The organism is Achromobacter anxifer, from assembly GCF_903652925.1.
Classification (GTDB): Bacteria; Pseudomonadota; Gammaproteobacteria; order Burkholderiales; family Burkholderiaceae_B; genus Achromobacter; species Achromobacter anxifer.
The window spans coordinates 110,736-224,681 of the sequence record NZ_CAHLAR010000011.1 but is presented as its reverse complement, the minus strand read 5'-3'; the positions used below and the strand labels follow the sequence as shown (position 1 = coordinate 224,681).

Below are 113,946 nucleotides of genomic sequence, written 5' to 3'. Positions count from 1 at the left end.
CGGCACGGCCGTTGAACGGCGCCTCGGCCAGCACGTCCAGCACCCCTTCCATGCGTTCGACCTCGGTCTGCGGAAAGCGGTAGCCCAGGCCCTGCTGCAGCGGCGTGGGCACGTCATGCGCGGGCCGCATGGTCATCAGCGCATAGACCTCGTCGATCAGCGCGCGCACCGGCGCCGAGTCCACATTGCGCGGCCGCGGCAGGCCCACCATGATCTGGCTGCGTATGCGTCCCGGGTCGCTGGAGAACACGATGATGCGGTCGGCCATCATCACCGCCTCCTCGATGTTGTGCGACACGATCAGGATGCCCTTGGTGGAGATGCGGCTTTCGTCCCACAGTTCCAGCATGTCGTCGCGCAGCGTCTCGCCCGTCAGCACGTCCAGCGCCGAAAAAGCTTCATCCATCAGCAACACGTCGGGATTCATGACCAGGGCGCGGGCGATGCCGACGCGCTGCCGCATGCCGCCGGAAAGCTCGCGCGGCAAGGCGCCGCCGAAACCGCCCAGGCCCATCAGGTCCAGCACCGCGTCCGCGCGCTTGGCGCGCTCGGCCGGCGCCACGCCCTGCGCTTCCAGGCCCAGCTCGACGTTCTGCTGGGCGGTCAGCCAGGGAAACAGCGCGAACGACTGGAACACCATGGCGATGCCCGAGGCCGGGCCGTACACCGGCTGGCCGCGGTAGGTGACCGTGCCCTGGTCGGCGTTGACCAGTCCGGCCATGATGCGCAGCAGGGTGGATTTGCCCGAGCCGGACTTGCCCAGCAAGGCGACGATTTCGCCTTCCTTCAGCGTGAAGTCCACGTGTTCCAGCACATGCCGCTGGGTGCCGTCGGCGGCGCGGAACGATTTGCCGACGTCGTGCAGTTCGATCAGGGAATTGGGACCCATGACTTGAGACTCCTAGCGGCCGCGGTCTTCGGCCAGCAAATACAGTTTGCGCCAGAAAAAACGGTTCAGCAGCATCACGAAAATGCTCATGACGCCGATGCCCAGCGCGATGCGGTGGAAGTCGCCCTCTTCCGTCATCTGCTTGATATAGCTGCCCAGGCCGTCCGCGACCAGCGAGGTATTGCCCCAGGTCACGTACTCGGCCACGATGCTGGCGTTCCAGGAGCCGCCGCTGGCGGTGATGGCCCCGGTGATGAAGCTGGGAAAGACCGCCGGCAGGTAGACCCGGCGCCACAGCAGCCAACCCTTGAGCCCCAGGTTGCCCGCCGCCAGGCGCAACTCGTTGGGGATGGTCGAGGCCCCGGCCACCACGTTGAACAGGATGTACCACTGGGTGCCGAAGATGATCAGCGGGCTCAGCCAGATATTGGGATTGAGCTTGAGCGCCACCATCACGAACACCACCGCCGGGAACAGCAGGTTCACCGGAAAGGCGGCCAGGAACTGCGCCACCGCCTGGACCCGTTGCGAATACTTGGGCCGCAGTCCGATCCAGACCGCGATCGGCACCCAGACCACCGAAGCCAGCGTGATCAGCAGCATGACGCGCACCAGGGTGATGCCCCCCAGGCCGAGCACGTGCAGCACCTCGGCCCAGCCCACGTCCTCGTGCACGAACAGCACCAGCTTGTAGGTGGCCAGCAGCGCCCCGGCCGCCAGCAGCGCATCCCAGGTCCGCGTCCAGCGCGGGTCCGGCGTCTTGGCGCGGGCGCGGATCGAGGTGCCATCGTAGGGCACGCTGAACCAGCCCAGCGCGCGCCGCATGCGGGCCCAGAAGGCATCCGACAGCGCCTTCATCCAGCGGCTGCGGCGGGTCCAGTCCAGCAGCCAGGACTGCTGGGCGGCGTCGCCCTGCGATTCCTCGAAGCGGAACTTGTCGGCCCAGGCCAGCAGCGGCCGGAAGAACAGCTGGTCGTACAGCAGGATGCCCGCCATCATGGCGCCGATGGCCCAGGCGATGGCGCGGCCGTTTTCCGCTTCGATCGCCACCGCGATGTAGGAGCCGATGCCGGGCAGCTTGATATCCTGCCCGGCGACCGAAATGGCTTCGGCCGCGACCAGGAAGAACCAGCCGCCGGACATGGACATCATCATGTTCCACAGCAGGCCCGGCGTGGCGTACGGCAGCTCCAGCCGCCAGAACCGCTGCCAACCCGACAGCCGGAAGATGCGCGCGGCCTCGTGCAGTTCCGAGGGCACCGTGCGCATGGACTGGTACAGGCTGAACGCCATGTTCCAGGCCTGGGAAGTGAAGATGGCGAAGATCGCCGCGCATTCGACGCCCAGCAGGTTGCCGGGGAACAGCGCGATGAAAGGCGCGATGGCGATGGCCTGGAAGCCCAGGATGGGGACCGACTGCAGGATGTCCAGCATCGGGATCATCGCTTTTTCCGCCGTCCGGTACTTGGCGGCGATGGCGGCGAAGATGAAGCTGAACAGCAGCGAAAAGGCCAGCGCCGTGAACATCCGCAGGATGGTGCGCAGCAGGTAGTACGGCAGGTAGACCGGGTCCAGCGAGATAGGCAGCTCTTCGCCGATGGCGAATGGCCGGCTCATCTGGGAGGCGCCGTAGGCCATCAGCGCCAGCACGGCCAGCACCAGGGGCAGCAATGCCCAGTCCCAGCGGTTCGGGGTCGAACGGGACGACGCGCCCGGGCGGGTACGCGTGCTGAAAAGCTCGAACATGGCGGCTATGCTCCTGGGAGCTGCGAGGAAAGGCCCGCGCATTGAAGCATAACCAGATGACGCGTCTCTGAACGGAAAACGACCTGAAATCTGGCGGTAATACGGGACGGCTCGCGCCGTCCCGCCGCGTTCAGCGCTTCAGGGATTCCCAGCTTTTCATCAGGCGTTTCACCGAGACCGGCATGGGCGTGCGCAGCTCCTGGGCGAACAGCGCCACCCGCAGCTCTTCCAGCAGCCAGCGGAACTCGTCCAGCCGGGGATCGGGCGCCCCCTTCAGCGCCGACCTGGCCCGCTGGTACTGCGTCAGCAGCGGCGCCATTTCGGCCACCAGCTTGGCGTCGCGCGCCGGATCGGCGCGCAGCTTGTCGATGCGCGCCAGCACCGCCTTGAGGTAGCGCGGGAAATGCGCCAGCTGCGCGTACGGCGTGTCGCGGATGAACCACTTGGGCATCAGCGCGCCCAGCTGGGCCTGCAGGTCGGCGTAGGCCGCGGCGTGCGGCTTGGCCTGGGGCAGCTTGCGCTGCACCGCCGCCCACTCCGTCAGCACCGCGCCCGCCAGCCGCGCCACTTCCTGCGCCAAAAGGCCCAGCCTGCCCTTGCCTTCGGCCCGCCGGGCCTCGAACTGCTGCTCGTTCACCGGCCAGGGATCGGCCAGGCAGGCCTGCCCCAGCGCGCAATCGATGATCTGGTCGCGCAGCTCTTCCTGCGTGCCCAGGGTCATGTAGAGCATGCTGATCTTGGTCAGGTCAGACAGGTTCTTTTCCAGGAACTTGACCTGTTCGCGCAAGCCCAGGCGGAACAGCCTGAGCAAGCCGGCGCGGTGGTGCTTGCGCGCTTCGTCCGGGTCATCGAACACGTCCAGGTCGCAATGCGCGCCGCGGTCCACCAGCGCCGGATAGCCGATCACCGACTGGCCACGCCGCTTGATCTCCATGATTTCCGGCAAGGGGCCGAAGGACCAGGAGGTCAGGTTCTCGTGCGCCAGCGCCTGGGCGACCTGGGTGTCGCTGGCCGCTAGCTGCTGGAAGGTGGCCTGGGCCTGCTTGCCGAATTCGGCCCGCAGCTGCGCCAGGTTGCGCCCGGCCGCCAGCATGCGGCCATGCTCGTCCACCACCCGGAAATTCATGAACAGGTGGGCCGGCAGGGTCTCCAGCTTGAAGTCGGCCGCGGCCGGGCGGATCTGCACCTGATCCCACATGTCGGCGATGATGGCGTCCACCAACCCCTGCTGGGGATCGCCCAGGCGCTCGAACCAGCGGTCGTAAAAGCCCGCGGCGTAGTCCGGCAGCGGCACGCAATGGCGGCGCAATTTCTGCGGCAGCGACTTCAGCAGCAGATGCACCTTTTCCTTGAGCATGCCCGGCACCAGCCATTCGCAGCGCGCCGGGTCGATCTGGTTGAGCGCGAACAGCGGCACCGCCAGGGTCACGCCGTCGCGCGGCGAACCGGGCTCGAAGTGGTAGTCCAGCGCCATGGACACGCCCTGCCATTCCACCTTCTTGGGGAAGACATCGGTCGTGACGCCGGCGGCCTCGTGGCGCATCAGCTCGTCGCGGGTCAGCTGCAGCTTGGCGGCGGCCGCCTTGTCCAGCCCGGACACCCATTTTTCCAGCGTCGCCGTCTGCGAAATGTCCGCCGGCAGCTGGCGGTCGTAGAAGGCGTAGATCAGCTCGTCGTCGACCAGGATGTCGGGACGGCGGGTCTGGTGCTCCAGCTTTTCGATTCCGGCAATCAGTTTGCGGTTGTGCGCCACGAACGGCAGCCGCGTGTCGATCTCGCCCGGCACCAGGGCCTGGCGGATGAACAGCTCGCGGGCCTGGGTGGGATTGACCCGGCCGTACTGGATGCGCCGGCCCGTGTAGATGGTCAGCCCGTAGAGCGTGGCCCGTTCGTTGGCCACGACCTGCCCCGCCTTCTTTTCCCAGCGGGGGTCGGACCAGTTCTTGCGGATCAGGTGCGCGCCGACCTTTTCCAGCCACACCGGGTCGATGCGCGCCACGCAGCGGGCGTACAGGCGGGTGGTCTCGACCAGTTCGGCCGCCACGATCCAGCGTCCCGCCTTCTTCACCAGCCGCGAACCCGGATGGATGTGGAAGCGGATTTCGCGCGCGCCCTGGTAATGGCCGCCTTCGTCGCTCTTGAAGCCGATATTGCCCAGGAGGCCAGACAGCAGCGCCATGTGCAGCTGCTCGTAGGTGGCCTCGGTCTGGTTCAGGCGCCAGCCCTGCTCGCCCACCAGGGCGGCCAGCTGGGTGTGCACGTCATGCCATTCGCGCAGCCGGATCGGCGACAGGAAGTTCTGGCGCAGCAAGGCCACCAGCTTGCGCTGCGAGGCCTTGTGCTGCACCTGTTCGCCGTACCAGCGCCACAGCTTCAGGAAGGAAATGAACTCGGATTTGTCGTCGGCGAACTTGGCGTGCGCGGCCTCGGCGGCCTCGCGCTCCTGCATCGGGCGGTCGCGCGCGTCCTGCACCGACAGGGCCGAGGCGATGATCAGCATTTCCGCCAGGCACTGGTGTTCGCGCGCCGCCAGGATCATGCGGCCGATGCGCGGGTCCACCGGCAGCTTGGCCAGTTCGTGGCCCGTGCGGGTCAGCACGAAGGACGCGCCGGTGCGGGAAGCGTCGGCGTCGTCGTCCGAGGCGGACGCCAGCTCGATCGCGCCCAGCTCCTGCAGCAGATGGTAGCCGTCGGCCACCGCGCGGCCCGGCGGGGCCTCGACGAAGGGGAACTGCTCGATATCGTCCAGCTTCAGCGACTTCATCCGCAGGATGACCGAGGCCAGCGACGAGCGCAGCACCTCGGGATCCGTGAACGGCGCGCGATTGTTGAAATCCAGCTCGTCGTAGAGCCGGATGCAGACGCCCGGCCCGACCCGGCCGCAACGGCCGGCGCGCTGGTTGGCCGAGGCGCGGCTGATCGGCTCGATGCGCAGCTGCTCGACCTTGTTGCGCCATGAATAGCGCTTGATGCGCGCCAGGCCGCTGTCGACCACGAAACGGATGCCGGGCACCGTCAGCGAGGTTTCCGCCACGTTGGTGGCCAGCACGATGCGCCGCGCATTGGTGCGCGGATGGAAGATCTGTTCCTGTTCCGCCTGCGACAGGCGGGCGTACAGCGGCAGCACCTCGGTGCCGGCCGGATGGCGCTTGCGCAGCGCCTCGGCGGATTCGCGGATTTCGCGTTCGCCGGGCTGGAACACCAGCACGTCGCCCGGGCCGTGCCGCGCGCATTCGTCCACGGCATCGACGATGGCGTCGATCAGGTCGCGCTCTTCGTCGCCGGACATGCGCTCGCGGTCGCGGCCGGGCTTGGCCGGAGCGGCCTCGTCCTCCGCCAGTTCCTCGCGCACGGGGCGGTAGCGGACCTCGACGGGATACAGTCGGCCCGACACTTCGATCACGGGCGCCAGCCGGTCCTCGGACGCGGCAAAGTGCCGGGCGAAGCGCTCGGCGTCGATGGTGGCCGAGGTGATGATGAGCTTCAGGTCCGGGCGGCGCGGCAGCAGCTGCTTCAGGTAGCCCAGCAGGAAATCGATGTTGAGGCTGCGTTCGTGCGCCTCGTCGATGATGATGGTGTCGTAGCGGCGCAGGAGCGGATCGCGCTGCGACTCGGCCAGCAGGATGCCGTCCGTCATCAGCTTGATGGACGCGTTGGGGCCGGTGCGGTCGTTGAAGCGCACCTGGTAGCCCACCACCTCGCCCATGGGCGTGTTCAGCTCCTCGGCGATGCGCTTGGCCACCGAGGTCGCGGCCAGGCGGCGCGGCTGGGTGTGGCCGATCATCTTCTGGCGGCCGCGGCCCAGCTCCAGGCAGATCTTGGGCAGCTGGGTGGTCTTGCCCGACCCGGTTTCCCCGCTGACGATCACGACCTGATGGTTGGCGATGGCGCGCGCGATCTCCTGGCGCCGCGCGCTGACGGGCAGGTCTTCGGGATAGCTCACCACGGGTATGGGCCGCTCGGGGCGCGGTGCGCGGCGCGCGTTCTGCGCGTCCGCCGCTGCCGCCGGAGCCGCCGCGTCCGCGGCCTTGGGCGCACGCGGGCTGGAGGATTCAGGCATGTACGATTAGTCCGGTTAGCCCGGCATTATAAATTTCCGCGCGCCTCCTGCCGGCGCCACGGGAGGAAACCGGAGAATCCGGCACCAAATTGGCACTCTTTTCCTCCTGCCCCGGCGCGCGACGGTCATATAATTTCGCCACGCCGTCGCCCGACGGCGCCATGGCGCGGCACTGCGCCGCGTTTTGACCGACTCTCAGGAATCCTTCCACCCATCATGCCCGACCTGGAACCAGACACCGTCTCCGCCCTCGAAGCCCCAGAATTCGCACCCGCCCAGTTCGTCCGATGGTTCCGAGAGGTGGCGCCCTATGTGCATGCGTTCCGAGGCAAGACATTCGTGGTGGCGTTCGGCGGCGAACTGGTTCAGGCCGGCGCGCTGAACACGCTGGTGCAGGACCTGTCGCTGCTGTCCTCGCTGGGCATCCGCCTGGTGCTGGTGCACGGTTCCCGTCCGCAGGTCAATGAGCAGCTGCGCCTGAAAGGCTACACCCAGCAGTTCGACCGCGGCCTGGCTCCCACCGACGCCGCCGCCCTGGAATGCGCCAAGGAAGCCGCCGGCGAGATCCGCCTGGACATCGAGGCCGCCTTCAGCCAGGGGCTGCCGAACACGCCCATGTCGCACGCCCATATCCGCGTGATCTCCGGCAACTTCGTCACCGCGCGCCCCACCGGCGTGCTGGACGGCGTGGACTACAAGCACACCGGCCAGGTGCGCAAGATCGACATCGACGCGCTGAAATTCGCCATCGAAAAGGGTTCGTCCGTGGTGCTGCTGTCGCCCTTGGGCTTCTCGCCCACCGGCGACGCCTTCAACCTGGCCATGGAAGACCTGGCCACCAGCGTCGCCGTGGCGCTGCGCGCCGAAAAGCTGATCTTCCTGTCCAGCTCGCAGGGCGTGCTGAACGACGATGGCACGCTGGACACCGAACTGGCCCGCGTCGACGCCGACGCGCTGCTGGCCGGCGGCGAACTCGACGAGGAAACCCACGCCTTCCTGCAATACGCCTCGCTGGCGGTCAAGCGCGGCGTGGCCCGCGCCCACCTGCTGCCGTTCGCGCTGGACGGCAGCGTGCTGCTGGAAATCTTCACCCATGACGGCGTGGGCACCATGGTGGTGGAAGACACGCTGGACGACCTGCGCGCCGCCACCATTGACGACGTAGGCGCCATCCTCAGCCTGATCGAACCCCTGGAAGCGGACGGCACCCTGGTGCCGCGCCCGCGCAGCGTGGTCGAGCGCGACGTCGAAAACTTCACCGTGCTGGAGCACGACGGCGTCATTTACGGTTGCGCGGCCCTGCACAACTTCCCCGAGGAGCAGATGGCCGAGATGGCCTGCCTGATCGTGCATCCTGAATGGCAAGGTTCAGGCGAAGGCGAAATCCTGCTGCGCCACATGGAATCGCGCGCTCGCGCCGTCGGCGCCAAACGCCTGTTCGTGCTGACCACGCGGACCTCGCACTGGTTCATGAAGCGCGGTTTCGTGCAGGGCGGCATCGCCGACATGCCGCGCGAAAAGCAGCACAACTACAACCGCTCGCGCAACAGCCTGGTCTTCATCAAGAAGCTGTAACGCCCGGGCCGACCTCGGGCCTTGCAGGGGCTTGGCGCCGCAACGGCGCCAAGCCCGTTAAAATGCGGGATTACTCATTTCTTCCGGCAGCGAACCATGGCCCGTATCGTCAACTGTGTGAAATTGAAGCGTGAAGCCGAAGGGCTGGATTTTCCGCCCTACCCCGGCGAACTCGGCACCAAGATCTGGCAAAGCATTTCCAAGGAAGCTTGGGAAGAATGGAAGGGCATCCAGACCCGCCTGGTCAATGAAAACCGCCTGAACCTGGCGGACGCCCGCGCGCGCAAGTACCTGAAGGAACAAATGGAGCGTTTCCTGTTCGAGGACGGCACCGTCGAAGCCCAGGGTTACGTTCCGCCCTCGGCCTGATCCCGCCGCGCTCCTCAGGCCGCCCCCCAGCGGCGGCCACAGCGATCCAGCCCCTCCCCTGCGAGGGGCTGTTGTTTTTCAGAGCCCCCTGCTCTCGCCGCCCCCGCTTTAAGATGCGGACGCCGCCAGCCGTATCATTGTCGTCATGAAAGCAGAACCCAGCCCGCCCCCCTCCGCCTCCGCTCCCTCGCCGATCGAACGCGCGCTCGCCATCGGGCCCGACCGCCGCACGGGCACGCTGCAGGACGTGCAGCACGTCGTGATCCTGATGCAGGAAAACCGGTCCTTCGACCACTACTACGGCACCTTGCCCGGCGTGCGCGGCTACGCGGATCCGCATCCCGCGCCCACCCTGGCGGGCGACGTGCTGACCCAGGCCGACGGCGCGGCGCAGGTCCGCCCCTACGCCTTGCAGGCGGAGTACGCCAGCGACGTGCCGGTGGGCTACATCACGCCGCACACCTGGGACGATGCCCAGCGCGCCTGGAACGACGGCCGCATGGACCAATGGCTGTCCGCCAAGAGCCGGTTGGGCATGGGCGCCTACCGCGGCGCGGAGGTGCCGTTCCAGACCGCGCTGGCGAACGCCTTCACGCTGTGCGACGCCTACCATTGCTCGATCCACGCCGGCACCAATCCGAACCGGCTGTTCCTCTGGACCGGCACCAACGATCCCCAGGGCCTGGCCGGCGGCCCGGCCCTGGTCAACACCTTTGACCGCCTGGGTCCCGCCGGCGAAGGCTACGCCTGGACGACCTATCCCGAACGCCTGCAGGAAGCCGGCGTGGACTGGCGCATCTACCAGGACATGGCGGACAACTACCACGACAACCCGCTGGCGGGTTTCCGGCAGTACCGCCGGCAGCACGCCGGCGCAGCAGGCGAGACGCCCTTGCTCGAACGCGGCCTGTCCACCTGCACGCTCGACGACCTGGCCCGCGACGTCGACCGGGGTACCTTGCCGCAGGTGTCGTGGATCATCGCGCCCACGGCCGACTCCGAACATCCGGAAGTCTCGTCGCCGGCCCGGGGCGGCGCCTACACGGAGCGCGTGCTGGACATCCTGACCCGCAATCCGGAAGTCTGGAGCCGCTGCGTGTTCTTCGTCACCTACGACGAAAACGACTGCTTCTTCGACCACATGCCGCCGCCCGCGCCGCCCGCGCGCGACGCCGGTGGCCTCTCGGGCGGCCTGTCCACGGTGGAGCTCGACGGCGAATACCACGATGCGCGCCACGGCCCCAGCGCCGCCACCCGCGACGACCCGGCTGGCCTGCATGGCCGCGGCTTCGGCCTGGGGCCTCGCGTGCCGATGCTGGCGGTCTCGCCCTGGAGCCGCGGCGGCTGGGTCAATTCGCAAGTGTTCGACCACACCTCCGTGATCCGTTTCCTGGAGGCGCGCTTCGGCGTGGCCGAACCCAACATCAGCGCCTGGCGGCGCGAAGTGACCGGCGACCTGACCACGGCCTTCGATTTCTCCGGGGAATGCGACGCAGACGCCGGCGGCCCACGCCGGGCCCGCGCCCTGCCCTATGCGCTGGACGCGCAAGGCAGGATGGCGGCCGATGGCGGACACTACCGGCTGACCCTGCGCAACCCGGGCGCGGCCGGTGCGGTACTGCACGTCTACGACCGCCGGGCGCTTGAGCTTGCGCCCCGCCGCTACACCGTGGGCGCAGGCGCGCGCCTGGACGACGGCTGGCGCCTGCACGACGGCGGCGCCTACGACTTATGGCTGCTGGGTCCCGACGGCTATCACCGCCAGTTCCGCGGCGACGCGCGCGATGCCGGCGCGCTGGAGGCGCAAGTCGTGCCCACCGAATCGGGCCTGCGCCTGCGGCTGATCAATCGCGGCGATGCGCCGCAACCGGTGAAAGTGGAATCGCGCATGGGCGATGGCTGGAGCGCCATGGCCCACGTGCAGGCCGACGGCACGCTGGAGCTGGCCTACGCCGGCTGCCAAGGCTGGTACGACCTGGAGATAAGTTCGCCCGCCATGCCGGCCTTCGGCCGCAGGCTGGCGGGCCGCATCGACGCCGGCAAGCCCGGCGTGCCGGACCCGCGCCTGGGCGCGGGAGCCACGCTGCCCCTGGGCTGACGCCGCAGGAGTGGCATCCGCGGCGGCGCCGGACGATTGGCAAGCAGGCCAACCGTCCGGCGCCGCGGCTTACTCTTCCGTGCCGTCGTCTTCTTCGCCGCGCGCCTGGCGCTCGGTGTTCTTCACGCCGGTGTGGCGCACGTCGGCGCCCTTGACCATGTAGATGACACGCTCGGACATGTTCTTGGCATGGTCGCCGATGCGTTCCAGCGCGCGCGCGATGAAGATCATGTCGATGGCGCGCGAGATGGTGCGCGGGTCTTCGATCATGTAGGTAATGAGATGGCGCAGCGCGCCCTTCCATTCCTTGTCGACTTCCTTGTCGCTGCGCACCACGGCCGCGGCCTGAATCGGATCGAGACGGGCGAAGGCGTCCAGCGCCTGATGCAGCATGGTGCGGACATTGGCCGCCATGTGACGCAGCTCGATCACCGGGATGTGGCGCAATTCGGCTTCGTGGATGCGGCGCGCGACGGTGGCGATCTTCTCGGCCTCGTCGCCGGAACGCTCCATGTCGGTCAGCATCTTGGACACGGCCATCAGCATGCGCAGGTCGATGGCGGTGGGCTGGTGGCGCGCCAGGATGCGGCTGATGCTTTCGTCGATCTCGACTTCGTGGCGGTTGACTTCCTTTTCACGCTCACGCACCTTCTCAACCAGCGACACGTCGCCGCTAGCGAGCGCGTCGATGGCTTCCTGGATCATGGCTTCCACCAAGCCGCCCATTTGCAGGAACTGCGAACGGACGCTTTCCAGGTCCGCATCGAACTGCTTGTTTGTATGCTCCGACATGCGGGCTCCCTGCGTGGTTGGTCTCATTGCACTGCCCCGAAAAAATATTATTACGAGTTGGGCTTGCACAACCCGCAAGGTTATGACCCAAGTGTGACAGGATTATGAATGGGGGTCCCGGCGCCCGCAAGGCGAGGCGGCCGGGGTTGCAGCGAGAGCCGCGGGGCCGCTATCAGGCGCGGCGATCCAGGCGGCGGATGCCGTTCTGCGTGGCCAGCAGCGCCACGTCGGCGCCCGCGATGGCGAACAGGCCGCAGGTCACCACGCCCGCCAGATTGTTGACCCGGGCTTCGAGGCCCGGCGCGTCGGTGATGGACAGGCCCGACACGTCCAGGATGACGTTGCCGTTATCGGTGACGAATCCGTCGCGCAGCTTGGGCTGCCCGCCCAGCGCGGCCAGGGCGCGCGCCACCGACTCGCGGGCCATGGGGATGACCTCGACCGGCAGCGGGAACTTGCCCATGGTCTGCACCAGCTTGGATTCGTCGGCGATGCAGATGAAGCGCTCGGCCACCGAGGCCACGATCTTCTCGCGCGTCAGCGCGCCGCCACCGCCCTTGATCATGTGCAGGTTGGCGTCGATCTCGTCCGCGCCGTCCACGTAGATCGGCATCGTCGTGATGTCGTTCAGGTCCAGCACCTTCAGCCCATGTCCTGCGAGCCGGGCGGCGCTGCGCTCGGAGCTGGCCACGGTGCCGCCGATCCGGCCCTTGAAACGGGCCAGGCCGTCGATGAAGAGATCGGCCGTGGATCCCGTGCCCACGCCGATGATGGCGTCCGGGCCGGCGACCTGTTCAACGAATTCCAGGGCTGCGTCGGCGGCTTGCTGCTTGAGTTCTTGCTGGGAAAGCATGGCGAAAATGCGGGTAGGTTTGTCGAGCCAGGAAATTTAGCATGCGGCGGCGGGCCATGCCCGCGCCAGGATTGCCTGCGTGTCCGCGCCGGCGGCCAGTTCGCCGAACACGCCGCCGCCTTCGCGCAGGCGGCTGGAAGCAAACGCCTGCGCGATGGCTGGCGGCGCATGCCGCAGCAACAAGGCGGCCTGCCACAGCTGCGCCAGGCCGGCGGCGATGCGGCGCGCCTGGAACTCGGCGTGGGCGCCATCGGCCAGCAGTGCCTGCCAGCGGACCAGCGCATCGTCGTAGTCCTGGCTCAGTCCCCGCGCCTGCGCGAATTCGCGCTCCAGCGCGGGCAGCGCGCCTTCCTCGCGCTGCAAGGCGCGCAGCACGTCCAGCGCCATCACATTGCCAGAGCCTTCCCAGATGGAGTTGACCGGCGTTTCACGGTACAGCCTGGGCATGGGCCCCTCTTCCACATAGCCGTTGCCGCCCCAGACTTCCATGCATTCGGCCACGGCCGCGATGGCGCGCTTGCAGACCCACAGCTTGGCGGCTGGCGTGCCCACTCGGACCAGGGCCCGCGCCTCGGCGTCCGCGCGCTGGTCCACGGCGCGCGCCAGCCGCAAGCCCAGGACCATGGCCGCTTCGCTTTCCAGCGCCAGGTCGGCCAGCACGTTGCGCATCAGGGGCTGCTCGATCAAGGGCTTGCCGAAGGCCTGCCGGTGGCGCGCGTGATGCGCCGATTGCACCAGGGCCTGGCGCAACAACGCCGCGCTGCCCAGCACGCAGTCCAGCCGGGTGGTGGCCGCCATTTCCAGCAGCATCGTCAGGCCGCGGCCCGGCTCGCCCACCATGACGCCCCAGGCGTCCTCGAACTCGACCTCGCCGCTAGCGTTGCTGCAATTGCCGAGCTTGTCCTTCAAGCGCCGCACGCGCACGGCATTGCGCGGTCCGTCCGGGATCCAACGCGGCACGAAAAAGCAGCTCAACCCTTCGTCGGTCTGCGCCAGCACCAGGTGCGCGTCCGACTGCGGCACCGAGAAAAACCATTTATGCCCGACCAGGTGATAGGCCCGCCCCCTGCCCGGGACGCCCAGCGGCGTCGCCCTGGTGGTGACGGCGCGCAGATCGGAGCCGCCCTGCTTTTCGGTCAGGCCCATGCCTATCAGGGCCCCGCGCTTGGCGGTCAGCGGCGCGTCGGCGCCGTCGAATTCGCGCGAATACAGCGCCGTCAGCCACTGGCCGCCAAAATCGATGACGCCCGCGGGCTCGCGTTGCAGCAGGGGAACCGCAGCGAAGGTCATGGTGGTGGGACACAGGGTGCCGGCCTCGACCTGCCCCTGCATCAGGTACGCCGCCGCGCGTGCCACCTGCGCGCCGGGCTCGGGCTGGGCCCAGGCGCGGCTATGCAGGCCGCGCGCCACGATGCCGCCCATCAACAGATTCCATGAAGGATGGAATTCGATGCGGTCGATGCGATGACCGTAACGGTCGTAGCTGAGCAGGCGCGGCGGGCAGCGGTTGGCCTGCGCGCCGGCTTCCAGCGTCTGCGCGCGGCCCAGCCAGGCGCCGTGCGCGGCCAGGTCCGCGGCCCAGGCCTGCGCGCCCTCGCGCTTCACGGCCTCGCGCAAGGCCGGATCGGTTTCGTACAGGGAATAGTCCTCCAGGGGCGGCACCTGGTTGGATACGGCATGCGTCGCGAACGGTGACATGGCTGCTCCCTGGATCCTGTATCCCTAGACGCGCCGCCGGTCCGCGCGGCGCGGTTCGCCCCTTCGCGCTATCGGGCCATCGGCGCCACCAGGGCCCAGGGCCGCAGCGCCTCGACCTGCGCGGCCAGCTCCAGCAGCAGCGCCTCGCTGCCCAGCGGCCCCATCAGCTGGATGCCGATGGGCAGGCCGTCGGACGACATGCCGAAGGGGATGGAGATGGCGGGCATGCCGGTCAGGTTGGCCAGGGGCGCGAAAGGCGAATAGCCGATGACGCCCTTCTTGCCCAGACGGTAGGCCAGATAGTCGGCGTTGTCCATGGCGTAGCGCCCGATGGCGGCCGGCGGTTGCGCCAGCACCGGGCTCAGGAACAGGTCGTATCCCTGCGTGCCCTCGCGCTCCAGGAAGCGGCCGACGCGGCGCGTGATCTCGTGGCAGGTGTCGACGCAGGCCACGTATTGCGCGCCGGAAATCGCGCGGGCATATTCGCGCGCGCCCAGCGTGGTGGGCTGCAGTTCGTCTGCGGCCAGGCGGCGGCCGCGCGCGGCCACGAAGCCGTCGATGGCGTTGGCCGCGGCGCTTGCGATCAAGGGCAGCATGGGCGACAGCACTTCCTCGGAGCCCACCGGCGGCGCGACCGGCACCAGCTCGTGGCCCAGCGACGCGAACAGTTTCGCGGCCTCGTCCACGGCAGCCGCCACCTCGGGGTGGATGGCCTCGCCCTCGTAAGTGGTGTTGACGAAGGCGATGCGGCGGTGCGCGGCGGACCGAGGATCGGCGGCTACGCGCGCGGCCACCGCGCGGTAGGACTCCGCCGGCTGGGCGGGCGCGGCATAGGGCGCGCCAACGTCAGCGCCCGCGCTGATGTCCAGCGAGGCAGCGCAGTCCCGCACCGACAAGGTCATCATGTGCTCGGTGGCCAGGCCGCCCCAACCCTCGCCCTTGAGCGGCCCCAGCGGCATCAGGCCGCGCGAGGGCTTCAGGCCGAGCACGCCGCAGCAGGACGAAGGAATGCGGATCGAACCGCCGCCATCGCTGCCGTGCGCGATGCGCACCATGCCGCTGGCCAGCGCCGCGCCCGCGCCGCCGCTGGATCCGCCCGCGCTATGGCCGGCCTTCCAGGGATTCTGCGTGGCGGGCCCGTAGACCGGCGATTCGGTGGTCGGACTCAGGCCCAGTTCCGCGCTGGTCGTGCGGCCGAAGGGAATCAGGCCGGCGCGGCGGTAACGCTTGACAATCTCGGCGTCGACATTCCACTGCACCTGGCCATACAGCACCGAACCCATGGAGCTGGGCAGGCCCAGCGCCGCAGTGCCCAGGTCCTTGAGCAAGGTCGGCACACCCAGGAACGGGCGCTGCTGCAACTGCGCCAGCCGCTGTTCCTGCGACAGGCCTGCAAGCTCCTCGTCCAGAGACTGGGCCAGGCGCAGGCCGATTTCCGCCTGCACGCCGCAAGCCGCGTTGATCGAGGGATTGCGGGCCGCCACCCGGTCCACCGCCTGCTGCATCGCAGCAAGCGCAGTGGTGGCCCCTTGCGCGATATCGGCGCCCAACGCCGTCGCGTCGAGGGTAGAGGAATCATGGCGTTCAGCGGTGCTCATGCTTGCAATGCTCCAGGTGTCGGCGGCGGATTGCCGCTAACGCCAGGATATCGGCTGTCGCGGCGGGCAACAAGCGCGCGCCCCTGCGATGCCGTCGCGGCCAGATCAGTTCGGGCCTGCGGTCAGCGCGCCCTGGTCCTCTTCATCGTCTCCCGCATCGCCCTCGTCCGCGCCCAGCAGAAGCCTGGCGTCTGCCTCGGGCAGCGCCTCGACGGCCTTCAAATTCTTCAGCATGGCGCGCGTGCGCACCTCGGTCTGGCCGATCTTGTTGCTGGCGGTGTCCAGGGTCTTCTTGACGCTGGCCAGCGACTCGCCGAACTTGCCGAACTCCGTCTTGACCGCCCGCAGCACCTGCCAGACCTCGGACGAGCGCTGTTCGATCGCCAGCGTGCGGAACCCCATCTGCAGGCTGTTCAACAACGCCGCCAGGTTGCTGGGCCCCGCCACGTTGACGCGCAGGTCATGCAGCTTGTCCAGCAAGCCGGGCCGGCGCAGCACCTCGGCGTACAGGCTTTCGGTGGGCAGGAACATGATGGCGAAATCGGTGGTGTGCGGCGGCGCGACGTACTTGCCGGCGATCAGGCGCGCCTGCAGCTCCACGGCCCGGCCCAGCGCGGCCCCGGCGTTCTTCACGCCTTCCGCGTCGGCCGCGTCCTGCGCGTCCATGAGGCGCTCGTATTCTTCCTTGGGGAACTTGGCGTCGATGGGCAGCCATACCGGCTCGCCGCCGTCGCCGCGCCCCGGCAGGCGGATGGCGAACTCCACCACCGCGTCGCTACCCGGCACGGGCTTGATGTTGCTGGCGTACTGATCAGGCGTCATGTTGTCCTCGATCAGCCTGGCCAGTTGCACTTCGCCCCAGGTGCCGCGCGATTTCACGTTGGTCAGCACGCGCTTCAGGTCGCCCACGCCGGCGGCCAGCGCCTGCATTTCGCCCAGACCCTTGTGCACGGCCTCCAGGCGGTCGGAGACCAGCTTGAAGGATTCGCCCAGGCGTTGCTCCAGCGTGGCGTGAAGCTTTTCATCCACCGTGCGGCGCATCTCGTCGAGCTTGGCGCTGTTGTCGGTCTGCAGCGATTGCAGGCGCTGGTCCACGGTCGCCCGCACTTCCATCAGCCGCCGCTCGTTGATCTGGATCAGGCCTTGCAGCTGCTCCGAGAATCCCGCGGCAAAGCGCGCCAGCGACTCGGCGGACTCGGCGCGCGCGGCCTGGGCATCGCGCGACAATCCGGCGCGCAGCTCGCCGTGCGACTGCGACAACTCCACCCGCAAGGCGCGGGTCGATTCCGCAAACTCGCTGCGCAGGCCGCGCTGGCCTTCCGCAATATCGGAGCGCAGCGCGCGCTCGGTGCGCTCCAGGTTCTCGAGCAGCGCGTCCAGGCGAGGATCCGCCGCGGGCGGACGCAGCCAGGCCAGCAATGCCGCCAGAAAGGCCAGAACGGCGCCGCCTGCGGCGGTCCAAAGCAGAATGTCGTTCAAAACATGCATCTCCAAAGCCTGGATTGTAGGACCCGAACTATGCCCGCCACGGTAAATCAGGCTTAGATTCAAGCCTGTGGAATCGAAGATTTAGGGCAAGGGATTAAACTGTGCGGTATCAAAACAGGTTGCTCCACCCCCTTGAACTCCGCAGAACCCCCCTCTTGTAAGGCCTCGGCTTCCTTCCAATCCGTATTCGGCCCCCTGGACCTGAACGCCGAGACCCCGCTCGCCACCGGCAACGACAGGCAGATTTTCCAGCACCCCCACATGCCATCCTTGCTGGTCAAAGTCATGGATATGCGCGCCCGCGCAATCTACCTCGAAGCGCGTCCCTTCAAGCGCTGGTACAAGCAATACCAGCGTGAAAGCGCGTACCGCGTCTACCTCACTGAAATCTCGGAATACGTGACCACCACCACCCGCCCGTCCGGCGTCTGGCAGGTGCCCATGGCGCGCGTCCTGGGAGTCGCCCAGACTACCTTGGGCCTCGGACTGGTGGTCGAGAAAATCCGCGACGCCGACGGCAACATCGCCCCCTCCGTGGAAGACCTGGCCCGGCAGGGCAAGCTCGACGACGCGCTCTGCGCGCAACTCGACGAATTTTTCGACGACCTGGCCGATGCCCATGTGGTCCTGCACGACATTTCCCCCAGCAACATCTCCTGTGGCTTGAACGCGGACGGCAAGCAAGGCCTGTACCTGATCGACGGTTTCGGCGGACTGCCGCTGATTCCGCTATACGCCTGGAGCAAGCGCCTGAACAGCTGGCGCATCCGCCGTAAATACGCGCGCATGCGTGCCGCCCTGGCCGAACGCTACGGCCTGCCCGCTCGCTGAAGTCCACCGGAACGCCGCCCGGGCCGCCTGCGGAATTGCGCTAGGGTGATTCGGCTTCGGGCGCCTGCGGCATTACCACGCCCTGGCGGTCCACCCATACGTAGTCATGGCCGGCGCGCTGTCCGCGCCGCAAGGGATTGCGCGTGCAGAACGCGGCGTAGGCCGGATCCACATAGCGGTAATGCAGATGCTCGTCGCGCCCAGGCGGAATGCCCAGGCGCGTGGTGCAGATCAGGGTGGGGGGCGATTCGCCCACGTCCTCCACGTACAGCGCCTGCGGGTCGAAACGGCGCGCGTCCCAATCGGGCACCTTCAGCCCCAGGGCCCGGCACAGCAGGGTCTGGCCGGCGCACAGGCCGGAGAGCGGCCGCGGCCGCCCTTGCGCATCGGGATTCAATTGCAGCATGCGGGCCAGCGCCTGCGGGCCGGACAAGGCGTCCGTCCAGGGGTAGGCCGATTTGATCAGCACCGCGTTGCCCGGGCCGCCCGCGCTGAAATTCAGCGAATCCCCGCCGCGGGCGTAATACATGTAGACCGTGCCGCCATCCATGAACAGGGCCCGCCGCTTGTGGGTGTACCCCAGCGACGCATGGCTGCCCTTCTCTTCCAGGTAATAGGCCTCGGTCTCGATGATGCGGGCGGACAGCCACAGGTCGCCCACCCGATGCCGGATGATCTTGCCCGGCAATTCGCGCGCCAACTGGGCGGCGTCGCGGTCGAAGAAAGCATCGGGCAGGGCCCGGCCGGCGCCCTTCGGCGCCCGGCCGGACCGGGCCGGCGCGTCAGGCGAAGCGTTCGCCGTAGCGTTTTTCGCTGAAACCAACGCTCACCTCGCCATCGGGCGTCACCGTGACCGGGCGGCGCACCAGCGCCGGATACTCGGCGATCAGCTGGCTCCACTGGGCGTCGGTGTGCGCGGTCTTGCGCTCTTCGGGCAGATTGCGCCAGGTCATGGACGTGCGGTTGACCAGCTTTTCCCAGCCGCCCACCTGGTCCGCCCAGGACTTTAGCGTGGCCGCGGGCACCGGATTGTCGCGGTAGTCCACGAAAGCGTGGGCGACGCCATGCGCCGTCAGCCAGTCGCGCGCCTTGACGCAGGTGCTGCACTTGGTCAGGCCGTACAGGGTGGTTTGCTTCATTTGGGTTCGGACTCCTTGCGCCATTGCAGGCGGTTGGCGAGGATCACGCAAGTGCCGACCGCCAGGATGAACAGGGTGGCCAGCGCGTTGATCTCGGGTTTCAGCCCCAGGCGCACCCGCGAGAAAACTTCCATCGGCAGCGTGCTGGAACTGGGACCGGACAGGAACGACGCCAGCACGACGTCGTCCAGCGACAAGGTGAAGGACAGCAGCCAGGCCGAGGCCAGCGCCGGCGCGATCAGCGGCAGCGTGATCTTGAAGAACACGGTCATGGGCGTGGCGCCCAGGTCCAGCGCGGCCTCTTCCAGCGAACGGTCCAGGTCGCGGATGCGCGTCTGGATGACGACCGCCACGAAGGCCATGCACAAGGTCACGTGGCCGACCCAGATCGTGAAGATGCCGTTTTCGGCGGGCCAGCCCAGGCTGCCGCGCAGTTCCACGAACATCAGCAGGAGCGAGATGCCCAGCACCACCTCGGGAATGACCAGCGGCGCGCTCAGCATGCCCACATACAGCGCGAAGCCGCGAAAGCGCCCCATGCGGCTCAGCACATAACCGGCCCAGGTGCCGATGATGACCGCGGCAGTGGCGGTCATGGCGGCGATGCGGAACGACAGCCAGGCCGCGCGCAGCAGCGCGTCGTCGTTGAACAGCGAGTGGTACCAGCGGAACGAGAAGCCGGCCCAGGACGTGACGGTGGGCGATTCGTTGAACGAGAACACCATCAGGCTGATGATGGGCACGTACAGGAAGAAGTACCCCAGCCCCAGCACCACGGCCCGCAAGGTCTTGTTGGGCCCGTTCATTTGCGGCCTCCGCTCGCCTGCTCCTGCTGCTTGACCTGGTTGTACTGGAAGACCACCAGCGGCACCAGCAGCAACAGCACCATCACGCAGGTCACCGCCGAAGCCATCGGCCAGTCGGCGTTGTTGAAGAATTCATTCCACATCACGCGGCCCATCATGAGCGTGTTGGCGCCGCCCAGCATTTCCGGGATCACGTATTCGCCCACCGCCGGGATGAACACCAGCATGGCGCCGGCGATCACGCCCTGGCGCGATAGCGGCACGGTGATCTGCCAGAAAGCCTGCCAGGGCTTGGCGCCGAGGTCGTAGGCGGCCTCCAGCAGGCGCAAGTCCATCTTCACCAGCGTGGCATACAGCGGCAGGATGAAGAACGGCAGGTAGGCGTAGACCATGCCGATGTAGACGGCGACGTCGGTGCGATAGATTTCCAGCGGGCTGGAAATGATGCCCAGCCCTTGCAGCAGATTGTTCAGCAGGCCATCGTTGCGCAGGATGCCGACCCAGGCATACACGCGCAGCAGCAACGAGGTCCAGAACGGCAGGATCACGCCGAGCAGCAGCAGGTTGCGCACCGACGGCGACGAACGGGCGATGTAGTAGGCGATGGGATAGCCGATCAGCACGCAGCACAGCGTGGTGATGGCGGCGATCTTCACCGAATTCAGGTAGGTGGCGAAATACAGGCTGTCGGTGAACAGCAGGATGTAGCCGCGCAGGTGCAGGCTGAACTGCACCGCCTCGTCCTTGAATTCCGCCAGCGACGTATAAGGCGGAATGCCGAACTTCAGCTCGGCGAAGCTGATCTTCAGAACCAGCAGGAACGGCACCAGCAGGAACAGCACCAGCCAGGCGAACGGCGGCACCACCGCCAGCGCCCGGCCCGACGGCAACCAGTCGCGGGGCGAAAAGCGGATCATGACGCCAGCACCGTGGCGCTGTCTGCGTCCCAGCTGACGAAGATTTCCTCGTCGATGCCGGGCGCGTCCATCGCGGCCAGCAGCTGGCTGGGCACGCTGGCCTCGACCGTCTTGCCGGAATCCAGGCGGATCTGGTAGAGCGCGTAGCTGCCCATCCAGGCCATGTGGCTGACCATGCCGTGGGCCCAGTTGTATTCGGCGTCCGGCTGCTCGCGCGACACCACCAGCCGTTCGGGGCGGATCGAGACGTGCACTTCCATGCCCAGCGGTTCGCTCACGCCATGGTTGACGAACAGCGGCCGCGTCAGCTCGCCGCATTCGATGGCGACGTGGTCGGGTTCATCGACCACGATGGTGCCGGTGAACATATTGGTCGAGCCGATGAAGCTGGCGACGAAACGGGAGTTCGGGAAGGCGTAGACGTCCTGCGGCGTGCCGCATTGGACGATCTGGCCTTCGGTCATGACGGCCAGGCGGTGCGCCATGGTCATGGCCTCTTCCTGGTCGTGGGTGACCATGATGCAGGTCACGCCGACCTGCTCCAGGATCTTCACGAGCTCGATCTGGGTCTTCTGGCGGATCTGCTTGTCCAGCGCCGACATGGGCTCGTCCAGCAACAGCAACTTGGGCCTCTTGACCAGGCTGCGCGCCAGCGCCACGCGCTGCTGCTGCCCGCCCGACAACTGGTTGGGCTTGCGGCGCGAGTAGCCGGCCATCTGGACCAGGTCCAGGGCCTCGAACACGCGGTCATGGATCTCGGCCCGGTCCACGCCTTCCTGCTTCAGGCCGAAGGCCACGTTGGCCTCGACCGTCATGTGCGGGAACAGCGCATAGGACTGGAACATCATGTTCACGGGCCGGCGGTACGGCGGCACGTGGGTGATGTCCTCGCCGTCCAGGAAAATCTGGCCCGAGGTGGCTTCCTCGAAGCCCGCCAGCATGCGCAGCAAGGTGGACTTGCCGCTGCCCGAGCTGCCCAGCAGGGCGAAGATCTCGTTGCGCTTGACCGCGAGATTGACGGAACGGACGGCGACCACATCGCCGAAGATCTTTACGACATCGGAGATCCGGACGAACTCGTCCGGATCGGCCGAATGCTGCGCCGAGTAACGGCTATCGCTCATGATGACTTATCTTCCAGACTTCAGCTCGGACCACATCCGGTTTTGCAGGCGTTGGATGTTCAGGGGCAGCGCCTTGATCACATACAGGGTCTTGGAGACGTCCGCCGGCGGGTAGATCATGGGATTGTCGGCCACGTCCTTCACCACGTACTGCCGCGCCTCTTTGTTGGCGTTGGGGTAGAACATGGTGTTGGTGATGGCCGCGTGCACCTTCGGCGTTTCGATGTAGTTGATGAAGGCCAGCGCCTCTTCGGGATGCGGGGCATCCTTGGGGATGACCATCAGGTCGAACCACGCGGGCGCGCCGCCCTTGGGGATGAAGTAGTTCACTTCGTAGGACTTCTTGGCGTCCTGCGCGCGCTTGCGGGCGATCATCACGTCGCCGGAAAAGCCGTAGACCATGCACAGGTCGCCCACGGCCAGCTCGTCGATGTAGCCCGACGAGCTGAACTGGCGGATGTACGGGCGGATCTTCATCAGCACGTCCAGCGCGGCCTTGTAGTCGTCGGCGTTGGTGCTGTTGGGGTCCTTGCCCAGGTACTTGAGCACGGCGGGGAACACCTGGGCGGCTTCGTCCAGCATCGAGATGCCGCACTCCTTCAGCTTGGCGGCGTTCTCGGGCTTGAAGATCATGTCCCAGTTGGCCAGGTCCACGCCGTCGCCCATGATCTGCTTGACCTTGGTGACGTTGTAGCCCAGGCCGTTGGTGCCGTAGCCCCAGGGGATGGCGTACTCGTTGCCAGGATCGACCGTGGCGACCAGCGCCATGATTTCGGGATCCAGGTACTTCCAGTTCGGGAGCTTGGACTTGTCCAGCTTCTGGAACAGGCCGGCTTCGATCTGGCGCGAGGCGTAATGCGTGGACGGGACAACGACGTCGTAACCCGACTTGCCGGCCAGCAGCTTGGCCTGCAGCGTGTCGTTGTTGTCGTAGACGTCATAGCGGACCTTGATGCCGGTTTCCTTTTCAAAACCGGGAATCGTGTCCGGAGCCGTGTACTCGGCCCAGTTGTAGACGTTGACGACCTTGTTCTGCGCCACCGCCGCCGACGAGGCCGCCATGACCAGCATCGTTCCAAGCGCCAAGCGCATACCCGCCCGTAGTTTCATCACCAGCCCCCTTTGCGTTATGCCGTATGTGACAGGAGTACCAAAAGGCGAAATGATAAAGCTTTTTACCGATGACCTGCCCAACTTTGCCGGGTAATTGGCGCGAATTGGGCCCGCTGGCGGCAAACCGCCGCCAGCGCCCCGATCAGGGTTGGACGCCGACGCCCCAGGCCGTCCAGTAACTATCGCGCAGGCGCAGCCAGAAGCGCTCGCCCTCTTCCCCCGCCACCTTGCGCAGCGACCGGCGCAGGCGTTCCAGGTTGGCCTGGCGCTGCCGCTCCGACAGGGAGCCCTGGGTGCCGCGGTCGAAATCGATCAGCCAGACCCGGCCGTCATTGCCCACCAGGATATTGAAGGCATTGAGGTCGGCATGCCAGACGCCGGCCCGGTGCATGCGCACGATGGCCTCGGCGGCCGCCTGCCAGACAGGTTCGGCCAGCGCCTGGGCCAGGGGCCGCACGCCCGGAATGCGCTCGACCACGATGGCGGCGCGGTAGACCAGGCCTTGCCGCCAGTAGGCGGCGGCCAGCGGCGCCGGCACCGCCAGCCCCTGGGCGCGCATGGCGGCCAGCAGGCGGTATTCGCGGAAGCTGCGGGTGCGGGCCTCGCCATTCCAGAGATAGGCGTCGCGGCTGACGCGGGCGATCATGCCGCCGCGGCGGTAGCGGCGCAGCACCCCCTGCCAGCCCTGCCCCTGCACGAACCAGGCCGCCTGGCGACCGCCCGCGTCCACCGGCCGCGCCTGGTCGCCATAGTGCGCGGGATTGAACAGTTCCGGTCCGGCATCGGCAAGCCGGGCAGGATCGCTGAGCATGGCGCCCGCCAGGGCGCCGGTCCAGGACTGGCGCCGCTCGCCGGACCGGTTGTCGCCTTCAGCCTTCACGGTTGCGCATCCAGTCGGCCACGCCATAGAAGGATTGCAACAGCCGTTCGACCAGGGCAGGTTCCACGCCCTGGTCTTCCATGGCGCGCCCGATGCAGGTGACCCATTGGTCGCGCTCGATCTCGCCGATCGAGAACGGCAGGTGCCTGGCGCGCAGCCGCGGATGGCCGAAGCGTTCTATATAGTGGTCCGGGCCGCCGAAGTAGCCGCAAAGAAACCAGAACAGCTTGTCGCGCGCCTGGTCCAGGCTGGGGCCATGCGCGGCCCGCAGTTCTTTCAGGTCCGGCTCCATGTCCATCAGGTCATAGAAGCGGTCCACCAGGGCGCGCACGCCCGGCTCGCCGCCGAGTAGGTCAAAAATGCTGCTGGAGTTTTCCACGGGTTCGGTAATCGTATGGACGCGCGTCGGCATCAGGTTTCTCGTAGGGTGACCAGGGGCGGCGTGCGCAACACGCCGCGCAGGGCCAGGGCGCCGCCGGCCCAGGCGCCCAGCATGCCCGCGCCGATGCCCGCCAGCCACGGCCAGAGGCTAAGAGTAATAGTGAAATCAAATACCTGGGTTGACAAAGCCCAAGCGATCGCCGTGGCGCCGGCCGCCGCCAGCAGGCCGGCCAGGCCGCCCACGGCCCACAGTTCGATGCGCTGCGAACGCGCCAGCTGGCTGCGGGTCGCGCCCAGCGCCCGCAGCACGGCGGCTTCGCGCATGCGCTCGTCGCGCGTCGCGGTCAGGGCCGCCGACAGCACCAGCACGCCGGCCGCCAGCGTGAACAGGAACAGCAGCTGCACCGCCTTGCCCACTTCATTCAGCACCGATTGCAGTTGCTGCAGGATGGCGCCCACGTCGAATACCGTCAGGTTCGGGAACTGGCGCACCAGCGCGGGCAGCGCCGAGGCCTTTTCAGGCGGCAGGTAGAACGAGGTGATCCAGCTTTGGGGCATGTCGGCCAGCGAGGCGGGGGTCAGGATGGCGAAAAAATTGACGCGCATCGTATCCCAATCCACCCGGCGGGTGCTGGACACCGTCACCTCGACCTGTTGGCCGGCCACGTCGAAGGTCATCTTGTCGCCCAGCGCGATGCCCAGCGTCTTGGCCAGGCCGGACTCCAGCGACACCTCGGCCGAGCCGGGTTCCAGCCAGCGGCCCTGCTCGATCCGGTTGGACGAGGGCAGCTCGTCGCCATAGGACAAGTTGAACTCGCGGTCCACCAGCCGCTTGGCGCGCGGCTCCTCGTAGTCGTCCGGGCCCACGGGCTTGCCGTTGATGGCGATGAGCCGGCCGCGCACCATCGGCGCCAATGTGATGCGGCCCAGGCCTTCGCGTGTGAGCGCGTCGGTCACGGCCTGACGCTGGTCCGGCTGCACATTGATGAGGAAACGGTTCGGCGCGTCTGGCGGCAGGGTCCGCTGCCAGCCCTGGATCAGGTCGGTGCGAGTCATGGTCAGCAACAGCAGCGCCATCAGCCCCACCGCCAGCGCGCAGACCTGGGTAATGGTGGCGGCGCGCCGCCGCACCACGCCGGCCAGCGCGAAACGCAGCGCCGGCAGGCCGGCAGCCAGCCCGCGCACCCGCGCCAGGCCCAGGATGCACAGCCATGCCACCAGCGCGAACACCGCGAAGGCGCCCAGGAAGCCGCCGGCCACCACCCCGCCCAGCTTGGCGTCGCCGGCGAACCACCAGATCAGCAGGGCGAAGCCCGCGGCGCCCAGCACATAGCCCAGGGCGCTGCGCGCGCTCAGCGCGTCGGCGTCGCGCCGCAGCACCCGGGCGGGCGGCACGTGGCGCAACTGGGCCAGGGCGGGCAAGGCAAAGCCCAGCAACAGCAGCAGGCCGGTCAGCAGCCCCTGCAAGGCGGGTATGGCCGAAGGCGCGGGCAGGCTGGTGTCGATCAGCGACCCCAGCAGCATGACCAGCACCTGGTGCACCGCAAAGCCCAGCAGGCAGCCCGCGGCCGACGAAAACAAGCCGACAAGCGTGAATTCCAGCGTCAGCATGCGCGACACCTGCGACTGCACCGCGCCCAGGCAGCGCATGACCGCGATGCCGTCGCGGTGGCGCGTCATGTAGCGGCCGGCCGCCAGGGCCACCGCCACCGCCGATATCAGCACCGCCAGCAGCGCAACCAGCGACAGGAAGCGCTGCGCCCGGTCCAGCGTGCGGCGCACTTCCGGCCGGCCGGATTCCAGGGTGGCGACCTTCTGGCCGCGCTTGAGGTTCTGCGCAAGCCAGGCCGAGTAGCCGGCCACGGCGTCGGGCTGGCCCGCCACCAGCATGGCATAGCCGATCCGGCTGCCCGGCGCGATCAGGCCGGTGGCCGGCAGGTCGCTGGCGCGCAGCAGCACCCGCGGCGCAACGTTGACGAACTGCATGCCGCGGTCCGGCTCATAGGTGATGACGCGGTCCACGCGCAGATGCGCGTCGCCCACGTTCAGCATGTCGCCGACCTTCAGGTTCAGCAGGGACAGCAATTGAGCGTCCACCCAGACCGCGCCCTCGGGCGGGATCTCGCGGGTCGGGGCATCCGGTTCGAACGGCGCTCCCGCCACGCGCAAGGCGCCGCGCAGCGGGTAGCCCGGCTCCACGGCTTTCAGGGCGGCCAGCTGGGCGCCGTCGCCCGCGCCCACCATGGACGGAAACTGCCAGGTGCTGGACACGGTCAGGCCGCGTTCCCGGGCCTGGTCCATGAAGGCCGGGGGCACCGGCTCGTCAGCGTCCAGCACCAGGTCGGCGCCCAGCATCTGCCCGGCGTCGCGCTCCAGCGCCCGGCCGACCCGGTCCGCCAGGAAGCCGACGCTGGTCACCGCGGCCACGGCCACGACCAGCGCCAGCACCAGCAGCCGCAGCTCTCCAGCGCGGGCGTCGCGCATCATCATCCTGGCGCCCTGGCGCAGGGTGGACCAAAAACCGGGGCGTCTGGCTCGTGACATATCAGGGAAATCCATCATTCCACAATGTTAACCAAGGGCCTGAATCGGGTCTGAATCCCGATATCATCCCGGGGCGGGAGGCAGAGCCACCCATAAAGATACCCAAAACCTGGAGAAGACGATGCGTAAATCCTGGCTTGCCGCCACGATTCTGGCCGCCTGCACGGCCGCAACCTCCCTGCCCGCCGTGGCGCAGAACACCTTGAAGATGGCCTATGCCCTGTCGACCTCGTCGCACTACGGCGCGGGCGCCGACGCGCTGGCCAAGTCCATCGAAGCCTCCACCGGCGGCAAGTACAAGGTACAGCAATTCGCCAACAGCGCCCTGGGCGGCGAACGCGAAGTGATCGAAGGCCTGCAGATCGGCACCATCGACCTGGCCATCGTGTCCACCGGCGCCACCCTGAACTTCGTGCCCGAAACCGGGGTGTTCGACATTCCCTTCCTGCTGCGCGACCTGCCGCACGCCCGCAACGTGCTCGACAGCAAGATCGGACAAGATATGCTGGCAAAGTTCCCCAGCCGCGGCATCATCGCCCTGGCCTGGGGCGAACAGGGCTTCCGCCACCTGACCAACAACGTCCGCCCGGTCAAGACCCCCGCCGACGCCAAGGGCCTGAAGATCCGCACGACGGAAAACCCGATCCACATCACGGCCTTCCGCCAGATCGGCATCCTGCCCACCCCCATGGCCTGGCCTGAAGTGGCCACCGCCCTGCAGCAGGGCACCATCGACGGCCAGGAGAACCCGCTGTCGGTGATCACCTCGGCCAAGCTGTCGCAGATGCAGAAGTACCTGTCGCTGACCGGCCACGTGTACGGCCCGGCCCTGGTGCTGATGTCGGCCAACGTGTACGACGGTCTCTCGGCCGCCGACAAGGCCAACTTCGACAAGGCCGGCAAGGAATCCGCCCAGGCCATGCGCGCCTATGTCGACAACATCGAGAAGACGGGCGTGGAGCAGCTGAAGAAGGAAGGCATGCAGGTGACCGAGGTCGACCGCGCCGCCTTCGCCGCCGCCGTCGAGCCCGCCTACCCCGAGTACTACAAGAAGTTCGACAAGAAGCTGATCGACGCGATCCGCGACACCAAGTAAGCAGGGCCCCACGCCCCGGCACGGGGCGCAGTGCCCCTGGCGGCGGGATCCCGGTCCCGCCGCTTTCGTTCCCATCCTTTGCATCGCCAACGGGATTCATTATGCGTTTGCTCCGCGCCTTCGACCGCGGCCTGTTCAAAGTGGTCTCGGTCTTCGCCCAATTGCTGCTGGTGGCCGCCGCGGCCGCCGCCTTCTACCAAGTCATCGCGCGTTTCGTGCTGCACTCCCCCGCCGACTGGAGCGAGGTGCTGACCCGCGCCCTCCTGATCTGGACCGTGCTGCTGGGCGTGGCCCTGGCCTTCCGCCACGGCGCCATGATCAGCGTGGAACTGCTGCGCAACCTGCTGGGCGGCACCCGCCGACGCGTGCTCGAAGCCGTCATCGGCTTGATCTGCGCCGGCTTCCTGGGCTTCCTGGCCTGGATCGGCGGCAACATGACCTATCGCGTGCGCTTCCAGACCGTGCCCAGCCTGGACATTTCGATTTCCTGGATCTACCTGGCCATCCCCGTGGGCGCCACCCTGGCCGCCATCGCCGTGCTGGCCCGCTGGTGCGCCGGCGAGGAAGACGAGGTCCCCGTGCGCAACGACGCGCAAGGCTGAGCCCCCCATCGAACATAAGCAGCAGATATCGCCATGTCCCAATTAATGATTGTCTCAATGCTGATCTTCTTCGGGCTGTCCGTGCCGGTCGCCGTGTCGATCGGCCTGGCCAGCCTGGCGGGAGTCGGCGCCGCCGGCCTGCCCTGGGTGGTAGTGGCCCAGCAGCTGTTCGCCGCGCTGGACAAGTACCCGCTGGTCGCCATCCCCTTCTTCATCCTGGCCGGCAACCTGATGGAAGCCGGCGGCATTTCCGAACGCATGGTGGAATTCGCCAAGAGCGTGGTCGGCGGCATCCAGGGCGGCCTGGCCTGCACCTGCGTGCTGACCTGCATGATCTTCGCCGCCGTGGCCGGCTCCAGCGTGGCCACCACCTTCGCGGTGGGCGCGATCCTGATTCCCGCCATGATCCGCCACGGCTATCCGGCGCCCTTCGCCGCCTCGCTGCAGGCCAGCGCGGCCGAGCTGGGCGTGATCATTCCGCCTTCGATCCCGATGATCCTGTTCGCGGTGTCCACCGACACCTCGACCGGCGAGCTGTTCATCGCCGGCGTCATGCCCGGCATCCTGATCGGCGTGGCGCTGATGTTCTACGTCTGGCTCTACGCCAAGCGCAACAACCTGGGCAAGCGCGACGGCGAGGGCCGCCTGCCGCTGTGGCCGGCGTTCAAGAACGCCTGGCTGGCGCTGATGATGCCGGTCATCATCCTGGGCGGCATCTACGGCGGCATCTTCACCCCGACGGAAGCCTCGGTGGTGGCCGTGATGTACGCGGTGGTGGTGGGCAAGTTCATCTACCGCCGCCTGAGCTTCAAGCAGTTGTCGGACACGCTGCACAAGTCGGTGGTGTCGACCGCGGTGATCATGTTCGTGATCGCCAACGCCGGCATCTTCAGCTTCCTGCTCAACCGTGCCGGCATCCCCGACGCGCTGGGCGTATGGCTCGCTTCGGTCTTCGACACCAAGTTCACGTTCCTGATGGGCGTGAACGCGGCGCTATTCCTGATCGGCATGTTCATCGAGACCTCGGCGTCGATCGTGGTGCTGGCTCCCTTGCTGCTGCCGGTGGCGCTGAAGTTCGGCGTGGAGCCGGTGCACTTCGGGATCATCATGGTGGTGAACCTGGCTCTCGGCATGATTACGCCGCCATTCGGGGTGAACCTGTTCGCGGCTTGCGCGGTGGCGAAGTTGCCGTTGGAGAGGTTGATTAAGCCGTTGATTCCGTTTGTGGGGGTGGTGATTGTTTGCCTGATGATCATTACTTATTGGCCTGGGTTGTCGCTTGGTTTGCGGGATCTGGTCTACGCTAAGTAGGTCTGTTTGCGGGTCCTGTAGTGGTGGCGGGCGTCAGGGCTTCTTCGTAGGCCGCTCGCCGGCGCGGGCGCCTTGGCGGCGAGCGCCCACGATTGCGGTCCGGAGCCTTCGCTCCGGACTTCCCCTTCCTCATCTTCGTCCGGGCCTACGGCCCTCCCTTCAGAGTCCCTCGGGCGCATCGAGGTTGCTCGCCGCCAAGGCGCCCGCGCCGGCGAGCTACCTATTTCTTGGCCTGTTGCGCTGCTAGACCTGTGGTTGGTGGCGAGTCTTGCGTTGCCCGCTGCTAGCGGCCGCGCGGGCGGCCGCAAGCAGCATACGTGTTGGTGGTCGTCGTTGCTGTCTGCGCTTGCGCGAATGCGGGGAGCTGCTTGCTGGTGCCACCGGCATTTGGGGTGCGGGCGGTGATGGGTGGCGCGCAGCGTCATCGCAAATCGCAAGACACCGCGTAGGCCCCACGAGGCCGCCCGGGCGGCCGGCATGGGGCGGGCCCCGCAAGACCCGCCATCCCCCACCGTTCGTGGCCAGAACGCCAAGAACACCACCCGCCCCGGCTGGCGCCCTAAGAACCAATGCCACTGAGGAAAAAATTCACGCCGCCTTAACCACATCCCAAGTCACCGCATGACACCGCAGCTGACGTCCGCCAACACTAACAACCGCCGGCGCCTCCACCTTGCACTGCTCCCGCGCCATCCCGCACCGGGGATGAAACGTGCACCCCGGCGGCGGCGAGATAGGATTCGGCACCTCTCCCCCCATAGGCTCCCGATCCCGCCTCGGATCGTCCAGGTCCGGGATCGTATCCAGCAGCATCCGCGTATACGGATGCTGGGGCGCATCGAATAGCTGATCGGCGGGCGCCTGCTCCACGATGCGGCCCAGGTACATCACCGCCACGCTGTCCGACACATGCCGCACCACCGACAGGTTGTGGCTGATGAAGACATAGGTCAGCCCGAACTCCTTCTGCAGATCGCCCATCAGGTTCAGGATCTGCGCCTGCACCGACACGTCCAGCGCGGACGTCGGCTCGTCGCACACCAGGAACTCAGCCTCCGTCGCCAGCGCCCGCGCAATCGAAATCCGCTGCCGCTGGCCGCCGGAGAACTCGTGCGGGAAACGGCCCGCGTCGCTGGCGGACAGGCCCACCAGCTCCAGCAGCTCGTCCACCCGGCGCCGCGTCTCGGCCGGCGTGGCACGCAGGCCCAGCGTCCGGATCGGTTCGGCCACGATATTGCCCACGCGCCAACGCGGATTCAGGCTGGCGTACGGGTCCTGGAAAATCATCTGCGGATGCAGCACCCCGCCCTTGCGGTTGCGCCCGTAGCGCAACGTCCCGCGCGTGGGCGCCACCAGCCCCACCAGCAGCTTGGCCAGCGTCGACTTGCCGCAGCCCGATTCGCCCACGATGCTCAGCGTCGTGCCCCGCGGCACCGCCAGCGACACCCCGTCCACCGCCCTCAAGGTCTGCTCGGGCTGGCGCGACAAGGTGCGTTCCAGCCAGGGCGGCGATACGTCGAACCAACAGGCCAGGTCCTCGGCCCGCAACAGTACATCGTCGTTACGCGGCATGGGCGACTCCTCCTTGATGCAGCCAGCAGGCGCTGACGGTGGCGCCGGCCGGGGACGCGGCCAGCGGCGGACGTTCCTGGCCGCAACGCGACCCCGCCATGGCGCAGCGCGGATGGAACGCGCAGCCCTGGGGCATGGCGTGCAGGCGCGGCATCGCGCCGTCGATCTGGTTCAGCCGGGCCGCGCGCTGGCGCAGGCCGGGAATCGCGTTCATCAGGCCCTGCGTATAGGGATGGCCTGGGCGGCGCAGCACGTCCAGCACCGGCCCGATCTCGACGATACGGCCCGCGTACATCACGGCCACGCGGTCGGCGGTTTCGGCGATCACGCCCATGTCGTGCGTCACCAGCAGCACCGACGTGCCCTGCTCCCGGCAAAGGCGGCGCAGGAGCGCGGTGATCTGCGCCTGCACCGATACGTCCAGCGCCGTGGTGGGCTCGTCGGCAATGATCAGCGCCGGCCGGGCCGCCAGGGCCAGCGCGATCACCACGCGCTGCCGCATGCCGCCGGAAAACTGGTGCGGATAGTGGTCGATGCGCTTGTCCGCTGCCGGGATGCCCACCGCCAGCAGCAGTTCCAGCGCGCGCTGGCGCGCCGCCTGGGCCGTCACCTTGTCGTGATGGCGGATCGTCTCGACCAGCTGGTCCCCCACCGTGAACAGCGGATGCAGGCTGGTCAGCGGATCCTGGAAGATCGCGCCGATCTCCTTGCCGCGCAGGCGCTGGCGCGCCTTCGGCGGCAGATTGTCGATGCGCCGGCCGGCCAGGTGGATCTCGCCGCCGCCCAGCCGCCCGGGCGGTTCAAGCAGGCCGATCACCGCCATGCCCGTCAGCGATTTGCCCGCGCCGGATTCGCCGACCATGCCCAGGATCTCGCCCGGCTGGATATCGAAACTGATGTCGCGCGTGGCGACCAGGACGCCATGGCGCGTGGGGAATTCGACTGACAGGCCGCGCACGGACAGGGTCGGCGTGGCACTGGCGCCGGTGGCCGGCGGCTGCGCGATGCTGGGAACGACTGCCATCATGACGGGCTCCTTGCGGGACGCGGATAACTGGAGGAGAAAATCTGTTCGGCCGGAGGATGGCCCCAGGTACGGTCGGGATAGCGGGCGACCAGGCCATCGAACTGCGTCTGCGCCTGCTCCTGCGCCAGGCGCGCGTCGAAGCCGGGAATGCGTCCGTCCACCATGACGAAGCGGCCGTCGATGACGACCTGCGACACATCGCGCCCGCTGCCGCTCACCATCAGCGTCTGTATCGGGTCGATCAGCTGGCCGTTGCGGTCGTGCGAAAAATCGAACACCACGATGTCGGCCTTGGCGCCCACGGCCAGCCGGCCCAGGTCGGGACGGCCCAGCGCGTCGGCGCCGCCCACCGTGGCCGCGTCGTAATAGTCCTCGGAGCGCACGGCCTCGGTCGAGCCATCAGTCACGCGGCACAGCATCATGCCCACCTGCATGTTCAGCACCATGTCGGGCGGCCAGGTGTCCGTGCCCATGCCGATGTTCACGCCCAGCTTGCGATAGCGCGCGAACGATTCCAGCGTGGCGCCGTGGCGGCCCGACACCAGCGGGCAATGCACGATGCTGGCGCCGGAATCCCGGATGATTTCCATGTCGCGGCCCGGCCGGTCGATATGGCGCGAACCCGACACATAGGTGCCATGCGGCAGCAAGGCGCGCTCGGACAGGAAATCCAGGCTGCGCAGCCATTCCGGCGGACTCATTCCGTGCTGTTCCAGCACCAGGTCGTACTCCAGGCGCGACTGGCAGCAATGCAGCCGGACCGGAATGTTCCGCTCGCGCGCGGCGGCGGCGGATGCGCGCAGCAAGTCCGCCGTGCAGGTCTCGATGCGGTCGGGCGACAGCATGGCGCGCACGCGGCCGTTGTGCCGGCCTTCGATCTCATCGCAGAACGCCAGGGCCGCCTCCAGGCCCGCCATGCCGCGCGCCTCGTCGTAGTGGCAGCGGATCTTGCCGCCCGCGTCCACATAGGTATGGCCGCTGCGGTAGGCCGGACCCAGGTACACGCGCAGCCCCAGCTCGCCGGCCGCGTTGGCCGCCGACAGGAACTCGTCGCGGGTCTCGCCCCACACGCGGTAGAACAACGACGCGATCGGCAGCGCCGTCGTGATGCCGTTGCGTATCAGCTGGGCAAAGGCGTAGCGCTTCTGGAACGCCAGCTCGGCCCCCGAGTACATCTCGTACGGCCCTTGCCGCATGTAGGTCTCGGGCCAGATGCGGCCCTTCTTCCAGGCTGGCGAGTTGTCGAAACCCAGGATGGTCGTATCCAGGTCGGACAGCGCGTCCAGGTCGACGAAGCCCGGGCCGATCAGCGCCCGGCCGTAGTCGCGCCGCTGCGCGACCTGTCCCGGGTAGCGGTGGCCGACGTAGACGATGCGGTCGCCCTCGAACACCACCTCGCCGTTCTCGTACAGGCAATGCCGGCCGTTCTCATGGCCCACCACCCAGCGCGCGGTCAACAGGACGGGACCTGCCGCGGCGCTGCTCATGGCGCCTCCGCCAGCGCGCGGCCGCCGCGCGCGACCACGCGGCCGCCCTTGACGACCAGCTTGCGCACCGGGCGCGAGACGATGGCTTCGGCCACCGTTTCGGCGTCCACCAGCACGAAGTCGGCGCGACAACCCGGCGCCAGGCCGTAGTCGGACAGCCCCATGACTTGGGCGTTGCCGTAGGTCGCCACGTGCAGCGCCAGTTCCAGTTCGTCGTCGCGGCGGAAGTTGTTGCGCAGGCCCACGAGCATGGTCCGCTCCAGCATGTCGGGCTTGCCGTAGGGGCCCCAGGTGTCGCGCATGCCATCGTTGCCCGTGCAGACCGTGACGCCGGCCGCGTGCAGCCGCGCCACGTTCGGCACCGGCCGCGAGGCCGAGCCGGTGGTCATGATGTGCACGCCTGCCTTCAACAGGCCCTCGGTCAGGGCCTGCACCGCCTGCGTATCGGGCATGCCCAGACAGAAGGAATGCGACAGCGTGACCTTGCCCTGCATGCCCAGCGCCAGCACCCGGTCTATGGTCATCTGCATCGAGAACGCGCCCAGCTCGCCCGCTTCGTGCAAATGGATGTCGATGGGTTTTCCATGCCGCTGGGCCAGCCCGAAGATGGCGTCCAGATGGCCCTTGGGGTCACGGTCCATGCCGGCCGGGTCCAGCCCGCCCACCACCTCCGCACCCATGCGCAGGGCCTCGTCCATCAGCTCCGGCGTGCCCGGCCGGATCAGCAGCCCGCTCTGCGGGAAGGCGACGATCTCCACGTCGATCTGGTCGCGGTATTGCTCGCGGGCGCGCATCACGCCTTCGATCGCCGCCAGGCCTATGTCCGTGTCCACGTCCACGTGGCTGCGGATGTGGCTGGTGCCGTCGCCGATCGACATCACCAGCTGGCGCGCCGACTGGCGGTACGGATCGATGCCCAGGCGTTTTTTTTCGGCGCGCTCGTTCTCGATCTTGTCGATCAGGCGCGGACCGACCTCGTTGCGGTACCAGGGCATGCCGTACATGGTCTTGTCCAGGTGCGCGTGGGCGTCGATCAGGCCCGGCAGCATCAGCGCGCCGCCCCCGTCCACGGTCTCCACGCCGGCGGGAGCCGGTCCGCCCAGCGCCTGGATGCGGCCGTCGCGCACCAGCACCGAGGTCATCTCACCGCCCGCCGGGCGGACTTGGGTATACAGCGTTGCGTTTTGCATGGTTCTACTCTTGTCGGATTACGCTCAGCGCAAGCGGGGATTCAGGGCGTCGCGCAGCCAGTCGCCCAGCAGGTTCACCACCAGCACGATCAGGCTCAGGTACAGCGCGGGAAACACGACCACCCACCACTGCCCCGAAAACAGGAACTGGTTGCCCAGGCGGATCAGCGTGCCCAGCGAGGGCTCGGTGGGCGGCATGCCCACGCCCAGGAAGCTGAGCGTGGCCTCGATCAGGATCGCCAGGCCCAGGTTCAGGGTGGCCGTCACCATGACCGGCGTCAGCGTGTTGGGCAGGATGTGCGTCAGCATGATGCGCAGCGAACTCACGCGGATCAGGCGCGCCGCCTGCACGTATTCCTTGCCGCGCTCCACCAGCGCCGAGGCCCGCACCGTGCGCGCGTATTGCACCCAGTTGGTCATGGAGATGGCCAGGATCAGGATCACGGCCGACAGCGTTTCGCGCAGGCCCGGCGGCAGCAGCTGACGGAACACCGCCGTGACCAGGATCGCCACCAGGATGGTCGGGATGCTCAGCAGCGTGTCGCCCAGGCGCATCAGCGCATTATCGATCCAGCCGCCGAAGTAGCCCGCCGCCAGCCCCACCAGCAAGCCAATGGCCAGGGACAGCACCACCGTGGCCAGGCCGATCACCAGCGACATGCGCGACCCATACAGGATGGCGGACCAGACGTCGCGGCCCTGGGTGTCCGTGCCCAGCAGGAACTGCGGATCCGAACCCTCCACCCAGACGGGCGGCAGCTCCGCGTTCAACAGGTCCAGCTGCGCCAGGTCATAGGGATTCTGCGGCGCGATCCAGGGCGCGAACACCGCCAGCAGCACCACGGCCAGCAGCACGATGCCGGCTCCCATGGCCAGGTAGTCCTGCCGCAGGCTCCACCACAGGTCGCTTTGCAGGAAGCGGGCGACCCGGCCCTGCCGCGCCCCGGAAATGGATTTAGTGAGCATTGGCGCCTCCCTTGACGTGCTGGCTGCGCAGGCGCGGATCCACCACGCCGTACATCATGTCCACCAGCGTGTTCAGCGCCACGAAGATGAAGGACACGATCACCAGATAGGCGGCCATGACGGGGATGTCCACGAACATGACCGATTGGATGAACAGCAGGCCCATGCCCGGCCACTGGAACACCGTCTCCGTGATCAGGGCGAAGGCGATCAGGTTTCCGATCTGCATGCCGGTGACCGTGATCACGGGCATCAGGCAGTTGCGCAAGGCCAGCCGGAAATGCACCACCCGGTCCGGCAGGCCGCGCGCGCGGGCGAACTTGATGAACTCGGTGCGCAGCGTCTCCAGCATCTCGGCCCGCACCAGGCGCATGATCAGCGTGATCTGGAACAGCGCCAGCGTGATGGACGGCAGCACCAGCGCGGCGCGCCCCGAAGGCGTGAGCAGCCCGGTGGTCCACCAGCCGATCTTGACCGTGTCGCCGCGTCCGAAGCCTGGTAGCCAGCCCAGCTGCACCGAGAAGATCAGGATCAGCATGATCCCGACCACGAAGCTGGGCAGCGATATGCCCAGGATGGAAACGAACTGCAGCGTCTGAGCCAGGCGCGACTTGCGGTAGATGGCGGTCAGCACGCCCATGGGCACGCCGATGACCAGCGACAGCAGGGTCGCCATCAGCACCAGTTCGAAGGTGGCCGGAAAGCGCTCGGCCACCAGCGCGAACACGTCCTGCTGATTGCGGTAGGAAATGCCGAACTCACCTTGCGCCGCGTTGGTCACGAAGTGCACGAACTGCATGCCCACCGAGGCGTTCAGGCCCAGGCGCTCGCGCAGCTCGTCGCGCTGCGTCTGCGAGGCCTGTTCGTTGAGCATCATGTCGACGGGGTCGCCGACGAAACGGAAAATCACGAAGGCCAGCAGCGCCACCGCCAGCATGACGCCGACCGCGTTGACCACCCTTCTCACTATGAACGCCAGCATGTGCGGCTCCCTTCAGACCAGTGTCGTTCCCCGGACCGCCGGCGGGCGGCGGTCCGCGGCCTCATTGCATGCGCACGGTCCACAGGCGCGCCTTGTTGTCCGGCATCTGCAGCACCTCGCCCACCTTGTTGCCCACCGCCCAGGCCATCGGCTGCTGGTGCAGCGGCAGGAAGCGCGCGTCGTCGTGCAGGGTCTGCAGGATCTCTTCCATCATGCGCACGCGCTTGGGACGGTCCATTTCGGCCGCGGCCGCGTCGATTCTCGCGTCCAGCGCCGCATCGCCCCACTGGCCCCAGTTGAAGACGCCGGCCGGGCCGCTGCGGCTATGCATCACCTGCAGCAGGATGGACAGCGCGTCGATCTGCGGCTCGTTGGCCCAGCCGTGGATGGTGATGTCAAATTCGCCGCGCGAACGCTTGGGGTTCTGCAAGGAGCGCGGACCGCTGGCCAGCGAGGCCTTGACGCCGATCCGCGCCCACATGGACGCGGCGGCCTGGCAGATTTCCTCTTCGTTGACGAACATGTCGTTCGAGCACAGCAGCGACACGGTGAAGCCGTCCGGATAGCCAGCCTCGGCCAGCAGCTTCTTGGCGCGCGCGGCGTCGAACGGCAAGCGCTCTTCCTGTTTCTCCTGGTAGCCCGGGATGGACGGCGCCACCAGCGCGCCGGTGGTGCGCGACAGCCCGCGCATCACGCGCTTCTGGATCAGTTCCGGCGACAGCGCCATGTACAGCGCCTGGCGCACGCGCAGGTCCTTCAACGGATTCTTGTCGGTGATGTTCGAGCCGACCAGCTTGTCGCCCAGGTTGAAGCCGAAGTACAGGGTGCGCAGTTCGGTCGAGGCCAGCACCTTGACGTTGGGCGCCGCGCGCAGCCGGTCCAGGTCCTGCAGCGGCGCGTTCTCGGTGAAGTTGATGTCGCCCGACAGCAATGCCGCCACCCGCGTGGGCGCCGAGGCGATGGGCGTGAACTCGATGCGGTCCAGGTTGTGACGCGGCTTGTCCCACCAATCCGGATTCACCACCAGCACGGTGCGGGTGTCCGGGCGGTACGACTCCACCTTGAAGGGACCGGTGCCGTTGGCGTTGTGCGTGGCATAGCCTTCGATCTTCTTGGCGGCGTCCGTCGGCTTCAGGCTGTTGTTGTCCACCAGCCACTGGCGGTTGAAGATGAAGATGTTGGTCAGGTCGTTGAGCATCAGCGGGTACGGATGCGTCATCTCGATATCGACCGTGTAGTCGTCCACCTTGCGTACCGCCTTGAAGGCCGGCAGGTTGCCCTTGAGCGGCGAGGCATCGTCCGACACCCGCGTCATCGACGCCACCACGTCGTCCGCCGAGAACGGCGCCCCATTGTGGAACTTCACCCCCTTACGCAGATGGAAGCGCAGCACCGTGGGCGACGTGGCCTCCCAGGACTCCGCCAGCGCCGGCGTGATGTTGAACTTGTCGTCGTAGCGGATCAGCGCTTCGTACACATGGTTCAGGAACGCCAGGTTGAAGGTGCTGCCGTAGGAGTACGGATCCAGCGAATCCAGGTCCCGGGCGGCGCCCCACTTCAGCGTGTTGGCGGCGGAGGCCCCCGTGATGGCCGACAGCGCGATCACGGCGCCCGCGGTCCACTTGAGCAAAGTCTTCATGGCTGCAACTCTCCCTTGTGTATCGGTCTGAACTCGCCAGGGTCGTGCCCGGCGCGGTGGGTAAGGCAAAAAGAGGCCGGGACGGCGCGGGTCAGCGGCTGAGGGACAGCCGCTGCGCGCGCTCCAGGGACGCCAGCGCCAGCACCTGGGCCAGCGCGGCGCGGTAGGAATCGATGATGGGAACCGCCGGCAGGCGCGGCAGGCTCGGCAGGTAGCCCGCCAGCGCGGCCCCGGCCACGATCACCACGTCGGCGCCCTGCGCCACGGCGGCGTCCAGCGCGCGGCTGACATGCAGCGCCGACTCGGTCGAACGCGAGACGTAATCCAGGGCGTTGCCCGGCAGGGCCAGGATGCCGGCGCAGCGGGACTCCAGCCCCAGCTGGCGGATCTGCTCGCGCAGCATGCCGGGCCAGCGCTGCCCCACCGTCACGATGGCGTAGCGGTCGCCGCGCTGCATGGCGCTCAGGATCGAAGCCTCGGCCATGCCCACCACGGGCACAGCCAGGCGTTCGCGCACGGCGCCGATGCCCGGTTCGCCGAAGCAAGCCAGCAGGCAGGCGTCGAAGCCGCCGTCCGGCTCCTGCCCCGCTGCCCGCTCCACGATGTCCAGCACGGCATGGGCGGCTATGGCCGCCTCCGCCCGGCTGGCGATGTAGGCGGGGCCGAAGCCGGCGGTAACGGCATGGACATGGACCGAGCCGCCGAAAAAGGCTTCGGCCTGGCCGGCCAGGCTGTCGGTCAGCTCGGACGTGGTGTTGCCGTTGACCACCAGCAGGCGGTAAGGCGAGGACAGGGACAGCTCGGTGGCGACGGCCTGGGGCACTGCGGACATGGATCAGCCTTTGTTTATTTGTATACAAAAAATCCATTAAACAAAGAACAGTCTGGACTATTTTGTATAAAAATTTGTATACGATTTATGTCGCCAATGTACTCCGCACAGCCGCTCCAGCAAGCTATCGCTAACCCTTAGCCTGCGGTGTAGTATGCTTTCCTGCACCAAGAAAATGCGCGACGGCGGCTTACGCCGAACCATTCCAACGCACAGAAAGCGCGCAGGCATAGGAGCCAACAAGAAGATGACGTCCCTCGCGCCGCCGGCCAACGAGCCCGCCAAGAAAGACATCAGCCGCAATGAAATCGTATACAAAAATTTGCGCCGCGCGATCATCGAGCAGGCTTTGCTGCCGGGCGACAAGCTGCCCGAGGACGTCATCGGCGAACGTTTCGGCGTCAGCCGGACCATCGTCCGCAGCGTATTGACGCGTCTGTTCAGCGAAGGCCTGGTGGATTTGCGGCCGAACCGCGGCGCCGCGGTGGCCCGTCCCAGCCTGGAAGAGGCGCACGACATCTTCGAGGCGCGCCGCTGCCTGGAGCGCGACGTCGCGCGCCGCCTGCTGCTGCACGTCACCGAGGCCGGACTGGCGCGGCTGGAGCAGCACGTGGCCCAGGAGGAGGAAGCCCGCAAGCGCAACAGCACCAACGAATCTATCCGGCTGTCAGGCGAATTCCATATCCTGATGGCCGAGCTGTCGGGCAATGCGGTGTACGCGCGCTATGTGAACGAGATCGTGTCGCGCTGCTCGCTGATCCTGGCGCTGTATGGCCGCCCGCATTCGAGCGAATGCGCGGTCAGCGAGCACATGGAGATCGTCGCCGGCCTGCGCGCGCGCGACGAGAAGCATGTGCTGCATCTGCTGGAGCATCACCTGGAATCGGTGACCGCCCGCGCCCTGCTGACCGCGGACGGCCAGGGCGTGCGCGATATCCGCAAGATCCTGGATCGTTACGGCACGTAGGCGCAAGCCCACCCGATGGGCGCATGGGACCCGCCAACGAAAAAGCGCCCGGTCTGGGCGCTTTTCGGTTTTGGGGGGCTAGATTTCGCGTTCTTCCGTCTTGAGGTTGTTGTCGCGGGCGAAATCCACCACGAACTTGTACGCCAGCGGTTCCAGGTCGCGCAAACGCAAGTCGACCACGATCCCGCGCACGCCGTCGATCACGACGGGCAGCACATAGGGCGAATAGGTGAGGTGGTTACCGGCACAGCCGGCGGGCCGGAACTGTGCCATTACGCCGGCGAGCCGTTCCGCCCAATCGCTGGGGCGAAAGCGGCTACCACTTTCGGTAACGCCATGAATTACGAATTGTCTGACGCGAGTTGCCATGAGTTCTTCACTACAGCGCGCCCTTCACGAAAGCCGGATCTTCGGCGTGATCAAACATGCGCCCTGCGCCGCGAATTGTATATGATTGATCCTTTGCCCTCTTTCAAAAAGCGATTCGCCTGGGAAAATGCCCCGCCAGACCGGCGGCGTCCCGCCGGAACTCCGGCAGCCCTCCGGCGCAATCCGCTTCATCCCCAGGAGGATCCGCGATGACCTCGCCTCTGGCCAATATCTATGCCCGGCTGCCGGTATCGTTCACGCACGGCCAGGGCGTCTGGCTGTGGGATGAGCAGGGCCGCAAGTACCTGGACGCGCTGGCCGGCATCGGAGTGTCCTGCCTGGGCCACGCGCATCCGAAACTGGTGGCCGCCATCAGCGAGCAGGCCGCCCGCGTCATCCACACCTCGAACATCTACGAAGTGCCGCAGCAGACCGCGCTGGCCGCGCGCCTGACGCAGCTGTCCGGCATGCAGGAAGTCGCCTTCAACAACAGCGGCTCCGAAGCCAACGAAGCCGCGATCAAGCTGGCGCGCTACTACGCCTACCAGCGCGGCAACAAGCACGCCCACATCATCACCATGGACTCGTCCTGGCATGGCCGCACGCTGGCCACGCTGGCGGCCACCGGCAGCGAAAAGGCGCGCAAGGGCTTCGAGCCCCTGCCCTCGGGCTTCATCCAGGTGCCCTACAACAGCGTGGACGCGGTGCGCGCCGCGGGCGACGCCGAGCCGCGAGTGGCCGCCGTGCTGCTGGAAGTGCTGCAGGGCGAAGGCGGCATCCGCCCCTCCGACATCGCCTACCTCCAGGAAGTGCGCCGGCTGTGCACCGAGCGCGGCTGGCTGCTCATGATCGACGAAGTCCAGTCCGGCATCGGCCGCACCGGCAAGTGGTTCGCCCACCAGTGGGCCGACATCGTGCCCGACGTCATGACCCTGGCCAAGGGCCTGGCGGGCGGCGTGCCCATCGGCGCCATGCTGGCCGCGGGCCCGGCCGCCGGCGTGCTGACGCCCGGCAGCCACGGCACCACCTTCGGCGGCGGCCCGCTGGTCTGCGCGGCCGGGCTGGCCGTGCTGGACGCCCTGGAATCCGAAAAGCTGCTGGACAACGCCCACGCCGTGGGCACGCACCTGAAGACCGCCCTGGCCGACGCGCTGGCCGGCGTCCAGGGCGTCACCGAAGTCCGCGGCCGCGGCCTGATGCTGGGCATCGAGCTTGCGCGCCCCTGCGGCGTGCTGGCCATGCGCGCCATGGAGGCCGGCCTGCTCATCAACGTCACGCGCGACCGCGTCATCCGCATGTTGCCGCCGCTGATCCTGAACCGCGAGGAAGCCGACCGCATCGTCGCCATCCTGGTTCCGCTCATCCGGGAATTCCTGGCCGAAACACCATAAAATCAACGTCCCGTCCGGGCCATGAGCCTGGCCGGGCCCCATGACCTGCGACATCACCATGACTCCTCCCACGACTCAAACCGGCCCGTTGCGGCACTTCCTGCAGTTCAAGGACTTCTCGTCCGCCGAGATCGCCTACGTGCTGGACCGCGCGCGCCTGATCAAGGACAAGTTCAAACGCTACGAACCCCACATGCCGCTGCACGACCGCACGCTGGCAATGGTGTTCGAAAAGGCCAGCACGCGCACCCGCGTGTCGTTCGAGGCCGGCATGTACCAGATGGGCGGTTCGGTCATCAACCTGACCTCCAACGATTCGCAGCTGGGCCGCTCCGAGCCCATCGAAGACACCGCGCGCGTCATCTCGCGCATGGTCGACATCGTCATGATCCGCACGTTCGAGCAGACCCGCATCGAGCGCTTCGCCTCGCACTCGCGCGTGCCCGTGATCAACGGCCTGACCAACGAATTCCACCCCTGCCAGATCCTGGCCGACATCTTCACCTACATCGAGCACCGCGGCCCCATCGCCGGCAAGACGGTGGCCTGGGTGGGCGACGCCAACAACATGGCCTACACCTGGCTGCATGCCGCCGAAATGCTGGGCTTCACGCTGCACGTGTCCACGCCCGCCGGCTACGAGCTCGAAGCCTCGCGCATCGGCACGCCATCGGCCAAGGTGCTGCGCCAGTTCAAGGACCCCATGGAAGCCTGCAAGGGCGCGCACCTGGTCACCACCGACGTCTGGACCAGCATGGGCTATGAAGCCGAAAACGAAGAGCGCCGCGCCGCCTTCGCCGACTGGTGCGTGGACGCCGAAATGATGGCCGCCGCCGATCCCCAGGCCGTGTTCATGCACTGCCTGCCCGCCCACCGCGGCGAGGAAGTCACCGGCGAAGTCATCGACGGCCCGCAAAGCGTGGTCTGGGACGAAGCCGAAAACCGCCTGCACGTGCAAAAGGCGCTGATGGAATTCCTGCTGCTGGGCCAGCTCAAGTAAGCCCCGCCGGCATGGCAAAGGGCCAGGACATCTACCGATGTCCTGGCCCTTCTCGTTTCCGCCGCCTGGATGAAATTCAGCGCAGCCCGCGTTCCCAGGCGACGATGGCGTCGGCCACTTCCTGCGGCTTCTCCGGCACCAAGGCATGCCCCGCACCCTCGATGACGACGACCGAGACCCGGTCGCCGAATTCGTCCCGGATCTCGTTGCGGGTGGCGGGCGGCTTGAACAGGTCCAGCCCGGCCTGCAGATCCAGCATGGGCTTGGCGCCGCCCGACCACCAATCGGACTGGCGCGTGGCCTTGCCCGCCAGGCGCTGGCTTTCGCTGACCTCCGGGTACCAGCCGTTGAGCCACACGCTGGCGTCCTTGCCCGGCGCGAAGAACGCGTACTGGATGGACTTCAAGCGTTCGGCGTCGGGCAGCGACAGGTCGGCGCTGCGGTCCACATGCTCGCTCAGGCCCTTGGGATACTGCTTGGCCGCGGCCGCCACGATGACCACGCCGCGCACCAGCTCGGGATGGTCCACGCCGGTACTGCGCGCCACCCAGTTGCCGAAGGCATGCCCCACCATCACCACGGGCTGGCGCGCCACGTTGCGGATGACGGCAGCCTGGTCCTCGGCCAGATCGTGCAGCGTAATTCCCGCCATGGGCCCCGTGCTGCCTCCAATGCCGCGAGGCTGCGGACGCAACACGCGGTAGCCGGCCTGCGCCAGGCTTGCGGCCAGCTCGTCGAAATCCGCCGCGCCGCGCCCGCGCGAAGGCAGCAATACCAGCGCCGGGCCCTCGCCCTGTTCCAGCACCTCGATGCTGGCGCCATTGCCGACCAGCACGTTGACGCGCCCGGGCGCTTGCGCGCTGGCGGCAAACGGGGCCGCCAGCGCGCAAGCCCAGGCCAGCCCGGCCAGAATTTTTTTCATCTCCATGCCTGCTCTCCCCTGTCCTCGCGGACGCTACAGGATCTTCCTGAACATCGTGCGGCGCGTGTTGCGGAATGACGGACGCACGCGGCTGCTCCAGTCGCTGGCGCGCACGGCCAGCCAGGGCGGGCTGCCGAAGGTTTCGCGCGTCTGCAGGTCGTAGCAGGCCAGGTAGCGCGGCGATTCATCGCGGCACTCATAGCGCATGGCGCGCACGGTGCCCGGTACCGACGCCAGGCCCGGCAGATGCTCCTGGTCGTACCAGGCGTTCAGGTCGGCTTCCGCTTCGGGCAGCACATCGGTTTCGACGATGTAGTGCCACGGCGCATCCTGGCCCGCCGAGGCGCCGGCCAGGTCCAGCGTCTGGTGCAGCACGCGGCTGCGGGCGCCCGGAAAACTCTCGGCCAGGCGCGCCTGGACCTCCGGCAAGGCGCCGGCGGGTCCGCGCAGATAGACGTAGGTTTCGTCTTCCTCCACGGCGGCGTACGCGTTGACGCGCAAGCCCTCCAGCTCTTGCGTCAGTGTGCGGGCAAGATCGCGGGCGCGCGGCTCGTCGAAGCGTTCGCCCAGTGATACCAGCAATACGGTTTCGTGCACTCCAGTCTCCTTTTCAATGTCCGATGCGCAAAGCCACCAGGAAGCGCGACACCATGTTGTACGCGCCAACGGTCGCGGCCAGCTCCACCAGCTGCGTATCGTCGTAGCGCTCGCGCAGCGGCGCGAACACGGCGTCCGGCACCTCGATGTCGCGCGTCATGGCGTCCGTCAGCGCCAGCACCTCGGCCTCGCCCGGCTCCAGGCCTTGCAGCTCCGGCACTGCCGGCCCGCTGCGCAATGCCTCGACCAGCGCCTGGGGCATGCCCGCGGCCAGCGCGTGCGGCACGTGCGCCTCGAACTCGTAGGGCGCATTGTTCAGCGTCGCCACGCGCAGGATGATCAGCTCGCGCAGGCGCGGCGGCAAGCCGGTATTCCTGCGGATCGCCGTCAGCATGGCCTCCCAGCCGTCGACCACCGCCGGGCTGTTCAGCAGCACCTGGTATAGCGGCGAGATGCGCCCACGAGCGGCCGAAATCCGCGCTTCCACTTGCCCCAGTTCCGGGCGGGTGCCCGGCGTCACGAGCCCGACTCTGCATGCGTTCATGGTCACTCCGGACGAATGTTCTTGCGCTGGATCAGCGCGGTCCACTTCTCGCGGTCGGCGGCGATCAGCGCCGCCAGTTCCTGCGGGCTGCTGGGCGCGGCCTGGGCGCCGAATTTCTCCAGGCGCGTACGCACGCTATCCGTGCCCAGCGCGGCGCGCACGGCCTGGTTGAGCTTGTCGATGGTGGCGGGCGGCGTGGCGGCCGGCGCCACGATGCCGTACCAGTTGTTGGATTCCACCCCGGCGATCCCCTGCTCGGCCAGGGTCTTGACCTCGGGCAGCAGCGGATGGCGCGTCGGCGCGGCAATGCCCAGGGCCTTCAGCTTGCCGCCCTGGATGTGGCTGATCAGGCCGGGCACATCGCCGAAGAAGCCCGACACCTGATTACCCATCACGTCATTGATGACCGGGGCCGCGCCCTTGTAGGGCACGTGCATCACGTTCGCCTTGCTGGAGTCGGCGAACATCTCCAGGGTCAGGTGCGGAATGCTGCCGATGCCCGACGAGCCGATCGCCACCGACTGCGAGGCGGCTTGCGATTTCTTGACGAAATCGGCCGCGTCGACCGCCGGATTGGACGGGTTCACCACGAACACCGTGGCGTTGTTCACCACCCTGGACACCGGCGCGAAGTCGCGCACGGGGTCATAAGGCAGGTCCTTGTACAGCGCCGGGCTGATGGACACCGCGCCCACGCTGGTCAGGAACAGCACGGAACCGTCAGCCGGCGCCTTGGCCACATAGGCCGCCGCGATATTGCCGTTGGCCCCGGCCTTATTTTCCACGATGACCTGCTGCTTGAGCTCCTTGCCCAGTTGCTCGGCCAGCACCCGGCCCACCAGGTCCACCGGGCCGCCCGGCGGGAAGGCGATGATGAGGCGCACCGGCCCCTCGGCGCGGGCCGCGCCCAGCGCGGCCAAGCTCAGCAAGCCGGCGGACAGTATTTTCTTGAACATGATGTCTCCTGATTGAATGGAATTTTCTTATCGGTCGCGTGCCGCCGGATGGCGGACGCGCTTGCTGCGCCTACTCGAATCCGTACAGCCGCACCGGGTTGTCCACCAGAATGCGCTGGCGCAACGCCGCGTCGGGACAGGCGTCGAAAAACATGTCGACCAGCTCGCCGTCGTCCGGCATGTCGCCCGCGACATTGGGATGCGGCCAATCGGTGCCCCACAAACAACGGTCGGGCAAGGCCTCCGCCAGGGCGCGCACGAAGGGCACGCCCTCCGCGAACGGCCGCTTGCCGGACGCGATGCGGTCGATGCCCGACACCTTGACCCAGGCCTGCGGCACCGCCGCCAGACCCAGCAAGGCCCTCATCGCCGGCGACGCCAGCCCGTCGGCCGCCTTCAGCCGGCCCATGTGATCGACAACGAAGGGCAGCGGCAGCGCGGCCAGGCGCGGCAGCAGTTCAGGCAACATCGCGCCGTCCAGGTGCAGGCACAGATGCCAGCCCAGCGGCGCGATCAGCGCCACCACATGGTCGAAGACCGCCGGATCGGGGGCCCCGCCCAGATGCGGCACAAAATTGAAACGGGCCGCGCGCACGCCGCCCTCGTGCAGCTGCCGGACGCCGCTCTCGGTGGCATCCGCGCCCAGCAGCGCCACGCCGCGATAGCGCCCGCCGCTGCGGGCCAGCGCGTCCAGCAAGGCGCGGTGATCCGAGCCATGGCAATTGGCCTGCACCACCACCGCCCGCCCCACGCCCAGGCGCTGGTGCAACGCGGCCATGGCCTCGTAGGGCGCGTCCGGCGGCGTGTACGAGCGGCCCTCGGCATACGGAAACACGTCCGCCGGCCCGAACACGTGGCAATGCGCATCGCATGTGCCCGGCGGCAAGGCATGGCGGGGACGGGACGGCGACGCAAGCGGGGGACGGCAATCGGGCACGGGCGGGTTCCTGCGGTGAAAACGCCATCGTCCCGGATTGCCCGCCGCCAAACAATGCTATATCTTTGATTTCAGATATAGAATTTATGCATACCAAATGGACCTGAAGCAGATCGAGTACTTCCTGCGCGTGGCCGAGAGGCGCAGCTTCTCCCGCGCAGCCGAAATGCTGGACGTGGCGCAGCCCACGCTCAGCCGCCAGGTCCGCCTGCTGGAACTGGAGCTCGGCCAGCACCTGCTCTACCGCAACGGGCGCGGCGCCGAGCCCACCGAGGCCGGACTGCGCTTCCTGGAGCACGCCCGCGCCCTGCTGACCCTGGCCGAACGCGCCAAGGAAGACCTGCAGACCCTGCGCGAAACCCCTACCGGCAAGGTCGTGGTGGGCCTGCCGCCCCGCATCGCGCGCGTGATCACGCCGCCGCTGGTGCAAGCCTTCCGCCGCAGCTTCCCCGAAGCCTCCATCGCCGTGGCCGAAGGCCTGAGCGCCCAGGTGCGCGAATGGCTGCTGGCCGGCCGGGTCGACCTGGCCCTGCTCTACGACCCCGCGCCCTCGCCGCAACTGGCCTACGAATCGCTGTTCCGCGAAGACCTGGTGCTGGTGGCTGCTCCCGGCCACCAGCCCGCCCTGCCGCCGCGGATCGGCGTGGCGCAATTGGGCGACTATCCGCTGGTGGTGCCCAGCCTGCCCAACGCCATCCGCACCCTGGTCGAAAGCGTGTGCCGCGCCCAGGGCGTGCGCCTGACCATCGCGGTCGAGGTCGACGCCGTCCAGACCATCGTCGAACTGGCCGCCCAGGGCGACGCCTACGCCATCCTGCCGCGCTCGGCGGCGCGCGGCCCGGCGGCGGAACACGAGTTGGAGCTTTGCGACATCGTCGACCCGACCATCACCAACAACCTGGTGCTGGCCAGCGCCCGCCACCGCCCCGCCACCCGGCTGGCCTCCGCCACCGCGCTCCTGATCCGGCAGCTGGAACTGCCGGCGCTGTTCTCGCCTGCGGGCCCGCCCGCGGCAAAAGAGTTAAAATAGCGTCCGTTTCTCTTGTTTGGCGGCTAGCAGCTGTCAAAGTCTGCTGTCCAAGTCCTGTTGGCGTCTCACTTCAAACAATGACCACTATCCTCCCGAACCTTCCCACCGGCCAGAAGGTCGGCATCGCCTTCTCCGGCGGCCTCGACACCAGCGCTGCGCTCCTGTGGATGCGCAATAACGGCGCCATCCCGTACGCCTACACCGCGAACCTGGGCCAGCCCGACGAGTCCGACTACGACGAGATCCCGCGCAAGGCCATGGCCTATGGCGCCGAAAAGGCCCGCCTGATCGACTGCCGCGCGCAGATGGTGGCCGAAGGCATCGCCGCCCTGCAATCGGGCGCGTTCCACATCTCCACCGCCGGCATCACCTACTTCAACACCACCCCCATCGGCCGCGCAGTGACCGGCACGATGCTGGTGGCCGCCATGAAGGAAGACGACGTCAACATCTGGGGCGACGGCAGCACCTTCAAGGGCAACGACATCGAGCGCTTCTACCGCTACGGTCTGCTGACCAACCCGGACCTGAAGATCTACAAGCCCTGGCTCGACCAGCGCTTCATCGACGAACTCGGCGGCCGCTCCGAAATGTCGGAGTACATGCGCCAGGCCGGCTTCGACTACAAGATGTCGGCTGAAAAGGCCTACTCCACCGACTCCAACCTGCTGGGCGCCACCCACGAAGCGAAGGACCTGGAGCACCTGAACTCCGGCATCCGCATCGTCAAGCCCATCATGGGCGTCGCGTTCTGGCGCGACGACGTCGCCGTCAAGGCCGAGGAAGTCACCGTCCGCTTCGAGGAAGGCCATCCGGTCGCCCTGAACGGCGTGGAATACAGCGACCCGGTCGAGCTGATGCTCGAAGCCAACCGCATCGGCGGCCGCCACGGCCTGGGCATGAGCGACCAGATCGAAAACCGCATCATCGAAGCCAAGAGCCGCGGCATCTACGAAGCCCCGGGCCTGGCCCTGCTGTTCATCGCCTACGAACGCCTGGTCACCGGCATCCACAACGAAGACACCATCGAGCAATACCGCGAAAGCGGCCGCAAGCTCGGCCGCCTGCTGTACCAGGGCCGCTGGTTCGACCCGCAAGCCATCATGCTGCGCGAAGCCGCCCAGCGCTGGGTCGCCCGCGCCGTCACCGGCGAAGTCACGATCGAACTGCGCCGCGGCAACGACTACTCGCTGCTGAACACCGAATCGCCCAACCTGACGTACGCGCCCGAGCGCCTGTCCATGGAAAAGGTCGAAAACGCCCCGTTCACGCCCGCGGACCGCATCGGCCAGCTCACCATGCGCAACCTCGACATCGTCGACACCCGCGGCAAGCTCTTCACCTACGTGAAGACCGGCCTGCTCGCCTCCTCCGGCAGCTCGCTGCCCCAGCTGAGCGACGAAGGCAAGAAGAAGTAATTCTTCAAGCCCAAAACCAGAAAGCCCTTCGGCATGCCGAAGGGCTTTTTGTTTGGAGCTGCGCCCACACCAACCGCAAGACACCGTGTAAGCCCCCAAAGGCCGCCCGCGCGGCCGGCCGGGGGCGGGCCCCGCAAGATCCTTCGCCACACCGAAACCAGTGGCAAGAACGCCAAGCACACCGCCCTGCCCAGCACCCGTGAAAATTCAGCAAACGGAGCCAGCGGCGCCGTGGGCCTGGGGCGAGCGGGGAGTCGATAAGCCCGAGGGAATCTGAAGGAGAGGCCGAAGGCCTTGACGAAGATGACGAAGGGGAAGCCCGGAGCGAAGGCTCCGGGCCGCAATCGTTGACCCGCTCGCCCCAGGCCCACGGCGCCGCTGGCGTCAAAAGAACTCAAAAACAGCCACTCAAAAACACGCAAGAGCAGCAGGCTAAAGCTCCACCTGCATCCCCATCTCCACCACCCGATTAGCCGGAATCTTGAAAAACTTAGTACTCCGAGTCGAGTTCCTGGCCATGAAGGAAAACACCGCCCGCCGCCACCGCCACAAGGCCGGCTTCTTCGCCGCCACCACCGTCTGCCGCGACAGGAAGTAGGAAGTCCGCATCGGCTCCAGATCGATCTCCGGATAAGCCTCGGCAACCAGCCGCAACGCCTCCGGCACGTCCGGATCTTCCTTGAAGCCGTAGTTGATCGTGGCCTGCCAGCTGGACGCCGACAGCTTATGCACGGAGAAACGCTCTTCCGGCGAAACATAGGGCACGTCCGCCACCAGAATCGTCAGGAACAGCACATGATCGTGCAGCACCTTGTTGTGCTTCAGGTTATGCAGCAGCGCCGGCGGCACGTTGCCGGAATTCATCGTCATGAAGATGGCCGTGCCCGGCACCCGCGACGGCGGATACTCCTCGAGCTGCGCCATGAACTCCTTGAGCGGCTGGCGGTCCCGCTGCTGCATTTCTGACAGCAACCGGCGGCCCCGGCGCCACGTCATCATCAGCGTGAACACCACGATGGCCACCAGGAGCGGCAACCAGCCGCCTTCGTGGATCTTGAACACGTTGGCGGAGAAGAGCAGCACGTCGAACAGCAGCAGCAAGCCCAGCACCACGAACCACACCAGGCGCTTGAGGCCCGTCGAACCGCGAGGCAACACCGCGAACGCGAGCACCGAGGTCGTCAGCATCGTCCCGGTCACCGCAAAGCCATAGGCCGCGGCCAGGTTGTCCGAATTGCGGAACATCAGCACCAGGATCAGCACCGCGCACAGCAGCAGCGCGTTGACCTGCGGCAGATAGATCTGCCCCTTCTCGATGGCCGAGGTATGCAGGATCTGCATGCGCGGCCAGAAGCCCAGTTGCACCGCCTGGCGCGTGACCGAATAGGCGCCCGAAATCACCGCCTGCGAAGCCACGATCGTCGCGACCGTGGCCAGCGCCACCAGCGGAGCCAGCCCCCACTCAGGCGCCATCATGAAAAAGGGATTGCGTATGGCCGTCGGATCGCGCAGCAACAGCGCGCCCTGACCGAAATAGCACAGCGTCAAGGCCGGCAGCACCATGCTGAACCAGGCGCGGCGGATCGCCGGACGGCCGAAATGGCCCATGTCCGCATACAGCGCCTCGGCGCCGGTCAGGGCCAGCACCACTGCCCCCAGCAGCACGAAGCTGATCCAGGGAAACTCGACAATGAAGCGCAGGCCCCACATCGGGTTCAGCGCACGCAGCACTTCCGGCGTCTGCCAGACCTGCCAGCCGCCCAGCGCGGCCAGCGTGCCGAACCACAGCAGCATGACCGGCCCGAACAGCTTGCCCATGGCGCCCGTGCCATGCGACTGGATCGCGAACAGGGCGACCAGTACCACCAGCGACAACGGCACGACCCAGGCGTCCAGTTGGTGCGACACGATGCTTATGCCCTCCAGCGCCGACAGCACCGAAATCGCCGGCGTGATCATGCTATCGCCGTAGAACAGCGCCGCGCCGAAGATGCCCAGCACAATAAGTACCCAGCGCAGCTTGCCCTCGCGCGCCCGCACCGCCAGTTCCAGCAGGGCCAGCGTGCCGCCCTCGCCGCGGTTGTCCGCGCGCAGCACCAGCATCACGTATTTGAACGACACCACCACCATCAGCATCCAGAACAGGATGGACAGCACGCCCAGCAGGTGGGCCGGCTCAAGGTCGGTGTGCACGCTCAGGCCCGTCAGACAGGCCCGCAACGTGTACAGGGGACTGGTGCCGATATCGCCGTACACCACGCCTAGCGCCCCCAGGATGAGGGCCGCCCGCGACGACGGCGCATGTCCGCCCAGTGCTTGCCCGTTGGACGAGGAAGGAACGCTGACCGAGCCCTGGCTCATGATGTAGGTTCTTGACGAGTGAGTTGGGCTCCCTTGCGGGGGCCGGGAAACACGACGGACAGCCGTGTTCCTGCAAAGTCCGGGCGGCTGGTGAGCTTCCACCAGGCGCCGTGCGCATGCGCGATCTCGCGCACGATGGCCAGTCCCAGGCCGGAACCGCCGGCAGTGGCCGTCGGTGACCGGTAGAAGGCTTCGAACACGCGTTCGCGCTCGTCGGGGGAAATACCCGGCCCATCGTCTTCCACCGTCAGCGACGGCGGATTGGCGCCGACGATCAGCGTAATACGGCCGGTCTCATTGCCGTAGCGCAACGCGTTGTCGATGAGGTTGCCCAGCAGTTCCGCCAGCAACAGCGGATCGGCGTCGATCCAGATGGGCGCGTCGGGCGCGACCAGGTCCAGTTCATAGCGCGCCTCGCGCACCCGCGGAAACCATTCAGCGCCATTCGCCCGCACCCATTCGCACAGGTCGACGCGCACGAAACTGTCTTGCGGGCGCGCATTGGGGTCGGCGCGCGCCAGGACCAGCAATTGCTGCCCCAGGCGGATCATGCGGTCGCTGACCGCCTTGATCCGTTCCGCGCGCGCCCGCACGTCGTCCGGCAAGGGGCGCGCCAGCATCAGCTCGGATTCCAGACGCAGGCCGGAAAGCGGCGTGCGCAGCTGGTGCGCGGCATGGCCGATGAAGCGGCGCTGCGCCGCCAGCGAGGCGTCCAGGCGCAGCAGCAGATCATTGGTGTGGGTGACCAGGGGCTCGATTTCGATCGGGACGCCGGCCACTTCCAGCGGCTGCATGTCATCGATGGAGCGCTGCCTGATCTCTTCGGACAGATGATTGACCGAACGCAGCCCGGAGCGCACGCCCTGCACCACCACCCAGGTGAACAGCGCGATCAGCGCGACCTGCCCCACCACCATCAGCCAGAAGAAATCTTCCAGCATCCAGAGCGACATGTCGATCTTGTGCGTGATGACCCAGGTGGCCGCCAGGTCCAGCAGGACCAGCAGCAGGATCGGCGGCATCAGGCGGATCACCAGATGCCGCGCGAGCGAACGGGAGGGGAGTAAGGGGCGTGAAACCGGGGAAGCGGTAGGAGTGCGTTCCTGCATCATGACGCAATGCCCTCGCCTAGGCGTTTGGATGCGCTCGGCCAGCGCAAACCGGCCGCGGCGGGCCCGTCAGGCCGTTTCCACATCCAGCATGTAGCCAAAGCCACGCACCGTCTGGATGCTGGCGCCCGTGCCTTCCAGGCGCTTGCGCAGGCGGTACACATAGACTTCGACGGCGTTTTCGCTGAAATCGGCGTCCCAGGCCGAAAGCGAGTTCACGATCTGGCGCTTGGTCACGACGCGGCCGACTCGGGCCATCAGCATTTCCAGCACCGAGAGCTCGCGCACCGACAGCGACAGCCGCTGGCCATTGGCGCGGACTTCGCGGCCGACGGTATCGAACACCAGCGGACCAACCTCGATCAGGGGCTGGGCCTGGCCGGCGCGGCGCCGGCCGAAGGCGCGCACGCGCGCCGCCAGCTCGGGCAGTTCAAAAGGTTTGGTGACGTAATCGTCGGCCCCGGCGTCCAGGCCGGCGACGCGATCCTCGATGCCATCGCGGGCGGTGAGGATCAGCACGGGGACCTGGTTGCCGTCCTGGCGCAATTGACGCAGCACGTCCAGCCCGCTCATACCTGGAAGATTGAGGTCGAGCAGCATCAGGTCGTAGGGCTGACCCGCGAGGGCGCCCAGAACCCGGTCGCCATCGGTCAGCCAGTCGACCGCATAGCCTTGGTCGGCCAGAAATTCCTGGAGCGCGTGGCCCAGGGTGGTGTCGTCTTCGATTACCAGAACTCGCATGCCGCGATTCTAGCGCGATCCCGGCAAGAACGGGGCGCGAATTGCGCCCCGATGCCGGGATCCGTTCAAGGCGCGGACGGAGCCGGGGCGGCTCCAGGCGCGGCGGGGGCTGCCGCGCCCGCGGCGGCGCCACCCGAAGGAGGCGTCGTAACGAACCCGATACGGGTCATGCCCGAACGGCGCGCCGAGGCCATGACCTTGGCCAGCGTTTCGTAGCGGGTGTTCTGATCCGCGCGGATGCGGATCTCGGGTTGCGGCTTGGTGCCGGCGATCGACTTGAAGCGGTTGGGCAGGTCGTCGATGTTGACCGGCTTCTCGTCCCAGAACAAGGCGCCGCTGGCATCGATGGCCAGATCGACGGTCTTGGGTTCTTCCTCGATCTGCTCGGCGGCCACCTGGGGCATGTTGATCTTGATCGAGTGCGCCAGCAGCGGCGCGGTGATGATGAAGATCACCAGCAGCACCAGCATCACGTCGATCAGGGGCACCATGTTGATCTCGGAAACCGTATGGCTTCCAGATCCTTTGCCCTCGAAGCTGCCAAAGGCCATTATTCGCTCCCGCGTTGAGCAGCGGCGCCGCTACCGTTCTGGCGGCGCAGGGCGCGCACCTTGCCGTCGGACAGCGCCACTTGCTGGCCGGTGGTCAGGAACGCGAACAGGTCATGCGCAAAGGCATCCAGGCGCGACAGGAACACGCGGTTGTTGCGCACGAAGGTGTTGTAGGCCAGCACCGCGGGAATGGCGACCGCCAGGCCCAGGCCCGTCATGATCAGCGCTTCGCCCACCGGACCGGCAATGCGGTTGATAGTCACGCCGTCGGACAGGCCGATGCCGACCAAGGCATGGTACACGCCCCAGACGGTGCCGAACAGGCCCACGAAAGGCGCCGTCGAACCCACCGAAGCCAGCACGGTCAGGCCGTTTTCCAGCTTGGCGGTTTCCTCGTCGATCACCTTGCGCATGGTGCGCGTGACGAAATCGGAGTTGCTGCCCGACTCTTCCAGCTTGGTGGCACCGAACTTGTTGTGGTGCGCCTGCGCGTGCATGGCATGGCTGGCCAGGTGCGAGAACGGATCGCGCGCGCCGTGGGTAACGATCTCGTTTTCCACCTGCTCAAGCGAGCTGGCGTTCCAGAACTTGTTCAGGAAGTCGGCCGAACGCTTGCGCATGCTGACGTTGCTGACCACCTTGACCAGGATCAGGTACCAGGTCACCAGCGACATCAGGATCAGGATGATGAACAGGCTCTTGCCGACGAAGTCGCTCTGCGCGACGAAGTGCAGGAAGCCCATGTCGGGAACGGCGGCGGAAGCCGGCGCTGCGGGAAGCGTGGGCAGCGCAGCGGCGGCGCCGTGCAGCGCGTCGGCCGACTGCTGGACGGCGCCGGCTGCTTGCTGGGCCGCGGCGCCCACGGTCGAGGCGGCTTGTTGGGCTGCGGGCGCGGCCGCAGCTGCGGCAGGCGCAGCGGCGGCAGCCGGCGCAGCCGGGCTGGTGGTCGCCTGCGCCACCAGGGTAGCGCTATGCAGTGCGTTGGACATCTCAGTTCCTCATTACGAAATCGAACGGAATTTTGGCTTTGGCGGGATAGGCCACGCCGTTACGGGTATACGGTTTGAAACGGCCCTTGCGGGCGGCGGCCAGCGCGGCTTCATCCAGGCGCGGGAAGCCCGACGACGTGTCGATGCTTGCCCGCTCGACCAGCCCCTGGGTATTGATCTCGACCAACACCAGCACCCGGCCCTCCTCCCGCATCCGGCGCGAAGCCATCGGATAATTGGGCATGGGGCGTGCTCCCTGGAACTCGATGCTGGAAACCAGCACCGGTTGGTCCGGCGGCGGCCCTTGCTGCGGCCCCTGAGGCGCCTGCGTGCCCTCGGGCGCACCGCTGGGCGGCGTCTGCTGAGGCGGCGTTTCCGGTTTGGGCTCGACCTTGGCTTCCTGCTTGGGTTGCGGTTTGGGCTTGGGTGGCGGCTTGGGCTTGGGTTTCGGCTTGGGCGCCGGCATCGGCGGTTTTTCAACCACTGGCTCGGGTTCGGGTTCTGGTTCCGGCTCGGGCTTGAGCTCGGGTTCCGGCTCGGGTTCGGGTTCAACCTCGGGCTGCGGCTCGGGCGGAGTTTCCGTCACGGGCTGCGGCACTTCGGGCGTGGGTTCGGCCTTGGCGATCTGGGGTACGGGCGCATCCACCACGCTCACCATGATGGCCTCGGGTTCCTCGAGTTCAGGACGGTTCTCGGGTGCCATGAAGATGGCGCCGATCACCGCCGCATGCAACGCCAGGACCGTCAGGCCGGCGCCTGCGCGTATACCGAATGAAGAGCGCGAAGAAGAATTCCAACCGGGTTGAAGACTAGGCATGAATCAGCCAGGGGTACATTGACTTATCCGGCCAGCCAGGAAAGACGCGCACGCAATGGCGACGCCGGCTGACCGGTACAAGCCCACGATAATATCTTAAATGCGAATGATTCGCACGTCCTATTTCATCTGAACCGGCCCCGCTTCCCGCAGGATGGGCAAGACTAGGACGACAGGAAGATCCCGGTAAGTTCCGACGGAAGCAATGAGAAGCGGCGCGCGTAGACATCGCCTACCGCACAGCGCGCGTCACGCGAGCACGCCGCCCAACGAACTCGTGCTGCGCGCCATGCGACCAGGCAACAAAAAACCCGCCACCGTGAAGTGTGCGGGTTTTGCATGTGCAGTGCTTTTGGTGGGTGCTACAGGGGTCGAACCTGTGACCTACGCCTTGTAAGGGCGCCGCTCTACCAACTGAGCTAAGCACCCTTTCTGATGCAGCCTCAAGACGAAATTCGCGAAAAATCCGTACAAGCAACTGCCAACCGGGGCACTCAAAAGCAATACGCGGGCCGGAGTATACCGGACCGCGCACTTGTCGGCAAATCGCTCGGCGCCAACGCCTGCGACCTGCCCGCCGCCTATCAGTTGACGGCATCCTTCAGGGCCTTGCCCGGACGGAACTTCGGCACCTTGGCCTTCTTGATCTTGATGGTTTCGCCGGTGCGCGGATTACGACCGGTGCGCGCGGCGCGAGCCGACACAGCGAACGTGCCAAAGCCAACCAACGTAACCGTACCGCCCTTCTTCAGGGTGGTCTTGACGGCACCGATCAGGGCGTCGAGCGAGCGACCAGCGGCAGCCTTCGAGATGTCGGCCTTGCTGGCGATGTGATCGATGAGTTCGGTTTTGTTCATTCAGGTGTACCCCTCACAAGGTATGGAGTCTGTCGGTAGTGCAGTTCATGGCCGTCATGATTGGACGCCGCTGAAGACGCAGGACCCGACAAACGACGAACAGACAGTGGATAAACTTTTTTCTTGCGCTGCGAAGCACAACTTTTAAACTGCTGCGCCGCCTAGATTCAATGGCAAATTGCCTTCAAATCATCAGCGACGCAGACGTGTATTAGGCCTTGGCGTGACGCGGCTGTCAAGCGAAAACCTCACCACAACCCGCGCCAATACTAGCTTTTAGACGTTTTCGCAATAAACAGAAACACGCATTTCGGGGTTTGCGCGACACCCCCGAACACGATCCTTAACATGCGTCAGACATCGGCCCATCGGCGCAGCAAATTGTGATAAATGCCGGTGAGCTGCACGATGGAAGGATGGCCCGCGGCATCCTGATTCAAGCGCTGTATGGCCACGTCCATGTCCAGCAGCAGCGCGCGCTGGCTGTCTTCGCGCACCAGGCTCTGCATCCAGAAGAAGGACGACACGCGCGCGCCGCGCGTCACCGGATTGACCTTGTGCAGGCTGGTGCCCGGATACAGCACCATGTGCCCCGCCGGCAGCTTCACCGCGCGCGGGCCGTAGGTATCGTCAATGACCAGCTCGCCGCCATCGTAGGAGTCGGGCTCGGAGAAGAACAGCGTGGCGGACAGATCGGTGCGCACGCGCTCGGCCGTGCCGGCGATGCCGCGCACCGCATTGTCCACGTGATAGCCAAAGGCCTCTCCGCCCTCATAGCGATTGAACAAGGGCGGGAAGATCTTGCGCGGCAACGCCGCCGACATGAACAGGTTGTTGCCCGCCAGGCGCTGCAGGATCAGGTTGCCCAGTTCCTGCGCCAGGGGATGCTGCTCCGGCAACTGGCGATTGCGCTTCACTTCGGCAGACTGGTAGCCGGCAGTGACCTTGCCATCCACCCAATCGGCCGCGTCCAGGCGGCGCCGGATCTCGGCCGCTTCTTCCGGCGTAAAAACTTCTGCTATCTGTATGAGCATGGACCTATTCCGATTGCGTTGCGGGCGCGGGCGCGCGCGACCGCGAGCCGCGCGCGTGCCGCATTATCCCTGCAGGCAACCGTTGAGCGCCTGATCGAAATCAAACAGCAGATCGGCCTCGTCCTCGATGCCCACCGACACGCGGATGAGGCTGTCCGCGATGCCCATCTGCTTGCGGCGCTCTGCCCCCATCTCGTAATAGATGGTGTGGGCGGCGGGCAGCGCCAGGCTGCGAGTATCGCCCAGATGGGTCGCCATGAGGACCACGCGCAAGCGGTTCAGGAAATCGAAGCAATCCACGCCATCGGCCAGCTCGACGCCCAGCAGGCCGCCAAAACGCGAACCGAACAGAGCCGCCGCGCGCGCGTGCTGCGGATGGCTGGCCAGGCCGGGATAGTGCACCTTGGCCACGCCGGGGTGCTCTTCGAGGAATCGCGCCAGCGCCAGCGCATTGGCGCAATGCTTGGCCATGCGCAGGGCCAGGGTCTCGGCGCCCACCGCGATGCGGTGCGCGGGCTCGGCCGCCAGCGTGCCGCCCATGTCGCGCAGACCCTTCTTCTTGATCTGCGTGAGCCCCCAGCTGGTGGACGGTCCCTTGCGGTAGGCATCGTAGATGTTGGCATAGCCCGACCAGTCGTACAGGCCGGTGTCCGTCACGGCGCCGCCCAGCGCATTGCCATGGCCGCCGATGTACTTCGACAGCGAATTCATCACCAGCGAGGCCCCGACCGACGCCGGGCGGAACATCCAGGGCGAGGTCAGCGTGTTGTCGACCACGTAGACCAGGCCTTTTTCGCGGCAGATCTCGCCGATCACGGCCAGGTCAGCAACTTGCGTACCCGGGTTGGCAATGGTCTCGGTGAACACCATGCGGGTATTGGGCTGGATTGCGGCGCGCACCTGCGAGGAATCCGTGGCGTCCACGAAGGTGATTTCCACGCCCAGTTCCAGCAGCGTGCCGAACAGGCTGTTGGTATTGCCGAACACGAACTGGCTGGACACCAGGTGATCGCCGCGGCGCAACAGCGTCGTGAAGATGGCGGCCAGCGCGGCCATGCCGGTCGCGAAGCTGACCGTGCCCTTGCCGCCTTCCATCTGGTTGACCTTGGCTTCCAGCGCGGTGGTGGTGGGCGTGCCCTGACGCGCGTAGGTGAAGCCCGCCTTGCCCTGGAACACCGCGGCCAGCTCGCGCGCGTCTTCGTAGGCGAACTCCGAGGACGGATGCATGGGCTTGTGCACCGCTCCGTGCTCGACGGATTGCTTGCGGTCGGAATGGAGGATCGTGGTGGTAAAGCCGTTCTGGTGCATGATGGGCTGACGCGAAGAAAAAATGGTCTACAAGACAGGAATAGGCAATCGGAGCAGATCAGGCGCGGCGCTGGCGCACGGTTTCGTACAGGCAGACTGCACTGGCCACGCTGACGTTCAGGCTTTCCACCGAACCCAGCATGGGGATGTTCACCAGCTGGTCGCAGGTTTCCCGGGTCAGGCGGCGCATGCCCTCGCCTTCCGCGCCCATGACCCAGGCCATGGGTTGGCGCGCATCGATCTGGTGCATGCTGTCGGTTGCCTGATCGTCGGTGCCCACCAGCCACACGCCGCGGTCCTTCAGGCTGCGCATGGTGCGCGCCAGATTGGTCACCATCAGATAGGGCACGGTGTCGGCGGCGCCGCACGCCACCCGCTGCACGGTCGCGTTCAGGCCGACGGCCCGGTCGCGCGGCGCGATGACCGCGTGCACGCCCGCCGCGTCGGCGGTGCGCAGGCAGGCGCCCAGATTGTGCGGATCGGTCACGCCATCAAGAATCAGCAGCAGCGGCGGGCCCTCGATGACGTCGAGCACCTCATCCACATCCACCGCCAGCTGGCGCTCTTCGGCCAACGCGACCACGCCCTGGTGGCGCGTGCCGCGCGACAGGCCGTCCAGGCGCTCCATGGGAACCGGATGCAGGCGGCAGCCCGCCTTTTCGGCCTGTTCGATGAACGTCTGCATCCGCTTGTCGCGGCGCGACGCCTCCACATAGATTTCCTTGATCGAGTCGGGCGCGTGGCGCAGCCGCGCGACAACCGCGTGAAACCCGGCCAGAACTTGGGTCGACGCCATAAATGCAATACCTTTAGATAAACGAATACCCGCCCCAGAGCGGGGCGGGTCACCGGACCAAACCGGGCATGGATGCAATGTTACCCCTTATGGCCTGACCGCCCAACGACGGCTTGGCCATAAGGGAAGCTCAGTGGCGCTTGTGAGCGGCCTTCTTGGCCGGCGCGGCGCGCTTGGACGCCTTGGGCGCACGGGGCGGCTTGCTGGCCTTCTTGGCCTCGGCGCGCCGCTCCTTCGCGGTCTGTCCCTTCAGCGCGGCAGGCTTGGGCGAAGCCGCCTTCTTCACGCGGCGGGAAGGCTCATCTGGTCCGCGGGCCGATGCCTTGCGCAAGGCATCGAAGCTCGTGCCCTGTACCAGGCGGAACTCGATGCGGCGCGCTTCCAGGTCCACACGCGATACCTGCACCTGTACCTTGTCGGTCAGGCGGTAGCGCATGCCGGTGCGTTCGCCACGCAACTCGTGCAGGGCGTCGTTGAACTGGAAGTACTCGCCGCCCAGTTCGGAAACGTGCACCAGCCCCTCGACATGCAGGGTGTCCAGCGTGACGAAGATGCCGAAACTGGCGACGCCGGTGACCGTGCCGCTGAAGTCCTCGCCCACGCGCTCCTTGACGAACCAGCACTTGAGCCAGGCCTCGACGTCGCGCGAGGCCTCGTCGGCGCGGCGCTCGCTGGCGGACAGGAGCAAGCCCATCTTTTCCCAGATGGCATGTTCGTGCTCGCGCTGCGTACGGCCTATCACCACAGGCTGGTCTTCCAGGCTGGGCACGTAGCGTTGGCCGGCCAGCAGCGCCTTGATGACGCGATGCGTCAGCAGGTCGGGATAGCGGCGGATGGGCGACGTGAAATGGCTGTAGCCGGGATAGGACAGACCGAAGTGGCCCATGTTGTCGGGGCTGTAGACCGCCTGCTGCATGGAGCGCAGGCACATGGTCTGCAGCAGCTGGTAGTCGGGACGGCCGCGCACCGAATCCAGGAAATCGCCATAGTCCTTGGCCGTGGGCGTTTCGCCGCCGCCCAGCGACAGGCCCATCGTGCGCAGGAATTCGCGCAGCGATTGCAGACGTTCGGGAGTGGGCCCTTCGTGGATGCGGTACAGGCCGGGATGCTTGCTGCGGGTCATGAAATCGGCCGCGCAGGTGTTGGCGGCCAGCATGCATTCCTCGATCAGCTTGTGGGCATCGTTGCGCACCGACGGCACGATCTGCTCGATGCGTCCCAGCTCGTTGCAGACGATCTTGGTCTCGACCGTGTCGAAGTCAATGGCGCCACGCTTCTTGCGCCCCTGGGCCAGCAGCTGATAAAGCTCATACAGGTGCTGGACCTGCGGCATGACGCTGCGCATGGCATGCGCGGCGGGGCCGCCAGGCTGCTGCAAGGCGGCCCAGATATTGGTATAGGTGGTGCGCGCATGCGAATGCATGACCGCGTTGTAGAACTGGTAGGCCGTGACCGTGCCGGCCTTGGCGCCGCTGGCGGGAATGACCATGTCGCAGACCAGCACCAGGCGGTCGACATCCGGGTTCAGCGAGCACAAGCCGTTGGAGAGCGATTCCGGCAGCATCGGAATTACCCGGCGCGGGAAGTACACGCTGGTGCCGCGCTCGACCGCGTCGTCGTCCAGCGCATCGCCCGGACGCACATAGTGGCTGACGTCGGCAATGGCCACCAGCAGTCGCCAGCCCGGGCGCTTGCGCTGGCCAGTGCCCAATTCCACGGGCTCGCAGTACACCGCGTCGTCGAAGTCGCGCGCATCTTCGCCGTCGATGGTGATCAGCGGCACGTCGCGCAGGTCCACGCGATCCTTGAGGTCGGCCTTGCGGACCACGTCCGGCAGGCGCGCGGCCTGCTTGCGGGCAGCTTCCGAGAATTCGACGGGCACGTCGAACTTGCGCACCGCGATCTCGATTTCCATGCCGGGGTCGTCGATCTCGCCCAGCACCTCGGCCACGCGGCCCAGCGGCTGCGTGTGGCGCGTCGGTTGTTCCATGATTTCCACCGCGACCACCTGCCCATGTTGGGCGCCATTGGTGTCGCTGGGAGGAATCAGGATGTCGTGTTTGATGCGCTGGTCCTCGGGCACGACGATGGACAGGCCGTGCTCATGCAGGAAGCGGCCCACCAATTTATTGGTGCGGCGTTCGATGACTTCGACAATGGTGCCTTCAGGCTTGCCGCGGTATTCGCCCGTGGGCTTGACCAGCACGCGGTCGCCATGCAGCACCTTGAGCATTTCGCGCGGCGACAGGAACAGGTCCGGGCCGCCATCGTCGCGCAGCAGGAAGCCGAAGCCGTCGCGGTGACCCAGCACCTTGCCGGCGACGAAGTCCAGCTTGGTCGCCAGCAGCAGCACGCCCTTGCGGTTGGGCATCAATTGCCCGTCGCGCTCCATCGCGCCCAGGCGGCGCTCAAACCCCACCATCGTCGCAGCGCGCTCGACGCCCATGCGTTCGGCCAGCTCCACCGGAGACAGCGGCGAGCCCGCGGCACGCAGCGCTTTCAGGATGGCTTCACGGGACGGGACATCAGGATCGAAGTCCGGCGGCGCTTCGGGCAAGGGTGTTGATCTGTTGTTATTCGATTCGTTATTCGATCGTTTTGCCAAAGCTAAAATTTCCGTATATAATGCGCAGCTTCTGTGGTTCGCCCAAGGCTGAACACTGAAGCAGAAAAAGGTTGGAAGGGTTCGGAACTTAGTTTACTTAACAAAGCAAAACAAAGTTCAAAACCCGGGTTTGGAAGCAAGTTGCTTAAAGATCCCATTGTAGAACCAACTGCACTCTGGAAGCATGTTTTAGTTAATGTGTTTTAACTGAAGCGATGCAACTAGGGCGGCAGCGTATCACATAGTTCTGACAGTATCTCTCAGTGCCCAGGTGGCGGAATTGGTAGACGCGCATGGTTCAGGTCCATGTGCCGCAAGGTGTGGAGGTTCGAGTCCTCTCCTGGGCACCACGGAATTTTTAATCAAGACACTGCAAGGCGGTCTTGATGCAAAGGCTAAAAAGCCCCGGAAATCGCAAGATTTCCGGGGCTTTTGCTTTTTACCCCTGCCACCCTTTCCTCAACGCCAGGGCACCTTGCGGTTCAAATGATGCCGCGCATAAAGGTCGGCGCCCATGCCTTCGATCTGCCCGTCGATCAAGGCTTCGAAGGGCCGCAGCAAGGCATCGAAATTCATCGGCGCCTCGATCGCATTCAAGGCATGCGTCACGGCCTCTATCGTGGAGAGCGCGCCCGCCACGTCGGCATGGCGCACGCGATAGCGCGTGGACAGGCCGGGAGGCAACATCACGCGCGGCAAGGCGGCAAGCCCGGGATTGATATGCAGCAGCTTGCGCGCGTGCCCCCAGGTGCCGTCGGGCACGATCAATCTGATCGGCGCGCCAAGGTCCCGCCCATAGCCCGGCGTCAACACCTCGGCGCCTTCGCCGGGAAACAGCAAGCGCGGCAGATGGCCGGGCAGCGCCCAATCACTCTCCGAAAAATATTCGCCGACGACGCGACGCGCTCCCGCCAATCCAAGCACGGCCAGCCTGGCCGTGTTCAAGGCGTGGCGCGCTTCGCTGGGATGCTGCAACACCACTACCTGAGTGCGGCAGGAAATCGAGGGAATCAGTGCGCACAAGCAGTGCGATCGAGGACGCAGACAACGCGTGCAGACGGTACGAGACATGGGGCGACACTATATCGAAAGTTCGAAAGCGGCCCGGCAGCAAAAAAATATGAAAAAAAAGCCACACGACTTGCACACTTCCAAAAAAGTGTGCATAATCTCATTCCTCTGCTGCTGAACAAGAAACAACGCGAAAGCGAAGCGACAAGTAAAGCATCAGCGCCCAGGTGGCGGAATTGGTAGACGCGCATGGTTCAGGTCCATGTGCCGCAAGGTGTGGAGGTTCGAGTCCTCTCCTGGGCACCAATTATTACATCACGAGGTACCTGCGTGATGCGCCAAAAAAACCCCGAACGCGTAAGCGTATCGGGGTTTTTTCTTTGTCCGGCCCGCATACGCCGCGAGCCGGACACCCTCGCCTTATTTCAAGACGCGCGTCATGACCACGTGCGGAATCCCTGCCTCGACGAATTCCTCGCCTTCCACGCTGAATCCGTGCGCCTGGTAAAAGCCCGCCGCATGCGTCTGCGCGTGCAGCACCAGCATGCGGTGGCCATCGCCATGGCCCTGCTCGATCAGCGCATCCAGCAACTGGCTGCCCACGCCCATGCCGCGGGCCTTCTTGTGAACCGCCATGCGGCCGATATGGCCATCGGGCAGCAAGCGGCCCGTGCCCATCGGCGTGCCGTCCGGGCCATAGGCCACGGCATGCACCGACACCGCGTCGTCATCGTCCAGCTCGACCTCGGGCGGCACTTTCTGTTCGACGACGAACACCTCGTGGCGCACCGAATACGCGTCATCGCGCAGGCGGTCCCAGGTTCCCAGGGCGATACGCACCGTAGCTTGTTTGTTGGTCGACATGTCCATCCCTCGTGTGCAGCAATGAATAAAAGAATCCTACGCCGCATTTTGGCAGGGATGAAGAATGGCCAAAAGGGGTACGATCGCGGCTTGCCCACGTCGTCCATGTTCCGCCACATGCCGCCTGCCGCTCCCCCCGCCTGGTTGAAAGCCGCTCCCGCGCTTTTCCTGCTTCTCTGGTCCAGTGGTTTCGTCGTGCTCAAAGTGGGGCTGGCCTATGCCGATCCCATGACTTTCCTGGCGCTGCGCTATGCCTGCGTCGTGCTGATTCTTGCGCCCTTCCTGTTGCTGTTGCGCCCGCCGCTGCCACGCGGCGCCAGCGCCTGGGCCCATCTGGCGATGGTCGGCCTGCTGCTGCAGGCAGGCTACTTCTGCTTTACCTACCTGTCGCTCAAGCAAGGCATGTCGGCCGGCGGCGTGGCGCTGATCACGTCGCTGCAGCCCATCCTGATCGGCCTGCTGGCGCCGGCGATCGCGCAGGAGAAAGTCGATGCCCGCCGCTGGGCAGGCTTGGCCCTGGGTGTATCGGGCGCAGCGCTGGTCATCATCGCCAAGGCCTCGATCGACGTGGTCTCGCCGCTGGGCCTGATATTCGCCATCAGCGCCCTGCTCTGCATCACCGGCGGCACGCTGTATGAAAAACGCTTTGGCGTGCAGACGCACCCGGTCACGTCCAATATGGTGCAGTACTCGGTCGGGCTGATCGTCAGCGCGCCGCTGGCGTTCTGGCTGGAACCCATGCACGTTGAATGGACCGGCCCCTTGCTGGCCTCGCTGGCCTACCTGGTCGTGGGCAATTCGCTGGTGGCCATCACCTTGCTGCTGACCATGGTCCGGTACGGCGAAGCCTCGCGCGTGTCCGCGCTGTTCTTCCTGGTTCCGCCCTGCACCGCCGTCATCGCACTGCTGATCCTGGACGAACCCATACCCCCGCTGGCCTGGCCGGGCATGGCTTTGGCGGCGCTTGGCATCCTGCTGGTGACGCGCACCGGACGCTCGGCCGCCAAGTAGAATGAGCGCCCCTCCAGGTTTCCCTTCATGAACGCCGTCATCACCTCCGCCCTGCCGGTCTTCGCGCTGATCCTGACCGGCTGGCTCGCCGCCCGCTGGCGCATCCTGGGCTCCGGCGCCACCGACGCACTGAACCGCTACGTCGTTTACCTTTCCCTGCCGGCGCTGCTGTTCCGCGCCATGACCCAGGTGGACCTGGCGGGCGCGGCGCACTGGGGATTCCTGGGCGCCTTCGCGGGCGGCATTGCCATCACGTTCCTGGCCTCGTTCCTGGGCGCCCGGCGCACGCAAGGCGCACTTACCGACCGCAGCATCCAGGGCCTGGCCGCGTCCTACGCCAACGCCGGCTATATGGGAATCCCGCTATGCCTGGCACTGCTCGGCGCCGAAAGCATGGCGCCGGCCACCTTCACCACCCTGCTCACGGCCAGCGTGCTGTTCGGCTTCGCCATCGCGCTGATCGAGTTCGACCGCCAGCAGGCGCCCAGCCTGTCCGCGACACTGCTCAAGGTCGGGCGCGCGCTGCTGCGCAATCCGCTGCTGGCCGCGCCGTTGCTGGGGCTGACCTGGTCCTTTACCGGCATCGCGCTACCTGAAGGCGTGGACCGCTACGTCGCCTTGCTGGGCGCATCGGCCAGCCCCTGCGCGCTGGTCACGATAGGCCTGTTCCTGGCGCAGACCGAAACCTCCAGCTCCGGGCCCGGCGTGATGCGCCTGGTCACCGGCAAGCTGCTGCTGCAGCCTGCCGTCACCGCCTTGCTGGCCTTCTACGTCTTCACCATGCCGCCGGTCTGGGCCTGGACCGCCGTGCTGATGAGCGCGCTGCCCATCGGCACAGGCCCGTTCATGCTGGCCCAGATGTACGGCCGCGACGCCCGCGTCACCTCGCGCGCCATCCTGGTTTCCACTGTCGCGTCGGTACTGACCGTCAGCCTGCTGGTTGCCTGGATCAGCGCCCATCCCATCGCCTGACCCGCCCTGCCCCATGTTGCTTGCCTCAGCCATATTCGTTCTCACCATCACGCTGGTCATCTGGCAGCCCAAGGGCCTGTCGATAGGCTGGAGCGCCGTGCTGGGCGCGGCGCTCGCGCTGGCCACGGGCGTGGTCCACCTGGCCGACATCGCCGACGTCTGGCGCATCGTCTGGAACGCCACCGCCACCTTCATCGCCATCATCGTCACCAGCCTGATCCTGGACGAGGCCGGTTTCTTCGAATGGTCGGCGCTGCACGTGGCGCGCTGGGGCGGCGGCCGGGGCCGGCTGCTGTTCGTTCTGATCGTGCTGCTGGGCGCGGCGGTTTCCGCGCTGTTCGCCAACGATGGCGCGGCGCTGATCCTCACGCCCATCGTCATGGAAATGCTGGTGGCGCTGGGCTTCGGCCCCGGCGCTTCGCTGGCCTTCGTGATGGCGGCGGGCTTCATCGCGGATACGGGCAGCATCGCGCTGATCGTGTCCAATCTGGTCAACATCGTCTCGGCGGACTTCTTCAATATCGGTTTCGGCGAGTACGCCTCGGTCATGCTGCCGGTGAACCTCGTGGCCGTGGCATCCACGCTGGCGGTGCTGCTGCTGTTCTTCCACCGCAGCATCCCGCCGCGCTATGACGTGAGCCAGCTGCCCGCGCCCGCCTCCGCGATCCGCGACCTCACCACGTTCCGCGCGGGCTGGGTCGTGCTGGCGCTGCTGCTGGCCGGCTTCTTCATCCTGGAGCCGCTGGGCATCCCTGTCAGCGCCATCGCCGCCACCGGCGCGCTGGGCCTGCTGCTGATCGCCGGGCGGCAGCACATCGTGGGCACGCGGCGCATCATGCGCGAAGCGCCGTGGCATATCGTGGTCTTTTCTCTAGGTATGTACCTGGTGGTGTACGGCCTGCGCAACGCCGGCCTGACCGCGCACCTGGCGCAGGTGCTGGACCGCTGCGCGGAATACGGCGTCTGGGGCGCGGCGATGGGCACGGGCGTCATCACCGCCTTCCTGTCGTCCATCATGAACAACCTGCCCACCGTGCTGGTGGGCGCGCTGTCGATCGCGGACACCAGCGCCACCGGCGCGGTGAAGGACGCCATGATCTACGCCAACATCATCGGCAGCGACCTGGGCCCCAAGATCACCCCCATCGGCAGCCTGGCCACGCTGCTTTGGCTGCACGTGCTGGCGCGCAAGGGCCTGCGCATCACTTGGGGCTACTACTTCAAGGTGGGCATCGTGCTGACGCTGCCGGTACTGCTGCTGACGCTGGCCGCGCTTGCCTGGCGGCTGCAATAGCTCGCATATTACTTTTAGTTATTTAAAAGACATTAATCAGTGTTTTGAGTCAGACGCCCGCCGCTTTAGACTTTCAACATCTCACGGGTGCCTGCGCGCGCCCGTTTTGCTTTCTTACGCCTCAAATCCCCGGGACTCGCCCATGAGCACCAACGCTACCACCCTGCCCTTGCCCTCCTCGGCGCTGCCGCCCATCCAGATCAACCGCAAGCCGCTCTGGATCGCCTTGCTGCTGGTATTGGCGGGCGCCCTGTACCTGCACCAGACCGTCAGCTGGCGCCAGGGCGCGCTGTGGCTGGTCGGCGCGCTGCTGGGCGTGACCCTGTACCACGCCTCCTTCGGCTTCACGCAGGCCTGGCGCGTGTTCGTGTCTGACCGCCGCGGCGCCGGGCTGCGCGCGCAGATGCTCATGCTGGCCGCGGGCGTGCTGCTGTTCTTCCCCTTTCTTGCCGCCGGCTCGCTGTTCGGCCAGCCGGTAAGCGGCTTTGTATCGCCCCCGGGCATCTCGGTCTTGCTGGGCGCCTTCCTGTTCGGCATCGGCATGCAACTGGGCGGCGGCTGCGCCTCGGGCACGCTGTTCGCGGTCGGCGGCGGCAATACCCGCATGCTGGTCACGCTGCTGTTCTTCATCATCGGTTCGGTCATTGCGACGGCCAATTTCGGCTGGTGGTCCAACCTGCCCGCGCTGGCGCCGACCTCGTTGGTCAAGACCTGGGGCCTGGCGCCCGCGCTGATCGCCAACCTGGCCGTATTCGCGCTGATCGCGTGGGCCGTGACCGCGCTGGAGAAACGCCGCCACGGCCATGTGATCTCGTTCGCCTCGCGCACTGCGCGTCCGGGCTCCCTGCTGCAAGGCCCCTGGCCGCTGATCTGGGGCGGCGTCGCCCTGGTGGCGCTGAATTTCGCCACGCTGGCGCTGGCCGGCCGCCCCTGGGGCATCACGTCCGCCTTTGCGCTGTGGGGCGCCAAGGTCCTGGACGCCGTCGGCGGCGACGTCGCCACCTGGGCCTACTGGGCCAAGCAGCCGTCCCTGGCCGCGCCGCTGCGCCAGGACGTCACTACCGTGATGGACATCGGCCTGATGCTGGGCGCGCTGGCCGCGGCCAGCGCCGCCGGCAAGTTCGCCCCCGTCTGGAAGGTGCCGGCCCGCTCGCTGGCCGGCGCGGTCATCGGCGGCCTGCTGCTCGGCTATGGTTCGCGCTTGGCCTTCGGCTGCAATATCGGCGCCTATTTCAGCGGCATCCTGTCGGGCAGCCTGCACGCCTGGCTGTGGCTGCCGGCCGCCTTCGCCGGCAGCGCCCTGGGCGTGCGGCTGCGTCCCGCCTTCGGCCTGGCGGTCGAGAAGACCCCGCCTGCGTCCAGCTGCTGAGAAACAGTATTCCAGGACCGCCCCCCGGCGCGGGGGCACGGCTCCTGGTGTATGGTTGCTCCATCCCGAAATACGGAGATGGACATGAGCTGGTTATTCGGCCGCTACACGGCTTTTTTGTTGACCTTGATTGGCGCGGCGGTCACCGCGGCGCTCGCCGCGGCAAGCTCCCCCTTGTGGCTGTGGCTGGCCGTGCCGCTGACGCTGCTGGCGGCCCTGGGCGTCTATGACCTGGCGCAGACGCGCCACGCCATCCGGCGCAACTATCCCGTCCTGGGCAATCTGCGCTTCCTGTTCGAGTTCATCCGGCCCGAGATCCGCCAGTACTTCCTGGAAGATGACACGCAAGCCGCGCCGTTCTCACGGGCGCAGCGCTCCATCGTCTACCAGCGCGCCAAGCGCGAGATCGACAAGCGCCCCTTCGGCACTCAGGAAGACGTCTACGGCGACCGCTACGAATGGATCAACCATTCCATGTCGCCGTCGCAAATCCCCGACACCGACTTCCGCGTCACCGTCGGCGGCCCCGACTGCAAGCAGCCCTACTCCATGTCCGCGTTCAACGTGTCGGCCATGAGCTTCGGCGCCCTGTCGGCCAATGCCATCCTGGCCCTGAACGAAGGCGCGCGCCAGGGCAACTTCGCGCACGACACCGGCGAAGGCGGCATCAGCCGCTACCATCGCCAGCCGGGCGGCGGCCTGGTCTGGAACATCGGCTCGGGCTATTTCGGCTGCCGCGACGAACACGGCGCATTCTCCGAAGAGGCCTTCGTCAAGAATGCCTGTACGCCGCAGGTCAAGATGATCGAGATCAAGCTGTCGCAAGGCGCCAAGCCCGGCCACGGCGGCATCCTGCCCGCGGGCAAGGTGACGCCGGAGATCGCCGAAGCGCGCGGCGTCGTGGCCTGGCAGGACTGTAATTCGCCGGCCTCCCATTCCGCCTTCGACTCGCCCATCGGCCTGATGAAGTTCGTGGCGCGCCTGCGCGAGCTGTCGGGCGGCAAGCCCGTCGGCTTCAAGTTCTGCGTGGGCCATCCCTGGGAATGGTTCGCCATCGTCAAGGCCATGCTGGAAACCGGCATCACGCCGGACTTCATCGTGGTGGACGGGGCCGAAGGCGGCACCGGCGCCGCGCCCGTTGAATTCGTGGACCACGTCGGCACGCCGCTGCGCGAAGCGCTGCGCCTGGTCCACAATACGCTGATCGGCGTGAACCTGCGCGACCGCATCAAGCTGGGCGCTTCCGGCAAGATCATCACGGCCTTCGACATGGCCCGCGTGATGGCCATGGGCGCGGACTGGTGCAATGCCGCCCGCGGCTTCATGTTCGCCATCGGCTGCATCCAGGCCCAGGCCTGCCACACCGGCAAATGCCCCACGGGCGTAACCACGCAGGATCCGCTGCGCCAGCGCGCGCTGGTGGTGCCGGACAAGGCGCAGCGCGTGGCCAACTTCCATCGCAACACCTTGCATGCGCTGGCGGAACTGCTGGCGGCTGCCGGCCTGACCCATCCCGGCCAACTGCGTCCGCACCACATCGCGCGCCGCATCTCTTCCAGCGAAATCCGGCTGCTGTCGGCGCTGTTCCCCGAACTGGCGCCCGGCGAATTGCTGCGCGGCGAGTTCCGCCACCAGGTGTTCCGCGCGGGCTGGGCGATGGCCCAGGCCAGCTCCTTCCAGCCGACTCACGACATCACCACGGCGTTGGCGCAAGAACACGCCGCCCACGCCGCTCCGGCGGCCGCGCAGGTCTGAGCCGGCGGGCGCCTGACGCTACAGCCAGCGCTCGAACATGCGCGAGAAGAACTCCATCGAACGATCATCCACGCCCCGGGCCTGCCAGGCCTCGGGCGTGATCCGCACCGAATCGGCCACGTCGCGCTGGAACAGCGCCTCCATGTCGCTCGCGAACTCCGGCCCCAGCACCACCGCATTGATCTCATAGTTCAAGGCGAAGCTGCGCCAATCCATGTTGCTGGAACCCACCGTGGACCAAACGCCGTCGACCACCGCGGTCTTGGCATGCAGCAGCGCGTCGCGCCGCTCGTAGATTTTCACGCCGGCGCGCAGCAGATCCGTGTAATGCGAACGCCCCGCATGGAACACCAGGGATGAATCGCTGAAGCCAGGCAACACCAGCGCCACGTCCACGCCACGGCGCGCAGCGTCCGACAGGACTTCGATGAAGGCCGGGTCCGGCACGAAGTACGCCATGGTGATGTGTATGGTTTCCTGCGCGCTTTCGAAGGCCGACATCAGTGTCAGGTAAACGGCATAGCCGTCGCTGCGGTCCGGCTGGTTGGCCAGTATCCGCACGCTCGTCGCGCCCACGGACGGCGCCAGGCGCGCGTCTCCGCTCTTGAGCGGCTCCTTGGACTGCGACTCCCAGCCCGCGCGGATGACCTGCTCCAGTTGCGCGACGGCGGGCCCCTCGATACGCAGATGCGTGTCGCGCCACGGAGCGGACTTGGCGTCCGCCGAGGCCGGCGCGTCGGCCTTCCCGGTTCCGCTTCCCGATCCAGACCCGGGCGAGGACTCGTAGACGCTGCTGACATTGATGCCGCCCAGGAAGCCCACCTTGCCATCCACCACCAGCACCTTGCGATGATTGCGCTGGTTCGGCGACCAGCCCGCGCGCCCGCCCGCCGGGTTCACCGGGTTGAATACCGCCACCTGTACATCCGCGTCGCGCAGGCGCTGGAACAGCGCATCCGGCGTCTTGATCGTACCCACCGCGTCCACCATCAAGGACACCTCGGCGCCGCGATTGCGCGCGGCGATCAAGGCCTCGGCAAAACGCGCGCCCTCGGCGTCGTCATCGAAAATGTAGGTCTCCATGTGCACGTAGCGGCGAGCCTGGCCGATGGACTGCAGCATGGCGCGATAGGTGCCGGGGCCGTCGGCCAGCAGCCTGACCCGGTTGCCCGCCACCAGGGGCGCGCCGCTGACCGCCTGTTCGACGGCAAGATGGCGCGCCAGGAAGTCATCCTTGGGGGTCTGCGGATCCGAGGCGATGCCCTGCCCGCGGCGATAGCTGTCCAGCGCCGCATCGGCGGACTGCGTGGCCTGCGACGCGCGCGCACGGCGTTCCTGCGCATCGGGCACGCTGGCGCATGCCGCCAGCATGACCACGCAGGCCAGCCACAACGCCCCCAGCCGCACGCGCGGCCGCCACGGCAATATTCCCCGCAGCAGTCCCGCGCCGGCCGCGAACGGCCTCATGGCGTCCGGATTGGCTTAGCGCCGGCCGCCCGACGCCAGGAAGCAGCCGAGCAAGGCGCCCACCAGCGCCGCCACGCCCACGGACTTCCAGGCATGCTCATGCACGTACTCGTCGGCGTAGGCGGTCGCGCGGCGCGCGCGCTCCCGCGCCGCGCCTTCCCAGTCTCCCGCCGACTCGCGCGCGTCGGCGAGCTGGCGCTTGAGCCTCGTGCGCGCCGCCTCGATCTCGGAGCCCGTATAGGAAGCCGTCGAACGCAACAGGTCTTCCGTGCCGGCCAGCAGCTCATGGAAACTGTCGCTCACCCGTTCACGATGCAGGGACATTTCGGCGCGTTGGTGCTTTCGATTCATGGTCGCTCCTTGTGATTGTTGGGCCTCGTGGCGTCCGGCCGCCGGGCGCATGTTCAGCATGTGGCGTTCCCGGCTGCGCTCGCGGACGGGCCAGCCCCATTGTGACCAGCATCCGCGGCCCTTCGCCAGTGGCTTTGGCAACCAGCCGTAAATCGATATTTCAGCTCAGGCTAAGGCATAGGCTGAAAATGCGCTGACAGCAGCCGGGCATCTTCGGGCAGGCCCTTCCGAATTCGTAAAAGTCCATTGCATTCAGCGACTTGGCGCTTGACACCGGCCCCGCACTGACCGCCACAATAGGCTTTTGCAATGCGACAGAACCGCCTGGACTGCGCCTCCCGAAGCCGCGCATGTCGCGCGCTTGCCGCCCCGGCCTCGGGGCGTGTTCGCCTTGGGTCGGCCCCGGCGGCAGCAAAGGAACTGAACGCATGGTTTCGCCTTCCGCACTGTTTGCCCCCGCCGCGCCGGAATTCATCGCGCAACAACCGCAGCCCCCCAGTGCCGAGCAGATCGAACTGCGCGACGGACTGATGGAGCATCCCGCCCGCATCGATCCCAAGTTCCTCTACGACGCGCTGGGCTCCGCGCTTTTTACCGCCATCACCCAGCTGCCGGAGTACTACCCTACGCGCTGCGAAGCGGAGATCTTCCAGCGCCACGGCGCGGACATTGCGCGCCACATCGGTCCCGTGATGTCGATGATCGATCTGGGCGCGGGCGATTGCGTCAAGGCCGAACGCCTCTTCCCCAGCCTGCGGCCCCGGCACTATGTGCCCATCGACATTTCGGCCGATTACCTGCAGGCGGCAGTGCGCCGGCTGCAGCTTTCTTACCCCGATTTGCAGATCACCGCGCTCGGGCTGGACTTCTCCCTCGCGCTGAACCTGCCCGACGGCATTCCGGCGCAGCAGCGCCTGTTCTTCTATCCCGGTTCCAGCATCGGCAACCTGAGCCCCGACGACGCGCACGCCATGCTGCGGCGGATCCGCACGCAATGCGAAGGCGGCGGGCTGCTGGTCGGCGTGGACCGGGTCAAGCCGAAGCAGGTGCTGGAACCTGCGTATGACGACGCGCTGCACCTGACGGCCGCCTTCAACTTGAACCTGCTGCGGCACGTCAACCAGGTGCTGAACGCCGATTTCGACGTGGACGACTGGCGCCATGTCGCGCTCTTCAACAGCGCCAGTTCGCGCATCGAAATGCACCTGGAAGCGCAGCGCGCGGTGCGCGTGGCCTGGCCGGGCGGCACGCGCGCATTCAGCGCCGGCGAACGCATCCACACAGAGAATTCCTACAAGTTCACCCCGCAAGCGTTTGCCGACCTGCTGCAAAGCGCCGGCTATCGCGATGTCGCGCACTGGTCGGATGCCCGCGGCTGGTTCTCGATTTTCAGCGCCCGCGCCTGAGGCGGGCTTCCCCTGGACGCCACTGGAGGATCGCCATGGAACCTGCGTGCCTGTTGACTCACCCCGCCACCGGACCGTATGCCGCCGGCCAGGCGGGACAGCACGACCGGTACGATGCCGTGCGCTCGACCAGCACGGCCTTGGCGGCCCCCTTGAGTCCCGAGGATTGCCAGGTGCAATCCATGCCGGATTGCAGCCCAGTCAAGTGGCACCTGGCGCACACGACCTGGTTCTTCGAGACCTTTCTGCTCACGCGTTTCCATCCCCCGTATGCGGTGTTCCATCCTCAGTACCGCATGCTGTTCAACTCCTACTACAACTCCATCGGCGCCAAGCATCCTCGCCCGCGCCGCGGCCTGCTGTCGCGTCCCGCGCTGGCCGAGGTGCAGCAGTACCGCCAGCACGTGGACGGCGCCATGCACGAGCTGATCTCGCGCCTGGGCGGCAACGATCCCGCCTTCGACGCCCTGCTGGAACTCGGCCTGAACCACGAGCAGCAGCACCAGGAGCTGATCCTGACCGACCTCAAGCACATGCTGTCGGCCAACCCGCTCAATCCCGCCTACGTCGCGCCTGGCCCGCCCGCGCTGCCGCCGTCCACCCCCGCCGGCTGGACCCGCTACGAAGGCGGCATCACCCGCATCGGCCATGACGGGCGCGGCTTCGGCTTCGACAACGAAGGCCCTGCCCACGACGTGCTGCTGGCCCCGTTCCACCTGGCCGATCGTCTGGTGACGCAGCACGAATACCTGGCCTTCATCCGCGACGGCGGCTACAAGCGGCCTGAGCTCTGGCTGTCGCTGGGCTGGGACCGCGTCTGCGCCGAAGGCTGGCGGGCGCCGCTCTACTGGGAGGGCCAACGCGACGACTGGCGCATCTTCACGCTGCGCGGCATGCAGGAGCTGGAACTGCAGGCTCCGGTCACGCACATCAGCTACTTCGAGGCCGACGCCTATGCTCGCTGGGCCCGCGTGCGCCTGCCGCGCGAGGCGGAATGGGAACATGCCGCCCGCCAGCTGCCCGAAGGCGCCCTGGCCGGACGCGCCAACATGCTGGAGAACGGCCACCTGGACACCCGCCCCGCCCCCGCCCGCAACGGCTCAGGCGGCCCCGTGCAGATGTTCGGCGACGCCTGGGAATGGACCTCCAGCGCCTACGACGCCTATCCCGGATTCAAGCCCGACAGCGGCGCCGTGGGCGAGTACAACGGCAAGTTCATGTGCGGCCAGTACGTGCTGCGCGGCGGCTCCTGCGTCACGCCCAGGGACCACATCCGCCCCAGCTACCGCAACTTTTTCCCGCCCGAGGCTCGCTGGCAGTTCTCCGGCATCCGGCTGGCGCGCGACGCATGAAGCGGTTGCTGGAATTTTGATTGCAGACCGCTTGCACACGCCAAAAATTTCGTGCTAGAATTTCGTTCTTCGTTGATCACTGCTTGCAACACAGCGGCGATTGAAGAGATGGCGCATTAGCTCAGCCGGTTAGAGCGACGGAATCATAATCCGCAGGTCCCCTGTTCGAATCAGGGATGCGCCACCAAAATTTAAAAGGCCCCCGCTTCGGCGAGGGCCTTTTGCTTTGCGGGCCGGCTTTGCTCGCGCATCCGCCGACCGCGGGCATGAGCGCCGCAGCCGACCCGACCCAAAAAACCTAGGGCAGGCGCACCGCGTCGCGGCGCCGGCCACCCCAGGTCGCCGACAGACTGGCCACGAACGCGCCGACCAGCATCGATGCGAATCCCCACAGCGCAAAGGCGGCCGCAATCTTGCGCGCCTGGTCGGCGGCCTCCTTGGCCTTGCGCCTGGCGTCGTCAGCCGCCTGCTTCGCGCTCTGGACAGCCTGCTCGACACGGCGCTGAGCCACTGCGGGGTCCACGCCATTTTGCGCGGCCACCACCTTGACGAGGTAATCGCGATCCTCAGTCGTGATGGCGCCGCGCGCCAGGCTCATCGCGACGATGCGGCCCACCTCCTCTCTTGCGGCATTGCGGTCTCCGCCGGCGTCAGGCCGATCCGGACGCAGCAGCACGTCCGTGAAATAGCCGCGCGCCTGCGCCATGCCGTCGCCGCCGCCGGCCGAAGCTGCGGCGGTCGCCGCCGCGCCCGCCCCCGCGGCCGCCACCGAAGCGCCCGCCTTCGCCACGCCCGAAGCCAATGAGGCAATGGATGCGCCCAACAGCACCGCGCTGACGACCGCGCTCAACGCCCACACCAGGAAGCCGTGCGCGGTATCGCGGAAATAGACTTCATCCGAATGCACGTCCACCCATTTGGTCCGCAGCCTCCCCGCGACATAGCCGCCTATGCCATAGGCAATGACCTGCGTGACCAACATCCACGCGATGAGGCCGATGCCTATTGCGGGCGCCGTCGCGCCTTCGCCCTCCCAGGGCGAAACCGAGAGAAAGCCCAGGCCCGTGCCGCCCGCAAACAGCGCCAACGAAAGCGCTGCGGCAATCACCGCGCCGGCGATCACTGCGGCCCACGACACGGCCGATATGGCGGACTCCCTGGGAGGAATACCGCCGACATGCGGCTGGCTCAATGAAGATGTGTTTTCCATGGATCGGTTCCTTGTTCACGGTTCACCGCAGCCACGCGGATGCGCTGCCACGGCATGCAAACCTCGCGGGTCAATGCCAGAAAAGAGCCAGCAGGATGATGATGGGGATGGGCACGCCAAGCAGCCATAACAGGATGGAACGCATAGAGCCTCCTTGAATGAAGTTCTGCGCCTTGCGCGTAGCGCTCAGGCCAGATCGATCGTGCCGGGCGCGCGCGGATTGGGTGGCGGCGGCACGGGATCTATCACGTCGGGATCGTTGCGCGGCCGCTTCGGGTCCAGCGACGGATCGTCGGCCGGCGGATTGTTGGGAAATGCGGGATCGTCGGGCGCGGGCTCATCGCCCCCGCCGGGTCCTCGATGCATGAACTGGAACATGACGTTCTCCTCGATGGCGCCAAGCGCGCCGCCGATGCCACCAGCAAGCGGCATTCCCAGCCGGTGTCCGCAAATAAAAAAAAGCCCTCTTGCGAGGGCTTTCGAGATGCGCGGCGCTGGCAGTGTCAGGCCTTGCTCTTGCCTTCCTTGAGCGGATCAGGGACTTTCTGGACCCCGCTACCCAGGAATTCGACCACCGCGGCCTTCCCCGCCGCGGAAGCTTCGTCCTGGCTGCCATAGCGCTTGGGCGAGTAATTGGTGCTGCGCACATTACCGGTTTCAGGATCAAACAAGGTGATGATCCAGGCGAACTCCCCCGGCATCAATTGCCTGACCTGCAATGTAGCGCGTGTGCCTGGGCGCAATTGCGGCATGTGCCTGCCCCTGGAGAGTGTTTCGACGCCGCCATCGTAGCGCAAACTCGCCGCCGGAAACACGCGGCGGAATGCTGCATCCGCACATGGAATCCATGCTGCACACCCCGAGGCAAAAACGCCACAGACCGCGCCCGCCGCCAGGAAAACCCTAGGGTGCATTGCGCAAATACAGGCGCACAATCAATACAAACATCTAGACCGCTCAGCGGCAGCCGCATCCCTTTAATCAGGCGAGGACGGAGACAACATGACTTACGTAGCAGTGGTTATCAGCTGTTTGATGGTTGTGGGTATCGTCGCGTTGGTGATTCAAACGGTACGAAGCGCAGGGTCCGAACCCTGGCTGAAAATATCGGCGGCGATTGTCAGTTCCCTGTTTGCTTCGCTCTTGTTGATTCCTCTTGGATACGCGGTCGCCCAGACCGTGCTGATCGAGTAATCCCACCTGCACGGAAAACGCGCCCGGGCTACCCGCCCCGGGCGGCTTTGCCGCGCGTTGCCGCCCAGCACAGCAGCGAGCCCGCGGTAACCATGGCCACGCCCTGCCAGAACGACGCCGTCAGTCGGGTCGACAGCCACAGGGCCGCGAAGAATGTCGAAAACACCGGAGTGAAGTAGGACGCCGTGGCCAGCAAGGCCAGGTTGCCCTTGAGTATTCCCACGTTCCATAGCGCGTAGCCTGCCGCCATGGCGCCGCCGGTCACCAGCAGTTCCAGCGTGGCGGGCCAGGCGAATACGAATGCAGGTTCGGCGCTCAGGAAATATTTGAGCCACAGAGCCGCCGCGGTCAGCATGAAAAACAGGGCGACGCCATTCTTGCCGTCGGCGAATCTCGTTGTCACGTTGCAATAAACGGCCCAGATGATGGCGCCGCTGAAGGCCAGCCCATAACTGAGGGGGTTGCTGGCCACGTTGGCGGAGGTGCGCTCCCAGGAAAGCCCGCCCGATCCGCCCAGGACCCAGACGATGCCGCATAGCGACAACAGGATGCCCGGAACCACCCAGGCGCTGGCCCGCTGGCCATTGATGACCATGGCAAGAATCACGGTGAGGCAAGGCCATAGATAGTTGACCATGCCCAATTCGATCGCCTGCCCGCGGTTGGCGGCGAAGCCCAGGGAGAGCGACAGGCAGATCTCGTAGGCAACGAACAGCAGGCTGCCGACGATGAGATAGGAACGAGGGAAGGTGCGCAGCTTTGGAAAGCCCAGCAGCAGCACCAGAAACGCGGAACCTGCCGTGTAGATGAGCGCAGCCCCGCCGACCGGGCCGAAGCTTTCGCTGACGCTGCGGATCAGGCCGACGACTGTGCCCCACAACAGCACCGCCAGCAGGCCCAGGAAAGTCGCCGAATTCCGGCCCAGGGAGAGTTGCATTACCGATTCCGATTGCCCGCCGTGGTCTGTAGCCGCATCCGCGGCCCAGCTTGGCGCCAAGCCGGGCAGTTTAGCGAAAACCCGAACGACCCGCGGCCGGCCCCCGGCTTGCGGCAGCCCCACCACCCCACAGCGAGATACCCGCCAGAACAATGCAGAACAGGGAGCTAGCGCCGCATGACCATATCCACACGCAGATTGAGCGACGTGCTGGCCAGCACGGAATCGGGCCGCCTCTACCGAATTGAGGTGTTTTTGCGGGCAGACCGCGAGGAGGCGGCGACGGCGCCGCCTGACGCGGCCCGGCCTGACGCGGCCCGGCCTGACGCGGCCCGCTACATATTCCGCACCACGGATGGGGAGTGCGTGTTGCCGCTGGACCGGAACCGGTATCGCCTGCGGTCGGGCGAAGTCCTGACCGCGCTGGCGCCGCCGCGCCATGAAGCCTGAGGCCGGCCCACTCGCGGCCAGCGAACGAACCGGCTATTGATCCGACTCCACCCTGCGCTTGCCCTGCCCCTTGGCCTTGTACAGGGCCATGTCGGCGCGCTCCAGCAAGTCGCGCACGGTTACGCCGGATTGCGGATAAACGGCGATGCCCACGCTGGCGGAGACCGCCACGCTGACGTCGGGATAGGGTTGGGACAGGCTTTCGACCAGCGCCTGCGCGACGCGCCGGGCGTTTTCCTTGTCGGCGCCCAGCAGCAGCACCGCGAACTCGTCGCCGCCCAGCCGCGCCGCCACGTCCGACACGCGGATCGCGTCGGCCATGCGTTCCGCCGTCTCCTGCAACACCGCGTCGCCGGCCGCGTGGCCGTGCAGATCATTGACGGCCTTGAAGCCGTCCAGATCGATCGCCAGAATGGCGAAGGGTTCGCCGCTGCGCTGCGCCACCGCCAGCTCGCGCAGCACGAGCTCATTGAAAAGCACCCGGTTGCAGAGGCCGGTCAAGGGATCGTAGTGCGCCATGTGCTGGGCATGCGCCAACATGCGCGAGGCCTGCACCAGGGCGCCGCCCACGTCCGCGACCTCCTTGACGCGCGTGCCCGGCACGGCCACCGCGTGCCCCTTGCCCAGCGCCAACGCGGGCGCGACGAGGCTCTGCACTGACGAAGTCAGGCGGCTGGCAAGCCGCAAGGCCAATACCAGGCCCAGGCCGAAGGCGAACAATGTACCCAGGGCGATCCAGGCAATGGAGCGGTACAGGTCGGTGGTCAGCAGGCTCATCGGCGCGCCGGCGGCGATGGTCCAGCCGGACAGCGACGAACGGCTGAACGCGGTATATACGGGCGTGCCCTCCTTGGTGGTGGTTTCCAGCGACCCCTCGCTTTCCTGCAGCACCGCCCGCGCCAGTTCGGGCACGGCCTTCTGGCCCACGAACTTGGCCGTATCCCGCGTGCGCGCGAGGATCGTGCCCGTATCGTCCAGCACGGACGCCACCCAGCCGTCAGGCAAGGCCCTGCGGCCCAGCAGATTGCCGATGCGCTCGGGCAGGATGCCAACATTGAGGCTGTAGGCGACCTCGCCGCCGCGCAGCACCGGCACGCCCAGCGCAATGATCGAATTGTGGCTGACCCGGCTGGTGAACAGACCGGTCAGCACCGGGTTGCGAGTCTGGAACACGCGGGCCAGCTCCGCCGACGCGCCGCTGGGCGGCAGATCCCTGCCGAACGGCACCGACGTATTGACCAGTTGCCGGCCATCCTTGTCGGTCAGAACGTAGCTATCGATGATCTGGAAGCGCACCAGTTCGCGCGCGCGCCGGTGGAACCCGGCAAAGTCGCCGGCGACGAGATCGGGCGATGACGCCAGCATCTGCAGGCCGGCCTCGACGCCAGTCAGTTCGCGGTCGAGGATTGCGGTGAGATTGCGCGCCAGGAAGATCGTGTCGCGAAAGATCCGCTCTTTCTGGATGACGTAGCTTTCGTAGACCGCCACGGACGCCACGACCAGCGCGGGCGTGATACAGGCGAAGACCAGGGTCAGCAGGCCGGTCCGCATGGAAAAACGGCGCGGCCGGCGCGGCCGCGCCCCCGCCAGGCTTTCGCCGTCAGGCATGGGAGCCCCGCCTTGCGAAGTCCGCAAGCTGCGGGCTCCCGATCGAAACAACACCTCTGGACCCATGCGCCTCCCGATACGCTCCGCCCGATCCATTGCAGAAGGACGGACGAACGCCAGAAATTATTGCAGAAGTTCGCAATTGCACAATCCGCGCCATGGGAATTCCCTCGCCGCGTCGATACAGATGTGGTGGAAATATCGCGTCCCCAATTTACTCCGAAATACGGGACGGCGAACAGGCGCGGCATCCGCCCGGGCGCGCCGGACGGACGCCCGCTGGCGTTACTGGTCTTCCAGGTCCGGCGTGCCCGTGAATTGGGTCTTGAGCAGCGTCAATGCCCCCTTCTCGGCCAGCGCCTCGTTGGGAAACACGTGCTTGGTGTCTTCCAGAACCGGGAAGCCGAAGACCCGCACCCGGGTGTGGTAACCCTCCGGCGTCTCGGCGAATTCGATATCGAAGTTGCGTTCTTCGATCCAGCCCGATCGATGCAGTTTCCATTCCATATGCAACACGCTCCTGATAGGCGAAGTTGACACGAACGGCCCGCCCCGACGAGGACAGGCGCTGCTACACCATACACCGGCCGCAGGCCAGGCGGCTGCGCGCCCGGCCCCGCATGCCTACTTTTCGGCGGATGGCTTGTCGCCTTCGGCGCTATCGGCCGCTCCGTCCACGGGCGGCGCGAACAAGTCCCAGCTGGCCATGAACAGCGCGGCGATCAGCGGCCCGATCACGAAGCCGTTCAACCCGAACAGCGCCATGCCGCCCAGCGTGGAGATCAGCACCACGTAGTCCGGCATCTTGGTGTCCTTGCCGACCAGGATGGGGCGCAGCACGTTGTCGACCATGCCGATGACCAGCACGCCGAAGAGAATCAGCGCCACGCCCTTGACCGTCGCTCCAGTCAGCAGGAAGTAGATCGCCACCGGCGCCCAGATCAGCCCGGCGCCCACAGCGGGCAGCAAGGACAGGAAGCCCATGATCACGCCCCACAGCAGCGCGCCCTGGATGGACAGGATGGAAAAGATGATGCCGCCCAGCGCGCCCTGCGCCGCGGCCACCGCAACGTTGCCCTTGACCGTGGCGCGCACGACCGTGGTGAACTTGCGCAGCAGGTGCTGCTTGTGGGTGTCGCTCAAGGGCATGGCGCGCTTGAGCCGCGCCGACAGTTGCGGCCCGTCGCGCAGCAGGAAGAACAGCAGGTACAGCATGATGCCAAAGCTGATCACGAACTGGAACGTGTCCTGGCCGATGCTCAACGCCTGGGTCGCCAGGAACTGGCTGGCCTGCATCGCGCCGGCGCTGAGCTTTTCCTGCAGGCTGGGAATGTCGGCCAGGTCGAAGCGCGCCAGCAGATCATGCACCGATGGCGGCAAGGCCTCCATCGCCTGCTGGAAGTAGGCGCCGAAGTTGATCTGCCCGGACTTGATGCTCTGATAGAGGTTCGCCCCTTCGCGCACCAGCGATCCGCTGATGACGATGAGCGGCAGGATCACCACCAGCAGCACCAGCAACAGGGTGATCAGCGCCGCGAGGTTGCGCCGCCCGCCAATGCGCGGCACCAGCCGGCGCTGCAAGGGCGCGAAGATGATTGCAAGCACGGCGCCCCAGAAGACGGCGCCATAGAAAGGCCACAACAACCAGCCGAACGCGATGGTGACCACCACCAGCAGGAGCAGAAAGGTTCTGTAGTGCACGCTGGAAGATTGGCTCATGTTCCGTCCCAGGCTCGGCTGACGCCGCGAGACCCGCATTGTACAAAGCGCCGCTCAGCGGGCGTCCGGCGGCTGGCCCGCTGCCTGCAGCAGCGTGGCGCGCGCACGCTCCAGCACGTCGGACTGCGAGTTCAGACCCTGCAGGCGCAGATTCAGTTCCTGTTGCAGCGTGGGCGTGGCGACCCGCGCCTGGCCGTCGGCCAACAGAATGTCCTGCGCATGCGCAGCCACGAAATCCGCGATGCCCAGGGCGTCGCGCGCGACCGCATCCATATTCGCGGCAGCGTCCATCAGATCGGTCGCGGGCGCGGTCACGGCTTCGTCATATACGCCGTCGTAGACGGGCGCGAGGTCGGCGGGCAACGCCAAGGCCCCTCTCGCCTTGTCCGCCTTCGCCTGGGCTTGCTGAAGGTTGGCGACCTGCTCCGCCAGCGTCTTGCGCGCCGCCTCGAAGCGGGGCTTGCGCTCCACGATCTCGCCCACCGAGTGGATGGTCTCGACCGCTGGCACCTCACGCATGGCCGCCGCCGCTTGCGCCATCGACTCCTGGAAGCCTGCGATCACGCCATAGGCATCGGCATAGCCGCCCACCGCTTCCTTTTCCTGCTCGCTCAAGGCGCCTATGGGCACCAGCGATGCGCTGCTCATCCGGCTTTGCAGCAGCTGGATGAACGCGGCCCGCTCCTGTGGCTCTTTGTTGACGCAGGCCGTCAGGAACAGCATCGACGCCGTCGCCAGGCCCAGCAGGCAAGCTCGCAGCCATGCCATGCACATCCTCCTTGCATGCGGGTTCGCGGAACCGGCGCCGCTCCAGACAGAGGCGGCCGCCCTCCGGCAGATTATCCCGAAGGCGCTCTCCAGCGCCGCCGGCAGGCGGATTTTGTTGCCATCGAAGCGTGTTGACACAGCCCCCAGCATGCCTCATCGCTCCAGAAGATAGGCCATCGCGCAGCGTTGCGCCGGATCAAACCCGGCGGCTTCCTCGTAGCGCAAACGCGCCTCCAAGCCGGGCGAGAGCGAAGTTTGCGGCACTTCCGTAAAACCCAGGCGCTGGTAGAAAGGCCGGTTCCAGGGCAGGACGCGATCGGTGGTCAGCACCACGGACCGGTAGCAGCCGGCGTCTCGCGCGTGCGTGCACACCGCCTGCAACAGGGCACGACCCAGGCCGCGCCCCTGCGATTGCAGGGTCACCGCCATCTCGGCCAAGTAGAGATCGCCGTCCATCGGCCGGGTCAGCGCGAAGCCGGCAACTTGCCCGTCGCCGCCCTCGGCGACCCACAGCAGGCCCGCCGCCTGCGCCTGCGCGAGTTCGGCTGGCGGCACCGTGCCGTCGCCGGCCGCCCAGGCCATATGCGTGTCCAGGAACCGCTGCGCGGCGGAACGTTCGATGTCGGCCAGGCTGGCGAGGTCGGAAGGTCGTGCGAGTCTGATCATAGGCATCGCAGTATGCCTGATGCGGACCGCGGCGCCCGATCCCATAAAATGACGGCTTCGGCCTCGAAGGCCCCACGCTACACCGCCCGGTCTCAAGACATGACTCAAAACGCCACCTCCGACACCTGGGGCTTCGCCCATCCCGATTGCCGCGGCGCCGCTGCCCTGCTGTTTTTCATGAACGACCTGGCGCGGGTGGTCAACCAGTACCTGGGCCATGGCCAGTTGTCGGGTGAAGCGCTTGCCGACGCGCAAAAGGCGGTGGACGCCCTGCTGGCCCGCTACGTGGAAATCCAGGCGGCGCCCGAAGCCTTCGATAACGAACGCATCGAATTGGCGCTGGAAACGGAACGCCAGGCCGACGGCCAGACCAGCGCGCAAGTCGCCCTGCGCATGTCCCCGCGCCTGGAAGGCCTGATCATCGAAGCCCAGCGCCAGGCCCGCCCGGCGTCTCATTAAGGGACGCATGAAGGAAGGGTCCTCGCCCTATCTTCAAAAAAAGCTTGCAAAACACTTCCTACCAAAGTAATATCATTGGTTGTGTTTTGCGAGCCAGCCTTGCAAAACAAGGCTTATAGCCAGATTGAGGTTCGCGCCAACTTTCATAACTAAACGGCGCAACCCAGGAAGCCCCCCCCCCGGCGCATTACCCGACGCCAAGCCCGGCTCCGATCCGACACGAATCCTCGATCTGCGACAGCAACGCCAAAATCGGAACTCCCAACCCGGAACCTGATCGGCGCCTTGCCCAGCCCAACCAGCACCGCTCGCGCGGCCTGGATTTACGCCTTCACCAGACCGCCAGTCCGGCTTGGCCAGAAGCACGCAAACAAGCCATGGCGCAAGCCGCATGCCCCGTGCACGCGCGCCTCGCGCCCCGAATGACGTTGTCCCGGACTGAAGGACAGCATCGCACCGCCGCCCCGCGCACAAGAACATGAGAATGCGCAAAGGGACGGCAACAGAATTGCGTTAGTGTCATGACATGCCTGCCCGGCTTGACCCGGCCGGCGGCGGCGCACGGTGGAAATGCGGCAGAAAATGCGGCAGGAACACCATGCGCCACATTGCCAGACGCGGCTTTTCCCATAACAAGAAACCAAGAGAACAAACACCATGAATACTCGTTTCACCACCTCGGACCTGATCCGCCGTCCCGCTCATACGATGCTGGACAACACGCCGATCCACATCGGCGACATCGTTTACCTGAAACCCGCCAACGGCCCGGAAATCCGCGCCACGGTCATCTACAACGCGCCCATCGACGGCACGACGACCTACACGACCGAAGTCGTGCCCTGCGGCGCGCCCGCGCAAAAGGCCCCCGGCCAGCGCATCCGCTTCCGCCACGAGCACGTGCATCGCATCGAACCGGTACGCCGCGCCGCCCGCTAAGCGCATTCCCCCGCCCCGTTGCCGTCGCAACGGGGCAATTCGTGCGTGATAAAGTCCCCGGCTGTACAGTCCTGGCGATCCCTCCATGCAGAACAGCCGTCAAGCGGTCCATATCTGGGACCTCCCCACCCGCCTCTTCCATTGGGCGCTGGTCGCCTGCATCATCGGCGCATTCGTCAGCGTGAAGCTGGGCGGCCTGTACATGGACTGGCACGTGCGCTTCGGCTGCACGGCGCTGGGCCTGATCATCTTCCGCCTGCTGTGGGGCTTCGTCGGCCCGCGCTATGCCCGCTTCGCGCAGTTCGTGCGGGGCCCGGCCGCGGTGGCCCGCTATCTGAAGGGCGCCGCCGCCCCCGCCGGCCACAACCCGCTGGGCGCGCTATCGGTGCTGGCGCTGTTGCTGGTGATCGGCTTCCAGGCCGTCAGCGGCCTGTTCACCACCGACGACATCATGACGCAGGGCCCGCTGTTCGGACACGTCAGCGAAGCCGTGTCCGCCGCCATGACCTCCTGGCACAAGCTCAATGAGTGGGTCATCCTCGCCCTGATCGCCCTGCACCTGGCCGCCGTGGCCTGGTACGGCGTGGTGCGCCGCAGGCGCCTGGTACGCGCCATCATCACGGGCAAGGTCGACGCCAAGGACGTGCCCGCCGGCACCCCGCCCACGCAGGACGGCTACGCCGTCTGGTTGCGCGCCCTGGTGCTGGGCGCCTGCGTGACGGGTCTGGTGCTGTGGGTCCGGTCGCTGGAAGTGGCGGCCGACATGTCTTTTTCCTGACCCGTCGGGCCTGGCCCGCAGACCACGGCGGACTCAACGCCGCGCTTCGATCAAATGCCGCGCCGAGTGGGCCACGAACGGCTCGCCCCGGCGCATCCGCCGATCCAGCGCCAGCAAGGCATCGCGGTATTTCCGCACAGAGAAATCCGGCACCCACCACACGCACTTGCGCAGGATCCAGACCACCGCGCCGACGTCGCGGAACACCATGCGGCAACTCGCCGTGCGCAGGTCCGTCACAACCAGCCCGGCTGCGCTTGCGGCCGCAGCCTCATCCCTCGGGTCGCGCATGCGCCGCTCGCTCGGCAACGGCCCCAGGAAATGCTCGATCAGTTCGAAGGCTGAAGCCGGCCCCACATGCTGGGCGAAGTAATGGCCGCCCGGCTTGAGGACGCGATGTATCTCCGACCAATCGGGTTGCACTGGATGTCGGGACGTCACCAGATCGAAAGACTCCGAAGCAAACGGCAGCGCCCCGCCCTGCGCGATCTCCACGACCCGCACGCCGCGCGCCGCCAGCCGTTCATGCGCCTTCCTCGCATTGGGCGGCCAGGCTTCGGTCGCGCACATCAGCGGCGGAAAGCGGGCGGCCTCGCCCAACACTTCACCACCCCCGGTATCCAGGTCCAGCGCGGCCTGCACCCCTGCCAGACGCTGCGCAAGCAGCCTGGCATAGCCCCATGGCGGACGCTCCTCGGAAGCCCGCCCGTCCAGCCAGGCGAATCCCCAGCCGCTCACATCGGCGGCTTCGGCCTCGGCCAATAGCTCATCAAAGGATTTCATACGCTCTCCCGCGCCCGCAAGCGCCGACGCATCGCCGAAACAAATAAAAAAGGCGCCAACGATAACGCTGGCGCCTTTTTGCCGACCCGCCGCCTGCAGGCGGCCAGCGCTTTACTTCTTCTTGCGATAGGCGTCGTGGCAAGCCTTGCAGCTTGCGCCGACATCGCCGAAGGCGGCGCGCAGCTTGTCCAGGTCGCCGGCGTCAGCGGCGGCCGACAGCTTGACGATGTTGTCCTGGAAAGCCTGTTGCTTCTGCTTGAATCCGGCCGCATCGCTCCAGACTTCCGGACGGGCATCGCCGCCGGCGGTCCCTTCGCCAAAAGCCGTCCACGGCAAGGCCGACAGCGTCTTCAGCACTTCCACGTTGGCCTTGATCTGCGCGGCGTCATAGGGCTGCTGGCCTTTGACCACCGGCGCCATGCGACCGAAGTGCGAAGCCATCAGCGTCAGCGCCGACTGGCGGTACTTGACCGCGTCCTCGGGCTTGGCGAATTGCGCGGAGGCGGTCGTCGCCAGCAAGGGCCCAACCGTCATACAGGCCAACGCGGCGAGCGTGGACAACTTCTTCATTGCAATCTCCCGTAAGGTCAAACAGAAGCCGCGCGCCCGCGACGCGCGGCAGGGCGACTATACCGCCCGGGCCAACTCGGCGGCCAGCCCGATGTACGAGCGCGGCGTCATCGCCAGCAGGCGGGCCTTGGGTTCTTCCGGCAACGCCAGGCCCTGGATGAATTCTCGCAGGCCTTCCTCGGTGATGCCCTTGCCGCGCGTCAAGGCCTTGAGCTGTTCGTACGGCTGCGGCAGGCCATAGCGGCGCATGACGGTCTGCACCGGCTCGGCCAGCACTTCCCAGCAAGCGTCGATATCGGCGTCGATGGCGGCGGTGTTGACCTCCAGCTTGCCCAGGCCGCGCATGCAGGCATCCCAGGCCACCAGGCAGTAGCCCAGGCCCACGCCAAGGTTGCGCAGCACGGTGGAGTCGGTCAGGTCGCGCTGCCAGCGGGAGATCGGCAGCTTGTCGGCCAGATGGCGCAGCACGGCGTTGGCCAGGCCCAGGTTGCCTTCGGAGTTTTCGAAGTCGATCGGGTTGACCTTGTGCGGCATGGTGGAGGAACCGACCTCGCCTTCCTTCAGGCGCTGCTTGAAGTAGCCCAGCGCCACATAGCCCCAGACGTCGCGGTCCAGGTCCAGCACGATGATGTTGGCGCGCGTGATGGCGTCGAACAGGGCCGACATCCAGTCATGCGGTTCGATCTGGATGGTGTGGCGGTTCTGGGTCAGGCCCAGGCCGGCCAGCACGCGCTGACTGAACGCGGGCCAGTCGATCTCGGGATAGGCCGAGAGGTGGGCGTTGTAGTTGCCGGTGGCGCCGTTCAGCTTGGCCAGCGGCTCGACGGCCTCGATGGCGGCGATGGCGCGGTTCAGGCGCGCGGCCACGTTGGCGAATTCCTTGCCCAGCGTGGTCGGGCTGGCGGGCTGGCCGTGCGTGCGCGACAGCATGGGCTGGCCGGCTTGCGCCACGGCCATTTCGTTCAGCTTGGCGGCCAGCTCGCGCAGGCGCGGCACCACGACCTCGTTGCGGGCGCGCGTCAGCATCAGCGCGTGCGAGGTGTTGTTGATGTCCTCGGAGGTGCAGGCAAAGTGGATGAACTCGGCGGCGCGGGCCAGCTCGGCGTCATCGGCCACTTTTTCCTTCAGCCAGTATTCGACGGCCTTGACGTCATGGTTGGTGACGCGTTCGATGTCCTTGATGCGGGCGGCGTCCGCTTCGGAGAAGTCGCGCACCAATTGTTGCAGGCGGGCGCGGGCGGCCTCGGAGAAGGCGGGCAGCTCGGGCAGGCCGGCGTCGGACAGCGCGACCAGCCAGGCCACCTCGACCTCGACGCGGTGCGCCATGAAGCCGGCCTCGGAGAGCAGACCGCGCAGTGCGTCGCCCCGGGAAGCGTAACGGCCATCCAGTGGCGAAAGAGCGTTGAGTTGGCTGAGCTGATCGGCGATTTGCATGGTCTGGGAAAGAAAAAGCGGGGAATGAGCGAATCGGGCGATTTTATCATCCGGAAGCACGCAACATTGTGGCAAACTGGCGAAGATTCCGGCCTCTTGGCCGTCTTGCCGTCATGCGGCCTGCTATACTTCGGCCGCTTTCCGACTCCGCTTGTGACTCCATGAAACTGATCGGCTCGCTTACCAGTCCTTACGTGCGCAAAGTGCGTATCGTCATGGCCGAGAAAAAGCTGGACTACCGGCTTGAACTCGAAAACGTCTGGTCCGCCGACACGCAGATCCAAACGTACAACCCGCTGGGCAAGGTGCCCTGCCTGGTCATGGAAGATGGCGGCGCCCTCTTCGATTCGCGCGTCATCGTCGAATACGTCGACACCCTGTCTCCCGTTGCCCGCCTGATTCCGCAACCGGGACGCGACCGCGCGGCCGTCAAGTGCTGGGAAGCCATCGCCGACGGCCTCCTGGACGCCTGCGTGACCATCGTCAAGGAAAACCAGCGTCCCGAGGCTCAGCGCAGCCCCGAATGGATCGAGCGCCAGTACTCCAAGATCCACGCCAGCCTCGATGCCATGAACAAGAGCCTGGGCGACAACGCCCATTGCATGGGCATCAACTACAGCCTGGCCGACATCGCCGTCGGCTGCGCGCTGGGCTACCTGGACCTGCGCTTCGCCTCGCTCGACTGGCGCACCAACCACCAGAACCTGGCCCGCCTGTACGACAAGCTGTCGCAGCGCCAGTCCTTCATCGATACGATACCGGTGGTGTAAGCCCTCCCGAGGCGCTGCGCGCCTCCCCCCAGGGGGCGCCGCTACGGACCGGCAGAGCCGGATCCGTGCGGCCCCGCTGCTGGTTGGCTGCGCTGCTGTTCGCTGGACTTCTGTTTGGCTGCGCCTCTGCTTGGCTACGCCGCTGCTCTGCCTGCTTCTGTTTTGCCTTTTTGCTTCTGCGCCGCCCTTGCTTCTGCATCGGCGGCGCTTTTGCATTGGCTGCGCCCTTCCATCGGCGCAGCCCTGCCCGGCTCAGGCGGTGAACGTCTGCCAGGCCTTGAACAGCATGTACGCGGCCAGCGCGAACAGCAGGCAGGCGAACACGCGCTTCAGAGTCTGCACCGGCAGGCGGTGCGCCATGCGTGCGCCCAGCGGCGCGGTCAGCACGCTGGTGCATACCAGCGCGATCAAGGCCGGCCAGTAGATGTAGCCCAGCATGCCGGGGCGTGTTTCGCCGGAGTTCAGGCCCGACACCACGTAGCCGACGCTATTGGCCAGCGCGATGGGAAAGCCCAGCGCCGCCGAGGTCGACACCGCGTTGTGCAGGGCCACGTTGCACCAGACCATAAACGGCACCGACAGGAAGCCGCCGCCCGCGCCCACCAGGCCGGACAGGAAGCCGATGCCTGCCCCTGCCGTGCTGGTGCCCACCACGCCCGGCATCTGGCGGCTGGGCTTGGGCTTTTTGTTCTGCAGCATGTTCCAGCCGGAATAGCCGACGAACAGCGCGAAGAACAGCGACAGCCACAGCGTGCTGAGCGCGGCGAACACGGCGCCGCCGGACAGCAGGCCACCGATGATGATGCCCGGCGCCATGGCCCAGACGATGTTCCATTTGATCGTGCCGCGCTGCTGATGCGCCCGTACGCTGGAAATGGAAGTGAACAGGATCGAGGTCATCGACGTGGCGATGGCGGCGTGCACCACCAGATCGGCGGGCATGCCCTTCCATGCGAAAAGCATCGTCAGGAACGGCACCAGCAGCATGCCCCCGCCTATGCCCAGCAGACCCGCGGCAAACCCCACCACGCCGCCCAGCACCAGCAGGCAAATCACCATCGTTACATCCACAACTGTCTCCTCTTTCTTCTTGGTAATGAACAAAGCCCCAGGGGCCGCGCCCGAGGGGCTTTGATTGAAGTCTGCGTTCGTCGCGCGGCGGCTGCCCGCGCGGCGCTTACAGGATGATGCCGCCGCCCAGGCAAACCTCGCCATCGTAAAGCACGGCGGACTGTCCGGGCGTGACCGCCCACTGCGGTTCGGTAAAGCTCAGGCCGAAGGTGCCTTCGGCGGCGCCATCCAGGCGGCAGGCCGCATCGGCCTGCCGGTAGCGCGTCTTGGCGCCATAGGCGCCCGGCTCGGGCGCGTGGCCGGCGACCCAGCTGGCGTCCTGCGCCCGCAGCTCGCCCGACAGCAGCCAGGGATGGTCATGTCCCTGCACCACGTAGAGCACGTTGCGCTCCAGGTCCTTGCGCGCCACGTACCAGGCCTCGGCCGTGCCGTCCTCGCGCTGGCGCCCCTTCACACCGCCCACACCCAGGCCCTTGCGCTGGCCCAGCGTGTAGAACGACAGCCCTTCATGGCGGCCGACCTTCTGCCCTTCCGGCGTCATGATCGGACCCGGCTCGGTCGGCAGGTAGCGGTTCAGGAATTCGCGGAACGGCCGCTCGCCGATGAAGCAGATGCCGGTGGAATCCTTCTTGGCGGCGTTGTGCAGGCCGATTTCATGGGCAATGCGCCGCACCTCGGTCTTGTGGATCTCGCCCAGCGGGAACATGGTGCGCGACAACTGCGCCTGGTTCAGGCGATGCAGAAAGTAGCTCTGATCCTTGGACGCATCCAGCGCCTTGAGGAGCTGGAACTGCGTGCCGCCGCCCGCGGCCGGCACCTCGCGCACGCGCGCATAGTGGCCGGTGGCGATGTGCTCGGCGCCCAGCGCCATGGCGTGGTCGAGGAAGGCCTTGAACTTGATCTCGGCGTTGCACAGCACGTCCGGATTGGGCGTGCGACCCGCGGAGTACTCGCGCAGGAATTCCGCGAACACGCGGTCCTTGTATTCGGCGGCGAAATTGACGAACTCGAACTCGACCCCGACCAGGTCCGCGACGCTGGCGGCGTCCAGCAGGTCCTGGCGGGTGGAGCAGTATTCGGAATCGTCGTCGTCTTCCCAGTTCTTCATGAACAGGCCGACGACCTCATAGCCTTGCTGCTTGAGCAGCCAGGCGGTGACCGAAGAATCGACCCCGCCGGACATGCCGACGACGACGCGGCCTCTTTTGCCGCCGGACCGCTCCAAGGCAAAAGCCCCCCTCGGGGGGCAGCAAGCCGAAGGCGCGGCGTGGGGGCCGTTCTTGGTGGTATTTGAACTCATGATGGGTCTATTTTAGATCGGACAGCGCATCTTCCCGCGGCTGCGGCTCGGCGGCCCGTGACACTTCCATCAGCCACGTACGGAACGCCTGCAAAGTGGGCAGATTGGCTTTCTGCTCCGGGTAGCACAGGTAGTACCCCATGCGCGCCCGGATCGGCAGCTGGATGGCGACGGCCAGCTTGCCGTCGCGCAACTCGTCCTCGATCAGGCAGCGCGGAATCAGCGCCACCCCGAAGCCCGCCGCGGCCGCCTGCGACAACAGCGCATACTGGTCGAAGCGCGCGCCTTCCAGGCTGCGCCGGGTATCGCAGCCGGCCTGGTCGAACCAGTCGCGCCAGCCCTCCAGCGCCGACGTGTGGTGCAGCAGCGGATAGGCCAGCAGGTCCGCCGGCGAGGCACAGCCGCCCGGGATCAGCCGCGGACTGCAGACCGGCAAGATTTCGCGGCCGACGATGTAGTCCGCCCCGCTGCCCGGCCAGATGCCCTCGCCGAAGCGCACGGCCGCATCCAGCTCAGGCGTGGAGAAGTCATAGCCCTGGCGATGGGGCAGGAACTCCACGTGGATGTCCGGCCGCAAGCGCATGAAGGCCGTCAGGCGCGGGATCAGCCAGCGCGCGCCAAAGGTCGGCATACAGGTCAGGTTGAGCGTGCCGCCCTGCCCCTGGTGCGCAATCAGCTCAACGGTGGCGGCCTCGATCTGCCCCAGACCCGCCTGGATCTTGGTGAGGTAGCTGCGTCCGGCTTCGGTCAGGACCAGGCCTTGCCTGATCCGCAGGAATAGTTCGATGCCTACGAACTCCTCCAAATGTTTCACCTGTTTACTGACCGCGCCCTGCGTCACACACAGTTCCTGGGCCGCGCGCGTGAAGCTGCTATGTCTCGCGGCGACTTCGAACGCCTGGAGATCCGTTAAAGAAGGACAGAAACGCCGCATAGATGATGTAGCCCCGCGGCAGCCGCGGGCTCCCTGCCCCGAGAGGGGCAATCTTCCTGGGGATGGCCCGGCGGAAATGGCTGTCCGCGCTCCCCATGGAGGCTTGCGTTGAATACGCAAATTGTTTCAGGCCGCGCGGCAAAAACTGGCGTGTTCCGGGCCGCCGCGAAAAGAGGCATGAAAAAAAGTCATAGCTTACGGAGAAACTTTCGTTTGCGCAAACCGGACCGCCAGGAAAGAATCGTTGCGTTTGCGTCTGCCTTTGCGCATCCGCTTTCCAATTCATTAGGGGAATCCATGCAACGCCGTAACGTAGTACTGGGCCTGTGTGTCGCCGCCGCGACCCTGGCCACGCCGCTGACCTCGGGCATCGCGCACGCTGAAGACGCGTATCCGAGCAAGCCCATCCGCCTGATCGTTCCCTTCCCGCCCGGCGGCACCACCGACATCGTCGGCCGCCTGTTCGCAGACAAGCTGGGCAAGGAGCTGGGCCAGACCGTCGTGGTGGAAAACCGCGGCGGCGCCGGCGGTTCGATCGGCAGCGCCTTCGTCGCCAGCAGCGCGCCGGACGGCTACACGCTGGGCATCGCCACCGTCAGCACCCACGGCATCAACCCGGCCATCTACCCGAACCTGCCGTTCGACGGCGAGAAGGACTTCACGCCCATCTCGAACCTGGCGGCCGTGCCGAACATCATGACCATCAACCCGAAGGTCCAGGCCAAGAACATCGCCGACTTCATCAAGCTGGCCAAGAGCGAGCCGGGCAAGCTGACCTACGCGTCCGCCGGCAACGGTTCGGTCTCGCACATGATGGGCGAACTGTTCAAGATGGCTTCGGGCACCAACCTGATGCACGTGCCGTACCGCGGCGTGGGCCCGGCGCTGAACGATGCGCTGGCCGGCCAGGTCGACGTCATGTACGACAACCTGCCTTCCACGCTGCCGCACGTCCAGTCCGGCCGCCTGATCGCCATGGCCGTAGCCTCGCCCAAGCGCGTGGCCAGCCTGCCCGACGTTCCCACCTTCGCCGAAGCCGGCCTGCCGGCCGTGAACGACGCTTCGTGGTTCGGCCTGGTGGCTCCCGCCAAGCTGCCCAAGCCCATCCTGGACAAGCTGAACGCGGCGGTGCAGAAGGTCAGCGCCGAAGACGACGTCAAGACCCGCCTGGAAGCCCTGGGCGCGTCGCCGGCCGCCAACACTCCGGCCGAATTCGGCGCGCAGATCTCGGCTGAAATCGCCAAGAACAAGCGCATCGCCAAAGAAGCCAACGTGAAGATCGACTAAGCGATCTTCGGTCCTCGCCGTCCCCGCGCGGGACGCGAGGACCTCCGATTCACGAACGCAATACCCCCATATGCGAATTACCCAACCCCTGTCTTATCGGCTCGACCTCCCGCAGCAATATCCGGATTCGGAACTCTCGGCCCCGCTGGTGCTGGACTCTCCGCACAGCGGCACCGCCTATCCCCCCGATTTCGCGGCTGCGGTGAACTTTGGCGCATTGCGCACCGCCGAGGACACCTGGGTTGACGACCTCTGGGGCGACGCCATTGAAATGGGCGTGCCGATGATCGCCGCCGCGTTTCCGCGCGCCTACATCGACGCCAATCGCTCGCCCGACGAGATCGACGAACTGCTTCTGGACCAGGCCTGGCCCGACGCCATCAACGCCTCGCCCAAAGTCAAGCTGGGCAAGGGCCTGATCTGGCGCATGCTGGATGACGGCACGCCGCTCTACAACCGCAAGCTGACGGTGGCCGAAGTGCGCCACCGCATCGACGCCTGCTGGAAGCCCTACCACGCCGCGCTGGGCCAGGTGCTGGACGCCGCCCACAAGAAGTTCGGCAAGGTCTGGCACATCAACTGCCACTCCATGCCCAGCGTCGCCGGCGCCTACGCCACCGACCGCCCCGGCCTGGTCCACCCCGACTTCGTGCTGGGCGACCGCGACGGCAGCACCAGCGACCCGGCCTTCCGCGAATTCATCGCCGCCTGGCTGCGCGAACGCGGCTACAACGTCACCGTGAACGATCCGTACAAGGGCGTGGAACTGGTGCGCGCCTTCGGCCGCCCCGAAGAAGGCCGCCACAGCCTGCAGATCGAGATCAACCGCAAGCTCTACATGGACGAAGTCTCGCTGCGTCCTTCCGAAAACTACGGCCGCCTGAAGGCCGATCTGCGCGAACTCACCGCCGCGCTGATCAACTGGACTCGCGCGCAGACGGCTTGACGCCGGACGTTTGCGCGCAGTGCCGGCCAGCAGGAAAGCACGACTGGCCGGAGCAATTGGGTTGCAAGACCCCAGCCCCATGGTTCGCCATGGGGCTTTTTTTTTCGGCCCGATCTCAAGAAGATCCGAAGCGACGAGCAAACCGAAACGGAAAACGGTCCGCAATCGGAGAATCCCGCAGCCATTGCGCGCAGCCAATGCGGCTCGAGTGCCGGCCCGCCGCCGGGCCGCCCCAAGGCGGGCCAGCCCCCTCGGGGGGCAGCAAGCGAGCGTAGCGAGTGCGGCGTGGGGGCCCACATTCCGTGTATAACTAGTGCCAATCTTCTGAGGAGAGGTAGATGCACATCGGGATACCAAAAGAAACCCGAGACGGGGAAACTCGTGTCGCAGCAACACCGGAGACCGTCAAGAAGTACATAGGCGGCAAACACACCGTTGTCGTGGAACGCGGGGCAGGCACGGCCGCCCGCTATCTGGACGACGCCTATGAAGCCGCCGGCGCCACGCTCGGCACGGCCCAGGATGCGCTGGGAGCAGAACTCGTGATGAAGGTGCGCGCGCCTTCTGCCGCGGAATTGCCCCAGATGAAATCCGGCGCCGTAGTGATCGGCATGCTGGACCCCTTCGACGCCGAAGGCATCCAGCAGATGGCCGCCGCCGGGCTTACGGGATTCGCGCTGGAGGCCGCGCCCCGCATCACCCGGGCCCAGAGCCTGGACGTGCTGTCCTCGCAGGCCAACCTGGCCGGCTACAAGGCGGTGCTGCTGGCCGCGCACTACTACGGCCGCCTGATCCCCATGATGATGACCGCCGCGGGCACGCTGAAAGCGGCCCGCGCCGTGGTGCTGGGCACCGGCGTCGCCGGCCTGCAGGCCATCGCCACCGCCAAGCGGCTGGGCGCCGTGGTCGAAGCCTCCGACGTGCGTCCCGCCGCCCGCGAGCAAGTGGAATCGCTGGGCGCCAAGTTCATCGACGTGCCCTTCGAAACCGACGAGGAACGCGAGATCGCGCAAGGCACGGGCGGCTATGCCCGGCCCATGCCGGCGGCCTGGATGGCGCGGCAAGCGGCCCTCGTGTCCGAACGCTGCAAGCAGGCCGACATCGTCATCACCACCGCGCTGATCCCGGGCCGCCCCGCTCCCACGCTGGTGTCCGCGGAAACCGTCGCAGCCATGAAGCCGGGCTCGGTGCTGGTGGACCTGGCCGTGGAACGCGGCGGCAATTGCCCGCTGTCCGAGAAAGGCCAGGTCGTGGAGAAGCACGGCGTGACCCTCGTCGGGCTGACCAATCTGCCCGGCATGGTAGCGACCGACGCGTCGGCGCTCTATGCGCGCAACATCCAGGATTTCCTGAAGCTCATCATCAATGCGGACGGCGCGCTGGCGATCCAGCGCGACGATGAAATCGTGGCGGCCTGCCTGATGTGCGAAGGCGGCAACGTGGCGCGGAGGAACTAAAGCATGGAAGCGATCAACCCCACCCTGATGAACCTCATCATCTTCGTGCTGGCCATCTATGTCGGCTACCACGTCGTGTGGAACGTCACCCCTGCGCTGCACACGCCGCTGATGGCCGTGACCAACGCCATTTCCGCCATCATCATCGTCGGCGCCATGCTGGCGGCCGCGCTGACCGAAGGCGGCCTCGCGCGCGGCATGGGCGTGTTCGCCGTGGCGCTGGCCGCGGTCAATGTGTTCGGCGGCTTCCTCGTGACCCGCCGCATGCTGGAAATGTTCAAGAAGAAAGACAGGAAGCCCGGCAAGGAGGAAGCGCAATGATATCGCTGAACCTCGTCACCCTGCTGTACCTGATCGCCTCGGTCTGCTTCATCCAGGCGCTCAAGGGCCTGTCGCATCCCACCACGTCGCGGCTGGGCAATGCGTTCGGCATGGCCGGCATGGCGATCGCCGTGCTGACCACGGCCGCGCTCATCGTCGCCCTGGCCCGCGACGGCGCCGCCACCATCGGCCTGGGCTGGGTCGTGCTGGGCCTGCTGGTGGGCGGCTCCATCGGCACGCTGATGGCCAAGCGCGTCGAGATGACCAAGATGCCCGAGCTGGTCGCCTTCATGCACAGCATGATCGGCCTGGCCGCGGTCGCCATCGCGGTGGCCGTGGTGGCCGAGCCGCATGCCTTCGGCATCGTGCCGGCCGGCATGCCCATCCCCACCGGCAACCGCTTCGAGCTGTTCATCGGCACCTTCGTCGGCGCCATCACGTTCTCCGGTTCGGTCATCGCTTTCGGCAAGCTCTCGGGCAAGTACAAGTTCCGGCTGTTCCAGGGCGCGCCGGTGGTGTTCACGGGCCAGCACATGCTGAACCTGGCGCTAGCTTTGCTGATGCTGGCCTGCGGCGTCTGGTTCATGCTGACGCAGGAATGGACGCCCTTCGTCATCATGACGATCATCGCCTTCGTGCTGGGCGTGCTGATCATCATCCCGATCGGCGGCGCCGACATGCCGGTGGTGGTGTCCATGCTGAACAGCTACTCGGGCTGGGCGGCAGCCGGCATCGGCTTCTCGCTGAACAACCCGATGCTGATCATCGCGGGCTCGCTGGTGGGCTCGTCGGGCGCCATCCTGTCCTACATCATGTGCAAGGCGATGAACCGCTCGTTCTTCAACGTGATCCTGGGCGGCTTCGGCGGCCAGGCCGGCGGCGGCGCCGCGGCGGGTGAAGCGCAGCAGCGCAGCGTCAAGTCGGGCAGCCCCGACGATGCCGCCTTCCTGATGACCAACGCCGAACGCGTGACCATCGTTCCCGGCTACGGCCTGGCGGTGGCGCGCGCGCAGCACGCGCTGAAGGAACTGGCGGAGAAGCTCACCGAGCGCGGCGTGACGGTCAAGTACGCCATCCACCCGGTGGCCGGACGCATGCCTGGCCACATGAACGTGCTGCTGGCCGAAGCCGAAGTGCCCTACGACCAGGTCTTCGAAATGGAAGACATCAACAGCGAGTTCGGCCAGACCGACGTGGTGCTGGTGCTGGGCGCGAACGACGTGGTCAACCCGGCCGCGAAGAACGATCCGAAATCGCCCATCGCCGGCATGCCCATCCTCGAAGCCTACAAGGCGCGCACCGTGATCGTGAACAAGCGCTCCATGGCCTCGGGCTACGCGGGCCTGGACAACGAGCTCTTCTACATGGACCGCACGATGATGGTCTTCGGCGACGCCAAGAAGGTGCTGGAAGACATGGTCAAGGCCGTGGAATAACAGGCCCTGCGCCGGATGCCGCACAAGGCGTCCGGCGCCCTTGGCGCCTAGGCGCCGCGCTGGCCCGCCGGCCGGCGCAATTGCTCGTCAACCACCTCGATCCAATGCCGCACGGGCGTGTCGGTGCCGCTTTGCAGGTGGCCGATGCAGCCGATGTTGGATGACAGGATCACGTCCGGTCCGCCCGCGGCGATAGCGCCAAGCTTGCGGTCGCGCAGCTCCAGCGCGATTTCCGGATTCAGCACCGAGTACGCTCCCGCCGAACCGCAGCACAGATGCTTGTCGGCGAACGGCTGCAATGCGAAACCCAGGTCCACCAACAATTGTTCCGACAACGGTCGCAGCCCCTGCCAGTGCTGCAGCGTGCAAGGCGGATGAAATGCCGCGCGCGTGCCTTCGGGCAGCCGAGAGCGCAGTTGCGCGGCATGCGGCGCGACGATCTCGGCCACGTCCCTCACCAGCGCCACGATGTCCGCGGCCTTTTGCGCGTAGGCCGGATCATGCCGCAAGTGATGGGCGTACTCCTTGACCATGGCGCCGCAGCCGGACGCATTCATCACGATGGCCTCGACCTTGCCGTCCTGCAACAGCGGCCACCAGGCGTCGACGTTGGCGCGCATCTGCGCCAGGGCCTCGTCCTGCGCATCCAGATGGAAGCTGGCCGCGCCGCAGCAACCGGCGCCGGGAGCGATGCGCGCGCCTATGCCCACCGCGTCCAGCACGCGGATGGTGGCGGCGTCGATGGTCGGCATCATGGCGGGCTGCACGCAGCCAGCCAGCATCAGCACCTGCCGCGCATGGCCGGCCACCTGCGGCAGCGGCCCCGCGGCGCGGCGCTCCGGCACCTTGCGCTTCAACGCCTCCGGCAGCATGCCGCGCACCGCCTGGCCCAGCCGCATCGCGGGTCCGAATAGCGGCGACAACATGGTCTTGCGCAGCAAGGTGCGCTTGGTCCTGTCGGCCCAGCTGCGCGGCACGCGCTCTTCCACGATCTTGCGGCCGATGTCGACCAGATGCCCATACTGGACGCCGGAGGGGCACGTGGTCTCGCAATTGCGGCAGGTCAGGCAACGGTCCAAATGCTGCTGCGTGGACTGCGTGGGCTCGGCGCCCTCCAAGACCTGCTTGATCAGGTAGATGCGGCCGCGCGGGCTGTCCAGTTCGTCGCCCAGCACCTGATACGTCGGACAGGTGGCCGTGCAGAAACCGCAATGCACGCAACGCCGCAGGATGGCGTCCGCCTCCTTGCCCAGATCGGTATCGCGTGCCCAGGATGCCAGGTTGGTTTGCATGATGCCCTATAGATCCAGGACCAGGCGGCCGGGGTTGAACAGGCCGGCCGGATCGAGCTCTTGTTTGAGGCGGCGCGTGATCGAAGCGATCCCGGGCGCCAGCGGATGGAATACGCCGTCTGCCGGCGGCCTGCCCTGTCCGGCGCGGAACAGCGTGGCATGCCCGCCCAGCCGCTGCGCGGTCTCGCGCAGCATGGCGGCGTCGTGCTCGCCCGACAGCCAGCGCTGCCCGCCCCCCCACTCCAACAGGGTCGGACCCAGTCCGAGCGCGGCGGCGGTGGGCGGCAGCGCCAGGCGCCACAAGGGCCGGCCCGGCGCGAAGTAGGCATGGGTCTGCTCGCGCAGCGAACGCCACCAGGCTGCGGCCGCCTCGGGCGCCAGCGGGGTCCCGCCTATCAATTGGCGGGCGCTGGAGATGGCGGGAGGCGCGCCTGACAGCCGCACCATCATCTCGCCTTCGGCGCCGCCGTCGTCGCCGGTCCAGCTGGTCGCGGAGATCGGCAAGGGCTTGCCGCGCCACAAGGCGAAACCGGCCAGCGCCTGCGCCTGGGTGGCGGGCAAGGTCAGCGTGAGTTCCTCCATCGGCCGCGGCACGACCTTCAAGGACACTTCCAGTATGGCGCCGAAGATGCCGTGCGAGCCGGCCAGCAGCCGCGACACGTCGTATCCCGCCACGTTCTTCATGACCTCGCCGCCGAACGAGAGGATGCGGCCTTCCGAATCCAGGAGCTGCGCGCCCAGGACGAAATCCTTGAGCGCGCCGGCGTTCATGCGGCGCGGACCCGACAGCCCCGCCGCCACGCAGCCGCCCACCGTGGCGGAGGTCGAGAAATGCGGGGGCTCGAAGGCCAGCATCTGGCCGTTCTCGGCCAACGCGGCTTCAAGTTCAGCCAGCGGCGTGCCGGCGCGCACCGTCACCACCAGCTCGGACGGGTGGTAGCTGACGATGCCGCGATAGGGAGTCATGTCCAGCAGGCAGTGGCCGTCCTGCGGCGTTACCGGGCGGTAATTGCCATAGAAAGCCTTGCTGCCTCCGCCCATCACAAACAAGGGTTTGTGACCGGCACGGGCCGTCATGACCTGGTCGCACAATTCCGACAGGACGAAATCCATGAGGACAGGTCCTAGAAACGGGCGAGGTCGGGGAAGCGCAATTCTCCCGCATGGACGTGCATCTTGCCGTATTCGGCGCAACGAGCCAGCGTGGGGATGACCTTTTCAGGATTCAGCAGGCATGGCGGATCGAAGGCCCGCTTTACCGCCAGGAACGCGTCGAGTTCTTCGCGAGAGAATTGCACGCACATTTGATTTATTTTCTCCATTCCCACACCGTGCTCGCCGGTCACGGTTCCTCCTACCTGCACGCACAGCTCAAGAATGGCCGCGCCGAATTTCTCCGCGCGCTCCACCTCGTCCGGCTTGTTCGAATCGAACAGGATCAACGGATGCAGATTGCCGTCGCCTGCATGGAAGACATTGGCGCAGCGCAGGCTGAACTCGTCTTCCATCTGCTCGATGGCGCCCAGCACGCGCGCCAGATGGCGGCGCGGTATCGTGCCGTCCATGCAATAGTAATCGGGCGACACGCGTCCCGCGGCCGGAAACGCATTCTTGCGGCCCGCCCAGAATTTCAGGCGCTCGGCCTCGGATGACGACACCTGGCAGCGCGTTGCGCCGGCCGCGCGGAACACCGCTTCCATGCGCGCGATCTCGTGCTCGACCTCTTCGGGCGTGCCGTCGGATTCGCACAGCAGGATGGCTTGCGCATCCATGTCGTAGCCGGCGCGCACAAAGGGCTCGACCATGTGCGTGGCGCGGCGGTCCATCATTTCCAGGCCCGCGGGTATCATGCCGGCCGCGATCACCTGCGTGACCGCATTGCCGGCCGCTTCCACGCTGGAAAAGCTGGCCATGACGACCTGCGCGCAGGCCGGCTTGGGTATCAACTTGACCGTCACTTCCGTGACCACGCCCAGCATGCCTTCCGAGCCGATGAAGACGGACAGCAGATCCAGGCCTGGCGCATCGGGCGCCTCGGAACCCAGCTCGACCACGTCGCCGTCTATGGTCACCACGCGCACGCGCAGCACGTTGTGCACGGTCAGCCCGTACTTCAGGCAATGCACGCCGCCGGAGTTCTCGGCCACATTGCCGCCGATGGAACAGGCGATCTGGCTGGAGGGATCGGGCGCGTAATACAACCCATACGGCGCGGCCGCCTCGGAGATCGCCAGATTGCGCACGCCGGGCTGCACGATGGCCGTGGCGCTGGCCAGGTCGATGTGCTTGATGCGATTGAACTTGGACAGGCCGAGCAACACGCCGCGGCTGTGCGGCATGGCGCCGCCGGACAAGCCTGTACCGGCGCCGCGCGCGACCACGGGGGCATTCAGGCGTTTGCAGATGCGCATCACGGCCTGCACCTGCTCTTCCGTTTCAGGCAGGGCGACGACCGCGGGCAAGGCGCGATAAAGGGATAGGCCGTCGCACTCGTAGGGACGCGTATCCTCTTCGCGGAACAATATGCAGTGCGCGGGCAACGCGGCCGACAACGCCTCGATGAGTTGCTGCAATGAGTAAGGCGCCTGTACTTGTGCCAGGCCGGTTTCGACCAGTGAATTCATGAGCGCAACAATAGCGCGAGCACCCGTCCCTAGCAGACCGGGATTTACCCGCATCCGCATACCCGTCGGGCAGCAGATAAGTAACCAGCCGTAATCGCTTGCCGCCCATTGCTGGCGTCCTGTACGCCGGCAATGGGCGGCGGCATGAAAAAAGCCGACGGCATGCCGTCGGCTTCGGAGTTCGGCAACTCAGCCGGACCCGGCTTACCAGGACACGATCTTGCCCGGGTTGAGGATGTTGTTCGGATCAAACGCGTGCTTCAGGCTGCGCATCAGATCCAGGGCATCCTCGCCATGCTCCTCGGCCATGAACTGCATCTTGTGCAAGCCCACGCCGTGCTCGCCCGTGCAGGTGCCGTCGGCCGCGATCGCGCGGCGCACCAGGTTGTGGTTGATGGCCTCGGACTCTTCCCATTCCTGGGCGCTGTCCGCGTCCAGCAGCATCAGCACATGGAAGTTGCCGTCGCCGACGTGGCCCACGATCGTGTAGGGGAAGCTGGCGCGGTCGAGTTCCTCGACCGTGTCGCGCACGCAATCGGCCAGGCGCGAGATCGGCACGCAGACGTCGGTGGTGCTGGCGCGGCAGCCGGGACGCAGTTGCAGGCCGGCGAAGTAGGCGTTGTGGCGCGCGGTCCACAGGCGGCTGCGGTCCTCGGGGCGTTCGGCCCATTCGAAGTCCATGCCGCCATGATCCGCCGTGATTGCCTGCACGGTTTCGGCCTGCTCCTGCACGCCGGCCGGACTGCCATGGAACTCGAACACCAGCAGCGGCGTTTCGCGCAGCGTCAGCTTGCTGTGCAGATTCACCGCGCGCACGCTGGCCGCGTCCATGAACTCGACGCGCGCAATCGGCACGCCCATCTGGATGATCTCGATCACGCTCTGCACGGCCGAATCCAGCGTGGGGAAATTGCAGACCGCGGCCGACACGGCTTCGGGCTGCGGATATAGGCGCACCGTCACTTCGGTGATGATGCCCAGCGTGCCTTCGCTGCCGACAAAGATGCGGGTCAGGTCGTACCCGGCCGAGGACTTGCGCGCGCGGCCCGCGGTGCGGATGACGCGGCCGTCGGCCGTCACCACGGTCAGCGACATGACGTTCTCGCGCATGGTGCCGTAGCGCACGGCGTTGGTGCCGGAAGCGCGCGTGGCGGCCATGCCGCCCAGGCTGGCGTCGGCGCCCGGATCGATCGGGAAGAACAGGCCGGTGTCGCGGATTTCCTCGTTGAGCTGCTTGCGCAGCACGCCCGCCTGCACCGTCGCGGTCAGGTCTTCGGCGTTGACCGCCAGCACCTTGTTCATCTGCGACAGATCCAGGCTGATGCCGCCCTGGATCGCCAGGATGTGGCCTTCCAGGGAGGAGCCAGCGCCGTAGGGAATCAAGGGAACGCGGTACTGGTTGCACAGCTTGGCGACCTCGGCCACTTCCTCGGTCGTGTGTGCGAAGACCACGGCATCCGGCGGCATGGCCGGATAAGGGGATTCGTCGCGGCCATGGTGCTCGCGCATGGCGGAGGATTCGGACAGGCGGTCGCCAAAGCGCGCGCGCAAGGCATCCAGACAAGCGGCCGGCACCGGGCGGCGCAACGATTCAGCGTGCAAGGGAGCGTTCATGATCAGCGTGTTCTCGGGTTCGGTAACCTGATTATTCTACGCCGCCGCGCGCCCCGCGCCGCGCACCGCCAGACACTGGCGATCCGCGGCGCAGCCGAGGACTTACTTGCCGGAGGTCAGGGCGACCCGGCGGCGTTCGCGCACGGCATGGGCCAGGCGCTCGAGCACGGCAACCGAGGCGTCCCAGTCGATGCAGCCGTCGGTGATGCTCTGGCCGTAGACCAGCGGCGTGCCCGGCACCATGTCCTGGCGGCCGCCCAGCAAATGGCTTTCCACCATGACGCCCACCAGGCGGCTGTCGCCCGCTTCCATCTGGCGCGCCACGTCTTCGATCACCAGCGGCTGGTTTTCGGGCTTCTTGCTGCTGTTGGCATGGCTGGCGTCGATCATGACGCGCTGCGCCAGGCCGGCCTTGGACATGTCCTGGCAGGCGGCGTCGACGCTGGCCGCGTCATAGTTCGGCGTCTTGCCGCCGCGCAGGATGACGTGGCAGTCCTCGTTGCCGGCCGTCGACACGATGGCGGAATGCCCGCCCTTGGTCACCGACAGGAAATGGTGCGGCTGCGATGCCGCCTTGATCGCGTCCACCGCGATCTTGACGTTGCCGTCGGTGCCGTTCTTGAACCCCACCGGACACGACAGTCCCGAAGCCAGTTCGCGATGCACCTGGCTTTCCGTCGTCCGAGCCCCGATCGCCCCCCAGGAGACCAGATCCGCGATGTACTGCGGTGTAATCATGTCCAGGAACTCGCAACCCGCCGGCAGTCCCAGGCTGTTGATGTCCAGCAGCAGTTCGCGGGCAACGCGCACGCCCTTGTTGATGTCGAAGCTGCCGTCCAGATCGGGATCGTTGATCAGGCCCTTCCAGCCCACCGTGGTGCGCGGCTTCTCGAAGTACACGCGCATCACGATTTCCAGGTCGGCGCTTAGCCGGTCGCGCACGGGCTTGAGCCGCTTCGCGTATTCGATGGCCGCGCGGGTGTCATGGATGGAGCAAGGCCCGATCACGACGATCATCCGGTCATCCATGCCGTGCAGGATGCGGTGCATCCCCTGGCGGGCGGCGAACACCGTGTCGGACGCCTCCTTGGTGCAGGCGAACTCGCGCATGACATGCGCGGGCGGATTCAGCTCTTTGATTTCACGAATGCGAAGGTCGTCGGTATTGTGTGACACGGTACTGCTCCTGGGTTGCCCGCCGCGGGGATGTTCCCGAGGTGGTTTCCTCAACTGGCGGCGCAAAAAAAGCCGCCAGTTCGCTGGCGGCTTTTTTGGGGGGATTCTTTCCAAACTTCAGATTGAGCGCGTCCCTTCCTCCGCCAGCGGCTTCAGAAAACCATAAAAATAAAAATAAAAGGCGGGGGACGCGAATTTCATGGGGATTGACTCTAGCACAATTTTTTTGAGCCGTCACCAGCGTTTTTTTGAATCAGGCGGTACCGCCGACCGTCAGGCCTTCCATGCGAACCGTCGGCATGCCCACGCCGACGGGCACGCTCTGCCCGTCCTTGCCGCAGGTGCCCACGCCGGAATCCAGCTTCAGGTCGTTGCCGATCATGGTGACGCGGTTCATGGCGTCCGGACCGTTGCCGATCAGGGTGGCGCCCTTGACCGGGTAGGTCACCTTGCCGTTCTCGATCATGTAGGCCTCGGATGCCGAGAACACGAACTTGCCGTTGGTGATGTCGACCTGGCCGCCGCCGAAATTGACCGCGTATAGTCCGCGCTTGACGGACGACACGATTTCCTCGGCCGGCTTGTCGCCCGCCAGCATGTAGGTGTTGGTCATGCGCGGCATCGGCAGGTGCGCGAACGATTCGCGACGGCCGTTGCCGGTGGCGGCGGTCTTCATGAGGCGCGCATTCAACGTGTCCTGCATGTAGCCGCGCAGAATGCCGTCCTCGATCAGCACGTTGCGCTGGGTGGCGTTGCCTTCGTCGTCGATATTCAGCGAGCCGCGGCGGTCCGGAATGGTGCCGTCATCGATCACCGTGACGCCCTTGGAAGCGACGCGCTCGCCGATGCGGCCGGAGAACACGCTGGAGCCCTTGCGGTTGAAATCGCCCTCCAGGCCATGGCCGACGGCCTCGTGCAACAGGATGCCGGGCCAGCCGGAACCCAGCACGACGGTCATCTCGCCCGCCGGCGCCGGACGCGCTTCCAGGTTCACCATGGCTTCGTGCACCGCCCGCTCGACGTAGCCTTGCAGCATTTCGTCCGTGAAATAGGCCAGACCCAGGCGTCCGCCGCCACCAGCATGGCCCATCTCGCGGCGGCCGTTGCGCTCGGCGATGACGGTCAGCGACAGGCGCACCAGCGGACGCACGTCGGCGGCCAGGCGGCCATCGCTGCCGGCCACCAGCACCACGTCGTATTCGGCGCCCAGTCCCGCCATGACCTGGATCACGTGCGGATCGCGCGCCCGCGCCATGCGCTCGACCCGCTCCAGTAGAGCAACCTTCTCGGGAGCGCTCAACGTGGCCACGGGGTCGATGTCGGCATACAGGCTGCGGCCGATCTCGGCTTCGACCTGGGCCGCCACCTTGACCTTGCCGGCGCCCCGGCGCGCAATGCCGCGCACCGCGTGGGCGGACGACAGCAGAGCCTCGGGCGACAGCGAATCCGAATAGGCAAAGGCGGTTTTCTCACCACTCACGGCGCGCACGCCGACGCCCTGGCTGATGGAGAAACTGCCCGTCTTGACGATGCCCTCTTCCAGGCTCCAACCCTCGCTGCGCGTGTACTGGAAATACAGGTCGGCATAGTCGACCTTGTGCGTGAAGATCTCACCCAGCGCGCGCGCCATGTCCGCCTCGGTCAGCCCCCAGGGGTCGAGCAGCAGGGACTTGGCGGTGGCGAGGGAAGCAATGGCGGGATCGATGATTTTCATAGGACTCTGTTCTGGAGGCGGTGGCGCATGGGCGCGCGCTCGCGGTGATGCTCAAGATCATATCGTAACGCCGACGCTGCCCCCGCGTCGCGGGCCGCCCCCCCCCCCAGAGACGGGGATGCTCCGGGCCCTTCCCGCGACGGCAAAAATACGGCGAAGGATTATCTCTGGAGAATAGATGAGGCCGGAACATTGCTTATCAAGCTAAGCAATGCATGCTCAAACGGCGTTCGATGCGCCCCCCTTTTCCGTACCATCGCAGAGCGTTTCCAGCTCCCGGGCATACATGTCAACAGCACCCCTGGAGCACGCACCAAACTCGTCATACAACCTGTCATGAAAATGAAATACGTCGGATGCATACCACGACTTACACTCCAGGACCTCATGACGTCTAAGCGCAAAATTATCCGACATCAGGACGATTCAATCGTTCCCGCATACTGCGTCATCAGACCTCTTCCAGGGTGACTCCATCGCGCGCACCTACTGAAACCGGAAGGCCTGACAGCCCCCATCTGCACGGAACGCGAAACAAATCGCCACCACGCAAGCCCATTCGGAACCATTTGTCCGCCTCGTGAACCAATACCCGCATTGTTTCAAGTTGTCCCAAATTCGCGAATATTCTTCCCAACCCTTGTTCCTTGCGGCCGCCCGCAGCCCTCTAAATGGCCGCCAACTCTTTTGATACAAAGTAATTATTCCAGAAACCGGGAAGTCAAGCCGCAATTTCTGTATTATGCGAAGCACAACAATTACACATAACTTCGCCGGCGATTAAAGCAGTTCCATAATCAGGAATAAAACCATGGCCCGAGAAACCTACGCAGCACTGCAAGCAAAGATCGAAAAGGAAATCAACAAGCTACAAAAGAAGGCTGAAGTCCTGCAAACCAAGCGCCGCAAACCGGTGATCACGCAGATCATCACGTCAATGCGCGAATACGACATTACGCCTGAAGAAATCATCGCAGCCTACGGCGCCGGCAAGCCCGCCCGCGCCGCCGCCACCGGTGGCCGCCGCAAGGCAGGCGCCGCTGCCCGCCCGGCCAACGCCGCCAAACGCGCCGTTGCGCCGAAGTACCGCCATCCTCAAACCGGGGAAACGTGGAGCGGCCGTGGCAAGGCTCCTCGCTGGCTCGCCGCGGAAGAAGCCGCTGGCGCCGCACGCGATAGTTTTCTTATCAAAGAATAAAACCTATTGCCCAGTAAGAAATAAATCGGCGCACCATTTTGGTGCGCCGATTTCATTTGTATTTTTGAAGAAAAGCCTGGCCAGATTCATTGCACCGGAAACTGGATTTCGCGCTCCGCTCCATTATTTCCGGGGAAATTATCAAATATTGCACGCACCAGGTAGGGCATGATCCGCAGGAAATCGTCGCGTTCGCTCAGTATGAAAGCGCTGGAACGGTATACCTCCGCGCCGCCGCGCTGGGTATCGTAGATCTGCAAGGTCAGGGTATTGCGCTGCACGGCCATGGGCACATCCACCCAGTCCGGCCCCCAGTAGCCATAGCCCGCTCCCCAGGGACGCGGGCCATAGAAACCGCCATATCCGTAGCCGCCATAGAAATACGGGTCATACGGACGCCGCACCATGATCTGGGTCTGCGTGGTGCCGTAGCGGAACGACACGTCGAACCGGCCCTTGACGCCCGGCTTCGCCTCGACCAGGCCGGTGGCGCCGATGCCGGCCCGCACCATGTCCTGATAGGACTGATATTCCAGATTATTGTTTTGCGAGGCCTCCGCCGGCACGAACTGGTAGGTCTGCCCTTCCACGCCCGCTGGCCATTGCTGAAAGGAAGTCACCCGCGCGGAAACCGTGGGCGCGGCACATCCCGCCAAGGCAAATGCTCCCGCCACGACCAAAAGCCCCGCCCAGCGACGTGCATTGAACATGGACAACCTCGACATTTTGCAAACCCTCCTGCGCGCGACGGCGCCATGATACTGGGTTTGACCCCGACTACCGCGAAAAGTTTACGGTAGGCCATAAGGGTCAGGGCAGCATGTCATGCCCAGCCACTACAATAGGGACCTCGTTCATATAGGACTGCAATCCCATGCGCACAGACACGCCCGTAACCGTATATCGCAAGGATTACCAGCCCTACCCCTACGACATTCCCGAAGTCGCCCTCGCCTTCGACCTCGCGCCGGACGCGACCGAAGTGCGCTGCACGATGCAAGTGCAACGCAAGCCTGGGGCCAGCGCCGACGCCGCCCTGGTCCTGGATGGAGAAGATCTGGAACTCGTCTCGGTAGGCGTGGATGGCGCGGCCTTGCCCGCCGACCGCTACCATCTGTCCGAGCACAGCCTGGCCCTCTACGGCCTGCCGGCCAGCGCCAAGGTGGAAATCGTCAGCCGCTGCAAGCCGTCAGCCAATTCCACCCTGATGGGCCTGTACGTGTCGGGTGGCAATTTCTTCACCCAATGCGAGGCCGAAGGCTTTCGCCGCATCACCTGGTTCGCCGACCGGCCCGACGTCATGTCGCGCTACCGCGTGACCCTGCGCGCCCGGCCCGAGTACCCGGTGCTGCTGTCCAATGGCAATCTGCTGGCCTCGCGCCAGTTGCCCGACGGCCGCAACGAGGTCGAGTGGGAAGATCCCTTCCCCAAGCCCTGCTACCTGTTCGCGCTGGTGGCCGGCAACCTCACCCACCGCGAGACCACCGTGAAGACCGCCAGCGGCCGCGACGTGCTGCTGCAGGTCTATAGCGACCCGGGTTCCGAGACCAAGACGGAATGGGCGCTGGATTCCCTGGTGCGCGCACTGCGGTGGGACGAAAGCCGCTTCGGCCTGGAGCTGGACCTGGACCGCTTCATGGTCGTGGCCGTCCATGACTTCAACATGGGCGCGATGGAAAACAAGGGCTTGAACATCTTCAACGCCGCCTATGTGCTGGCGGATGCCGACACAGCCACGGACGCCAACTACGAAGGCATCGAGTCCGTCATCGGCCACGAGTACTTCCACAACTGGACCGGCAACCGCGTCACCTGCCGCGACTGGTTCCAGCTGAGCCTGAAGGAAGGCCTGACCGTCTTCCGCGACCAGGAGTTCAGCGCCGACATGATGGCCCACGGCATGGACGCCGCCGAGGCCGCCAGCGCCCGCGCGGTCAAGCGCATCGACGACGTGGTGGCGCTGCGCGCCGCCCAGTTCCCCGAAGACGCCGGCCCCATGGCCCACCCGATCCGGCCGGAAAGCTACCAGGAAATCGGCAACTTCTACACCGCCACCGTGTACGAGAAAGGCGCCGAGGTCATCCGCATGCAACACACCTTGCTGGGCGAGGAAGGCTTCCGCGCCGGCATGGACGAATACTTCCGCCGTCACGACGGCCAGGCCGTGACCTGCGACGACTTCGTCGCCGCCATGGAATCGGTCTATGTGCGCCAGCATCCGGGCCGCGACCTGTCCGTGTTCCGCCGCTGGTACCGCCAGGCGGGCACGCCGCGCGTAACCGTGAAGCTGGAACACGACGCCGCCGCGCGCCGCTGCACCGTGACGCTGACCCAGGAATGCCCGCCCATGGGCGTGGAAAAGAAGGCCGGCCCCGACTACGTCAAGGCGCCCTACCACATCCCCTTCGCCATCGGCCTGCTGGACCAGCGCGGACGCCCGCTGCCGCTGCGCCACGATGGCGAGTCAAAGGAAACCGCGTTGCTGGAGTTGACGCAGCAAAGCCAGCAATGGGTGTTCGACGACATCGCCGAGCGCCCTGTGCCTTCGCTGTTGCGCGACTTCTCGGCCCCCGTCATCGTCGAGTACGGCTGGACCAACGAGGAACTGGCCCTGCTGTCCGCGCACGACAGCAACCCCTTCGCCCGCTGGGAAGCCGGCCAGGAGTTCGCCACCCGCCAGATCCTGGCGCTGGCCGCCGCCCGCCAGGCTGGCAAGACGCTGCATGCCGATGCCGCCTTCATCGAAACCTGGCGCGCGCTGCTGACGGATCCGGCGATCGACGCCGCCTACCGCGCCCGCGCCCTGGCGTTGCCGTCCGAAAAGACCCTGGCCGAACGCATGCAACAGGTGGATCCGCCCGCGCTGGCCGTCGCGCGCGACTTCCTGCGCGCCGAACTGGGCCGCCAGCTGGCCGCCGAGTTCCGCCAAGCCTTCGACGACAACCAGACGCCCGGCGAGTACAGCCCCGCGCCGGTGCCGGCCGGCAAGCGCGCCTTGAAAAACCTGGCGCTCAGCCACCTGATGGCGGCAGGCGAACTGGACGCGCAACGCCTGGCCGAGCAGCAGTACGACAAGGCCGGCAACATGACCGACAGCATGGCTGCCCTGTCCGCCCTGATCAATTTCGGCCAGGGAGATTTTCCGCAAGAAGCGCTGGCCGCGTTCTACGACAAGTGGCGCGACAACGCCCTGGTGGTGGACAAGTGGTTCGCGCTGCAAGCCGCGGCCCGCTCGACGACGGTGCAAACGGCGCGCGAGCTGATGCAGCACCCCGCCTTTACCCTGCGCAACCCGAACCGCGCCCGCGCGCTGATCTTCCAGTTCTGCCTGAACAACGCGCGCGGCATGCATCACCCGGACGGCTCCGGCTATGCCTTCTGGGCCGAACAGGTGCTGGCGCTGGACGCGCTCAATCCGGAGATCGCGGCCCGCCTGGCACGCGCCCTGGACAACTGGTCGCGCTTCGTACCCGCCCTGCGCACGCCCATGCAGGCAGCCCTGCAACAGGTGCGCGCGCATGAGGGCTTGTCGCGCAACGTGCAGGAAATCGTATCCAAGGCTTTAGAATTCGCAGCATAGGAGGTTCCTTTGAAACGCAAAACACTGACTCAATACCTGGTGGAGCAGCAGCGCTCCGCTCAAGCCCTTGCACCGGAAGTGCGCCTGCTCATCGAAGTGGTCGCGCGGGCCTGCAAGGCCATCAGCCACGCGGTGAGCAAGGGTGCGCTCGGCGGCGTCCTCGGCAGCCTGGAAAGCGAGAACGTCCAGGGCGAAGTGCAGAAGAAACTGGACGTGCTATCCAACGAGATCCTGCTGGAAGCCAATGAATGGGGCGGCCACCTCGCGGCCATGGCCTCGGAAGAGATGGAAACCATCCATCTGATCCCGAACCGCTACCCCAAGGGCGAATACCTGCTGCTGTTCGATCCGCTGGACGGCTCGTCCAACATCGACGTGAACGTCTCCATCGGCACCATCTTCTCGGTGCTGCACGCGCCCCACGACGTGTCGGGCGCGCCCGTGTGCGAACAGGACTTCCTGCAGCCCGGTGACAAGCAGGTCGTGGCCGGCTATGCCGTCTATGGTCCGCAGACCATGCTGGTGCTGACCATCGGCAACGGCGTGGTGGGCTTCACGCTGGACCGCGAAATGGGCTCGTGGGTGCTGACGCACGAGAACATCCGCGTGCCGGAAGACACCAAGGAATTCGCCATCAATATGTCGAACATGCGCCACTGGGCCGCCCCGGTCAAGCGCTACGTCGACGACTGCCTGGCCGGTTCCACCGGCCCGCTCGGCAAGGACTACAACATGCGCTGGATCGCCTCAATGGTGGCGGACGTGCATCGCATCCTGACCCGCGGCGGCATCTTCATGTACCCCTGGGATGCCCGCGAACCGGGCAAGGCCGGCAAGCTGCGCCTGATGTACGAAGCCAACCCCATGAGCTTCCTGATCGAGCAGGCCGGCGGCGCCTCGATCAATGGCGAGCAGCGCATCATGGAAATCCAGCCCGACAAGCTGCACCAGCGCGTCAGCGTGATCCTGGGTTCCAAGAACGAAGTCGACCGCGTCGGCCGCTACCACGCCGAAGCCAAGGGCGCCTGACCCGACTGGCGGTGCCGGCAACGGCATCGCTCCAAAAGCAAAGCCCCGGCTCGCAATGAGCCGGGGCTTTTACATTCCGCGTCTTACGCAAGCAAGATCACTTGACCTGTTCGATCGACTTCACGTCGTCCTTGTTGATCTGGACCTTCTTGCCGTCCTTGTCGTACTCGTACATGCCCGAGTCCTTGTCGTACTTGGGCGTATCCGGCGTCACGGTCGAGCTGCCATCCCGCTGCTGAATGACCGACGGGGACGAGCATCCCGCCAGCACCCCGAGTCCGGTCACGGCCAGGGCAAGCGTCATGGTCTTCAGTTTCATGGGCGTATTCTCCGAAAGTGAATCGTGGATTTACTGTATCTGACGCTGTCCCCTGATTCGTGACGGGTTGTGGTCAAAATGCATGCGAAGGTAATGCCGCGGACCCGCCTGAATGCAAAAAACCCCTCGCAGGCCGGGCCTGCGAGGGGTTGCACACGCATACAAGACGCAAGCGGCCTTTACACCTTGGCGTTCGCCTCGATGAAACGGCGCACGGCGGCCGCGTCGCAATCCATGATTTCGACGCGTTGCGGCAGCGATTCAAGATCGGCCAGGTTGCCAGGCGGGGTCGCCGGACGGCCCAGGGCCTGCTCGATCGTTTCCGAGAACTTCGCCGGCAAGGCGGTTTCCAGCACCAGCATCGGCACGCCGGGCTCGACGAAGTCGCGCGCGACCTTGACGCCATCAGCCGTGTGCGGATCGATCAGCACGCCGGTTTCGTCGTAGACCGAACGGATCGTCGCCAGGCGGTCTTCGTGCGTGCTGGCGCCCGATACGAAGCCGTAGCGCTCCTCGAATTGCGGCTTCAGGCTGGACAGGTCGAACGATCCATCGCGTGCCATGCCGGCCCACAGTTCCTTGACGCGGGCGGCGTCGCGGCCGACCA

103 protein-coding genes and 4 tRNA genes (2 of these 107 running past the window's edge) are annotated in these 113,946 nt (G+C 66.4%); 36 read left to right on the top strand and 71 right to left on the bottom strand.

Going from position 1 to position 113,946, the window contains the following annotated elements; genetic code table 11:
- From HWY37_RS28390 to hrpA, 3 genes are all read right to left on the bottom strand, one after another.
- Positions 1-889 carry the 5' portion of an ABC transporter ATP-binding protein gene (locus tag HWY37_RS28390; RefSeq protein WP_175208618.1) on the bottom strand. It extends 407 nt beyond the left edge of the window, so 889 of the gene's 1,296 nt are visible here — the first part of the coding sequence; it begins with the start codon at positions 887-889; the stop codon falls past the left edge of the window.
- A gap of 12 nt (positions 890-901) precedes the next feature.
- The gene (locus HWY37_RS28385; RefSeq protein WP_175208617.1) at positions 902-2,635 is read right to left on the bottom strand and encodes an ABC transporter permease; all 1,734 of its coding nucleotides are present in this window, start codon (positions 2,633-2,635) and stop codon (positions 902-904) included.
- Between the two features lie 130 nt (positions 2,636-2,765).
- Positions 2,766-6,695, bottom strand: a complete 3,930-nt coding sequence (gene hrpA / locus HWY37_RS28380) for an ATP-dependent RNA helicase HrpA (RefSeq protein WP_176090326.1) — start codon at positions 6,693-6,695, stop codon at positions 2,766-2,768.
- A 216-nt stretch (positions 6,696-6,911) separates the two neighbouring features.
- Between hrpA and argA the strand changes: the two genes are divergently transcribed.
- The 3 genes from argA (at position 6,912) to HWY37_RS28365 (ending at position 10,737) form a co-directional block, all read left to right on the top strand.
- Entirely contained in the window at positions 6,912-8,270 is a 1,359-nt protein-coding gene (argA, locus tag HWY37_RS28375; RefSeq protein WP_175208615.1) for an amino-acid N-acetyltransferase, read from the top strand.
- Positions 8,271-8,366: 96 nt separating this feature from the next.
- Positions 8,367-8,639, top strand: coding sequence for an oxidative damage protection protein (locus HWY37_RS28370; RefSeq protein ID WP_013392664.1), 273 nt, complete (start codon positions 8,367-8,369; stop codon positions 8,637-8,639).
- Between the two features lie 145 nt (positions 8,640-8,784).
- Positions 8,785-10,737 (top strand): phosphocholine-specific phospholipase C, encoded by a 1,953-nt coding sequence (locus tag HWY37_RS28365; protein ID WP_176090325.1) that lies wholly within the window; start codon positions 8,785-8,787, stop codon positions 10,735-10,737.
- Positions 10,738-10,806: 69 nt separating this feature from the next.
- On the opposite strand, the gene phoU is transcribed toward HWY37_RS28365, so the two are convergent.
- From phoU to HWY37_RS28340, 5 genes are all read right to left on the bottom strand, one after another.
- Positions 10,807-11,529: a phosphate signaling complex protein PhoU gene (gene phoU / locus HWY37_RS28360; protein ID WP_176090324.1), complete on the bottom strand. Its 723-nt coding sequence runs from the start codon at positions 11,527-11,529 to the stop codon at positions 10,807-10,809.
- Between the two features lie 172 nt (positions 11,530-11,701).
- Positions 11,702-12,382 (bottom strand): ribose-5-phosphate isomerase RpiA, encoded by a 681-nt coding sequence (gene rpiA, locus HWY37_RS28355; RefSeq protein ID WP_175208612.1) that lies wholly within the window; start codon positions 12,380-12,382, stop codon positions 11,702-11,704.
- Positions 12,383-12,418: 36 nt separating this feature from the next.
- Positions 12,419-14,080: an isovaleryl-CoA dehydrogenase gene (locus tag HWY37_RS28350; RefSeq protein ID WP_175208611.1), complete on the bottom strand. Its 1,662-nt coding sequence runs from the start codon at positions 14,078-14,080 to the stop codon at positions 12,419-12,421.
- Positions 14,081-14,148: 68 nt separating this feature from the next.
- A complete protein-coding gene (locus HWY37_RS28345) occupies positions 14,149-15,678 on the bottom strand; it encodes an amidase (protein ID WP_176090323.1) in 1,530 nt (509 codons plus the stop codon).
- Positions 15,679-15,783: 105 nt separating this feature from the next.
- Positions 15,784-17,166, bottom strand: a complete 1,383-nt coding sequence (locus tag HWY37_RS28340; protein ID WP_246302425.1) for a DNA recombination protein RmuC — start codon at positions 17,164-17,166, stop codon at positions 15,784-15,786.
- Between the two features lie 132 nt (positions 17,167-17,298).
- Between HWY37_RS28340 and HWY37_RS28335 the strand changes: the two genes are divergently transcribed.
- Positions 17,299-17,997, top strand: a complete 699-nt coding sequence (locus tag HWY37_RS28335; protein ID WP_176090321.1) for a PhoP regulatory network YrbL family protein — start codon at positions 17,299-17,301, stop codon at positions 17,995-17,997.
- A gap of 40 nt (positions 17,998-18,037) precedes the next feature.
- On the opposite strand, the gene HWY37_RS28330 is transcribed toward HWY37_RS28335, so the two are convergent.
- The 9 genes from HWY37_RS28330 to HWY37_RS28290 form a co-directional block, all read right to left on the bottom strand.
- Positions 18,038-18,733: a DNA-3-methyladenine glycosylase gene (locus HWY37_RS28330; RefSeq protein WP_175208607.1), complete on the bottom strand. Its 696-nt coding sequence runs from the start codon at positions 18,731-18,733 to the stop codon at positions 18,038-18,040.
- A gap of 46 nt (positions 18,734-18,779) precedes the next feature.
- Positions 18,780-19,136: an arsenate reductase gene (locus HWY37_RS28325; RefSeq protein WP_059380432.1), complete on the bottom strand. Its 357-nt coding sequence runs from the start codon at positions 19,134-19,136 to the stop codon at positions 18,780-18,782.
- Positions 19,133-19,942, bottom strand: coding sequence for an ABC transporter permease subunit (locus HWY37_RS28320; protein WP_175208605.1), 810 nt, complete (start codon positions 19,940-19,942; stop codon positions 19,133-19,135). The genes HWY37_RS28325 and HWY37_RS28320 overlap by 4 nt, the downstream gene beginning before the upstream one ends.
- Complete coding sequence (locus HWY37_RS28315; RefSeq protein WP_175208604.1) at positions 19,939-20,859, bottom strand: ABC transporter permease subunit; 921 nt, start codon at positions 20,857-20,859, stop codon at positions 19,939-19,941. Before HWY37_RS28315 ends, HWY37_RS28320 begins: the two co-directional genes overlap by 4 nt.
- Positions 20,856-21,983, bottom strand: coding sequence for an ABC transporter ATP-binding protein (locus tag HWY37_RS28310; RefSeq protein ID WP_175208603.1), 1,128 nt, complete (start codon positions 21,981-21,983; stop codon positions 20,856-20,858). Before HWY37_RS28310 ends, HWY37_RS28315 begins: the two co-directional genes overlap by 4 nt.
- 6 nt (positions 21,984-21,989) lie before the next feature.
- On the bottom strand, positions 21,990-23,093 hold the full coding sequence (locus tag HWY37_RS28305) for a polyamine ABC transporter substrate-binding protein (RefSeq protein WP_176090320.1): 1,104 nt from the start codon (positions 23,091-23,093) through the stop codon (positions 21,990-21,992).
- A gap of 145 nt (positions 23,094-23,238) precedes the next feature.
- Positions 23,239-23,976, bottom strand: coding sequence for a 3-deoxy-D-manno-octulosonic acid kinase (locus tag HWY37_RS28300; protein ID WP_175208601.1), 738 nt, complete (start codon positions 23,974-23,976; stop codon positions 23,239-23,241).
- Entirely contained in the window at positions 23,966-24,388 is a 423-nt protein-coding gene (locus HWY37_RS28295; RefSeq protein WP_175208600.1) for a group II truncated hemoglobin, read from the bottom strand. The genes HWY37_RS28300 and HWY37_RS28295 overlap by 11 nt, the downstream gene beginning before the upstream one ends.
- Positions 24,388-26,919 (bottom strand): ABC transporter permease, encoded by a 2,532-nt coding sequence (locus HWY37_RS28290; RefSeq protein ID WP_176090319.1) that lies wholly within the window; start codon positions 26,917-26,919, stop codon positions 24,388-24,390. The genes HWY37_RS28295 and HWY37_RS28290 overlap by 1 nt, the downstream gene beginning before the upstream one ends.
- 103 nt (positions 26,920-27,022) lie before the next feature.
- Between HWY37_RS28290 and HWY37_RS28285 the strand changes: the two genes are divergently transcribed.
- The 3 genes from HWY37_RS28285 to HWY37_RS28275 all read left to right on the top strand — a co-directional run bounded on the left by HWY37_RS28285 (position 27,023) and on the right by HWY37_RS28275 (position 29,910).
- Positions 27,023-27,997, top strand: a complete 975-nt coding sequence (locus tag HWY37_RS28285; RefSeq protein ID WP_175208598.1) for a TRAP transporter substrate-binding protein — start codon at positions 27,023-27,025, stop codon at positions 27,995-27,997.
- Between the two features lie 101 nt (positions 27,998-28,098).
- Complete coding sequence (locus HWY37_RS28280) at positions 28,099-28,599, top strand: TRAP transporter small permease (RefSeq protein ID WP_175208597.1); 501 nt, start codon at positions 28,099-28,101, stop codon at positions 28,597-28,599.
- A 33-nt stretch (positions 28,600-28,632) separates the two neighbouring features.
- On the top strand, positions 28,633-29,910 hold the full coding sequence (locus HWY37_RS28275) for a TRAP transporter large permease (RefSeq protein WP_175208596.1): 1,278 nt from the start codon (positions 28,633-28,635) through the stop codon (positions 29,908-29,910).
- A gap of 588 nt (positions 29,911-30,498) precedes the next feature.
- Here the strand turns inward: HWY37_RS28275 and HWY37_RS28270 are convergent.
- The 8 genes from HWY37_RS28270 to HWY37_RS28235 all read right to left on the bottom strand — a co-directional run bounded on the left by HWY37_RS28270 (position 30,499) and on the right by HWY37_RS28235 (position 39,605).
- Positions 30,499-31,482: an ABC transporter ATP-binding protein gene (locus HWY37_RS28270; protein ID WP_175208595.1), complete on the bottom strand. Its 984-nt coding sequence runs from the start codon at positions 31,480-31,482 to the stop codon at positions 30,499-30,501.
- Positions 31,472-32,506, bottom strand: coding sequence for an ABC transporter ATP-binding protein (locus HWY37_RS28265; protein WP_175208641.1), 1,035 nt, complete (start codon positions 32,504-32,506; stop codon positions 31,472-31,474). Before HWY37_RS28265 ends, HWY37_RS28270 begins: the two co-directional genes overlap by 11 nt.
- Entirely contained in the window at positions 32,506-33,996 is a 1,491-nt protein-coding gene (locus HWY37_RS28260) for an amidohydrolase family protein (protein ID WP_175208594.1), read from the bottom strand. Before HWY37_RS28260 ends, HWY37_RS28265 begins: the two co-directional genes overlap by 1 nt.
- Positions 33,993-35,186, bottom strand: a complete 1,194-nt coding sequence (locus HWY37_RS28255; protein WP_176090318.1) for an amidohydrolase family protein — start codon at positions 35,184-35,186, stop codon at positions 33,993-33,995. The genes HWY37_RS28260 and HWY37_RS28255 overlap by 4 nt, the downstream gene beginning before the upstream one ends.
- Before the next feature lie 24 nt (positions 35,187-35,210).
- Positions 35,211-36,152, bottom strand: coding sequence for an ABC transporter permease (locus HWY37_RS28250; RefSeq protein ID WP_175208592.1), 942 nt, complete (start codon positions 36,150-36,152; stop codon positions 35,211-35,213).
- Positions 36,142-37,134 carry an ABC transporter permease gene (locus tag HWY37_RS28245; RefSeq protein WP_175208591.1) on the bottom strand — a complete coding sequence of 331 codons (993 nt, stop codon included), beginning with the start codon at positions 37,132-37,134 and terminating at the stop codon, positions 36,142-36,144. The genes HWY37_RS28250 and HWY37_RS28245 overlap by 11 nt, the downstream gene beginning before the upstream one ends.
- A gap of 61 nt (positions 37,135-37,195) precedes the next feature.
- Positions 37,196-38,773, bottom strand: coding sequence for an ABC transporter substrate-binding protein (locus HWY37_RS28240; protein ID WP_175208590.1), 1,578 nt, complete (start codon positions 38,771-38,773; stop codon positions 37,196-37,198).
- Between the two features lie 91 nt (positions 38,774-38,864).
- Positions 38,865-39,605 (bottom strand): aspartate/glutamate racemase family protein, encoded by a 741-nt coding sequence (locus HWY37_RS28235; protein ID WP_176090317.1) that lies wholly within the window; start codon positions 39,603-39,605, stop codon positions 38,865-38,867.
- A gap of 247 nt (positions 39,606-39,852) precedes the next feature.
- Between HWY37_RS28235 and HWY37_RS28230 the strand changes: the two genes are divergently transcribed.
- Positions 39,853-40,572: a GntR family transcriptional regulator gene (locus HWY37_RS28230; RefSeq protein WP_175208588.1), complete on the top strand. Its 720-nt coding sequence runs from the start codon at positions 39,853-39,855 to the stop codon at positions 40,570-40,572.
- 78 nt (positions 40,573-40,650) lie between these two features.
- On the opposite strand, the gene HWY37_RS28225 is transcribed toward HWY37_RS28230, so the two are convergent.
- Positions 40,651-40,941 (bottom strand): DUF3579 domain-containing protein, encoded by a 291-nt coding sequence (locus HWY37_RS28225; RefSeq protein WP_013392635.1) that lies wholly within the window; start codon positions 40,939-40,941, stop codon positions 40,651-40,653.
- 209 nt (positions 40,942-41,150) lie between these two features.
- On the opposite strand from HWY37_RS28225, the gene HWY37_RS28220 reads away from it, so the two are divergent.
- Together HWY37_RS28220 and argF are read left to right on the top strand one after the other, a co-directional pair.
- Entirely contained in the window at positions 41,151-42,332 is a 1,182-nt protein-coding gene (locus HWY37_RS28220; RefSeq protein WP_175208587.1) for an aspartate aminotransferase family protein, read from the top strand.
- A gap of 58 nt (positions 42,333-42,390) precedes the next feature.
- Positions 42,391-43,332 carry an ornithine carbamoyltransferase gene (gene argF / locus HWY37_RS28215; protein ID WP_175208640.1) on the top strand — a complete coding sequence of 314 codons (942 nt, stop codon included), beginning with the start codon at positions 42,391-42,393 and terminating at the stop codon, positions 43,330-43,332.
- Between the two features lie 76 nt (positions 43,333-43,408).
- Here the strand turns inward: argF and HWY37_RS28210 are convergent, their stop codons facing one another.
- The 5 genes from HWY37_RS28210 to HWY37_RS28190 all read right to left on the bottom strand — a co-directional run bounded on the left by HWY37_RS28210 (position 43,409) and on the right by HWY37_RS28190 (position 47,288).
- Positions 43,409-44,260: an alpha/beta fold hydrolase gene (locus tag HWY37_RS28210; RefSeq protein ID WP_176090316.1), complete on the bottom strand. Its 852-nt coding sequence runs from the start codon at positions 44,258-44,260 to the stop codon at positions 43,409-43,411.
- Between the two features lie 27 nt (positions 44,261-44,287).
- Positions 44,288-44,851, bottom strand: a complete 564-nt coding sequence (locus HWY37_RS28205) for a DUF4286 family protein (protein WP_176090315.1) — start codon at positions 44,849-44,851, stop codon at positions 44,288-44,290.
- Positions 44,852-44,864: 13 nt separating this feature from the next.
- On the bottom strand, positions 44,865-45,395 hold the full coding sequence (locus HWY37_RS28200) for a carboxymuconolactone decarboxylase family protein (RefSeq protein ID WP_176090314.1): 531 nt from the start codon (positions 45,393-45,395) through the stop codon (positions 44,865-44,867).
- A 2-nt stretch (positions 45,396-45,397) separates the two neighbouring features.
- Positions 45,398-46,351 (bottom strand): Bug family tripartite tricarboxylate transporter substrate binding protein, encoded by a 954-nt coding sequence (locus HWY37_RS28195; protein ID WP_176090313.1) that lies wholly within the window; start codon positions 46,349-46,351, stop codon positions 45,398-45,400.
- 70 nt (positions 46,352-46,421) lie between these two features.
- Complete coding sequence (locus HWY37_RS28190) at positions 46,422-47,288, bottom strand: amidohydrolase family protein (protein WP_176090312.1); 867 nt, start codon at positions 47,286-47,288, stop codon at positions 46,422-46,424.
- A gap of 97 nt (positions 47,289-47,385) precedes the next feature.
- Here HWY37_RS28190 and HWY37_RS28185 point away from each other — a divergent pair, with 97 nt between their 5' ends.
- A complete protein-coding gene (locus HWY37_RS28185; protein WP_175208581.1) occupies positions 47,386-48,318 on the top strand; it encodes a LysR family transcriptional regulator in 933 nt (310 codons plus the stop codon).
- Between the two features lie 77 nt (positions 48,319-48,395).
- Positions 48,396-49,736, top strand: a complete 1,341-nt coding sequence (gene argG, locus HWY37_RS28180) for an argininosuccinate synthase (protein WP_013392627.1) — start codon at positions 48,396-48,398, stop codon at positions 49,734-49,736.
- A 432-nt stretch (positions 49,737-50,168) separates the two neighbouring features.
- Here argG and HWY37_RS28175 read toward each other — a convergent pair whose 3' ends face one another.
- The 12 genes from HWY37_RS28175 to rnr form a co-directional block, all read right to left on the bottom strand.
- Positions 50,169-52,097, bottom strand: a complete 1,929-nt coding sequence (locus tag HWY37_RS28175; protein WP_175208580.1) for a potassium transporter Kup — start codon at positions 52,095-52,097, stop codon at positions 50,169-50,171.
- Positions 52,094-53,119: a sensor histidine kinase gene (locus tag HWY37_RS28170; protein WP_175208579.1), complete on the bottom strand. Its 1,026-nt coding sequence runs from the start codon at positions 53,117-53,119 to the stop codon at positions 52,094-52,096. The genes HWY37_RS28175 and HWY37_RS28170 overlap by 4 nt, the downstream gene beginning before the upstream one ends.
- 156 nt (positions 53,120-53,275) lie before the next feature.
- The gene (locus tag HWY37_RS28165; RefSeq protein ID WP_024068289.1) at positions 53,276-53,947 is read right to left on the bottom strand and encodes a response regulator transcription factor; all 672 of its coding nucleotides are present in this window, start codon (positions 53,945-53,947) and stop codon (positions 53,276-53,278) included.
- Between the two features lie 65 nt (positions 53,948-54,012).
- Complete coding sequence (locus HWY37_RS28160) at positions 54,013-54,498, bottom strand: ExbD/TolR family protein (RefSeq protein ID WP_175208578.1); 486 nt, start codon at positions 54,496-54,498, stop codon at positions 54,013-54,015.
- Positions 54,498-55,487, bottom strand: a complete 990-nt coding sequence (locus HWY37_RS28155; RefSeq protein WP_176090311.1) for a MotA/TolQ/ExbB proton channel family protein — start codon at positions 55,485-55,487, stop codon at positions 54,498-54,500. The genes HWY37_RS28160 and HWY37_RS28155 overlap by 1 nt, the downstream gene beginning before the upstream one ends.
- A gap of 1 nt (position 55,488) precedes the next feature.
- The gene (locus HWY37_RS28150; protein ID WP_175208249.1) at positions 55,489-56,304 is read right to left on the bottom strand and encodes an energy transducer TonB; all 816 of its coding nucleotides are present in this window, start codon (positions 56,302-56,304) and stop codon (positions 55,489-55,491) included.
- Positions 56,305-56,657: 353 nt separating this feature from the next.
- Positions 56,658-56,733 (bottom strand) — tRNA-Val (locus tag HWY37_RS28145).
- Positions 56,734-56,888: 155 nt separating this feature from the next.
- Entirely contained in the window at positions 56,889-57,161 is a 273-nt protein-coding gene (locus HWY37_RS28140; RefSeq protein WP_003812968.1) for an HU family DNA-binding protein, read from the bottom strand.
- 353 nt (positions 57,162-57,514) lie between these two features.
- On the bottom strand, positions 57,515-58,195 hold the full coding sequence (locus HWY37_RS28135) for a Fe2+-dependent dioxygenase (RefSeq protein ID WP_175208250.1): 681 nt from the start codon (positions 58,193-58,195) through the stop codon (positions 57,515-57,517).
- Positions 58,196-58,258: 63 nt separating this feature from the next.
- The gene (locus tag HWY37_RS28130; protein WP_175208251.1) at positions 58,259-59,503 is read right to left on the bottom strand and encodes a cystathionine gamma-synthase family protein; all 1,245 of its coding nucleotides are present in this window, start codon (positions 59,501-59,503) and stop codon (positions 58,259-58,261) included.
- Between the two features lie 58 nt (positions 59,504-59,561).
- Positions 59,562-60,299, bottom strand: a complete 738-nt coding sequence (gene rlmB, locus HWY37_RS28125) for a 23S rRNA (guanosine(2251)-2'-O)-methyltransferase RlmB (protein ID WP_175208252.1) — start codon at positions 60,297-60,299, stop codon at positions 59,562-59,564.
- A gap of 130 nt (positions 60,300-60,429) precedes the next feature.
- Positions 60,430-62,904: a ribonuclease R gene (gene rnr, locus HWY37_RS28120; RefSeq protein ID WP_175208253.1), complete on the bottom strand. Its 2,475-nt coding sequence runs from the start codon at positions 62,902-62,904 to the stop codon at positions 60,430-60,432.
- A 265-nt stretch (positions 62,905-63,169) separates the two neighbouring features.
- Between rnr and HWY37_RS28115 the strand changes: the two genes are divergently transcribed.
- Positions 63,170-63,254 (top strand) — tRNA-Leu (locus HWY37_RS28115).
- Positions 63,255-63,363: 109 nt separating this feature from the next.
- On the opposite strand, the gene HWY37_RS28110 is transcribed toward HWY37_RS28115, so the two are convergent.
- Complete coding sequence (locus HWY37_RS28110; RefSeq protein ID WP_176090310.1) at positions 63,364-63,975, bottom strand: tRNA-uridine aminocarboxypropyltransferase; 612 nt, start codon at positions 63,973-63,975, stop codon at positions 63,364-63,366.
- A 161-nt stretch (positions 63,976-64,136) separates the two neighbouring features.
- Between HWY37_RS28110 and HWY37_RS28105 the strand changes: the two genes are divergently transcribed.
- Positions 64,137-64,221, top strand: a tRNA-Leu gene (locus HWY37_RS28105).
- Positions 64,222-64,335: 114 nt separating this feature from the next.
- On the opposite strand, the gene HWY37_RS28100 is transcribed toward HWY37_RS28105, so the two are convergent.
- Positions 64,336-64,785 (bottom strand): GNAT family N-acetyltransferase, encoded by a 450-nt coding sequence (locus HWY37_RS28100; protein ID WP_373418143.1) that lies wholly within the window; start codon positions 64,783-64,785, stop codon positions 64,336-64,338.
- A gap of 111 nt (positions 64,786-64,896) precedes the next feature.
- On the opposite strand from HWY37_RS28100, the gene HWY37_RS28095 reads away from it, so the two are divergent.
- The 5 genes from HWY37_RS28095 to HWY37_RS28075 all read left to right on the top strand — a co-directional run bounded on the left by HWY37_RS28095 (position 64,897) and on the right by HWY37_RS28075 (position 71,180).
- Entirely contained in the window at positions 64,897-65,790 is an 894-nt protein-coding gene (locus HWY37_RS28095) for a DMT family transporter (protein ID WP_175208318.1), read from the top strand.
- Between the two features lie 27 nt (positions 65,791-65,817).
- Positions 65,818-66,762, top strand: a complete 945-nt coding sequence (locus HWY37_RS28090) for an AEC family transporter (RefSeq protein ID WP_175208256.1) — start codon at positions 65,818-65,820, stop codon at positions 66,760-66,762.
- A gap of 13 nt (positions 66,763-66,775) precedes the next feature.
- Positions 66,776-68,056 carry an arsenic transporter gene (locus HWY37_RS28085; RefSeq protein ID WP_175208257.1) on the top strand — a complete coding sequence of 427 codons (1,281 nt, stop codon included), beginning with the start codon at positions 66,776-66,778 and terminating at the stop codon, positions 68,054-68,056.
- A 142-nt stretch (positions 68,057-68,198) separates the two neighbouring features.
- Complete coding sequence (locus HWY37_RS28080) at positions 68,199-69,425, top strand: YeeE/YedE family protein (protein ID WP_175208258.1); 1,227 nt, start codon at positions 68,199-68,201, stop codon at positions 69,423-69,425.
- An 84-nt stretch (positions 69,426-69,509) separates the two neighbouring features.
- The gene (locus HWY37_RS28075) at positions 69,510-71,180 is read left to right on the top strand and encodes an FMN-binding glutamate synthase family protein (protein ID WP_175208259.1); all 1,671 of its coding nucleotides are present in this window, start codon (positions 69,510-69,512) and stop codon (positions 71,178-71,180) included.
- Between the two features lie 18 nt (positions 71,181-71,198).
- Here HWY37_RS28075 and HWY37_RS28070 read toward each other — a convergent pair whose 3' ends face one another.
- Both HWY37_RS28070 and HWY37_RS28065 read right to left on the bottom strand, forming a co-directional pair.
- A complete protein-coding gene (locus tag HWY37_RS28070) occupies positions 71,199-72,551 on the bottom strand; it encodes a phospholipase D-like domain-containing protein (RefSeq protein WP_246302427.1) in 1,353 nt (450 codons plus the stop codon).
- Between the two features lie 111 nt (positions 72,552-72,662).
- Positions 72,663-72,998 (bottom strand): ElaB/YgaM/YqjD family protein, encoded by a 336-nt coding sequence (locus HWY37_RS28065; protein WP_175208260.1) that lies wholly within the window; start codon positions 72,996-72,998, stop codon positions 72,663-72,665.
- A gap of 428 nt (positions 72,999-73,426) precedes the next feature.
- Between HWY37_RS28065 and egtD the strand changes: the two genes are divergently transcribed.
- From egtD to HWY37_RS28050, 3 genes are all read left to right on the top strand, one after another.
- On the top strand, positions 73,427-74,404 hold the full coding sequence (gene egtD / locus HWY37_RS28060; RefSeq protein WP_175208261.1) for an L-histidine N(alpha)-methyltransferase: 978 nt from the start codon (positions 73,427-73,429) through the stop codon (positions 74,402-74,404).
- Positions 74,405-74,439: 35 nt separating this feature from the next.
- On the top strand, positions 74,440-75,756 hold the full coding sequence (gene egtB / locus HWY37_RS28055; protein ID WP_175208262.1) for an ergothioneine biosynthesis protein EgtB: 1,317 nt from the start codon (positions 74,440-74,442) through the stop codon (positions 75,754-75,756).
- A gap of 110 nt (positions 75,757-75,866) precedes the next feature.
- Positions 75,867-75,943, top strand: a tRNA-Met gene (locus tag HWY37_RS28050).
- 111 nt (positions 75,944-76,054) lie between these two features.
- Here HWY37_RS28050 and HWY37_RS28045 read toward each other — a convergent pair.
- The 3 genes from HWY37_RS28045 to HWY37_RS28035 all read right to left on the bottom strand — a co-directional run bounded on the left by HWY37_RS28045 (position 76,055) and on the right by HWY37_RS28035 (position 77,718).
- Positions 76,055-76,966 (bottom strand): tellurite resistance TerB family protein, encoded by a 912-nt coding sequence (locus HWY37_RS28045; RefSeq protein ID WP_176090309.1) that lies wholly within the window; start codon positions 76,964-76,966, stop codon positions 76,055-76,057.
- 186 nt (positions 76,967-77,152) lie between these two features.
- Positions 77,153-77,398, bottom strand: a complete 246-nt coding sequence (locus tag HWY37_RS28040; protein ID WP_246302423.1) for a hypothetical protein — start codon at positions 77,396-77,398, stop codon at positions 77,153-77,155.
- Between the two features lie 71 nt (positions 77,399-77,469).
- Positions 77,470-77,718, bottom strand: coding sequence for a hypothetical protein (locus HWY37_RS28035; RefSeq protein WP_175208264.1), 249 nt, complete (start codon positions 77,716-77,718; stop codon positions 77,470-77,472).
- Between the two features lie 250 nt (positions 77,719-77,968).
- Between HWY37_RS28035 and HWY37_RS28030 the strand changes: the two genes are divergently transcribed.
- Complete coding sequence (locus HWY37_RS28030; protein ID WP_175208265.1) at positions 77,969-78,160, top strand: hypothetical protein; 192 nt, start codon at positions 77,969-77,971, stop codon at positions 78,158-78,160.
- A 28-nt stretch (positions 78,161-78,188) separates the two neighbouring features.
- On the opposite strand, the gene yddG is transcribed toward HWY37_RS28030, so the two are convergent.
- Positions 78,189-79,097 (bottom strand): aromatic amino acid DMT transporter YddG, encoded by a 909-nt coding sequence (yddG, locus tag HWY37_RS28025; protein ID WP_176090308.1) that lies wholly within the window; start codon positions 79,095-79,097, stop codon positions 78,189-78,191.
- 177 nt (positions 79,098-79,274) lie between these two features.
- Between yddG and HWY37_RS28020 the strand changes: the two genes are divergently transcribed.
- Positions 79,275-79,547: a 6-phosphofructokinase gene (locus HWY37_RS28020; RefSeq protein WP_175208267.1), complete on the top strand. Its 273-nt coding sequence runs from the start codon at positions 79,275-79,277 to the stop codon at positions 79,545-79,547.
- 33 nt (positions 79,548-79,580) lie between these two features.
- Here the strand turns inward: HWY37_RS28020 and HWY37_RS28015 are convergent, their stop codons facing one another.
- The 5 genes from HWY37_RS28015 to HWY37_RS27995 form a co-directional block, all read right to left on the bottom strand.
- Entirely contained in the window at positions 79,581-81,155 is a 1,575-nt protein-coding gene (locus HWY37_RS28015; RefSeq protein WP_175208268.1) for a sensor domain-containing diguanylate cyclase, read from the bottom strand.
- A gap of 285 nt (positions 81,156-81,440) precedes the next feature.
- Complete coding sequence (locus tag HWY37_RS28010) at positions 81,441-81,662, bottom strand: hypothetical protein (RefSeq protein ID WP_076812175.1); 222 nt, start codon at positions 81,660-81,662, stop codon at positions 81,441-81,443.
- Positions 81,663-81,779: 117 nt separating this feature from the next.
- On the bottom strand, positions 81,780-82,874 hold the full coding sequence (locus HWY37_RS28005; protein WP_175208269.1) for an AI-2E family transporter: 1,095 nt from the start codon (positions 82,872-82,874) through the stop codon (positions 81,780-81,782).
- A gap of 54 nt (positions 82,875-82,928) precedes the next feature.
- Positions 82,929-83,642, bottom strand: a complete 714-nt coding sequence (locus HWY37_RS28000; RefSeq protein ID WP_176090307.1) for a DUF3053 family protein — start codon at positions 83,640-83,642, stop codon at positions 82,929-82,931.
- A 153-nt stretch (positions 83,643-83,795) separates the two neighbouring features.
- Entirely contained in the window at positions 83,796-84,308 is a 513-nt protein-coding gene (locus HWY37_RS27995; protein ID WP_175208321.1) for a GNAT family N-acetyltransferase, read from the bottom strand.
- A gap of 99 nt (positions 84,309-84,407) precedes the next feature.
- Here HWY37_RS27995 and HWY37_RS27990 point away from each other — a divergent pair, with 99 nt between their 5' ends.
- The 3 genes from HWY37_RS27990 to HWY37_RS27980 all read left to right on the top strand — a co-directional run bounded on the left by HWY37_RS27990 (position 84,408) and on the right by HWY37_RS27980 (position 86,484).
- Entirely contained in the window at positions 84,408-84,767 is a 360-nt protein-coding gene (locus HWY37_RS27990; protein WP_175208271.1) for a hypothetical protein, read from the top strand.
- Positions 84,768-85,424: 657 nt separating this feature from the next.
- Positions 85,425-85,706, top strand: a complete 282-nt coding sequence (locus HWY37_RS27985) for a hypothetical protein (RefSeq protein ID WP_175208272.1) — start codon at positions 85,425-85,427, stop codon at positions 85,704-85,706.
- 85 nt (positions 85,707-85,791) lie between these two features.
- The gene (locus HWY37_RS27980) at positions 85,792-86,484 is read left to right on the top strand and encodes a cytochrome b/b6 domain-containing protein (protein ID WP_176090306.1); all 693 of its coding nucleotides are present in this window, start codon (positions 85,792-85,794) and stop codon (positions 86,482-86,484) included.
- 33 nt (positions 86,485-86,517) lie between these two features.
- On the opposite strand, the gene HWY37_RS27975 is transcribed toward HWY37_RS27980, so the two are convergent.
- The 3 genes from HWY37_RS27975 to purB all read right to left on the bottom strand — a co-directional run bounded on the left by HWY37_RS27975 (position 86,518) and on the right by purB (position 89,271).
- Positions 86,518-87,267 (bottom strand): class I SAM-dependent methyltransferase, encoded by a 750-nt coding sequence (locus HWY37_RS27975; RefSeq protein WP_176090305.1) that lies wholly within the window; start codon positions 87,265-87,267, stop codon positions 86,518-86,520.
- A gap of 111 nt (positions 87,268-87,378) precedes the next feature.
- On the bottom strand, positions 87,379-87,837 hold the full coding sequence (locus tag HWY37_RS27970; RefSeq protein ID WP_175208275.1) for a c-type cytochrome: 459 nt from the start codon (positions 87,835-87,837) through the stop codon (positions 87,379-87,381).
- Positions 87,838-87,894: 57 nt separating this feature from the next.
- Positions 87,895-89,271: an adenylosuccinate lyase gene (gene purB / locus HWY37_RS27965; RefSeq protein ID WP_175208276.1), complete on the bottom strand. Its 1,377-nt coding sequence runs from the start codon at positions 89,269-89,271 to the stop codon at positions 87,895-87,897.
- Between the two features lie 161 nt (positions 89,272-89,432).
- Here purB and HWY37_RS27960 point away from each other — a divergent pair, with 161 nt between their 5' ends.
- A complete protein-coding gene (locus HWY37_RS27960; protein ID WP_175208277.1) occupies positions 89,433-90,041 on the top strand; it encodes a glutathione S-transferase in 609 nt (202 codons plus the stop codon).
- 252 nt (positions 90,042-90,293) lie between these two features.
- Here the strand turns inward: HWY37_RS27960 and HWY37_RS27955 are convergent, their stop codons facing one another.
- The 3 genes from HWY37_RS27955 to gcvA all read right to left on the bottom strand — a co-directional run bounded on the left by HWY37_RS27955 (position 90,294) and on the right by gcvA (position 93,346).
- Complete coding sequence (locus tag HWY37_RS27955) at positions 90,294-91,112, bottom strand: sulfite exporter TauE/SafE family protein (RefSeq protein WP_175208278.1); 819 nt, start codon at positions 91,110-91,112, stop codon at positions 90,294-90,296.
- A 106-nt stretch (positions 91,113-91,218) separates the two neighbouring features.
- Entirely contained in the window at positions 91,219-92,337 is a 1,119-nt protein-coding gene (gene mnmA / locus HWY37_RS27950) for a tRNA 2-thiouridine(34) synthase MnmA (protein WP_175208322.1), read from the bottom strand.
- A gap of 82 nt (positions 92,338-92,419) precedes the next feature.
- On the bottom strand, positions 92,420-93,346 hold the full coding sequence (gcvA, locus tag HWY37_RS27945) for a transcriptional regulator GcvA (RefSeq protein WP_175208279.1): 927 nt from the start codon (positions 93,344-93,346) through the stop codon (positions 92,420-92,422).
- 297 nt (positions 93,347-93,643) lie between these two features.
- Between gcvA and HWY37_RS27940 the strand changes: the two genes are divergently transcribed.
- From HWY37_RS27940 to HWY37_RS27920, 5 genes are all read left to right on the top strand, one after another.
- On the top strand, positions 93,644-94,633 hold the full coding sequence (locus tag HWY37_RS27940) for a Bug family tripartite tricarboxylate transporter substrate binding protein (protein ID WP_175208280.1): 990 nt from the start codon (positions 93,644-93,646) through the stop codon (positions 94,631-94,633).
- A gap of 70 nt (positions 94,634-94,703) precedes the next feature.
- Complete coding sequence (locus HWY37_RS27935; RefSeq protein ID WP_175208281.1) at positions 94,704-95,579, top strand: N-formylglutamate amidohydrolase; 876 nt, start codon at positions 94,704-94,706, stop codon at positions 95,577-95,579.
- A gap of 338 nt (positions 95,580-95,917) precedes the next feature.
- Positions 95,918-97,036: a Re/Si-specific NAD(P)(+) transhydrogenase subunit alpha gene (locus HWY37_RS27930; protein ID WP_175208282.1), complete on the top strand. Its 1,119-nt coding sequence runs from the start codon at positions 95,918-95,920 to the stop codon at positions 97,034-97,036.
- Between the two features lie 3 nt (positions 97,037-97,039).
- Positions 97,040-97,357, top strand: coding sequence for an NAD(P) transhydrogenase subunit alpha part 2 (locus HWY37_RS27925; RefSeq protein WP_042792677.1), 318 nt, complete (start codon positions 97,040-97,042; stop codon positions 97,355-97,357).
- Positions 97,354-98,793, top strand: a complete 1,440-nt coding sequence (locus tag HWY37_RS27920) for an NAD(P)(+) transhydrogenase (Re/Si-specific) subunit beta (protein WP_176090304.1) — start codon at positions 97,354-97,356, stop codon at positions 98,791-98,793. The genes HWY37_RS27925 and HWY37_RS27920 overlap by 4 nt, the downstream gene beginning before the upstream one ends.
- A gap of 47 nt (positions 98,794-98,840) precedes the next feature.
- Here HWY37_RS27920 and glcF read toward each other — a convergent pair whose 3' ends face one another.
- The 6 genes from glcF to tldD form a co-directional block, all read right to left on the bottom strand.
- A complete protein-coding gene (gene glcF / locus HWY37_RS27915; RefSeq protein WP_176090303.1) occupies positions 98,841-100,085 on the bottom strand; it encodes a glycolate oxidase subunit GlcF in 1,245 nt (414 codons plus the stop codon).
- A 6-nt stretch (positions 100,086-100,091) separates the two neighbouring features.
- Positions 100,092-101,198 (bottom strand): glycolate oxidase subunit GlcE, encoded by a 1,107-nt coding sequence (glcE, locus tag HWY37_RS27910; protein ID WP_175208285.1) that lies wholly within the window; start codon positions 101,196-101,198, stop codon positions 100,092-100,094.
- Positions 101,199-101,209: 11 nt separating this feature from the next.
- Positions 101,210-102,709 (bottom strand): FAD-linked oxidase C-terminal domain-containing protein, encoded by a 1,500-nt coding sequence (locus HWY37_RS27905; RefSeq protein ID WP_175208286.1) that lies wholly within the window; start codon positions 102,707-102,709, stop codon positions 101,210-101,212.
- A gap of 204 nt (positions 102,710-102,913) precedes the next feature.
- Complete coding sequence (locus HWY37_RS27900) at positions 102,914-104,323, bottom strand: FAD-binding oxidoreductase (RefSeq protein ID WP_175208287.1); 1,410 nt, start codon at positions 104,321-104,323, stop codon at positions 102,914-102,916.
- Positions 104,324-104,425: 102 nt separating this feature from the next.
- Positions 104,426-105,499 (bottom strand): 3-deoxy-7-phosphoheptulonate synthase AroG, encoded by a 1,074-nt coding sequence (aroG, locus tag HWY37_RS27895; RefSeq protein WP_175208288.1) that lies wholly within the window; start codon positions 105,497-105,499, stop codon positions 104,426-104,428.
- A gap of 253 nt (positions 105,500-105,752) precedes the next feature.
- Positions 105,753-107,213 carry a metalloprotease TldD gene (tldD, locus tag HWY37_RS27890; RefSeq protein WP_175208289.1) on the bottom strand — a complete coding sequence of 487 codons (1,461 nt, stop codon included), beginning with the start codon at positions 107,211-107,213 and terminating at the stop codon, positions 105,753-105,755.
- A gap of 811 nt (positions 107,214-108,024) precedes the next feature.
- Here tldD and HWY37_RS27885 point away from each other — a divergent pair.
- A complete protein-coding gene (locus HWY37_RS27885; RefSeq protein WP_175208290.1) occupies positions 108,025-108,411 on the top strand; it encodes an H-NS histone family protein in 387 nt (128 codons plus the stop codon).
- 86 nt (positions 108,412-108,497) lie between these two features.
- On the opposite strand, the gene HWY37_RS27880 is transcribed toward HWY37_RS27885, so the two are convergent.
- Positions 108,498-109,136: a DUF4136 domain-containing protein gene (locus tag HWY37_RS27880; RefSeq protein WP_176090302.1), complete on the bottom strand. Its 639-nt coding sequence runs from the start codon at positions 109,134-109,136 to the stop codon at positions 108,498-108,500.
- A gap of 149 nt (positions 109,137-109,285) precedes the next feature.
- Between HWY37_RS27880 and pepN the strand changes: the two genes are divergently transcribed.
- Together pepN and HWY37_RS27870 are read left to right on the top strand one after the other, a co-directional pair.
- On the top strand, positions 109,286-111,991 hold the full coding sequence (pepN, locus tag HWY37_RS27875; protein WP_176090301.1) for an aminopeptidase N: 2,706 nt from the start codon (positions 109,286-109,288) through the stop codon (positions 111,989-111,991).
- A gap of 9 nt (positions 111,992-112,000) precedes the next feature.
- Positions 112,001-113,020 carry a class 1 fructose-bisphosphatase gene (locus tag HWY37_RS27870; protein ID WP_175208293.1) on the top strand — a complete coding sequence of 340 codons (1,020 nt, stop codon included), beginning with the start codon at positions 112,001-112,003 and terminating at the stop codon, positions 113,018-113,020.
- Positions 113,021-113,117: 97 nt separating this feature from the next.
- Here the strand turns inward: HWY37_RS27870 and HWY37_RS27865 are convergent, their stop codons facing one another.
- Together HWY37_RS27865 and thrC are read right to left on the bottom strand one after the other, a co-directional pair.
- Positions 113,118-113,339 carry a YgdI/YgdR family lipoprotein gene (locus tag HWY37_RS27865; RefSeq protein ID WP_175208294.1) on the bottom strand — a complete coding sequence of 74 codons (222 nt, stop codon included), beginning with the start codon at positions 113,337-113,339 and terminating at the stop codon, positions 113,118-113,120.
- A 179-nt stretch (positions 113,340-113,518) separates the two neighbouring features.
- On the bottom strand, positions 113,519-113,946 hold the end of the coding sequence (thrC, locus tag HWY37_RS27860; RefSeq protein ID WP_176090300.1) for a threonine synthase. The gene runs 982 nt beyond the window's last position; the window shows 428 of its 1,410 coding nt (coding positions 983-1,410); its start codon lies off the right edge, out of view; it ends in the stop codon at positions 113,519-113,521.

Coding starts and splice junctions, on each gene's coding strand:
- HWY37_RS28385 (WP_175208617.1), bottom strand. CDS start 2,635: ATGTTCGAGCTTTTCAGCACGCGTACCCGCCCGGGCGCGTCGTCCCGT.
- hrpA (WP_176090326.1), bottom strand. CDS start 6,695: ATGCCTGAATCCTCCAGCCCGCGTGCGCCCAAGGCCGCGGACGCGGCG.
- argA (WP_175208615.1), top strand. CDS start 6,912: ATGCCCGACCTGGAACCAGACACCGTCTCCGCCCTCGAAGCCCCAGAA.
- HWY37_RS28370 (WP_013392664.1), top strand. CDS start 8,367: ATGGCCCGTATCGTCAACTGTGTGAAATTGAAGCGTGAAGCCGAAGGG.
- HWY37_RS28365 (WP_176090325.1), top strand. CDS start 8,785: ATGAAAGCAGAACCCAGCCCGCCCCCCTCCGCCTCCGCTCCCTCGCCG.
- phoU (WP_176090324.1), bottom strand. CDS start 11,529: ATGTCGGAGCATACAAACAAGCAGTTCGATGCGGACCTGGAAAGCGTC.
- rpiA (WP_175208612.1), bottom strand. CDS start 12,382: ATGCTTTCCCAGCAAGAACTCAAGCAGCAAGCCGCCGACGCAGCCCTG.
- HWY37_RS28350 (WP_175208611.1), bottom strand. CDS start 14,080: ATGTCACCGTTCGCGACGCATGCCGTATCCAACCAGGTGCCGCCCCTG.
- HWY37_RS28345 (WP_176090323.1), bottom strand. CDS start 15,678: ATGAGCACCGCTGAACGCCATGATTCCTCTACCCTCGACGCGACGGCG.
- HWY37_RS28340 (WP_246302425.1), bottom strand. CDS start 17,166: ATGCATGTTTTGAACGACATTCTGCTTTGGACCGCCGCAGGCGGCGCC.
- HWY37_RS28325 (WP_059380432.1), bottom strand. CDS start 19,136: ATGAAGCAAACCACCCTGTACGGCCTGACCAAGTGCAGCACCTGCGTC.
- HWY37_RS28320 (WP_175208605.1), bottom strand. CDS start 19,942: ATGAACGGGCCCAACAAGACCTTGCGGGCCGTGGTGCTGGGGCTGGGG.
- HWY37_RS28315 (WP_175208604.1), bottom strand. CDS start 20,859: ATGATCCGCTTTTCGCCCCGCGACTGGTTGCCGTCGGGCCGGGCGCTG.
- HWY37_RS28310 (WP_175208603.1), bottom strand. CDS start 21,983: ATGAGCGATAGCCGTTACTCGGCGCAGCATTCGGCCGATCCGGACGAG.
- HWY37_RS28305 (WP_176090320.1), bottom strand. CDS start 23,093: ATGAAACTACGGGCGGGTATGCGCTTGGCGCTTGGAACGATGCTGGTC.
- HWY37_RS28295 (WP_175208600.1), bottom strand. CDS start 24,388: ATGCCGACGCGCGTCCATACGATTACCGAACCCGTGGAAAACTCCAGC.
- HWY37_RS28290 (WP_176090319.1), bottom strand. CDS start 26,919: ATGATGGATTTCCCTGATATGTCACGAGCCAGACGCCCCGGTTTTTGG.
- HWY37_RS28285 (WP_175208598.1), top strand. CDS start 27,023: ATGCGTAAATCCTGGCTTGCCGCCACGATTCTGGCCGCCTGCACGGCC.
- HWY37_RS28280 (WP_175208597.1), top strand. CDS start 28,099: ATGCGTTTGCTCCGCGCCTTCGACCGCGGCCTGTTCAAAGTGGTCTCG.
- HWY37_RS28275 (WP_175208596.1), top strand. CDS start 28,633: ATGTCCCAATTAATGATTGTCTCAATGCTGATCTTCTTCGGGCTGTCC.
- HWY37_RS28270 (WP_175208595.1), bottom strand. CDS start 31,482: ATGCCGCGTAACGACGATGTACTGTTGCGGGCCGAGGACCTGGCCTGT.
- HWY37_RS28265 (WP_175208641.1), bottom strand. CDS start 32,506: ATGGCAGTCGTTCCCAGCATCGCGCAGCCGCCGGCCACCGGCGCCAGT.
- HWY37_RS28260 (WP_175208594.1), bottom strand. CDS start 33,996: ATGAGCAGCGCCGCGGCAGGTCCCGTCCTGTTGACCGCGCGCTGGGTG.
- HWY37_RS28255 (WP_176090318.1), bottom strand. CDS start 35,186: ATGCAAAACGCAACGCTGTATACCCAAGTCCGCCCGGCGGGCGGTGAG.
- HWY37_RS28250 (WP_175208592.1), bottom strand. CDS start 36,152: ATGCTCACTAAATCCATTTCCGGGGCGCGGCAGGGCCGGGTCGCCCGC.
- HWY37_RS28245 (WP_175208591.1), bottom strand. CDS start 37,134: ATGCTGGCGTTCATAGTGAGAAGGGTGGTCAACGCGGTCGGCGTCATG.
- HWY37_RS28240 (WP_175208590.1), bottom strand. CDS start 38,773: ATGAAGACTTTGCTCAAGTGGACCGCGGGCGCCGTGATCGCGCTGTCG.
- HWY37_RS28235 (WP_176090317.1), bottom strand. CDS start 39,605: ATGTCCGCAGTGCCCCAGGCCGTCGCCACCGAGCTGTCCCTGTCCTCG.
- HWY37_RS28230 (WP_175208588.1), top strand. CDS start 39,853: ATGACGTCCCTCGCGCCGCCGGCCAACGAGCCCGCCAAGAAAGACATC.
- HWY37_RS28225 (WP_013392635.1), bottom strand. CDS start 40,941: ATGGCAACTCGCGTCAGACAATTCGTAATTCATGGCGTTACCGAAAGT.
- HWY37_RS28220 (WP_175208587.1), top strand. CDS start 41,151: ATGACCTCGCCTCTGGCCAATATCTATGCCCGGCTGCCGGTATCGTTC.
- argF (WP_175208640.1), top strand. CDS start 42,391: ATGACTCCTCCCACGACTCAAACCGGCCCGTTGCGGCACTTCCTGCAG.
- HWY37_RS28210 (WP_176090316.1), bottom strand. CDS start 44,260: ATGGAGATGAAAAAAATTCTGGCCGGGCTGGCCTGGGCTTGCGCGCTG.
- HWY37_RS28200 (WP_176090314.1), bottom strand. CDS start 45,395: ATGAACGCATGCAGAGTCGGGCTCGTGACGCCGGGCACCCGCCCGGAA.
- HWY37_RS28195 (WP_176090313.1), bottom strand. CDS start 46,351: ATGTTCAAGAAAATACTGTCCGCCGGCTTGCTGAGCTTGGCCGCGCTG.
- HWY37_RS28185 (WP_175208581.1), top strand. CDS start 47,386: ATGGACCTGAAGCAGATCGAGTACTTCCTGCGCGTGGCCGAGAGGCGC.
- argG (WP_013392627.1), top strand. CDS start 48,396: ATGACCACTATCCTCCCGAACCTTCCCACCGGCCAGAAGGTCGGCATC.
- HWY37_RS28175 (WP_175208580.1), bottom strand. CDS start 52,097: ATGAGCCAGGGCTCGGTCAGCGTTCCTTCCTCGTCCAACGGGCAAGCA.
- HWY37_RS28170 (WP_175208579.1), bottom strand. CDS start 53,119: ATGCCGCCGATCCTGCTGCTGGTCCTGCTGGACCTGGCGGCCACCTGG.
- HWY37_RS28165 (WP_024068289.1), bottom strand. CDS start 53,947: ATGCGAGTTCTGGTAATCGAAGACGACACCACCCTGGGCCACGCGCTC.
- HWY37_RS28160 (WP_175208578.1), bottom strand. CDS start 54,498: ATGGCCTTTGGCAGCTTCGAGGGCAAAGGATCTGGAAGCCATACGGTT.
- HWY37_RS28155 (WP_176090311.1), bottom strand. CDS start 55,487: ATGTCCAACGCACTGCATAGCGCTACCCTGGTGGCGCAGGCGACCACC.
- HWY37_RS28150 (WP_175208249.1), bottom strand. CDS start 56,304: ATGCCTAGTCTTCAACCCGGTTGGAATTCTTCTTCGCGCTCTTCATTC.
- HWY37_RS28140 (WP_003812968.1), bottom strand. CDS start 57,161: ATGAACAAAACCGAACTCATCGATCACATCGCCAGCAAGGCCGACATC.
- HWY37_RS28135 (WP_175208250.1), bottom strand. CDS start 58,195: ATGCTCATACAGATAGCAGAAGTTTTTACGCCGGAAGAAGCGGCCGAG.
- HWY37_RS28130 (WP_175208251.1), bottom strand. CDS start 59,503: ATGCACCAGAACGGCTTTACCACCACGATCCTCCATTCCGACCGCAAG.
- rlmB (WP_175208252.1), bottom strand. CDS start 60,299: ATGGCGTCGACCCAAGTTCTGGCCGGGTTTCACGCGGTTGTCGCGCGG.
- HWY37_RS28110 (WP_176090310.1), bottom strand. CDS start 63,975: ATGTCTCGTACCGTCTGCACGCGTTGTCTGCGTCCTCGATCGCACTGC.
- HWY37_RS28100 (WP_373418143.1), bottom strand. CDS start 64,785: ATGGACATGTCGACCAACAAACAAGCTACGGTGCGTATCGCCCTGGGA.
- HWY37_RS28095 (WP_175208318.1), top strand. CDS start 64,897: ATGCCGCCTGCCGCTCCCCCCGCCTGGTTGAAAGCCGCTCCCGCGCTT.
- HWY37_RS28090 (WP_175208256.1), top strand. CDS start 65,818: ATGAACGCCGTCATCACCTCCGCCCTGCCGGTCTTCGCGCTGATCCTG.
- HWY37_RS28085 (WP_175208257.1), top strand. CDS start 66,776: ATGTTGCTTGCCTCAGCCATATTCGTTCTCACCATCACGCTGGTCATC.
- HWY37_RS28080 (WP_175208258.1), top strand. CDS start 68,199: ATGAGCACCAACGCTACCACCCTGCCCTTGCCCTCCTCGGCGCTGCCG.
- HWY37_RS28075 (WP_175208259.1), top strand. CDS start 69,510: ATGAGCTGGTTATTCGGCCGCTACACGGCTTTTTTGTTGACCTTGATT.
- HWY37_RS28070 (WP_246302427.1), bottom strand. CDS start 72,551: ATGCTGGCGGCATGCGCCAGCGTGCCCGATGCGCAGGAACGCCGTGCG.
- HWY37_RS28065 (WP_175208260.1), bottom strand. CDS start 72,998: ATGAATCGAAAGCACCAACGCGCCGAAATGTCCCTGCATCGTGAACGG.
- egtD (WP_175208261.1), top strand. CDS start 73,427: ATGGTTTCGCCTTCCGCACTGTTTGCCCCCGCCGCGCCGGAATTCATC.
- egtB (WP_175208262.1), top strand. CDS start 74,440: ATGGAACCTGCGTGCCTGTTGACTCACCCCGCCACCGGACCGTATGCC.
- HWY37_RS28045 (WP_176090309.1), bottom strand. CDS start 76,966: ATGGAAAACACATCTTCATTGAGCCAGCCGCATGTCGGCGGTATTCCT.
- HWY37_RS28040 (WP_246302423.1), bottom strand. CDS start 77,398: ATGCCGCTTGCTGGTGGCATCGGCGGCGCGCTTGGCGCCATCGAGGAG.
- HWY37_RS28035 (WP_175208264.1), bottom strand. CDS start 77,718: ATGCCGCAATTGCGCCCAGGCACACGCGCTACATTGCAGGTCAGGCAA.
- HWY37_RS28030 (WP_175208265.1), top strand. CDS start 77,969: ATGACTTACGTAGCAGTGGTTATCAGCTGTTTGATGGTTGTGGGTATC.
- yddG (WP_176090308.1), bottom strand. CDS start 79,097: ATGCAACTCTCCCTGGGCCGGAATTCGGCGACTTTCCTGGGCCTGCTG.
- HWY37_RS28020 (WP_175208267.1), top strand. CDS start 79,275: ATGACCATATCCACACGCAGATTGAGCGACGTGCTGGCCAGCACGGAA.
- HWY37_RS28015 (WP_175208268.1), bottom strand. CDS start 81,155: ATGCCTGACGGCGAAAGCCTGGCGGGGGCGCGGCCGCGCCGGCCGCGC.
- HWY37_RS28010 (WP_076812175.1), bottom strand. CDS start 81,662: ATGGAATGGAAACTGCATCGATCGGGCTGGATCGAAGAACGCAACTTC.
- HWY37_RS28005 (WP_175208269.1), bottom strand. CDS start 82,874: ATGAGCCAATCTTCCAGCGTGCACTACAGAACCTTTCTGCTCCTGCTG.
- HWY37_RS28000 (WP_176090307.1), bottom strand. CDS start 83,642: ATGGCATGGCTGCGAGCTTGCCTGCTGGGCCTGGCGACGGCGTCGATG.
- HWY37_RS27995 (WP_175208321.1), bottom strand. CDS start 84,308: ATGATCAGACTCGCACGACCTTCCGACCTCGCCAGCCTGGCCGACATC.
- HWY37_RS27990 (WP_175208271.1), top strand. CDS start 84,408: ATGACTCAAAACGCCACCTCCGACACCTGGGGCTTCGCCCATCCCGAT.
- HWY37_RS27985 (WP_175208272.1), top strand. CDS start 85,425: ATGAATACTCGTTTCACCACCTCGGACCTGATCCGCCGTCCCGCTCAT.
- HWY37_RS27980 (WP_176090306.1), top strand. CDS start 85,792: ATGCAGAACAGCCGTCAAGCGGTCCATATCTGGGACCTCCCCACCCGC.
- HWY37_RS27975 (WP_176090305.1), bottom strand. CDS start 87,267: ATGAAATCCTTTGATGAGCTATTGGCCGAGGCCGAAGCCGCCGATGTG.
- HWY37_RS27970 (WP_175208275.1), bottom strand. CDS start 87,837: ATGAAGAAGTTGTCCACGCTCGCCGCGTTGGCCTGTATGACGGTTGGG.
- purB (WP_175208276.1), bottom strand. CDS start 89,271: ATGCAAATCGCCGATCAGCTCAGCCAACTCAACGCTCTTTCGCCACTG.
- HWY37_RS27960 (WP_175208277.1), top strand. CDS start 89,433: ATGAAACTGATCGGCTCGCTTACCAGTCCTTACGTGCGCAAAGTGCGT.
- gcvA (WP_175208279.1), bottom strand. CDS start 93,346: ATGCGGCGTTTCTGTCCTTCTTTAACGGATCTCCAGGCGTTCGAAGTC.
- HWY37_RS27940 (WP_175208280.1), top strand. CDS start 93,644: ATGCAACGCCGTAACGTAGTACTGGGCCTGTGTGTCGCCGCCGCGACC.
- HWY37_RS27935 (WP_175208281.1), top strand. CDS start 94,704: ATGCGAATTACCCAACCCCTGTCTTATCGGCTCGACCTCCCGCAGCAA.
- HWY37_RS27930 (WP_175208282.1), top strand. CDS start 95,918: ATGCACATCGGGATACCAAAAGAAACCCGAGACGGGGAAACTCGTGTC.
- HWY37_RS27925 (WP_042792677.1), top strand. CDS start 97,040: ATGGAAGCGATCAACCCCACCCTGATGAACCTCATCATCTTCGTGCTG.
- HWY37_RS27920 (WP_176090304.1), top strand. CDS start 97,354: ATGATATCGCTGAACCTCGTCACCCTGCTGTACCTGATCGCCTCGGTC.
- glcF (WP_176090303.1), bottom strand. CDS start 100,085: ATGCAAACCAACCTGGCATCCTGGGCACGCGATACCGATCTGGGCAAG.
- glcE (WP_175208285.1), bottom strand. CDS start 101,198: ATGGATTTCGTCCTGTCGGAATTGTGCGACCAGGTCATGACGGCCCGT.
- HWY37_RS27905 (WP_175208286.1), bottom strand. CDS start 102,709: ATGAATTCACTGGTCGAAACCGGCCTGGCACAAGTACAGGCGCCTTAC.
- HWY37_RS27900 (WP_175208287.1), bottom strand. CDS start 104,323: ATGAACGCTCCCTTGCACGCTGAATCGTTGCGCCGCCCGGTGCCGGCC.
- tldD (WP_175208289.1), bottom strand. CDS start 107,213: ATGAAAATCATCGATCCCGCCATTGCTTCCCTCGCCACCGCCAAGTCC.
- HWY37_RS27885 (WP_175208290.1), top strand. CDS start 108,025: ATGGCCCGAGAAACCTACGCAGCACTGCAAGCAAAGATCGAAAAGGAA.
- HWY37_RS27880 (WP_176090302.1), bottom strand. CDS start 109,136: ATGTCGAGGTTGTCCATGTTCAATGCACGTCGCTGGGCGGGGCTTTTG.
- pepN (WP_176090301.1), top strand. CDS start 109,286: ATGCGCACAGACACGCCCGTAACCGTATATCGCAAGGATTACCAGCCC.
- HWY37_RS27865 (WP_175208294.1), bottom strand. CDS start 113,339: ATGAAACTGAAGACCATGACGCTTGCCCTGGCCGTGACCGGACTCGGG.